This is a genomic window from Lysinibacillus sp. NPDC097214 (assembly GCF_050277945.1).
GTDB lineage: Bacteria > Bacillota > Bacilli > Bacillales_A > Planococcaceae > Lysinibacillus > Lysinibacillus xylanilyticus_B.
Map to the genome: position 1 here is coordinate 519,045 of NZ_JBNNSS010000001.1, position 115,343 is coordinate 634,387.

Genomic DNA, 115,343 nt, shown 5'->3' on the forward strand with positions numbered 1-115,343 from the left:
TAGTCGTTCCCGAAATACCCCTTACCAAACATCCCTTACATTGAAAGTTTATCCTGATATATCCACATTCCTGTTTTTTGTGTTCGTATCTTTTTAAAAAACGCAACAAAAAAGCATTCAACAGCCTAACATAACGGCGATATTATTACAAAACGACGTCTAAAATGTGAAATGACATTTTCACAAAAAAAACTATTTACTTAGTTAAGGTTGAGAAACGCAGTGTTTTCAACGTTCAAACAGTGTTTATTATATTAAACGCAAAAATACTAATATTGAAATAACGATTTTTGTTCAAAAAATGTTCATATTCTCCCCCATTTTATTATTAAAAATATAAAAAAATAATTTTTTTTCTTTCAAACGGGGCGTATAATCCAATATGCAAACAACAACATTTGTGTCGATCGATTATGACACATTGTTTAAAAATCGATTACACAGATTAATGATTTTGCGAACGCTTGCATTAGACCAATCAAATACTAATTTCAATGTTTCATAATGAACCATGCCATTGTAAGTATTTCTGATTATTTGATTGGTACATCAATTAAAAGAGGTGACCGTATTACCCACTATTTATAATTTCGAATCTATTATATAAACACATGAAATTTATGAATAGCCGTTTTATAGAAAGGAGTCAAACATGAAGAAAAAGTTAAGCTTAATGTTTGTTGCATTTAGTGCTCTTGCAATTCTTGCTGGCTGTGAACCGCTAACAATCTTTGATCCAAAAGGGCCAAATGCCAAAACATTATCAGACACAATTATTTTATCCATTATTACAATGGCCTTTATATTACTAGTCGTGTATGTGCTTTTAGCATTTATGCTAACTAAATATCGTGCTTCAAAAGCATCTGCCGATTATGAGCCTCCTCACGAAGAGGGTAGTCATCTACTTGAAATAATATGGACAGTTATCCCTATTATCATAGTGGCATTCTTGGCAGTTGTTACTGTAAGAACAACAAGTACAGTCGAGACAACACCAGAAGGTTATGACAATAAAGAGCCACTTGTTATTTATGCATCATCCTCTAACTGGAAATGGCATTTTAGCTACCCAGAGCAAGGAATTGAAACTGTAAACTATGTAAACATTCCTACTGACCGTCCAATTGAGTTCAAGCTTTACTCATTCGGACCAATCACAAGTTTCTGGATTCCTCAATTAGCAGGACAAAAATACGCGATGAGTGACATGTTAACAACTATTCACCTTGCTGCAGATGAAGTTGGTTCATTCATGGGACGTAACTCTAACTTTAGCGGTCGCGGTTTTGCTGAAATGGAATTTGAAGCGCAATCTATGACACAAAAAGACTTTGACGAATGGGCTTCTGATGTAAAAGCAAAGGAAAAACCATTAACAAAAGAAAAATTTGATGAACTATTAAAAGCAGAACACGTTGGTCGTTCAAGCTATTCATCTACACACTTAGAATTTAGTCCTGCTCCAATGGAACACAGTGAACACATGAAAATGGGCGACATGGATCATAGTGATATGAACATGTCTGAAAAAGAAATGGATCACTCTAAAATGGATCATGGGAATCATTCTGATTCAGACAAAAATTCTGAAGAAACACATTCACATTAATTTTTATACCTGAAAGGAGCGCATCCAATGAGTATGGAAGAAGTATTCCATCCTATGCAAGAACCGATGATTTTAGCGGCAGCTATTAGTATCGTTGTTGGAGCAGTGGTTATCGTAGCTGGCCTTACGTATTTCAAAAAATGGGGCTATTTCTACAAAAACTGGCTATCAACTGTTGACCATAAAAAAATCGGTATTATGTATATCGCTACAGCACTTTTGATGCTATTCCGTGGCGGTATCGATGCACTATTAATGCGTGCACAAACGGCAGTTCCTGATAATGGACTTCTTGATGCACAACACTATAATGAGATTTTCACAACACACGGTTTATTAATGATTTTATTCATGGCTATGCCATTCGTAATTGGTTTAATGAACGTTGTTATCCCACTGCAAATTGGTGCACGTGACGTTGCCTTCCCACGTCTGAATGCAGTCAGCTTCTGGCTATTTGCAGCTGGTTGTGGTTTATTAAACCTATCATTTATCATCGGTGGTTCACCTGATGCTGGTTGGACAGCATACTTCCCATTAGCTGGGACAGAATTTAGTCCAACTGTTGGGAACAACTACTATTCTTTAGCTTTACAATTATCAGGGATTGGTACGTTAATGACTGGTGTTAACTTCATCGCAACAATCATTAAAATGCGTGCACCTGGTATGACATTAATGAAAATGCCAATGTTCACTTGGTCAATTTTAATTACAAACATTATTATCGTATTTGCATTCCCAGTATTAACTGTAGCACTTGCATTAATGATGCTTGACCGTCAATTCGGTACACAATTCTTTGCAATGCAAAATGGTGGTATGGATATGCTTTGGGCCAACCTATTCTGGGTTTGGGGACATCCTGAGGTTTATATCGTTATCCTACCTGCTTTCGGTATCTTCTCTGAAATCATTGCGACATTTGCACGTAAAAACTTATACGGCTATAAATCAATGGTTATGAGTATGGTCGTTATTTCGTTACTATCATTCTTAGTATGGGCCCACCACTTCTATACAATGGGTCACGGTGTAATGGTAAACAGCGTATTCTCTATTACAACAATGGCAATCGCTGTTCCGACAGGGGTTAAAATATTTAACTGGTTGCTCACAATGAGACACGGTAAAATTCAATTTACAACTCCTATGCTTTATGCTCTTGGCTTTATTCCTATCTTCACAATTGGTGGGGTTACAGGGGTAATGCTTGCAATGGCAAGTGCTGACTATCAATATCATAATACGATGTTCTTAGTTGCCCACTTCCACTATGTATTAATTCCAGGTACAGTATTCGGTGTACTTGCAGGTTACCACTACTGGTGGCCAAAAATGTTCGGTTTCCGTTTAAATGAAAAACTAGGTAAAGCTGCTTTCTGGTTTATCGCAATATGCTTTAACGTAACATTCTTCCCTCTATTCATTTTAGGTTTAGATGGTTACGCTCGTCGTATGTACACTTACTCTGAGTCAACTGGCTACGGTCCATTGAACATGCTATCGTTCATCGGTGGTATTGGTCTTGCTGTCGGCTTTGCGTTAATCGTATATAACATTTACTACAGCTGGAAACATATGCCACGTAATGAAAAAGCAGATGTTTGGGATGGTCGTACGCTAGAATGGGCTACTCATTCTCCAGTACCAGAGTATAACTTTGCAGTAGTTCCAACTGTTACACGTTTAGATGAATTCTGGTTCGCGAAAAAAGAAGGTCGCGATATTACAGCAGGTAAAATTGAAAAAATTCACATGCCTAACAACACTGGCACACCTTTCTGGATGAGCGGATTCTTCTTCCTTGCAGCATTCTTCGCTGTATTCAATCTATGGGTGCCAGCAATCATTAGTATGATTGGTGTATTTGGCTTTATGATTCATCGTTCATTTGAAAAAGATCATGGTCGATACATTTCAGTTGAAGAAGTTACGGCAACTGAGAAAAGCTTGAGAGGTGATAAATAATATGAAAATCGATTCTTCACTTCCATTAGAATATAGTACAGAAGAAAATCGCCTGAAAATTTTCGGTTTCTGGATTTTCCTTGGTGCCGAAATCGTATTATTCGCCACACTATTTACAGTGTATTTCACACTTCATACACGTACAGGCAGTGGCCCAAATGGCGCTGAGATTTTCGAATTAACACCAGTATTATGGGAAACATTCTTATTATTAACAAGTAGTTTCACAATTGGTCTTGGTGTTCATGCAATGCGTATTGGCAATAAAAAAGCGATGATGGCATTTTTCATCATCACACTTCTATTAGGTCTTGGCTTCTTAGGCATTGAGATTGATGAATTTATCACATATGTTGATGAAGGTGCAACAATTCGAACAAGCGCATTCTTATCAGCATTAATGACTTTACTTGGTACGCACGGTGCCCACGTAACATTCGGTTTCTTCTGGGGCGTTGCAATTTTAATCCAAGTAGCTAGCCGTGGCTTAAACCCACAAACGGCTAACAAAGCGTTCATCTTCTCACTGTACTGGCACTTCCTAGACGTTGTTTGGATTTTCATCTTCAGCTTCGTCTACTTGAAAGGACTGATTAGCTGATGAAGGAATTATTCCCAAAACAACATGTGATGGGCTTCGGCTTCTCACTATTACTAACGGTTGTAGCTTTAGCTGTTGTTAAATTCGATATGTCTCTTAACATGGCATTTGGTGTTTTACTAGTAACTGCTCTTGCACAAGCAACTGTACAATTAGTATTATTCATGCACATCGGTGAATCTGAAGACAAGAAAACGTTATATACAACGATTTTATATTCAGTATTCGTTGGTGTTGTCACAATCATTGGTACATTATTCGCAATGATCTGGGGCTATAATTGATAAACAGAGCCGAGAAAATGGTATCATTTTCTCGGCTCTTTCTTTTTGTCATTCTATTTTTTCAACGCCAAAGCACACTCAACTCAAAAATACCAATCCTTCTCCCCCCTCTCTTACTTATTTGCAACCATATCAAGTACATATCTGCTTAATTTTGCCTTAGTTTAATTGCGTCCAGAATTGGCTTTGTGCTTAGATATGCAGATGTTTTTAGTCTGTGCGTAAGTGAAGCAACAACAACAACATGAGGGCCGACACGATGAATTTGAAGACCTTCAATTTACAATAAGCTTTTCCGGTTCATCATGCCCGCCTACAAGACAAAACCATTAGAATCCTCTATTCAATAACTAATCCACTAATGATCGCTTATGTCTTAGCACCCTTACTACTTTATTTTGGCTGTTTTCTCAAAGATTGTTTGCTTCTAGTTTGTTATCTTCTTCAACTTAAGGTCCCGTTAGCAGCATAAGAAAAGTTCGTCGATATGAAAGCCTTGATCCTATGCTATTGCCCCATTAGTAAATAAGCGATTGCTCTTTTTTGCAATCGCCACGTAGCTCAACATTTAGATACCCAGGTATGAATTTCATTAGCTACTTTTTGGGGGTTATCCCAATGAACCATATGATCAGTTGCTTCCATTGAAACAATGGTGACATTTTCTATATGCTGTTTTAATTTGTTGATTCCTGTTCTTCTAGCGTTTATTAACTCTTTGGGAAGAGTTGCGTGGATAAGAATCAATGGTGATTTTATGTATGGATACGTTGTTGTAAAACTTTCTCTAAAAAATGCTTTAATAATAGATAATACAGTAAACTTTGAACTAATAAGTTCATATTTTTCTCTTTTATTAAAAAGTGTTTGAACCATTTGTTCAATCTTTTCATTCCATCTGTCAGTATATTGTTGGTACTCCCCGATTACATCAGCCCAAGTGTCAAAAACCGAGGAATGCTCAATATAATCATTCCACCCATCATATACTTTAGAAAAAGTCATATCTTCTTGGAAATCTGGAAACGTATAGCCACCTTCAAGTAAGATAACCCCTTTAATTTTTTTAGGGTACATTTTAGCATAGTGTAATGCTATATCAGCTCCCCAAGAATGGCCCAAAATATAAAAGGGTTCTTTTAAGACTTGTTCGAATACATCGTTATACCATTTTGCAAGACTTGAAAAAAGATAACCATCTTCATTTACAAAAGGTGATGTGCCTCCGTGACCTGGATTATCAAAAGATAATATATGAAAATCATCTATCAGGTATTCAGCTAACTCGAAAAAGACTGCACCACTATTTCCAAGTCCGTGTAAACAGACTATTGTCGGTTTATTATTCTTTCCTAATTCGTAATAATGAACATCAAACTCTTTAATACATAAACTAATATCCTTCATAATACCCCCTGTTCAGAATTGTTTATATTTGTTTATTTCTACACATTATTACACTACCCCTTCTTCAACTAACCTGCTCCGTGAGTTGAATAGCAATAATCTTTTCGAAAACAACCTTATTAAAAAAAGAATATATGGCATAAATCTACTTTTTATATCATAAATAAAAAGGGATTGCTTTATTCTTCTATTATTATTCAAGAACCACTTCTCTTGCGACTTAGGATAAGAAGGAAGGCTTATAAACAGGGGCATACGTTGGGCATTTACTATTATTTTAATATTGAATTAGTAATATTTATAAAATAATGAAACTTTTCCTTTTATAGTCATGTATACTAGTAGATATTGTTTTTACCAAGAATAGGAGATGAATGTAATGAACAAATTTTTTAAAGTTTTAAGTGTTGGAGCACTAGCACTAACATTAGCAGCTTGTAACAGTAGCGCTACCCCAACGAAAGACACAACTAAAACAAGTAAACTCACTTTAGAGGAAGTATATGAAAAAGCGGTAGAGCGCCAAGCTGACATTAAAAGCTCGAGTGCAAAAATGGAGATGACTCAAGAATCCAAAGTTGAAGCAGGCGAACAATCTATGGAGTTTTCCATCGATTCAAAAATGAATATGGATTTAGTTACTGATCCAATCGCTATGCATTTATCAGGTTCAATGACAATGCCAGATATGGCTAGTGAAGGAAAAACAACTTCAGAAATGCCGATTGATATGTACATGAAGAAGGATCAAGGCGTTTTCATGAAGGATACAGCATCTGACAGTTGGTTTAGATTGCCAGACGAGCAATTAGATACAATGTTAGAGCAAAATGCATCATCTGCTAACGCTAAGGCACAATTAGACCAGCTTAAAGACTTTATTAAAGATTTCAAATTTGAGCAAACAGATGATGCATATGTCTTAACTTTAGACGCTAAGGGCGATAAATTTAAAGAACTTATCGATTCTGAGATTAACAAATCAATGAAAGATATGGGTCTTGAAAATAATCCACTTGATAACTTAACAATCGATAAAATACACTACATTTTACAAATCGATAAAAAGACTTTCGATACAAATAAAATGGATATGAATTTCGATTTAAAAATAAAAATTGAAGATCAAGAACTATCAACGAAAACAAAATCAGTTGTGACATACACTGATTTCAACCACCTAAAAACAATCGACATTCCACAAGAAATTATCGATAACGCACAATCTATCGCACAATAATAAACATAAAAAAAGGAATCTGCATACTTTAATGTACGCAGATTCCTTTTACTTTTGGTACTACTTCAATTAAAACATCCCATTAGCATAACAGACGAGTCTCTCCGCAAATGAACTAATCACTTCACTAACGGAAATCGGCCTCACTTAAGCTTAACAACATCCGCAATAAATTCCTTGACCATGTTACATACATTTAATATGCCTTAGCCTCTATAGAATAATGGCGTAATCCTTCAAAATCCTTCAGTTCTGGATTAAGATTGTTATACGTATAGTCATAGTTCATACCCAGTTTATCTACAATTCGCAAAGATGCCACGTTTTCAGGATGAACAACTGCAATAACCTTCAGTAAACCGATCTTATTAAATGCATATTTCAGTAATGCTTGTGCAGCTTCATACGCTATTCCCTGCCCTCTATAAGCTTTCGAAATACCATAATATAATTCGACCTCAGTTTCTTTTACATCATCTGGACCAAGGCCACAATAGCCAATTAACGTTTGCCTTTTCCTATCTACTATGGCTAGATTCAATTTATGTATTTTGGTAAGTGTATTTTTTTCGTTACATCGAATGGACCACTCTATTATCCGCTGAACATCATCTCGACTAGGTACATCCTCTGGGATAAATTGATAAAAATCAGGCTCAGAAACGACTTCATATAAATCATCCAAATCAGTTAAAGCATATGGGCGAATGATTAGCCTTTCGGTTTCAATATGTAGATTCAAAAACATATTGTTTACTCCTTCAATTGAATTAAAACCTTCATTTGTTTTGTTAACATATACTAGTTCCAATAATCCTTCATTAAATCAGTTGCCCAACTTGGCTGTTTTAATTCACCTTTTGGTAAAAACTCTTTCATGACAGGTTTTATATCAATAATTGGTGTTCCATCAATAGCATCGAGGCCTCTAACGATTAAAGTTCTATCCTTTAATTCTAGTAATTCTACAACCGTTACCCCTATTTTATTAGGTCTATTTTTACCTCTCTGAGCGAAAATACCAACTTCCGGATAATCCTTATTATTTCTTGGATGTCTCGCTTCATATTGAATTTTCTCATCTACAACTTTATCAAAATAAAAAATGATTTCTAAATGAGAAAAATCATCAATCCCTTTTAAAGAAGATTCATGAATATCTTTTGTTAATTCAATAGCAGAAATGACGTCACCCCAATTGTCGTCTTCAATCATTTTCCGGCTATTGCTCACTACAGCTATTGGTTTAATGTTATAGATCATATTTATGCTTCTTCCCTTCGTGAAATTCTCCATGCACATTTCCGTTTAATTCCAGTATACTTCAGCTACCGCCGATGATATAGCAAATGTGCCAAAGAATCTCTTAAATGTATGTATTCACTGCTCTTTTTTGTTTTATTATTTGTAAAAATAAAATACATGAAAATGTTGCGAGGGATATGTTATGGTATATTATCTACAATGAAATTTTAGAAGGTGGAAAACATGCTAGAAGTAAGTGAAAGTAAGTTAGCTCAATATATTATACATTTTATTGACGATACACTCGTGTTAGGTGAGGAATCATTGTCACAGCCAGAGGTCATGCTAGAGGCAGCTTTTACACAGCTAGCGTTTAGCAAAATTGATTTGGAGCAGCAATTCGAATTTTTTCATGAAACAGATATTGGGTTAAATGAGGTCTACACATATGTGAGGGCAATTTTTGATCAGGAGAATAGTTTTCTTGAACAATCAATAAACATTGCTAAACACTTACATAGTGTATCTCAGCACCCTAACATTAAAAGTGGCGAATTGTTTATCGGATTATTTGACAATTGTTTTCTATCTACAGAAGCTAAAAAAATAATCGCCATCGTTAAAATTGATGAAAAAGAAATGTTTTTAGATGTAAAAAACGATCAAAACAAAATGGTTATCAATGGTATCGATGGCATTAATGTAAAAAAAGTCAATAATATGGCCATTATCGTAGATATGGGGCCGGAACAGGCACCTGCTGTCTTTATGAAAACGAAAAGGAAAGAAGATGTTATCTACTGGCAAGAACGATTTTTAAAGATTAAAGCTGCAGATGAACATTATTATAAAACGAATTTAGCATTAACAGAATGCAAAAAATATATTTTAAAAGAAGAAAGCTTTACAAACACTGAAAAGCTGGGTTTTTTAAATAAAACGCTTGATTATTTTAGAAATGAAGATGATTTTCAAGTAAATAATTATATTGAAACGGTGTTTGAAAATGCAGAGCCAACACAAAAAGATATTATCATCAATTCGGTAAAACCTTATGAAACCGTTATTTCTGAGAGCGCACTTGAAAAGGCTGAGAAAAAATATAAACGTAAAATTAAACTCGATTCCAATATTGAAATCCAGGTAAACGTACAGGATATCGAGCGAGTAGATGAACTAATTGAAGTAGGTTACGATGAATCTACAAATCGAAAGTTTTATAAGATTTATTTCCAGGAAGAACTATAAATCAATTATGGTTCGGCATAATTGCGTCCAGAATCGGCTTTGTGCTTAGGCCTGCAGATGTCTTTTGTGCGAAAGCGCAGTGCTAACGTAGCGGCAGCAACACGACGCAGGTCAGTTAGCTGTTATCGCATGATGCGATGATTTTAGGCTAACATCCTCTATTGAACTCCTTTCCGATTCCCTGACATCCGCCGGAGGCTTTAGGCAAACACGATGTTGGTCACTCAGTCGTTGCCACAGGACGTGGCGTTCTTAGACTGAGTGCCTCTATTTCAGCGGATGTTTGGACACCCGCTGAAAAGTGACTTAAAACTGAATCCATCTCACCACCTATAGTGGTAGGGAGACTTTTGCTGAAAGAAGTTAAATGTATGAAAATGAGACTCTCCTAGTTTAGGGGAAGTCTCTTTTTTTGCGCATCACCATAATGTGTGGTTGATTTCAGTTCTGCCTGGGCAGCGAGCAATAGATGTTTTTTGTGCGAAAGCGGAGTACTAACGGAGCAGACAGAGACAGGGAGTTGGACACGAGGACGTTATTACAGGACATGAAGCTTTTAGCCTTCGTTCCCCTTCCCCTGCTTCGCTACAGGGTCTCCCAGTCTCCTCTTCAATCAACTTATATGGCATACGTTTTAACAATTGTCATCCACAACTTTTGGTGATGAGACCTTTTTGGTAATCTATATCTTTATACAGTAAAAATAATATTAATAAACCATTCCCCTTAAATATCTAGCAAGTTGCAACTTTAGAACATCTTCGGGACTATTAAAGGAAATGATAAGTATTTCTTCTATTTTCTTTAGTCGTTGGTACAATGTATTAACATGAATATGTAGTTGTTTCGCGGTCTCGCCTGCTGAAGCATTTTGTTCTAAATAGACTAATAAAGTTTCTTCTAGTTGATTTTTAGCATTTTCTAAAGGTTGAAATATTTCATTAACAAAACTGAGTAGCTCATCTTGTGTTTGATGTATAAACAGTCGATTCACACCGATTTCTTGATAGTGCATAATCCCCCAGCGTTGTCGCGTAATTAAAAATGATAAGGCTTTATCCGCTTCATTGAAGCTTTTCTGGATATTTTCAAGCCCTTGGTACATTGAACCAATGCCGATTTTTATTAAATTATTTTTTGTTTTCTGCCAATTGCTCTGCATTTGCTGTACAAGATTCTGTATCTCATTTCCTTGTCGCTTAAATTGGCATAACACCGTTATCTTGTTACCAAAGCCAAAAACGATAGGCGCATGTTGTTGAAAATGCTTTTTGATCTCTCCAATCAAAAAATGTACTTGCATGTCCATCACTTGAATGTCAGAGCTCGTTGATAATTGGATTATAATCACAGCATTATAGGAATTCAAATGGATGCCTAGTTCTTCTGCTTTCTTCGTAAGCAATACATGATCTTTACACATTAAAAAGTCATGGAAAAGATCATGTATTTTCTTATAAAAAGAATCCACAATTGTTTGTTTCCTTATCATTTCTAACGCTATAATTGAGCTTGCTTGTTCAATAATTAATTTGTTTATGGGCAAAAGTTCACGTTCATTAGTCCCAATCAGCAGTACACCAAGTATTTGACCCACTCCAACGATAGGTTGTACATAACCATCAACCATTTCTCCATCTATGTCAAAAGTGTAAAATGCAGGTGAATTTTCAATTCTAATGATGTGCATTATATCGGCAAAAGAGATCCACTGCCTAGGGCTTGCAAAGCTTGAATCATCCGTTAAATCTACAATAACAAGTCGATGTTTTATCATTTTCCGTATTTCATTTGCAATTACTTGCATGCCTGTGTTTTGAAGAGAGAGCTTCATTAAGGTTTGATGAATTTGGTCGCGTTGAAGTAGCAATTCATTTTGTAGCTTTAAATTTTCAAATAGCTTTGAATTCATCAGTGCTATGGATACTTGGTCGGAAAAGCTTTCTAAAAGTTGTTTATCTTCTATTGTTAATAGTGGGATTTTTCCATTTTGATAAATGATTAGCACACATAATATTTGTTCCTCTACAGAAATCGGCACAGAGATGACTGATTGCAAATTTTCAAACTTATAAGCATCTAATAAATGGCGTAGATTTTTCTCTGACACTGACGAAGATGCCTTTAGGACATCCATATAAGAAGTCAGAATCATAGATTGATTTTCTTTGAACGTTTTCCCTATAATCCCTTCCCCTACTTTCATTCTCATATTTTTAATTTCCTCACCAGGTCCCCCTGCCCACGCTTTTGGTATAAGTGCATCTTCTTCTTCGTACATCCAAAGAACACCGAAATCGGCTGACGGAATAACCGACAGAGCATTTTCTAGAATTTTTGTCAGTAACGTATTTATATCATTTAAAATAGAAATCTCCCGAATACTTTCCATCATTTTATTTCTAATAAATTGCTCTTTTTTTAACATTGTCTCCGAATAATATGCACGCAGCAATGTGTTTAAAGCCTGTTCTTCTGCTAATGAAAGGGAACAATTTGTATTTAATCGAAAAACAAAAGTGCACTTTTCCTGAAGGTAATAATAATAGTCGGTATAATCAGAAGTTCGCCACTCCTTTTCCACTTTTGTATAGCAATAAGGAGGTGGCAAATGTGCTTCAATCTCTTCAGAAATAACAAGAGAGAAATGATCGTCATGGATGTTCTGCCATAGCTGAAAATGTGTAAGGTTACATGTTTCTATGAAAAACCGTTTTAGTCTTTCTTTATTTGTCATTACGTTTCTCCTCTATTTAATGTGTAAGTATCTATATTTAATAACTATATTATATGGAAATACACATTGTCTGAAAAGTCTAATTTTTTTATACTTTGCACTATACACAAACCTAGATAGCACAGAGGAGGGGGAAAATGGTGAAGGCAACAAGATCGCAAAATATGAAGTATGTCGTTATTGCCATGTTGTTTTTAGGTTGGTCATTAGGGAACTTCGATCGTTTTATCATAAATTTTGCTATTCTTGATATTTCTAAAGAGCTAAGCCTCACTGATTCATTAACAGGAATAGTGTTAAGTAGCTTTTTTGCTGGATATGCTTTAATGCAAATTCCAGGAGGATGGCTTGCGGATCGCTTTGGTTATAGAAAAGTACTTGTCATTACCATTTTAGTGTGGTCGATTTTTACAGTACTAACTGGCGTAGCATGGTCATTTATTTCTTTAATTATCATTCGATTTCTTTTCGGAGTCGGGGAGGGAAGTTATTTCCCTGCTGCATCAAAAGGAATTGTCAATTGGTTTCCTAAGAACGAACGCAGTAAAGCTATGTCGTTTATGTTAATATCAGGCTCAGTAATGGGGGTTGTTGCACCTATTGTTGGAACATTTCTGATGAAGCAAATGGGCTGGCGAGCGATTTTTTACATCGTAGGTGCAATTGGTGTGCTCGTTGCATTCTGTTTCGTTTTCTTCGTGAAAGAGCGGAAAACTTCAAATTCGGTACAAAATGAACAAATTTCTCAAACAAAAACACCTTTAAAAGATGTTTTGAGGACACCGATGATATGGCAATTATTTATTTCTTATTTTAGTATTTACGCTGTAAACTGGGGATTAATGTCTTGGATGCCTATGTATTTATCGAAGGTAAAAGGTTTAGATTTAACAGCGGTCGGAATCTATTCGGCGATCCCCCCTTTTGTAGGCATCTTCGCTATGCTGTGTAGCGGCTATATTTTAGATAAAATGTCACAAGGGAAAGATAAGATAGTTGCTGGTATATTCGCACTCGTAGCAGGAGCCTTTCTTTTATTAATGGCAACCGCATCAAATATGCTAATATTTACTCTTTGTCAGTGCGTTGTAACAGTCATGCTGTCATTTAATATTATTTTAATTACAACCGTTCCGCTGAAAACGCTTCCAGAAGGAATTGTAGGAACAGCGAATGGCTTTATTAATACAGGCGCACAGTTTGCAGGCGTATTAACACCTATGTTAATTGGATTTTTAGTTGAGGCTTTCGGAGGGTCCTATAATGCAGCATTTACGATGCTTATTTGTTTTACCATTGTGTGTGCTATGTCGTTATTTATGATTAAACAGAACAAACAAACTGTTGCCATCCATACCAATGAATTAATAGATTGAGGAGCTGAAAAAATGAATTTCACGGATAAAATTGCATATTTAGTTGATGAAAAGAGTGAACTATACAAACAAGTGAGTGATAAAATTTGGGAGTTTGCAGAGATAAGATTTGAAGAAATGAACTCCGCAAATTTATTATGTGAGACCTTAACGAGTGAAGGATTCAACGTTGAGCGAGGGGTTGCAAACCTAGAGACTGGGTTCATCGGAACATTTGGTAGCGGGAAACCTGTGATTGCAATACTTGGAGAGTATGATGCATTAGCTGGTCTAAGTCAACGTGCTGATAGTCTTGAATATGACCCAATCACACCAAATGGTAATGGACATGGCTGTGGACACAACCTACTAGGTGTCGGTGCATTGGCAGGTGCAATCGCTGTTAAAGATTACTTAAAAGAAAATAACCTATCTGGAACGGTGAAATATTTCGGATGTCCTGCAGAAGAAAGTGGCTATGGCAAAACATTTCTAGCAAGAGACGGTTATTTTAAGGATGTAGATATTGCACTTTCTTGGCATCCTGGAACGGTTAATATAGTCTTACATGCACGAGCAAATGCTGTTATTAACGCTACTTTTAAATTTAAAGGTCGTAGTTCGCACGCAGCTGCTTCACCACATCTCGGAAGAAGTGCGCTAGATGCTGTAGAACTAATGAATGTTGGCGTTAACTATTTAAGAGAACACATCGTGGATGAAGCAAGAATTCATTATGCTGTCACGAACACAGGTGGAATTGCACCAAATGTTGTACAAGCAGAAGCTGAAGTAACTTATCTTATTCGAGCGCCAAAGCCAAATCAAGTAAAAGATTTATATAACCGCGTCCTTAATTGTGCAAAAGGTGCAGCAATTATGACGGAAACTACAGTAGAAGAGCAAATTGTCGGCTCTTGTCATAACTTAATTCCAAACAAAACATTAGAGGAAGTCATGTATCAACATATGCAGGATTTAAGCAAGGTTAAACTGACTGAGGAAGATATTCATTTTGCACAGAAAATATACGATACACTTTCAGAAGAAGAAAAACATGTAGCTGCTTTACAAGTAGGCAAAGAAGTTGCGCAGCAATTGGATAAAAGACCAATCATAGATTTCATTGCACCACTTCCAGAGGAGCCATTTTTCATGGGAGGCTCAACAGATGTTGCCGATGTCAGCTGGAATGTACCAACCGCACAATGCTCGACAGCTACTTGGGCATTTGGTACACCATTCCACACATGGCAGGTTGTCGCACAAGGAAAATCAGCATATGCACATCAAGCGACACTTCTTGCAGGTAAAGCTATTGCTTGCACAGCGATTTCTACACTAGAAAATCCGACGTTAATCGAAAAAGCAAAAGAAGAGCTGAAACAACGCCTCGACGGGGAAACATATGAAGCATTGATTCCAAAGGACTTAGTACCTCCTAAACTTACAGAAGCAATTCCTGTAAGGGTGTAAATGTAAGAAGTATTTTGTGAGACTTTCTATTCGAGAAAGTCTTACTTTTTTGTTTGAGCATAAAAAAATATAGCGTGTAGGAAATGATAATGAATACTTAGGTAATTGCCATAAAAGATAAAGCTCACGACAGTATTTAAGGTGATTGAAAATAGGACTTGTTTTTTGATTTACTAACAAGTCCTTTTACTCATTTTAAACTCTTCCACACTTTAATGCTCTGGCCCAATCAGATCTATTTTGAGCTTCACTTTGTTTAATAACTTCCGTAGTATCATAAGGGATACTTACTTGCTCAATAATCCATTCACCATACCGTTTTTCTACAACTGTATAATTCGCAAATGGTGTACCTGATTCAATCTTATAATAGAACGGTTCAGCTTCTTCATAAGCTGGCAATCCAATACTACCTGGATTAATAATGATTTTGTTATTAGGTAAATAAACAATCGTTGGTAAATGGGAGTGACCACAAAAAATAATATGTTGAGGTATATCTTTTACTAAATACATTATTTCTTCTGTCTGTTTTAATGTAACACCATTTGGCGTAATGTCATTCAACATATATAGCTCATCATTTTCAGGTGAAGCATGACAAAAGTAAAAGTCATCTGTCTGCATCGAAAATGGCAGGTTAATTAACCAGCTTTTATGTTCTTCCTTGAGCATGTCTAATACATATTGAACGGTTGGATTTTCCGATGAAGATTGCAATAATATCCGATCACAATTTCCACTCACACTTTTAATATCTATACTCTTTATCATTTCAAATGTCTCTAGCGGGAATAATGGTCCATAAAGAGTGTCACCTAAATTATAAACGCTATCGATATTTCTATATTTTATATCCTCTAACACCGCTTTTAGTGCATCTTTATTTCCATGAATATCTGATAGTACAGCTATTTTCACGATATCCTCACCTTAATTATTTTTATATTTTTGGAGCTTCCATACCGAAATTTGCCCATTCCTCTTTAGCCGGACCATATATGCCGGGGACAGTTAACCCCGCCTGCCGCATAAGAACCGTCATTTGTCCACGATGGTGATTCTGATGTTGAATCAAAAACATTAAAAGTGTACCAATTTGCATGTCTTGACCGAAAAATTGAATGTGCTCTTGAAGGGTTTGATCAGTCCAATTTGTTTTTACCGCTTGCACAAACGCATTATTAGATTGAGAATAACTATCTGCAATAAATTGTGCAGAAGTAGAAACAGGATAATCTTTAGTTGGAGCATCGAATGTTAAATTTGTATTCGAAGTAATAATGCGAATTGCAGTAACCGTATGCCAAGCAATCCGTCCTAAAGTCCAATTTTCAGATGTTATTTCCTGCTTAAGTGATTCATCAGTTAGATTATTCAATAACTTCTGTGTACAATTGGCTTCGTACTCCCAAGACTTAAAAAAACCATTTAAAGTCTGATACATAATAATATCCCCTCTTTTCTTGCATAATTATTTAATAATTCCACCTATCAATTATGCCTAGGTATAATCGCGCCTGGAATCGGCAAGGAGCTGTGCGTTTACAGATTAGTAAAGTTTATCAATATAATCATTTAAATCTTTTTGATTAATTCCTCCCTTTATCTTGTACTTTAATATACCTTTAGAATCAAAAATAAGAGTTGTTGGATAAGCCACTATTGCAAATGATTTTTGAAGTGTACCATCTAAATCAAGAAATATAGGGAAATTCAAGTTGTATGTTTCTTGAAATTCCATAGCCTTTTCACTACTATCATGAGAAGTTGCATTAATCGCTAACAGCTCAACATTTTCAGATTTATTATTATAAAAATCCCTTAATTCAGAAGCCTCTTCTTGACAAGGCCCACACCAAGATGCCCAAAAGTTAACGATTAAGACCTTTCCATTGTATTCTTTAAATGTTGTTGTTGATTCGTCTAATCGTGTTAACTTTGCATCAAAAACTAGCTGTTTTGTTCCATCATCATTTTCTACTATCGGGTTAACTGCTGCTTCTTTTAGGAATACATTTTTCACAACAATTCCAGCAAGTAATATGATTAACAGTGCTGAGAAATATAAACCTAAACGCTTTTTAAACTGCATAAATAATCACCTAAATTACCCCTTTAAATATCATTTATCTTCAAACGTACCTAGATTGAATTTTGATAAGCTACTATTAATTTTTCTTTGGCTTTCTGACCAGTCAATCCTGTTTTTAATAATTCATTAGATTTTTGATGATCTACTATTTTTGTAAATTGTTTTAATAAGTTATCTATCAAAACATCAGGCATCTCGCCTATGCTTTGATCTGAGTCATGTCCCTTTGGTAATTTGGTTTCTTTAATCATTACTCTTTCACCATTTAATTTTGTGACATAATGACGAATATAGCCACCTTCCTTTTTAATTTCATATTTTGCTTTGCTCTGTTTATTTTTATCTAAAAATAAATCTGGAGATAGTCTATTTAGTTCATCTTTTTTAATAGTATCTATGTAATTATTATTTGTAGATTGGATCATCATTCTATTGACCTCCTTCATTCGTTTTTTATTCTCCACTATATAAATTAATTAGATCATCACCATTACGTGTGGTTGATTTCCGTTCCAACTGTGCACTTTCCTGGGAGCGTCCGAGCCGCTTGTGCCAACAAGTGTTTTTTTTGCGAAAGCGAAGCGGCAGCAACAAGTGTTTTCTGTGCGAAAGCGAAGCGGCAGCAACAAGTGTTTTCTGTGCGAAAGCGAAGCGGCAGCAACAAATGTTTTCTGTGCGAAAGCGAAGCGGCAGCGATGTTGGTCACGAAGACGTTATCACAGGACGTGATGCTTTTAGCCTTCGTTCCCCTATTGCTGCCCCCAAGGAGTCACCCGGTCTCCACTTCATTCAACAAATGGCACCCACAACCTTAAATGACTAACCAATTATTTACCATTTTAGCCAATTTTATTAATTCAGTCTACTCTCTATAGAACGTAGTATCTATCCCCCTTTTATTCAATATAACCTGGCGAGATGACATTTTTTTAGCTGTGAAAAATTTCTCTAACAAGTCAGTAGTGATTTTCATATTAATATTGCGAAGATCATCTTGATGTTTTCCCTTTTTAACTAGTTTGTTTATGCGATCCATGTTACGAAAAAAATTTCCATATAAAAAATTGACCTCCGAATTTGTCCAATGTTACATTTACTAATGCAGTAATTTACTAAATTACTAAATTTTTGAATGAAAAAGGGGGTTGCAATTGATGAAAATACCTACACATTTAAAGCATAAACCTGTTATTGTTGCTGAGAATTACGCCGATATTGATGGGCGCACTGCTTATCATACAGACGCACAGGGGCTTTCACTTGGCTTAGCTCAATGGAATGACAGAGGCAAGGTTGATATTTCAGCTAAGGTGTGGCGCCATACAGGTGGTAAATGGTCACGTCAATCGGAGGAACTACCGCTTCATCGCGTACTTGACCTCGCTATTTTAGTTTGTGAGTCTCAGCTTTATTTTAAGGAAGCTTATCGCTACGATAATTTATATGATGAAGAAAATCCTATTATTAAGCGTGTTGGCTTACAAGGGGATGCAATGACCGTGGAAGTATGTACGGAAAATGAACAAATTAAAGAAGACATTCAGCTCTTTAATCAAGCATTAAGTGCGGATGGTGAACTAATTGGCGAACGCCTGCGCACGCTATCACATATTTTAAAGGAAATGGGTTATTAAAACCCAGGAGGGCAAAAAAATGGACCAACAAATTTTACATGATGATAAAAAGCTACAGAAAGCTTTTTTTAACTTTTTGATCCCTGTAATGCTAGCGAATGTGTTGCAATCATTAGGGCAAGTCTTTGGCATGTTTATAGTTGGGCGCAATTTAGGGGTCGATGCGCTAGCGGCGATTTCAGCATTTTTCCCGTTCTTCTTCTTTTTAATGGCATTTGCTATTGGGATTGGCTCAGGTAGCTCGATTTTAGTAGGGCAAACATATGGGGCTGGCAATCATGAGAAGATGAAGGAGGTTGTCGGGGTAACACTAGCCTTTACGACGATTTTATCAATTGTCGTCGCGATTTTTGGTGGCTTTTTCATTGAGTGGATTTTACGCTTTATGCATACTCCCGCAAATATTTTAGATATGAGTATTAGCTATGCTCAAATTCTATTTTTCACACTACCAATTATGTTTTGGTATATGGTGTACACAACCTTTATGCGTGGTGTAGGTGACTCTAAAACACCCTTTTTATTTTTAGTCACAAGTGTAATTTTAAATATCGCATTCCTACCACCTTTAGTTTTTGGCTGGCTCGGTCTGCCTAAGTTTGGCTTAAATGGTGCTGCTTATGCCTCTGTTTTATCAAATCTGGTGACGATGTTATTATTATTTGCCTACTTGCATAGAACAAAGCATATTTTGCGCTTAGACAAATCGATTTTACAGCATTTTAAATTAAAGAAGGATATTTTATCTTCATTATTAAAGTTAGCCATTCCAGCAAGCATTAGTATGGTTGCGATCTCTGTAGCGGAAATTGCTGTCATTGGCTTCGTTAATGTTTACGGCTCTGATGCTACTGCCGCTTACGGTGTTGTCAATCAGGTCGCTAGCTATGCACAAGTGCCTGCGATGAGTATCGCGATTGCGACATCTGTATTTGTGGCGCAAGCTTTAGGGGCTAACTCTACAGAAATGATTAAAAAAATTCGTCAATTAGGTGTGCTTATTAACTATACTTTAGGCGGCGCTATTATTTTAATTATGTATTTATTTGCAGAGCCTATTTTATCTTTCTTTATTGATAAACAAGATACAGTCCTGATCGCAAAGGATTATTTATATATTGCATTTTGGAGCTATTTAATTTTTGGGCATACACAAACCGTTTCAGCTACAATGCGAGCTACAGGTGTTGTCCTATGGCCTACAATTTTCCTAGTCATCGCGATTTGGGTAGTCGAGGTGCCATTGGCGTTTATTTTATCGCACTACACTACATTCGAGCTAAATGGCGTTTGGTTAGCTTACCCTACTGCCTTCTGTGTACATTTTGTATTACAATACGCATACTTCAAGCTAGGCTGGCAAAAACGAACATTAAAAGCAATGCTAAGCGATTAATCTTTATAATAGCGTCTGTAGACAAAGCCGCACGTAACTTTGTCTACAGGTAATTTCATAAGTATTTAGGGTAAGTAGAACACCCGATAGCATTAATAAATCATGATTTAGGAGGAATTATTCCCCAAACTAATAAAAGAAAGAAGACTAAACCAATTAAAAAGAAGATGACTGAAGCAATAAATATCGGACCTATTTGATAAGTGAACTGTTCCCTTTTCTGAATTATGCCTGTTTGCCCACTAACTTGAGATGCAAATAACCTAGTCATAGATCCACCACTACTTGAAAAGTAAAAAGTACCCCCAGCAAAAGCTATACCAGTGAAAAACATTACCTCGATAAACCTTACGGAGAAAAATGAAGCAATAAAATACGTAATTAAGACTTCTACAATAAATGCTACTATCATAATAATTAAATTTTTACTACGCAAACAACCCCCTCCTCTCTACAGTTTATGATCCTTACTCTATATACGATCAAACTGAAATAAAGTTCCAACTTTTGCTGTATTAACCATTTTACATTTATCGGTGAAGAGATTGATGGAGAAAGTGTCAAAGAAATTAAATTAATGTTTGATGATGTTTTTGATGAGTTGAATTATCAATTGTAAAATGGAGTAAAAACAGGAAGTAATAATCTATCCTTCCATTACATCACATCCTTTTTTGCATAAAAAAAAGGCATCCTACTGAAAGGATGCCTTTTTTATGGTTACATCATTAAAATTAAAGTTTTACGATGTTTGTAGCTTGAGGTCCGCGTTGACCTTCTTCTACTGAAAATTCAACTTTTTGACCTTCTTCAAGAGTTTTGAAGCCGTCACCTTGGATAGCTGAGAAGTGAGCGAATACGTCATTTCCACCTTCTACTTCGATGAAACCGAAACCTTTTTCTGAGTTAAACCATTTTACTGTACCTTGTGTCATTTGAATGACCTCCATTAATTGTATTAATTAAAATCATATTACCAAAAGAAAATTCACATATTACAAAAAGCATCAAATAAAACACGATTACTCTTTGTAATATGTGAATTTATTGTTCTCTTGAAAACGATTTTATTAATTATAGTATATAAAAAAAAATCATATTTGTCTAGTGCAAATGAAATTTTTTTAATATCTATTCTCAAACTTACCTACTCCGTTACTAAAATAAGCTCAATTAACGTGGTATAGTAACCCTTTTTGATCAACAAATCCCCATAATTGAACATTGATGATCTTTCACAAATAGTTAGTCACTATCTTTGAAGATGTTCAGCGCAAGCGTTGAATCACCTAGAACATGATTGCCGAATCCTCTTTGATCTACCCAGCATTTTTTTAGATTTTGTCCGGCGTTAATATCTCTATCACGATGTGTGCCACAAGAATATGTTACAATGACTTTTATTTTAGTTATCATATGGAACGAGGTTTAACAAATGAGTTTTATTAAGCTAACGGATATAGAAAAAGCATATAATTCCCAGAAACCTGTATTAAAAGATATTAATATAACGATTGAAAAAGGCGAATTCTTTGTATTAGTAGGCCCGTCTGGTTCAGGTAAAAGTACACTTCTGCGCCTTATTGCTGGCTTAGATAAAATGACAACTGGCACCATACAAATAAATGGAGAAACATTAGATATGGCTTCCCCTCAAGAACGAAATCTATCAATGGTTTTTCAAAATTATGCACTATACCCTCATCTAACAGTGGAACAAAATATTTTATTTGGTTTAAAAAGAAAGGGAGTTCATAAACAAGAGCAGCAGAAACGTTTACAAGAAAGTGTTGAACTACTAAAGCTGACAAATTATTTACATCGAAAACCAAAAGCTTTATCAGGAGGTCAACGTCAACGTGTTGCACTTGCACGTGCTATTGTAAGCCAATCTCCGCTGTGCCTGATGGACGAGCCTTTATCCAATTTAGATGCACAATTACGAACACAAATGCGGACAGAAATCAAACAACTACAAAAAAAATTGGGCTTAACAACTATTTATGTAACCCACGATCAAACAGAAGCTATGACCATGGGGGATCGAATAATGGTTTTACATAATGGATGTATTCAGCAAATTGGAACACCTCTAGAATTGTATAATCAACCAAAAAATCTATTTGTCGCAAGTTTTATAGGCTCTCCAACTATAAACATGGCAACTGCAGTTCTAGAAGATTCTACGCTCATTATTGAAAATCAATTTAAAATGAAACTTCCAACCGATGTTTATGCACGTTTACCTCAACATACACCATTATCAGTCTGCGTTCGGCCAGAGCATCTCGAAAAAGGAGACGTTTTGCATCTACCTATAGTAAATATTGAACAGCTAGGACATGAAACACATATCATTGTCCGATTGGCAGATCAAATATGGACGATCAAATGGAGTGGCCAACATACTTTTAAAATCGGAGAAACACTTTCTCTTCAGCCTCAACACCTATTATTTTTTGATGCGGAAACAGAATTATTATAACTATTCCGATCAATGAAAAAAACTTGCCTTTTCGGCAAGTTTTTTTCACACTATACATTATTAAAGTGTTTCATATATAATTTGTCCCATTTGAGTGACGTCATAATCTCCTAATGCGACTACTTCTGATTGGAAATCTGGTGAATTTAAAATCTCTTTTACCGATTCAATCAGCAGTTGGTTTTCGGGAGTTTTTAATAGGACAATATCATAACGTTCTCTAACAAGTGGTATAAAGTCAACATCTATGAGCTTCGATATTTTTTCAATGCCTATCCCAATGTCTGCATTCCCATTTGCGACAGCAGAAGCTACATCTACATGGCTCATTTCTTCTTCGTTATACCCTTCAATTGAGGATGGAGATATGTGATGAATGCGTAATTGTTCATCTAGGAAAGTACGAGCACCTGAACCTTTTTCGCGATTCATCAATTTTAGTGATTTGGTCTTAAAATCATCCATTGATTGAATTTGCAATGGATTTCCTTTTTTCACATAAAAGCCCGCTCGACGTGAAATCAGATTGAGAAGAACATAAGAGTGACTTACAAAAATCTTTTTCAAATAAGGTGTATTATAATCCCCTGTATCACCATCGTACAAATGTAAACTAGCAATATCACATTCCCCATTATACAGCGCCATGACACCATTAAAGCTACCTTCATGTGAGCGCAATACTTTATTTGATTGTTTTTTCTCTATATATTTCCCTAATAAGTCTAAAGCTAAATCTTGTCCGCTAATAATAATTTTTTTATTGTTTGTCGAAGGAGTAGTCGAGGCAGCAGATGCAGCAGGAGTTGCTCCTGTCTTGCTCTTTTGTATATATAATTGTAAATCGGTTCTATCCACACGCATTTGTCGGCCCACACGGAAAATAGGTAAATCTCCCTTTTTCACTAAATCGTAGATCGTTAATTTTGAAACCTTTAATAATTGAGCCACCTCTTCAATCGTATAGGAATGTTCCTGTGACATGTAAAAAATCTCCCCTTCTGCTTCTATTGATTCTATAGTAACGTAATTATAATATTTTTGGCATCACCAAAACGTGTGGTTGATTTCCGTTCCGACTGGGCGCTTTGTTGTTGCTGTCGCTACGCTTTCGCACAGATAAAACATTTGCCGCTGACGCTTCGCTTTCGCGCAGAGCAGAGCTTCCTGGGGGCGTCGGGGCAACAGGATGTTGGTCACGAAGGCGTTATCACAGGATGTGATGGTTTTAGCCTTCGTTCCTCTATCGCTAATCCCCTAGGAGTCGCCCAGCCGTAACGAAGATCAGCTTATTTACATAGTATACGGTTAACAAAAGTCATCCACAACTTTTGGTGATGAACCATATTTTTAACATCTTGAAAATTTCTAGCGATTTGGTATTTCTTTTTTAGACATAACTAATTATAATTAGTTATGTCTTGTTATAACGAGTTATAAAAGGAGTATAATCAAAGTGAAAAAGTATTATAGCTTAATAGCTTCATTGTTACTATTGGTCGGCATATTAGCAGGTTGTGGTAGCCAAGGAAGCAACAACAAAACAAACGAACCAGTTGAATTAACGATTTCCGCAGCAGCTAGTTTACAAGAATCATTAGAAGAGCTTCAAAAAGCCTATGAAAATGAACACGATACTATTAAAATCACATTTAACTTTGGTGGCTCTGGTGCTTTACAACAACAAATTTTAGAAGGTGCTCCTGTTGATCTTTTCTTTTCAGCAGCAGAAGATAAGTTTGATGAGCTAGTTCAAGAAGATTTAATCGATAAAAAACAAGGAACGAATCTTTTAGCGAACGAATTAGTTTTAATCGTTCCTAAGAAAAATGAAAAACAGATTCACTCATTTGAAGACTTAACGAAAGTTGATAAGATTGCTGTTGGTACACCTGAAACGGTTCCTGCTGGCAAGTACGGTATAGAAACATTGAATAACATGAACCTTTGGAATCATGTAGCCTCAAAAGTAGTGTATACAAAAGACGTACGACAAGTTCTTACATATACAGAAACTGAAAATGTTGATGCAGGTCTGGTTTATAAAACAGATGCCCTTGTATCAGAAAAAGTCGATATCGTTGCTACAGCCAAAGAAGATACACATACACCTATTATTTATCCTGTAGGTGTTATCAAAGATAGTAAGCATGCAAAAGAAGCGGAAGATTTTTATCACTATTTACAAAGTGATCAAGCGATAAAAGTTTTTAAAAAATATGGATTTCAAGGAACTCATTAATAGATGAGTACTGATTTCTGGTCACCCCTTAAACTTTCTATCGAGATAGCCCTTGTATCAGGAATAATTGTGATAGTAGCAGGTATTCTATTTGGTAAATGGATGGCTAAACGCAATTTCAAAGGAAAATTATTTCTAGAAACGGTGTTACTTTTACCATTAGTATTGCCTCCTACTGTAGTAGGATTTCTTCTCATTATTATTTTTGGCAAAAACAGTGTGCTAGGTAACTTGATGACATGGCTTTTTAACCAACCCGTTATGTTCACATGGTGGGCCGCTGTCATAGCCTCTACTGTTGTTGCATTTCCTTTAATGTATCAATCTGCAAAAACCGGCTTTGAATCTGTTGATGAGGACATTGAGAACGCTGCACGTGTTGATGGTGCTAATGAATGGCAAGTCTTTTTCTTTATTTCTATTCCTCTTGCATTAAAATCAATTGTCTCAGGTGGAATTTTAAGTTTCACACGCGCTTTAGGTGAATTTGGTGCAACCTTAATGTTTGCCGGAAACCTTCCAGGCAAAACGCAAACTACGCCGCTTGCTATTTACATGGCGATTGGTTCGGGTAACATGTCACTCGCTTGGTCATGGGTGATTTGTATGATAGGCATGTCCTTCCTTATGCTTCTGAGCGCTCATCTCATAAAGGCGTAAAGTGAATCTTTAAGCAGTGGGGGCTTTTTCAGGATAAAAATAATAAAAGATGTAGTCGGTACCTATACTGTACCAACTACATCTTTTCTTTTTACCCTCCACTAATGGGTGGAATAAACGCGACTGTATCCCCTTTTTTTACAACCGTTGCATCTGTTGCAAATTCTTCATTTACTGCTGTCATGACATGTTGTAAATTAACTTGTGGATATTGCATTTCCATCCATTCTTTAATTTGCCCAATTGTTCTATCTGACAGGTCTATACTTAATTTTGACTCCCCGATACTTTCTTGTAAGTGAGCAAATAGTAATATGTTAATCACAAGATTCCTCCTCACTGATGGTTGGATTTCCTTTTGGATAAGGAACATTTTCTAATTGATCACCAATCCATTCGGTCCCATCTTCCCAGTACTCTTTTTTCCAAATAGGCACAATTTGTTTAATACGATCAATAGCATATTCATTTGCTTCATAGGCTATTTTACGATGCGGTGATGATACCGCGATTACTACGGCAATATCCGAGATTTCTAAATGGCCAACACGATGTGTAATGGCTACTTTCGCTTCTGACCATCGTTCTTGTATTTCTTTAGATATTTGTTCAAACATTTTAATAGCCATAGATGGATAAGCTTGATATTCCAAATGTAGTGTTTTCTTTCCTTTCGTCATTTCACGCACTGTTCCGATGAAAACAGTGATCGCACCAGCATTTCGATCTGTTACTTTTTGTCTAACTTCTTCAACATCAATTGGTTTATCAATAATTTCAAACAACGATGTAGTCATGATTTTTTCCTCATTTCTTGCAATAAAAATTTCGTATATTGTGCTTCTTCTCGAATTGAAAAAGTTGGATAATCTAACCGTTTATTTAGTGGATAGGTCGGCCAATAAAGAACACAGATGATATTGCTTACTTTTTGTAGCAAAGATTCATCTTCCGCCTGGCGCAAAAGAACAACCTTCGGGTAGTCTTCATTTTTATAGCCTTCAATGAAAACGATATCCATATTAAATGTTTCATAAATAGCTAGTATATCAGCAAGCTGCCAGTTACTTTGGTGAATACTCATGCGTAAAGTACCTTCTCCTTCAACTGCTGTGACACTTGCACCAGCCTTCTCATGCCGAACACTATCTTTTGAACTTTCAATCATAGGGATACCACCATGTCCATGGTGCTTGATTGTTCCTACACGAAAACCGTCTATGGTGGCTTGCGTAATGAGTTGTTCCATTAACGTTGTCTTGCCACTATTTTGATAGCCTACGATTTGTAAGATTTTTCGATGATGTCCCATGGCCACTCACTTCCCTGCAAATCTTCTAACAATAAGACAACAACTTGCATGCCTTTTTCGTAACCACGTGATCCACCTGGTAATACAATAAAAGAATTAGCTTCTGCTAAGGAAGAAACCGCACTAGATTTATCAAAACCAGAAGGAACTGCAACTAATTGACCGTTTTCGTAAGAAGCATTAGCACGCACAAAACGGGTAAACGGATTCGGTTTTTTAAAGTCCGCACCTAAAACAGCCTGCTCTCTACGTAGATGTGGTTGCTTATTACCAAATGCCGTTCGAATAATAGGTCGTGTAAATAGTTCAAAACCAACATAGCAAGCTGATGGATTACCTGAAAGCCCAAATAATAATTGACCATTTCGAGCAGCAACAGTTGTTACACTACCTGGTCGCATCGCCACTTTATTAAACAGTACTTGTGCGTCAATAGCTTCATAAATGGCAGGTAAGTAATCGTAATCACCTACTGATACTCCTCCTGTTGTAATCAATATATCTACTTCCTGAAGAGCTTTTTCTACAGCTTGAATACATAAATTTAACTCATCGCTAAATTTACCAAAATATTTGACGGTTGCCCCAGCACGTTCAATTTGAGCCATTATCATATAGGCATTGCTATTACGAATTTTCCCTGGCTGTAAAGCATCACTTGGTTCTAGTAATTCACTTCCTGTTGCAATAACGCCTACAATTGGTTTTCGAAAAACGGGTACTTGATCATAGCCAAAAGTAGCAAGTAATGCGACAACGCCTGGGTTGATGTATTGTCCTTTTTCAATAAGAATTGCGCCTTTTTGAACGTCCTCACCCTTATAGGAAATATTTGTTCCTGCTTCATAAGATCGTTTAATCGACATATAACGTTGATCGTCTTCTTCAAAGGTGTGCGTTAATTCTAGCATAACGACTGCATCACATCCGATTGGGATAGGAGCTCCTGTCATAATGCGCACCGCTTCTCGATTACCTACGCCTTCCTCAAATACATAGCCAGCGCCAATTTCCCCTACTACTTTAAAGGTTACTGGATTTTCTGAACATGCCTCTTGACTATCAACCGAGCGAATAGCATAACCATCATATGGTGAACGATCAAATGCTGGTACATCTTGATCCGCAGCAATATCTTCTGCTAAAAAACGTCCATGTGCTTGTTGTAGTGGAACGACCTCTACTTTTTCTTGGAATGCAAACTCCATGACCCGTTGAACCGCTTCCGCAACAGCAATTGGTTTTCTTTTTTCTAACATTTTAGTACCTCCTTTATCCGAATAAACGATAATAAATGGTTTTAGCTTTTTGTATATCTTTTACACCATGAATAACAACTCGTCCATCTTGGAAAATCACTAGTCGATAATCTACGGCTTGGCAAGATAATAAATAGGGATTTTGTTGAATATCACCATAAGGACGAAGTTGGACAGCGAGCTGATCCAAATTATAGTGAATTGGTTTAGGTGGGCGTATTTGAATAGCATCCCGACCACATAATACATTTAATTTTGTTTGATTTTCATATGACAAATGTGGATAGGTCGGATTATTGCCACAGGATGGGCAATCATGATTTCGAATTTTTTCTACGTTTATTTCATAGTGTTGATTTTGCCAAACATCAAAAGTTAAATAACTTTTACGTAATGCCTCATCATTGCCAACTAAATACTTTAATACCTCAGCTACTTGATAAGCTGCTACGATTTGAACAGCTGGACTTATAATTCCTACTGTATCGCATGTCATCCCTGTATTAGGCATCGCCGCTAACAAACAATGTAAACAAGGTGTTTTACCTGGCACAATCGTATAAGTAGCGCCATAACTGCCAATACAAGAACCATAAACCCAAGGAATTTGATATTTTTGTGCAAGATCGTTCATCATAAAGCGAATATCAAAGTTATCCGTTGCATCCACCATCATATCTACGTCTTCAAGCAATGAAATTAATTGCTCTGCACACGCATCAACAATATATGCGTTGATTTCCACCTCAGAATTAATGCTTTGTAGTCGTTTTTTTGCAGCGATTACTTTAGGGACTTTTTCTTGCGCATCTTGTTCCGTATATAGTTGTTGTCTTTGTAAATTACTCCACTCTACATAATCACGATCAATAATCGTCAATTTTCCGATGCCTGCCCTTACTAGAGCCTCTGCGCTAGCACTGCCTAAAGCACCAACCCCTATCATCAGGACATGCTTTTGTTTTAGTAGCAGCTGCCCGTTTTCTCCGATTGGGCTGAATAATTGTTGTCTAGAATATCTATTATGCATAAACGGTTTTGCCTTTCTTTCTATGAATTTTAGTTTGACCTTTTAATTTATAGCTTTATAATAAAAGCAATGTTTTTCAGCAAAAAACAATATCAACTCTATAAAAGGAGGTCTTTTACCTTGCATCCCACACATAGTCAACTTCCTATACAAGCTGCCATTTTAACAGTGAGTGACACACGCACGAAGGCGGATGATCATGGTGGTCAGCGTATTCAATCATTACTTCAAGAAGCTTCATTTGAATTAATAGACTATCAAATGTCAAAAGATGAACCGCTTGAAATCTCAAACCATGTACAAAAATGGTGCGCTGATCCTACCATTAATACCATTATCGTAACAGGAGGAACAGGGTTTACACCGAGAGACCAAACTTACGACACGATTCTCCCTCTTTTCGAAAAAGAAATGATGGGATTTGGTGAATTATTTCGAACACTAAGCTATGAAGAAATCGGCCCAAAAGCCATGTTTAGTCGTGCAACAGCAGGTAGTCGCGATAAAACGGCTATCTATGTGCTACCAGGTTCCACGAATGCCGTGACTCTTGCTATGACAAAACTGATTCTTCCTACTGTGCAACATTTTGTCGGTGAGTTGAATCGCATATGAAAATGGCTGGTGTTGTCTTAGCTGGCGGTCAATCTTCTCGGTATGGTCAACCGAAAATGTTCGAATCATTTGCTGGTCTGCCTTTATATAAGCAAAGTCTCATAGCTTTACAAAAAAATCAACTACATCCTCTCATTATTGCTACGAATGCTAGCTTGCAATCGAAGTTTGTAGAAGAAGATGTCCAATGGATCATTGAAAAAGAGCCTCATCAAGGACCTCTGTTTGCCTTGCATAATATCATGACAAATTTCCCAGAAGTAGAGTGGTTTTTCGTAATTGCAAGTGATATGCCTTTTATTAATGCAGAATTTGTCCAAACTATGCTAACATTTATCGATGATCGTTATGAGGCTATTGTTCCTAAACAAGCTTCAAGATTACAACCTCTTGCTGCTTTATATCGACGCAGTGCTTTACCAAAAGCACATCAATTAGTCCAACATAACAAGCGAAGTATGAAAGTCTTGTTAGAGCAACTTCAAGTGTGTTATGTTCCCTTTGAAGAAGACAGCTCAACATTTATCAATATCAATTCACAACAAGATTGGCTACAAACATTGGAAAGGAAATCTAATAATAATGAGTAATTTTACACACTGGAATGAAGAAGGTCGTCCTAAAATGGTCGACATTTCAGAAAAAACAATCACAAACCGTACAGCTATCGCCCGCAGTACAATCACGTTATCCGATGAGGTCTACCAAGCCATCCAACAAGGAGGCATTAAAAAAGGCGACCCAACGCAAGTGGCACAAATTGCTGGGATTATAGGTGCTAAAAAAACGTCTGATATTATCCCAATGTGCCATCCGATTATGTTACAAGGAACAGATCTTCAATTTGACTATACAAAAGCAGAGGGTGGTTACGAACTACACATTCAAGCTACAGTGAAATGTAGTGGTAAAACAGGTGTCGAAATGGAAGCACTAACTGCTGTATCCATTGCTGCACTGACTTTTTATGATATGTGTAAAGCCGTCGACAAGTCTATGGTGATTAAAGAAACATACCTTGTTCAAAAAACAGGCGGAAAAAGCGGCAACTTTGTGCACAAATAAACAGAAAAAATCCGGCATTATTTTGCCGTTTTTTTTCTGTTTTTTTACCATAAGTCACTAATACCACTCTATTTCCTCTAACCACCGATGTGTGACATTTCAATTTTTGCGTTTTTCCGTTTCTCCATTGTCTGTTCATTTCGTTCATCGGAATAGCGATCTTTTCTATTTTCCCAAACGTTCGAAATGCATTGGGTAATAGTTTCATCATCTTCCCCAGACCTTAACAATTCTCGTAAACTCGTTCCCTCTGTTGCAAATAAACACGTATATAATGTTCCTTCTGCAGAAATACGGGCACGCGAACACGTTGAGCAGAAAGAATCTGTTACAGATGATATCACGCCAATTTCACCCTGGGCATCCTCATATTGATAACGTGTAGCTACTTCCCCTTTATAATTAGGGTCGACAGGATGCAAGGGAGAGAATTGATGGACTTGGTCAACTATTTCTTTCTTCGACAGAACTTCATCTAGCCGCCAACCATTCGAATTACCCACATCCATATATTCAATAAAGCGAAGAATATGCTGTTTCTCTTTAAAATATTCTGCCATTGCAACGATATCTTGCTCATTTTTTCCTTTTTGAACAACCATATTAATCTTAACTTGTAAACCTGCTTCTGCCGCTTTTTCGATACCTTCTAATACCGCTTTCACTTTTCCTCGATGCCCATTCATCTCGAAAAAACGTTCCTCATTTAGAGAATCTAGGCTAATAGCTACTCGCGATAAACCAGCTCTCGCCAATTCATTTGCATATTTTTTCAACAATGTGCCATTGGTCGTTAAAGCAATATCCTCTACTCCATCTATGCGATGTATACGTTCAATTAATTTCGGCAGATCACGACGTAGTAAAGGCTCACCACCAGTAATGCGTACTTTTTTCACACCTAATGAAACAAAAATCTTTACTAATCGTTCGATTTCTTCAAAACTCAATATTTTATCGGACGGTAAAAAAGCATAATCTGGACCAAATACTTCTGCAGGCATGCAATATTGACAACGAAAATTACAACGGTCTGTTACTGATATCCTTAAATCTCTTAATGGTCTTTGTAGTTGGTCTCGTAGATTAGTAATTTTAATCTCTTCCTTTCATTTTGATCAATTTCGCCTTAGCGAAATTGCTGCTGTCGCTTCGCTTTCGCGCAGATAAACAATGCGTCCGGATTTTGAATTGTGCTCAGGCCTGCACGAGGGCCGACACGATGTCGGTCATTTCGGTAATGCCACAGGACGTGGCGTTTTTACCGATGCAGGTCAGTTAGCCGTTTTCGCAGGATGCGAAGGTTTTAGGCTAACATCCTTTATTCATTCCTTTCAAAATCCGTGACATCCACCGGAGGCTCTAGGCCAACACGATGTTGGTCACTCAGGCGTTTTCACATGATGTGAAGTTCTTAGCCTGAGTTCCTCTATTTCAGCGGATGTTTGGGCCCCCGCTGAAATAAGTTAGAGTGATTCATTTGTAGGTAAGTGAATACGTTCTTTATGTGTATAAATATTAAGTGTATTTTGGCGAATAAAACCTACCGTCGTAATACCGAGTTGCTCTGCCAATTGCAATGCCAATTCTGTAGGAGCAGATTTGGACAGAACAATTTCACAGCCAATTTTCGATACTTTAAGTAAAATTTCCGATGATATCCTTCCACTAAATACGATAATTTTGTCCTGAATGCTAATGTTGTTTTTTAGGCAATAACCATAAATTTTATCTAAAGCATTATGGCGCCCAATATCCATTCGACTTAATAAAACGCCATTCGTATCACATAGCGCTGCATTATGAACGCCACCAGTTTGTTTGAATATTTCAGCTAAATCTTGCATATCGCGCATTAAACGAAAACAATCATCTGTTGTAATACGCACATGAATACCGTCCATTTTTTTAGCTACTAATGCATCATTAGCAAAAACAAAACCTTGGCGGCTCATCCCACAACAAGAAGTAATGTAGCGTTTATTTTGTATTTGTTGAAAGTAAGGATTCACACGCTTTGTTTTAACATGTACAAAACCTTCTTTTTCTTGGTGCCAAATATCTTCAATATCTTCGTAACCACGAATAATTCGTTCAGAAGCCAAATAGCCAATAACCATATCTTCTACATACTCCGGTGTGCAAACCATCGTCACAAATTCTTGCTCATTAATCTTCACTGTCACAGCATATTCTGTAACAACAGTATCTTCTATTTCTTTGCTTTGATTACCTTCAACACGAATGATGTCTCTTGTTACTGCTCGTTCCATATGGCATCCCCTTTATTCACTAATATTATTTTCGAAAACAAATACAGAAATAGCAAAATCTTCTTCAATTTTAATATCTGAAAATAAATGGAGTAGCTTAGTGCCCATCAATTCTTCCATGCCTTCTGGAGGTGATTTAGTATACAAATCTTGAATCATTCTTGTACGCGCAGCATGCACCATTTTTAACCCTTCAGGTGTACTCGCAATAAATTTTTCTGTCGGTGTGATATTACCATATAAAGTTGAGACAGCCATGTTCTCAACGAAAACAGTATGAATACGCTCCGGTCCTTTTCCAAATATATCTTTGCGTAGTTTTCGAATAATGTCGTTGAATTCATGCACTTTTTTTGACATTTTAACGATTCTCCCAACGTAATTAATCTTTTTTTCCTATGTTCATGGGGGTCACCCTTATAGTTTGTTAATAATATAGCAACTTAAATAAAAATTAAAGAGAAAATATCCAATGATAATCATTCTCAAACAATAAATTTTACTATAATTATTGTCCATTTTGGCAGAAAAGGCTATAATAAGTGATATTATAAATGGAATGAAAGTATTTTGATTCTTATGTCATGGTTTTATACAAATAGGTTTGAACTATTGGCATGGTGGTTTTGATATTTATATTCTATTAGTTATATTGAATAAAAAATAAAAGTAGATTGAATTTTTAGCAAGGCCTGTTAAGAATTTTATCCACCATGAATAAATAGCATGTTTTAAACGTGCCTTTTCATGGTGGATTTTTTTATTTTTCAGCAATATCAACATTGACAACTCGTAATACATGTTTCTTCATCTATCTTAGTGTAGAAATGATCAATCGGGAAATGACATTATAACAAGACCATTTTTTAAATGAACAAGACATTCAAAATTTAAAAACTCGTAGTTCAATTCCCGGTTTATCCTCAGTATTAACCTGTTGCCAAAGAGTCTTAAAGAACAAAAGGAGGAAATCACCTTGACTAAAATTAACATTAATGGCCAACCGTATGATGTAGCAGAGGGAGCTACAATACTTGATACCATTAATCAAAATGGCATCGCCCATCCACAAATTTGTCATGTACCATCTGTTGATCCTATCAAAACTTGTGATACATGTATCGTTGAAGTGAATGGACAATTAGTTCGCTCTTGTTCAACAAAAGCTATAGACGGCATGGATATCCAACTTACTTCTGATAAAGCGAAAGCTGCTCAAACAGAAGCGATGGATCGTCTACTAGAAAACCATCTGCTGTATTGTACAGTTTGCGATAATAACAACGGCAATTGTACATTACATAACACAGCAGAATTAATGGAAATTGAACATCAGAAATATCCTTACCAACCAAAAGTTGAACCACACGAAGTAGATACGTCGCACCCGTTTTATCGATATGATCCAAATCAATGTATCGCATGTGGACAATGTGTAGAGGTTTGTCAAAACCTACAAGTTAATGAAACATTATCTCTTGACTGGGAAGCTGAAAGACCAAAAGTAGTTTGGGATGAAGGCGTTGCCATTAACGATTCTTCATGTGTAGGCTGTGGACAATGTGTTACCGTTTGTCCATGTAACGCATTAATGGAAAAATCAATGCTTGGTGAAGCTGGTTTTATGACTGGACTTAAACAAGAAACATTAGATCCGATGATTAGTTTAATTAAGGAAGTCGAGCCTGGCTATAGCGGTATCTTCGCTGTTTCTGAAGTCGAGGCTGCTATGCGTAGTAAACGTACGAAGAAAACAAAAACAGTTTGTACTTTCTGTGGAGTAGGTTGTTCGTTCGAAGTTTGGACAAAAGACCGCAAAATTTTAAAAGTGCAGCCTTCTGACGGTCCTGTAAATGCTATTTCTACTTGTGTAAAAGGAAAATTTGGTTGGGACTTCATCAACTCTGAAGAACGAATTACAAAACCATTAATTCGTAAAAATGATGCATTTGTTGAATCTTCATGGGATGAAGCGCTTGACTTAATTGCTACTAAACTAGGTGGCATTCAAAAAGAACATGGTTCTGGTTCTGTCGGCTTTATTTCTTCTTCAAAAATTACAAACGAAGAAAACTACTTAATTCAAAAAATGGCACGTCAATTATTCGAAACAAACGACGTTGATAACTGCTCACGCTATTGTCAATCTCCAGCTACAGATGGCCTACTACGCACAGTTGGTATAGGTGGCGACGCTGGAACGATCAAAGATATCGCAAAAGCTGGCCTTGTTATTATTGTTGGGGCAAACCCTGCAGAAGGTCACCCTGTTTTAGCTACTCGTGTAAAACGTGCCCATAAGTTACACGGTCAAAAATTAATTGTTGCCGACGTTCGTAAACATGAAATGGCTGAGCGTTCTGATATTTTCATGCGCCCAAAACAAGGAACAGACCAAGTATGGTTAATGGCCGTTACAAAATATATGATCGATCAAGGTTGGCATGATGAAGCCTTCATTAAAGAGAACGTGCACTTCTTTGATGATTTTAAAGATGTACTTGAAACATACACACTTGAGTATGCAGAAAAAGAAACGGGCATTTCAAAAGAAACGTTGATAAATGTTGCTGAAATGATTCGTGATGCTGACGGTACATGTGTACTTTGGGGTATGGGTGTTACACAAAATACAGGTGGCTCATATACATCAGCTGCAATTTCTAACCTACTTCTAGCTACTGGTAACTATCGTCGTCCAGGTGCAGGTGCCTACCCTCTTCGTGGTCACAACAATGTTCAAGGTGCTTGTGATATGGGTACACTACCAAATCTATTACCAGGTAATCAAAAAGTAATAGACGACGAAGCACGTAAGAAATTTGAAGAAGCATATGGTGTGAAAATCAAACCTGAACCAGGTCGTACGAATATGGCAATGTTAGATGCTATCATGGAAGGTAAAATGAAAGCAATGTATTTAGTTGGGGAAGATATGGCACTTGTAGATTGCGATGCTAACCATGTAGATAAAGTACTTTCACAATTAGACTTCTTTGTTGTACAAGATTGCTTCCTTTCACGTACAGCACAATATGCGGATGTTATTTTACCAGCAGCACCTTCTCTTGAAAAAGAAGGTACTTTCACGAATACAGAGCGTCGTGTACAACGACTATATCAAGTATTACCAACACTTGGTGAATCAAAAGCCGATTGGGAAATCCTTCAATTAGTAGCACGTCGCCTAGGTGCTGACTGGAATTACAGTCACCCAAGTGAAATCTTTGCTGAAATGGCTAGTCTTGCTCCATTCTTCTCGCAAGCGAACTATGATGTATTAGAAAATTGGGGTAGCTTCTGTTGGGGTAGCCATGATGGTAAAGATACACCTTTACTATATGAGGATGGCTTTAACTTCCCTGACAAAAAAGCTCGTTTTGCTTTAAATGATTGGATCAGACCGGTTGAATATGAAGCGCAATATGATTGCCATATTAACAACGGTCGTATGCTTGAACACTTCCATGAAGGTAATATGACAAATAAATCAAAAGGTATTCAATCGAAAGTACCTGAAATTTTTGTTGAAGTATCACCAGAACTAGCAAAAGAACGCGGCATAGAAGATGGAGCTCTTCTTCGTTTAGTGTCTCCTCAAGGCGCATTAAAATTAAATGCCTTAGTAACTGATCGCGTACAAGGAAATGAACTTTTCTTACCTATGAACTCTGTTAGCAAAGATTCAGCGATTAATTTCTTAACGGGCCCAGCTGGAGACATCAATACATCGACACCGGCGTACAAACAAACGAAAGTACGCGTAGAAGTATTGAAACAAAAAGGAAAATCACCACTTCCTAGAACAAACCCGCGTTATAAAAAACGTCATCCACAAAATGGTGTTGAGGTAGAACGCAAATGGAATCGTCCTGGCTACGTTCACTTAACAACTAACGAAAGGGAGTGAGTTCATGGCAGCACCAATTACGACAATTCAAAAAGAGCAAAAAACAGAAGAACAACTAAAGGAAGAAAAGTTAGGGAATTTAAAGCAACTTCTTTCTGAGAATGAAGAAATGGTTAACCAGGTCTTTACGATCATGGCAGAATTAAATGATATTGGAGCGCTAGAAGCAGCTACGAAACTACTAGAAGCAAAAGAGGATGTTGCACATATCGCTCTTGGTCAATTAACTCGTAAGCCTGTTACGAATATCATCAACAACTTAATGGGTGTTGCGGGAGCATTAACCGAGCTAAACCCAGAGACAACAACAAAGCTGATTGAAGGCTTAAATACTGGCTTAGATGAAGCGAACAAAGCCGTTGAATCTGACGAAAAAGTTAGTGCCTTTAAGCTGTTCAAAATGCTAAACGATCCTGATGTTAATCGTGCTGTGAATTTTGGCGCCCACTTCTTAAAAGGGCTTGGCAAAGGCCTAAAATAGGAGGATGATTTCTTATATGCTAACGAACGAGCACATTTTAAAAACTTTGCAGAAAGTTGATGACCCAGAACTTCATAAAAGCATCGTTGACTTGAATATGGTACGTAATATTCAAGTCAATGGTACGCATATCTCACTTGATATTATCTTGACTATTCCAGGTTGTCCTTTAAAAGCAAAAATTCAACAAGATGTTGAAGAAGCGTTGACAACGATCGGTGCATCAAAAGTCTCCATCAAATTTGGTTCTATGACAGATGACGAGCGTCGTAGTCTAACAACTTCTTTAAAATCACAAAATGTTACGGATAAAGGTATGCCTACAATGCTTCTACCCGATTCTGGTGTCAAATTTATTGCAGTTACTAGTGGTAAAGGGGGCGTCGGTAAGTCTACTGTGACGATTAACTTAGCAGTAGCCCTTGCCCGTCTTGGCAAACGTGTAGGTATTTTAGATGCAGATATATATGGATTTAGTATTCCAGCTATGATGAAGATTCATCAAAAACCAACAATGCTTGACCAAACAGCTATCCCAGTAATAAGTCATGGTGTAAAAATCATGTCGATGGGTTTTTTCACAAACGAAAACCAACCTGTCATGTGGCGTGGTCCAATGCTTAATAAATGGATTCGCAATTTCCTTGTCAATACACATTGGGATGAATTAGACTATCTTCTCATAGATTTACCACCTGGTACGGGAGATGTTGCCATTGATATGGCGGCAATGATTCCACAAGCACAGGAAATAATTGTAACAACACCGCACCTTGCAGCTTCCCATGTTGCTTCTCGTGCAGGTTTGATGGCTCAACATACGAACCACTCGATTCTTGGTGTTGTTGAAAACATGGCATACTTTGAAAATTCGAATGGTGAAAAGAACTATTTATTCGGCCAAGGTGGCGCCGAAAAATTAGCAGATGAGCTTCAGACAAATATCATTGCTCAAATCCCATTTGCGCAACCTGAGGAAAATACAGGTTCTTCCGTTTACGACGAAGACTCCATTATCGGTGAAGTATTTACCCACCTTGCAGAAGATTTGATGTATTAATAAAAATGCAGGATAAAGAAAAAACCCTTGACTCGTTCTTATACGAGACAAGGGTTTTTTCATGGAGCCAAACACTCCCCTACTATTTAATTCAATAGCCCGCCTTCTTTAAAACCTGCATAAAATAAAAACGGTACGTATTTTTAACGAAAGAATCTAAAGGCAGCCCAACATTTAATTGATACTTTGTAAAAATAAAATAAAAACGCTTATCCCATTTTAACCGTAATAATTCCCCAGCATCTTCACCGTATTTCTCCGTAAATTCCTCAATTAAAGGTTCAATCATATAGTAGCAATAGTCTTTTAAGTTTGCGAGAGCCTCTATATCTTTCTCCTTTTGAAAACGTGTAATCCAATCAACTAATTGTTCGTTCATTTTAAAATCCATCTTTCTATCTTGAGTTTCTTCCTATTATATTATACCTCTTTTTATAAGTTTTCTCTTCTCTCGTTTCTTAGACATTTGGATTGATAAAGGCATTAACTAAATTTTAAAAAAGCCTTGCAGAGCATAACGGGTTCTGTTTTCGAGGTTTTTCGCTCGAATTAGTTAACGTGATAATTTAAATGGCAAGGAACTATATTCAACTCCCGTGAAAGAACTTTAGTATGTAGTATTGAAGTAACGGGGGCTATACTTCAAGAAGGGATTCCGCAGAGATCCCTTCTTTTTATTCTTCAACTAACGGTGCAGGATAGTTGGAGAATTAGAATTAGATTAGACCTTTGGACGATTCCCAAATTTTGAAAGATTGATACTATTGAAAATAACATAACAAAAGGGGTGTCATTGTTGATAATAGGTTTATATGAAGCGCATTTACCAGTAAGTAACCTGAAAAAATCTATTGAATTTTATACAGATCTTGGTTTAGAGCTTGACCACAGTGTTGAGGATAAATTAGCTTTTTTGTGGATTGAAAAAGATAAAAGTTGGTTGGGATTATGGGAAACAGATAAAGTAGAAATTGAATATCATCCTTCAATCAGACATATAGCTTTTCAAGTCTCGTTGGAAGGATTAAAAAATTCAGTTAGTTGGCTTAAACATAAGGGTTACGAACCAAGAGAAGCATTTGGTTTTGAGCCTTTTGAACCCTTTGTAATGGCTCATAATGGTTATGCTCACGCCAAAATACATTTTAATGATCCAGATGGAAATAGTTTAGAGTTTATTTGTAAACTTGAAAATCCTAAAAAAATTACAAAACGTATGTACTTAAGTGAGTGGGAGCAATTAATTATGGATAGCTAGAAAAATATTTATTGAACTCCCATGAAAGAACTTAATTATCTTTCATTTTCTGTGGTGAAGAGCTTATTTTTGCGCTTCACGGATGGCTAACGGGTAGCTTTAGTTAAATTTTGATTCACGAAATATCAAACCAAGTTGTACAAAAAAGGTACTGCGAATTGCAGTACCTTTTAATATGCTAATTAATTGTATTTTTAACCTGCGATTTTGCTTTTTGTACTTCAAAACAGAACCCGTTATGCAGAGCAAGGCTTTTTATTAGGACTTTACTTTTTATTTAACTTCTTTCCATAAAGACAATGCGAAAATCCAATTCGGATCTCCATATCCTTGATAGCTTTGAACCGCTTCATATACTTTACCTTGGTGCTCTACTTTATCACCTTTTGTGTACGCCTTAGTTGAACTCCATTGCTCATAAGACGCCCCTTGCTCTTTTGTAGTCACAGTTAAAACGGAACTTTTAATAGATTCATTTCCAGCGGCATCAACAGCAGTAACTGCATACTTATAAGTAGTATTGGCTTGTAGATTCATGTCCATAAACGATGTAGTTTTCGATGTTCCAACTGCAGTCATTTGCCCTACTGATGTTTCTCGATAAATCACATAATGGTCAACTGCTACATTATCCTCTGATGCACTCCACATTAAGTCTACACTTGATGATGTTACCGCCATCGTATGCAGTGTAGTTGGTTGCGTTGGTGCTTCTGTATCTGGAACTGCTTTCATTGTCTCTACAACTGTAGACTCACTTTCTTTAGAAACATTTCCAGCTGCATCCACTGCCTTTATTGTATATGTATATTTTGTATCCGCTTTTAAATTTTTATCTGTGAATGTTGTTCCTGGTACATTTCCAACTACTTTACCATCACGTAATACTTGATATTCTTTTACACCCACATTGTCTGTAGAAGGATTCCATTTTAGTTCAGCGCTGCTAGAAGTAACTTTCGTTGCTTGTAATCCATTTGGTTGAGATGGAGCTTCCTTATCTATATCTACATTATTCACCAAATTAACATCAATGACATTATAGAAAGCATTTGCAGTATTAGCTACATCCCAAACAGCTAAAATAACATGGTAGCCACTACGATCCGTTGGTACGTTAATTGTATGCGTTAAATTATTTGTTGCATCAGTACCATTATGTTCAACAGTTCCAATTGGCTCAAGATCAGCACGAGTTAATGGCTTATTAGGATCCCATCCCTTTTTCGTAATATAATAGTGCCATTTGCTTGTTAAATGTGTTGCAGTGTACTTCCACGTAAAGGTATTCGATCCCCCTGTAATCGTATTCTTAAACCAACGATTTGCAGTTTGCTGATCGAGGATGCCATCAAACTGACCTCCTGCAGATGCAATTTTACCATCTACTGGTCCACCTTGTGGAAATCCTTTTTTGGCCTCTAAGCTCTGTGGCTCATACATAACCCTTCCACAACTCAAGTTAAGCGCACCATAACTTTGGCTACATAAAGCAGCACGGCTAGCTGGTTTTTCAACAAACCCATGGGCAGATGCATTTGGTGCCATTGCAATCCCCATGATTCCCGCTGCTAATATGGCTGCACTTATCCCCTTTTTACTCTTACTTAATTTTGTGAATTTAATGTTCATATTACTAGTCTCCTTACTTTTGAAATTGTGTTTCTATTGGTATAATAGCTACGAATTTACTAATAAGCAAACTATGAACAAACATGATAAAAGGTGTATTAAGCGAGCATGTTTTTCCTAAAACTATGTAGATAAATAGCGCTAAATGTAATAAAAATCTTATCATTTTGTTATATTACATTTAAAAGTGCTACAAATTTTAACAAAACGTTCATAAAGTGTTCAAGTTAAATTTTTCATTTTTACGATTTCAACAAAGAAATAAAGACTAAAAAATAGCCCATGCATCCTAGGCATGAGCTATTTTCACATTAGACTGTGGGTATTATTGATTATGGAATATCTACCAATGGTTAATATATTCTAATTTGCGAGCCCTTTATTATATTCAATCCATTTTTCCATTTCTCTCTCCACAGCCCGATTTTGCCATTCAAACCAAATACCAGAACATTCACTACAGTGACTATCTACTCCATTTTTATTATGCATATCTTTACGAGTAAATACAGTTTTTTTGCGACAGCTGTAGCAGTAAACTTCTCTCTCTTTATCAAATTCCATAACTATCAACTCCAACATTTTACACATATTTATTTCCTTTTTTCATATAAATTATTCTAATTAGAGAATGACAAAAAATAGTTTAGTGAGAACTTGCAAAATAGAGGTTAAGTGCAACAAAATACATTTTTCTCTCTCTCAAAAAAAGCGCCTCAAACCCTTAAAAGGATTTGTGCCACTTTTTAGTTAGTTCAAACTTATTCTATCTGAACCTCGATATGTCTCAAGAGGGAATCGAACACGCGACCGACGGCTTAGATGGCCTTTGCTCTATCCTGCAGAGCTACTGAGTCAACATGATCATACCAACAATTTGAGACGTTTTTAAACTCTACTAGGGATTCGGTCAAGCTCACTCTTCCGTATACCAACATTGGAAAGTGCGTTACACTATATCAAACAACTGATTATCCAGTAATTCCACTAACTAGGCAGTTTAGTGGAATACGGTGTCTTTAGAAACAATAAGGGGGGAAGTGTATGAAAAAGGTATTAATTTCTTTGTTAGCTGTAGTTGTGTTAGTAGGTGGGATTTATTTTGTATTTAACCTTAAACCACCTAAACCAACCATAACTATTGAAAATAATACTGTAGAAGTGGCACAAGGTTCTTATTGTTGGAATGGACTTATTAACGTTCAATGTGTTGATAAGATTTCCCCGCCAGATATGATTAAACATCAAGAACTTAAACCTGTTGTTGTATCACCTGGAGCTGAATTAAAAATAGAATTTAATCGTAAACCACTAGAAAATACGTTGGGCGCATCTATATGGTTTAATAAAAACGAAATGGAGAATGTCCCATTAAATGACAATATTTTATTAGTGCCAAAAGAGAAAGGGGTTTATATTTATAGTGTTTCTGCACATTGGAAAAAGGGAAGTTCGAATTATGACTTTGTAATTGAAGTTAAGTAAGTCTTTTTTCTCTAACGTAGAGCTTCAGTTCAATAAACAGCAGAGGAACAAAAAATGGTGGAAAAAATGTCCGTTAAAGAAGGATTTGTACTACAAGAAAATGGAACAGGTTTCTTTTTTATTAAAGAAAAATAATTACGGAGTTACGTTAATCAGGATTTGTGTTTATGATTATTCTTCATATATACAAATCCTTTTCTTATGCTTCCTCAAAAGCTCCACACATCGCTCTGTAGCTTCATTTATACAGCGTGTGTAAATATCCCCTACTTCACTATCAACGCTTACAGGCTCGCCTCCTCCCCTTTAATAGAATATGCACAACCTTTAAGTGTGTCGTGTTTCACGACTGACCCACATAGGTAGGTAGCATTTCGCTACGTACCTATGTGGTCGATTTTGACCAGCAACGTTTCTTGCTCGTAGGTGTCTAACGAAACGTTATATACCTAGAGTTAATGGGAAAAATCCCATAAACCTATTTGATGTGCGCCATTTGCACATCGGATAGAACATTTCACAATTTTGCCTTAGTCCGACAAATAATCGGACCTATATGTGTACTATATGTAATGTATATACACTGTAGTAGCTGTAGTCATAGGTACCTCGCACAGCACGAGGGACTTATATAACATACATATACATACTATATACTGTACTCACAGCAGTAGTCTTTTCAACATAAACAATGTTTATGTTGACCTAACCTATACATAATTGTATTGATTATATCTATTGAATCCAGTTTCAATAATTTGTTATTATTAACTTATTTACACAACCACCCTACCCAATTACATAATGAAATACATATTTATAAGTGAGGTTCAATATGAAAAGAAAAACAAAATCGGTTATCAGTATCATTGTAATATTAATCATCTTCGGTGGAGTGTTTGGTTACATCAAATTCACTGAACAAATGGGGAAACCTGTTCCTGAAAAAGAAAAAGCAATTGTTGAACATGCTGGAGTGACACTTGAAGATAAAATTGTTACAAAAGAAGAGTTGCTTTATCCTGACAACTTAATAGAACACAAAGTGAACGAAGCCATTCACAGCATGTCTCACCAGAAGGTTGAAGCTAAAGTAAAATGGGGTCACACGCAAATAACACAGGCTAAAGTTGACCGATTGTTAGCAATTTCCAAAGAAAGCAATTATAAATTTAAGGAGCTTTACATTTCAATATTGGAAAGATGGTCGAAAGGTGATTTTTCTCATGCTGTAGAAGATCATAACGCAATTTGGGAACTTCAAGGAGGCGAGGAATCAAGAAATTCAGGGAAAGCAATTCGTTTGTTGACTCCCGCTGAAGAACAAGCTTATATTGAAAACAATTTAAAATTTGACTTATATGATAAATAGCGCTCAGCAATGAGTGTTATTTTTTTATTTGTCCGCCATTTACCGGTCTGTTATCATAATATTAATTACTAAAAATCCACCAAATTACTAAGATTCAAAAAATTATCGGTGGAGGTTTTATATATGAAAAATGAACGAGAACAAATGACAGAGGATTACTATTTAAACATCGCTTTAAATGCAAAGGATTATGGGATGAAGAACATATATAAAAAGTCTTTAGCAATTGAATTGATTGAGTTGGGCCACGATTTGTCCCACACAATGCGAAATAAACTTAATCCTCGTTATCAGGTATTTACATTTTTTGAAACACCTGAGTTTGTAGAAGATTTACTAAAATTAACTGCAAAAAAATCAGAAGATTAATAACGTCACTTAATGTCACTGCTTAACCGCAGTGACGTTTTTTTGTTTAGGCGGAATCGTCAGTACTTACGTAATGTAAAGTACTTTTTTTGAATTTTTTAAAATCATTCCGTCCACTTCCATTTAACCTTACTCACTCTAGGTGTCAAGGTTCATCATTAATTCCATTTCAGACGCTGCGTAAATTACGTTGCCGACCGTTAAAGGTTCTCCCATAAATACGAACAAAGCGCCTTGGCCTTCGCTGTAATATACGTTGGTTTTACGTCCAGTCTGCCCGAGTATCTTCCCTTGAATATTTATGATGGCGGCTGCGATATTCAATTCCGTTCAATCCTCCTTTGATCTAGCGTCGAAACACTTTAGATGATAAATACATCAACTTATGATTTAAAACCATTTTTAGCCACGGCTATATGGGCGAAATGAAGGCGTTATGCTTCCTTATTACTCATTTAAAGGAAAAAGCTATGTTGTACCTTTGTTTAATCAAGACTGTTCGAAACAGTTACTTGCTATTTAACTAACAATGCTTAGCTGTTTGGTATAATAAATAAAAAAATGTTAGAGGTGATATACTATGAACACTCTACTATTATTTTATAAAATATATCAAAATCAGGATATTAAGACTGTCGATTATATTAATTGGGCTTTCACCATGTTGGAAAATAATTGTTCATCGTGTTCTTTAAATATCTTATCTTCTCTAAGAGAACCACTTAATATTTTTGAAGTAGAAGATTACTTTAAAAGAGCATTAAGTGAGATGGAGTTGCAAGAACCATCATATGAAGAGTGTGCTAGATATTATATTTTGCATTTATCTGAAAAAATACTACAAGATAAGAATAACGTTTTTGAAATAGTCTATGATATAAATAAAGTGATTCGAGATATTGATTACCCAGAAGACCTTGAAGAATGGTTCATCATAAGTGATATGGTAGATGAATTTCAATATGGCGGTAATAATTTTAAATTAACGAAGGAAGAGTTAATTGCAACAATAATAGATGAAGCAAAGAGTCAGTTGAAAAATAATAAAAAAAACTAGGTGTTGGCACAAAGATCTTTACTAGATACTTGTTGGCGCAAGCTCTAGCGAATAATTGCCGATTCTCCTGACGCAGGATCAGCTACTCTACTCGTTGGCGCGAGTGAGTATTTAACTTTTCATATATTAATCGCATAACAATTTGATGGATATCTATTCGGAATGTCGTTAATTACAACGTACGTTTCATAATCGTGAACAGCAGTACGCTCACGTAATCCGCTCGCTCGCATCTGTCTTACAAAAATCTCTAACGCTTTTTCGATAGATAGCGCAGACTTCGGATTAACAACGATCGGGTTCTTGCTATCCTCCACGCTGAATATTCCATTTAAATTCGTACCTACATTTAAACCGTTTCTTTTTTTAGACCACGCAAAAAAACCTCCTAACGTTTAGTTAGAAGGCGTTTCAATTTCCGCAGTTAGACCGCTTCATTGACCGCTATAAAACTACGCAAGAAGGTTGATTTGACGCGGTTCACACCGCAATTATGACGTCCCAGGAGGGATTCGAACCCCCGACCGACGGCTTAGAAGGCCGTTGCTCTATCCTGCTGAGCTACTGAGACATGATGTTATTTTTTATGTAGTCCATATCAAGGACAATATTTATTATATGTCCTTTTTACGATAAAGTCAACATTAATTTTACTATGAAGGCAAGGTTTGCCTCAATATAAATATTATATGATTTCCTGTACCTCATTATGCCATCTCTCTACTCTACTTTTGTTAAATAATACAAAGCAAAAAACTGGTGGATGCAAACATGTTTAAAGATTTAGTAGTTGTCGTAACTGGCGGTGCAAAAGGGATTGGGCAGCTAATACGAAAGAACAGGATGTCTTGTTGATCATTTCGATATTATACATATTTTAATTAATAAGGCGGGTAAATTTCAACATAAATCTTTTATGACGTAACATGGATGAATGGAATGATTTGATTCAAACAAATAATTTTTTCAGACATTAATCTAACAGTTGATGGTGGGATGACAAAGAAAATGATATATGAAGAATAGCCATATTCACTCCTATCATAAAATTGTTCTTTCATATATGGAAATACCTCAGAGTATTCTACAGTAGAAGAAAAACTGAAGGGAGTGGATATACATTGTACTCATATTCAAATGGATATTACGGTAGTCCTTTAAGTGCGTTATATAAAGCTACTTCCACACAATATACTGCACCTGTTCGCCATTTTTTATTGCCGCAGAACGATCATCGTCGCTGTATCAGTAGAGCTGAAGCTGATTTTATGGCAATGAATCGTTTATTATGGATGGAGCATGTCAATTGGACGAGGATGACGATTATTAGTATTGTGTTTGGCTTACCTGATTTACCCTTTGTGCAGAAGCGACTGTTACAAAATGCGACTGACTTAGGTAATTGTCTACGTCCATTTTACGGCGATCAAATTGCTGATCGTTATGCTGAGCTGATTTAAGAACATCTTCTTATTGCTGCACAGCTAGTAACCGCAGCTGCCAAAGGAGATGCTGCAACAGCGGATGAAAAGGAAATGGAATGGTATCGTAATGCTGACGAAATTGCCATATTTTTAAATCGAATTAATCCGTATTTAAGTATTGAGGAAGTGCAAAAAATGTTCTATACACATTTAGCTTTAACAAAAAAAGAAGCCGTGACTATGATTCAGAAAAACTATCTTGAGGATGTTCAAGTTTTTGACGACATTGAGGCAGAGGCACTTGCTATGTCGGATATGATTGCAAGCGCCATTGTCATGCAATTTTGTTACCTCTTTTATTAACGTTAATAAATCGGTTATTTCTTTTCCAAAATTGGCGAAAAAATTCTAGCCTGTTTACTCTTTGAATAATGAGCAATCGGTTGAATGCCTTGTATTGATTCCTTTACAAATGGAGCTAGTGTATTGCTTTCAATATTAATGTGGACTCGTTGCAGTTGCCATGGTATATGATCTATATCTATCCGAAATAAAGAATTTTTCCATTTTGACCAAGAACGATAACGTTCCACTAGCCATTTTTCAAAGGGAGAACTAATTATTTCACTAGCAATCGGTTGATATGAAATTTTCAACCTTTCTGTCAGTGCACCGTAATATATACTTGTAAACGAAAAATTGTTCTCTTTTTGTTTCATAGATATTTTAGAATGGCGATATGATAAACCACCCTTTGTAGTTATTTGTACAATAAAACGATTCGTAACATCTGAATTTAAAAAATAGACTCCTTTCATGCCGTTATATGTAACATATGTCCGGACATTAAGCTGCAAATAGGAATCAACTCCTGGGAATAGTGGTAGAAATCTTAGTCGTTGTCCTTTCACTTTAAAAAGGACAGCACTAAGCCAAGCGTTATTTTCATAGAGATCCAGTTGTAACTCTTGCGGAATGTACTGCTCTAAATCCTTAGGTGATACTGGCCAATGTAGAAACAACACATCTTGCCAAATTTGCGTCAAAATCCATGATTTACTCCACATAAAATAACTCCTTTCTGTAGTTAAATTCTTTCCTACAAAGGAGTTATTCAAACGAACATGACTATTTTTGTTCTGAATCTACTGTTTCTTTTTCAACATATCGGTAATATAAATTGCGCAGTTCGGATTCTTTATAATTGCCTAAATGACTTTTAAATTGTGGATGCACCAAAATACCATGATCTCGTAGTTGCTTCACAAACCAACCTTTTGAATACTTATGCACTTTACACATTCCCTTCACTACTATTCATACATAGCGTATGCTCGAGAAATTATGTAGTGACAATTTTTTCAAAATAAAAAAACGAAGAAATTATCCTTCGTTTCAACTGTTGAAAACCAAAATGGGTCAAGGTAATTTTGGTGAATGTTATGCTCTTTTAATGGGGTGATTTCCGTTCCAGGCTACTCGCTTTCCCACGGGAGTCGATTAGCCTGGAACGGAAAACAGCAATACCGTAGAACTTTTATAAATTTTATACATTTCAAAAGTGAACCCTATTGCTTCTCACAATAATCAACAGAAAAGACTAATTACAGTGACGCAATTGTACACCTGTTAATTCTAACGCTTTGCTGCCGCTACGTTAGAACTACGCTTTCGCGCAAAAACATCTGTTGGCCCGAGGCCCTGCAGCGAAGCGAAGCGGCTCATCGGACGCCCACAGGAAGCTCTGCCCTGCGCGAAAGCGAAGCGTCAGTGGCAAAGCGGCAAAGCGCCCAGCCGGAACGGAAATCAACTCCTCGTTTTGCCGAAGAGCTATACTTGCACCTTTATTTCATTGCAGCCAACAAAAAACGAAGGAATTCTCCTTCGTTTTCAACTTATGTGCCACAAAACGTTCGATATGGTTGGTTAGATGGTGTTGGTAATGTTGTATACTCCTGTTGCTCCTTAGAATGTGCAAAAGGGTTAGCAAGAGCTTCTAGTAATCGCTCCATTACACTATAGTCTTCCTGTTCAACAGCAGCCTCTAATGCTTCTTCTACACGGTGATTTCGTGGAATAACTGCTGGATTATGCTCACGCATTAATTGTTGAGACATGTCTTTTGTTTCTTGTTGTCTTTCTAGTCTTGCTTGCCAATTTTTATGCCATTCTTTAAATTCTTCTGTACTAAATAACGCTGATTCAGTGAATTTATCAAAGGTTAATGCGATAAATGTATTCGTATAGTCTGCTTGATGTTGCTGCATTAACTTTAGAAGCTCTTCAATTAGTGCCACGTCATGATCTTCTTCGTTGAATATCCCAAGCTTTGCTCGCATACCCGCTAACCAGTTTGCAAAATACAATTGAGGATATTGCTTAAGAGCCTCTTGAGCTAAGTGTATAGCATCTTCCTCATTTTCATGGATTAACGGTATTAATGATTCGGCAAATCGTGTTAAATTCCATCCTCCGATATTAGGCTGGTTACCATAAGCATAACGTCCTTGTCGATCAATAGAGCTAAATACTGTCGCTGGATCATAAGTATCCATGAAAGCGCAAGGACCATAATCAATCGTCTCCCCACTAATGGCCATATTATCTGTGTTCATGACTCCATGAATAAAACCAACTAGCTGCCATTTTGCAATAAGAGACGCTTGTTTCTTTATAACTTCCTGTAGTAGGGTTATATAACGGTTTTGAGCTATATCAGCATTGGGAAAGTGCCGTTCTAAGGCATAATCCGCTAATGCTCTTAGCTCCTCCTCCGTTCCAAAATTCGCTCCATATTGGAACGTTCCAACACGCAAATGACTGCTTGCAATGCGCGTTAAAACCGCGCCTGGAAGCTCTGTTTCACGGAGAATCATTTCGCCTGTAGTCACGACAGCTAAGCTTCGAGTAGTTGGAATGCCAAGTGCATACATGGCTTCACTCATAATATATTCACGTAGCATTGGACCAAGTGCTGCTCTACCATCTCCGCCACGGGAATAAGGCGTTCTTCCAGAGCCTTTTAGTGCGATATCAAAGCGTTCATGAGCTGGTGTTATTTGTTCACCTAATAACAGTGCTCTTCCGTCTCCTAGCATATTAAAGTGGCCAAATTGATGCCCTGCGTAAGCTTGTGCTATAGGCATGCCTCCGGTCGGATTGTTGCTACCTGCAAAAATCGCTACCACTTCTTCGCTTTTCAGAGCATCGCTGTTTAATCCAAGTGAATTGGCAACTGATTCATTTAACATGATTAACTTTGGTGAGCGAACTGGATTTAAATTGATTGATGTATAAAAAATGCTTGGTAGGCGGGTATAGCTATTATCAAAATTCCATCCCATTGTACTTTCCATGTTTTCTCCTTTGTTTCGTTTATATTTATTGTTTCTACTTCATCATAAACAATTCATAGCCATTTTTACCATTTGCATTTAACTACCTTCAGCAATTATTTTCTGTAGCGAAAGCAAAGCGTCAGCTACAGATGTTTTATGTAACGTAAGTGAAACGGCAGTTACAAATGTCTTTTGTACCGAAAGCGTAGCGACAGGTACAGAATTCTCCCACCTCTATAGGTGGTGACCGAACGCAATTATGCCAAGGCATAATTGCTTGTGGGATAAAACAAAAAACGCTTAGAGTTTCTATAACTTAAGCGTTTTTGTTTCTCATTTTCGCATAAACTTGTGGGTGGAAATACAGCTATTATCGTCCGTAAAGAACTTTACTTCAAAATACGTATCTTCAACCTCTACAAGGGCAAAGCTTTTTTCTTTACGACCTCGTGGTTTTAATAAGCTCCCCGGATTTAAAAATAATACATCATCAATCATTTCCGCTCCAAGAATATGTGAGTGACCAAAGCACGCAATTTGCGCGTTTACTTCTTTGGCACGATAGGATAATGACAAGATTGAAGTTTTAACATTGAATAAATGGCCATGTGTGACAAAGATTGTAGCGTCCTCTAAATCGAATACTTCTTCATCAGGGAAGGCTTTATCGATGTCACAATTCCCTCGTACTTTCTTCATGCCCTCCAATGCTTTATGGGAGAAAGGAAGCTCACTATCTCCACAATGAATGACAGCATCGACATGTGGGTAAAAGCCACGAACTTTTTCAATCACATTACTATCGCCATGTGTATCACTCATGACAAGTATTTGCATGGATATCACCTCTTATTTTATAAGATTAGGTAATTGTTCCTTTAACTTACGAATCGCATTCCCACGGTGGGAAATTGCTCCTTTTTCATCGGCTGTTAGCTCTGCCATCATACGATTTAAACTTGGGACAAAGAAGACTGGATCATAACCAAATCCGTTTGTACCACGTTTTTCGTGTGCAATAACACCTTCACAAGTACCAAAAACTGTTGTCGTCTCAAAACCAGGCCCTGCAATAGCAATGCAACAGCAGAAGCGTGCTGTACGCTTTTCATCCTCGACATTTTTTAAGTTTTCTAATAGTTTAACCATGTTGGCTTCATCATCATGATCACCAGCATAACGTGCAGAATACACACCTGGTTCACCATTTAATGCATCAACAGCTAAGCCACTATCATCAGCAATAACAATTGTACCAAGCTCTTTTGCTAATTCTTCTGCCTTTAAGATAGCATTTTCCTCAAAGGTAGTGCCTGTTTCGTCTATTTCCATCTCTGGGGCAACATCAAACATCGTTACAACTTCATAGCCAAGTGGTCCAAATAACGCTTCGAAATCTTTTGCTTTTCCTTTATTTTTTGTCGCAATTACTACTTGTTTCATGTTATTCATTTCCTCCCACTTTGTTAGCCAATTCACCTAGTGTCTCTTTTTGAAGTGCAATCAATTGTTGAATGCCCTGTTCACCTAACGCCAGTAGTTCATTTAACTCTTCACGAGAAAAGGTTGCTTCTTCACCTGTCCCTTGTAGCTCAACAAATCGTCCTGCTCCTGTCATGACGATATTCATATCTACGGCAGCAGCGACATCTTCAACGTAGTTTAAGTCTAAAATGGCCCCGTGATCCTCTACAATACCAACACTTGTTGCAGCTAAATAGTCTGTCACTGGGAATTTTTTTAATGGTTTTTCTTCAGCAAACTTAGCAATTGCCTGGGTCATCGCTACAAATGCTCCTGTTATTGAAGCTGTACGTGTCCCTCCATCTGCTTGAATCACATCACAGTCAATCCATACAGTACGTTCACCAAGTGCTTCTAAGTCCACGACTGCACGTAATGCACGACCGATTAATCGTTGGATTTCCATTGTACGGCCATTGACTTTGCCACGAGATGATTCGCGTGCTGTACGCTGTGCTGTTGCACGAGGTAGCATCGAGTATTCTGCAGTGATCCACCCTTTACCTTGTCCACGTAAAAAACCAGGAACCTTATCCTCAATCGTTGCTGTACAAATCACTTTCGTATTACCTACTTGAATTAATACTGAGCCTTCTGGGTGCAATAAATACTCACTATCTATTTTCACCGGACGCAGTGCATCTACATTTCTTCCATCAAATCTTGTCATATTTTTCGTTCCTCCTAAAAACTTTCGCGCACTCATCTTAACATAATTTTGACCTTCAAAAAAGTGCTCAGTCCCTATATACAATGCTAAAAACGTCAAAAATCAGCCTAGCCCATAGCTAAGCTGATTTTTTATTTTAATGTCATACGTTTTATATGAAGAGTACCTTGCTCAAGCCAACTTTCAGCAATCGAACGGAAAATTGGAACCGAACCAGTTGCATAATATTTATGAGCAGGCACAGCGTCTGGGTCAGCCAAAGTGCCATTATAAGCAAGCATTTCTTGAACATCCTTTGCTGTTTCCTCTGCGGAAGATAGCACAAAAACTTCTTCTCCTACAACAGCTTCAATTTGTTTTTGCAAAATTGGATAATGCGTACATCCTAGTATGACCGTATCAAATTGTTCATTTTTCAGCGGCTTTAAACCTTCCGCAATTAATTTATTTGCAAATTCACCTTTATATTCGCCACTTTCTACAAGTGGTACGAATGTTGGACAAGCAAGTGGAATAATATGAGTTGACGTATTCAGTGAAAATAAGGCTTCCTCATACGCCCCACTTTTAATTGTTCCTTCAGTTGCAAGCACAACGACTTCATGTCGCTTCGTTTTCTTTACAGCTGCACGTGCGCCAGCATTAATAACGCCTAGTACCGGAAAAGGCATATTTCTTTGTAAACTTTCGAGTGCTACTGCAGTCGCTGTATTACAAGCAATGACGAGCATTTTGATATTCATTTTCTCTAGTGCTTTTGCCATTTGCCAAGTAAAATTCCGCACTTCCTGTCGAGTTCTTGGACCATACGGACATCTTGCTGTATCACCAATATAATAGATTGTTTCGTTTGGTAATAACTTCATTATTTCTTTTGCTACGGTTAAACCGCCTACTCCTGAGTCAATAACGCCTATCGGGGCATTCATACTTTCCGCCTCAATCCTGTTTCATGTGTACATGTAGTTTTTCTAAATAGCTTGATAACTGAGCGACTTCTTGTTCGTTAAAACCAACAAGTTTCTCTTGCAAATATTGCTGTCTTTTTTCAATAACCTCTTGAATAATACGTTCGCCCTTTTCGAGAAGATGAACAACAACGACACGACGATCATTTTCGTCACGCACTCGCTTAACTAATTCATTTTTCTCCATTCGGTCCACTAAATCTGTTGTTGTACTAAAAGCTAAGTATAATCGATTTGACAGGTCGCCAATTGTTATATCTCCAAGCTCTTCTAACCACTGCAATGCAACAAATTGTGGCGGCGTAATCGCATATTGTGAAACAATCTCTCTTCCTTTTTGCTTCACAATCGCCGCTATATAGCGTAATTCCTTTTCAACCGTTGCAACGGTTTCAGGTGAGTGTTTGGTTACTTCATCCGACATATAACTATTTCACTCCTAAAAATACGTTGAATAGTTCTATTTTGTCGTTTTTTTTCTGAAATAGCAAGTGTCCATTTAGTCTAATTTAAATTCTTCTAAGCGTAACAGCTCAATTAACGCTTGAGATCGATTCGTTACACCTAACTTTTGAATTGTATTGGAAATGTGATTTCGCACTGTTTTTTCACTAATACCAAGTTGCTCTGCAATATCCCTCGTTGTTTTTTCAGCTAATAAAAGCGCAAATATTTCACGTTCTCGGTTAGTTAAAAGAGAACGATGATGAGAGCTATTCATTTTCAGTTACACCCTCCTCCCCCGCACGTATTGTAACTTATGTTAAGGAATGAGGAGCGGTGACGGCTATTTTCATGAATATCTCGTGTTTCCTAAAAAAATTCGGAAATTGCTTCCATAAGTTAATGAATTTTATGTAAAAGTGGCTCATCACCATAACGCGTGGTTGATTTTCGTTTCGACTGGGCGCTTTCCTGGGGGTGTCCGATGCTGCTTCGCCAACAAATGTTTTCTGCGCGAAAGCGTAGCGGCAGCAGCAAATGTTTTGTGTGCGATAGCGTATCGACAACAACAATATGAGGCGTGATCACAGGATGTGATTCGTTCCCCTATTTGCTCAATCCAGCGTCTCGGGCCAACAGATGTCTTTTGCGCGAAAGCGTATTGCTAACGTAGCGGCAGCAACGTGTTTTGTATGTGCGAAAGCGAAGCGGCAGCAACAACAGCACCGATGTTGGTCACGAAGGCGTTATCACAGGATGTGATGGTTTTAGCCTTCGTTCCTCTATCGCTAACCCCCAAGAAGTTGCCCAGCCTCCACTTTGTAATCCGTTTCCAATACTATATGAACACCAAACTTGCTAACTGAACTTTTACTTCTTCAGATAGAGGTACACTCTTCCCTGTTTGAGGGTCCATTTGCACTACCGTACCACGACCCGTAAAGCAAACCTCTTCATGCTGATTTTTCGCTAAGTAATGAATATCCATCGATGAGTTCCCTACTGTCGCTATCTTCGTATAAATTCTTAGCACATCATCAAAGAAAACTTGCTTCACGTAATCACACTGTAAGTCAGCTACTATAGGAATCGCTTCTACATTTCCATCAATTGCAGATGGCATGAGAACACCTAAATGACGGAAATAATCAATTCGTGCCTGTTCAAAATATGTAAAGCTAACTGTATTGTTCATATGACCGTACATATCTGTTTCTGAAAAACGTACACGAACCTCAATAAAAAATGCAAAATCCTTTGTCCATTCCTGAAAATCTCCGATATAATTTGCTTTCATCTTAGCCATCCCCCTAATTTTCATCGCTTATTCCCGAAACAACAGATGGAATTAGCAAGTCATAAATGAATATATATTCATTATAAAAGAAAACACAATATTATCATAGAAAATTCAGATTTTTGGGCTAATTCATTTAAAACTTTCTTGTTCTAAGTATTCTATTTTTGCTTCATACTATGCTGTTTTGAAATCATCATAGTTAGTTTATTAATCTTTCTTGAAAATGACCCTATTCAGAACTCTCAATACTACAAAACATTAATCAGTATGAGGTTCTTCATCTCCACTGAGTATAAATCTTCAACCATCGTACATTTACAAGCGATTAATCTACAAAATTATTTACTTATACACATAGAAAAAAACTCCCTCACACATTGAGTGTAAGGGAGTTTGGGTAAAGCTTGTACTATTAGTCAACGTGGTGGTCAGAACCGAAGAAGTTACGGAACATTTGCACTGTAGTTGCACGGTTTAATGATGCGATAGATGTTGTTAAAGGAATACCTTTTGGACAAGCAGCTACACAGTTTTGTGAGTTACCGCAGTTTGCAAGGCCTCCATCACCCATGATCGCATTTAAACGTTCGTCTTTAATCATTGCACCAGTTGGGTGAGTGTTGAATAGACGTACTTGTGATAATGGTGCTGGTCCGATGAATGAAGCTTTTTCAGACACGTTTGGACATGCTTCCATACATACACCACAAGTCATACATTTAGATAATTCATAAGCCCATTGACGTTTACCTTCTGGCATACGTGGACCTTCACCTAAATCATAAGTACCATCGATTGGAACCCATGCTTTAACTTTTTTAAGTGCGTTGAACATACGATCACGGTCAACTTGTAAGTCACGAATAACTGGGAAAGTTTTCATAGGCTCAAGTTTAATTGGCTCAGTCAATTGGTCAACAAGTGTTGAACAAGATTGACGTGGGCGGCCATTGATAACCATTGAACATGCACCACAAACTTCTTCTAGACAGTTCATATCCCATGCAACTGGTGTTGTATTTTCACCATTTGACGTAACTGGATTCTTTTGAATTTCCATTAATACAGAAATGACGTTCATACCATGGCGGTAAGGAATATCAAATTTCTGCCAGTAGCCATTGCCACCTTGTGTATCTTGACGTAAAATTTCAACTTTGACCATTCTTCCAGTATTAGCTGCGATATTCATAATTCTTAGTCTCCTTTCGCAGAGTAATCACGTTTACGTGGCGGAATTAATGAAACGTCGACTTCTTGGTACGTGATGATTGGATCACCAGTAGTTGGGTCAAATTTCGCCATTGTAGTTTTTAAGAACTGCTCATCATCACGGTTCGGGAAATCTGGTTTATAGTGTGCACCACGAGATTCGTTACGTAATAATGCACCTTTTGTCATTACTTTCGCTAGGTAAATCATATTTTTCAACTGACGCGTAAAGTGAGCACCTTGGTTACTCCATTTTTGTGTATCGTTGATGTTAATGTTTTCCCAACGTTTTTGGAATTCATCAAGTTTGTTCAATGTATCTTGAAGTTGGTCGTTGTAACGTACTACTGTCATAGTAGCTGTCATCATTTCACCAAGCTCTTTATGAAGCAAGTAAGCGTTTTCTGTGCCATCCATTTTCATGACAGCATCCCACTTAGCTTGTTCTTCTTTAACGCGAGCATCGAAAATCTCTTGTGGAAGATCTTCAGCATGCTTTTTAAGATGTTTAACGTAATCTACTGCGTTTGGTCCAGCAACCATACCGCCATAGATAGCAGATAATAATGAGTTCGCACCAAGACGGTTTGCACCATGTTGAGAATAATCACATTCACCTGCTGCAAATAGACCAGGAATTTCAGTCATTTGGTTGTAGTCAACCCATAATCCACCCATTGAGTAGTGAACTGCTGGGAAGATTTTCATTGGTAATTTACGTGGGTCATCCCCTACGAATTTTTCGTAGATCTCGATGATACCACCTAGTTTAACGTCTAATTCATGCGGATCTTTATGAGAAAGATCTAGGTATACCATGTTTTCGCCGTTGATACCAAGTTTTTGGTTTACACAAACGTCGAAAATTTCACGTGTTGCAATATCACGTGGTACTAAGTTACCATATGCAGGATATTTTTCTTCTAGGAAGTACCAAGGTTTACCGTCTTTATAAGTCCAAATACGGCCACCTTCACCACGAGCTGATTCTGACATTAGACGGTTTTTGTCATCTCCAGGAATCGCTGTTGGGTGAATTTGGATGAACTCACCATTCGCGTATGAGGCACCTTGTTGGTAAACGATAGAAGCAGCAGAACCTGTATTAATAACAGAGTTTGTTGTTTTACCGAAGATAATACCAGGGCCACCAGTCGCCATAATAACAGCGTCTGCACGGAATGATTTGATTTCTTCTGTACGCATATCTTGCGCTACGATACCACGACAAACGCCGTCAGGATCGACTACTGCACCAAGGAATTCCCAGTGCTCATATTTGTTCACTAAACCAGCTACTTCGTGAGAGCGAACTTGCTCGTCTAGTGCGTATAGTAATTGTTGACCAGTTGTTGCACCAGAGAATGCTGTACGGTGCATTAAAGTACCACCGAAACGACGGAAGTCAAGAAGACCTTCTGGTGTACGGTTGAACATTACACCCATACGGTCCATTAAGTGAATAATACCAGGGGCTGCATCACACATACCTTTAACAGGTGGTTGGTTCGCTAAGAAGTCCCCACCATAAACTGTATCATCAAAGTGGATCCAAGGAGAATCCCCTTCACCTTTTGTATTTACTGCACCATTAATTCCGCCCTGCGCACATACAGAGTGTGAGCGTTTTACAGGAACTAATGAGAATAAATCAACTTCAGTACCAACTTCAGCTGCTTTAATCGTTGCCATCAGACCAGCTAGACCGCCGCCGACAACAATTATTTTGCTTTTCGCCATGATTATTTCTCACTCCTCTTAAAAAATTGCAATGATTGCCATGTGCTCTATAGTAGCTTCTATTACATTAAACGAAAGCTAAAATAGCAGCCACACCAACTACACTTAGAATTACGAAAATAATGTTTGTTACATAAGTAGCAATCTTTTGAGACTGAGGAGATTGTACAATACCCCAGCTTACTAGGAATGCCCATAAACCGTTAGATAAGTGGAAAGTCGCTGATATAATACCAACAATGTAGAATCCAAGCATAAATGGATTAGAAACGATATCTGCCATCATGTCGTAATCAACTTCTGTACCAAGCGCTTTTTGAATACGAGTTTGGAAAATATGCCATGCAATGAAGATCACTAAGAATACACCAGTGAAACGTTGTAATGAGTACATCCAGTTACGGTATGTGCTGAAACGTCCTGTATTTGGTGTAGCAGTGAATGCAATGAAGACACCATAAAATGCGTGGAACATTAATGGAATATAGATGACAATCCATTCAACTAGGATAAGGAATGGAATCTTTTCCATATTTGCGGTAGCTGCGTTGTAACTTTCTGCTCCGCCTGTTGCTGTAAAGTTAATTAACAGGTGCATCGTTAAAAACAGACCTACTGGAATGATACCAAGTAGAGAATGTAAGCGACGCCATAAAAACTCTCGATCTTTCGACAAGACTGTTACCCCCCTTAGTACTTAAAATATCACATCAAAAGAAGTCATCATTTTGTAACTGATACTTCATTGACTGTGTATTTCATCATGGTACAATATTATGACATGTTTATTGTACTCTCAAGAGCTACGAGCGTCAAGGCAACTAAGAGTTTTTCATATTCCTTATTAAAGAAACAATCTAGTACATGATGCGTCGTTTTTTCTCGAAAAATCTATCTTTACTTTATCAGTGTCGAATTATAAGAAAATTCTAAGAAAGAAGGATTTAAATGTTAAACACTTCATCACCTACAATCTCAGCATTTGGCTATGAGATAATTCGCGATTATATTTTATCTTCCATTCTTGGTAAACATGAAGGTGATGTTCTTTACTGGGCAGGAAAAGACCTAGCACGGAAGTTCCCATGTAAAAGTCAAGATGAACTTATCGCATTTTTCGCAGATGCCTGTTGGGGTAATTTAGAGCTTGTCAAAGAATCGAAGGATGGACGGACATTCCAGTTGACAAATGATCCAGATTTATTACAAATCGGTCTTCGTAGCTTTAGACTTGAAGCAGGATTTATAGCTGAACAAATCCAGCAGGTAAAAGGTTATTTAACTGAGTGCTATGATGAAAAACGTGAAAAGCAACAGAACGTTACATTTACAGTTAAATGGGACGTCAAGGAACGAATCATGAACACCGTTCCTTCAGAATAAAACGAAAAGGATTGTCATTCCAAATTGATGGATGACAATCCTTTTAATATTTATAGTTGGGCATGTCTTTCTTTTAACAGTACATCTATTAACGAAATAAACGCTTCTAAAATATTTAGTGAGTATTGAATCACTTCCTCTAAGTTTTTGATTGATAGTTCATTCACTAATTTTTGTGCGGCCGTATGTACTAATTCATGGGGTTGTTCTATATGACGATATTCTGGTAAATTCCGATATTCCTCAAAATGGCCATAATACCATTCCCCAAACTTACATTGATGATGCGTTTTTATAATTTCTTTATGGCCAGCCTTTTGTATAGCATTTCGTAAAAAGCTTGCATGGTCCATTAACCTTGCTGCCAATTGGCTAACTACCGTTTGCTCTTGGGGTTTACGGATTGTAGGTGCAATAGCTTTTAACATTTCAGATACTTGATTTTGTATTATATCCGAGAAGTCACTAGTATGTGATAATTCCGTCGTTGTTTCCGCTAAACGACCTACAGCTATTACATTTTCTTCTGATGCGGCTGTTATTTGATGAATTCCATGTGCTGCTTCTTCAATATTTTTACTAGTTACAGTCAAATTAGCAATATTGTTCTTCATGATACTTAAAAAGTCAGTTAAATAATGTTCGACTTGTTTGATATTTGTGATTGTATTATGTAATTTCTTATCAATGACTGATCGAATCTTCGTCATTTCTTGCAATGAACCTTTCGAGCTGTTGGCTAACTTCCCTACCTCCATCGCGACAACATTAAATCCTTTGCCATGCTCACCAGCACGTGCCGCTTCAATAGAGGCATTTAAGGATAGTAGTTGTGTTTGATTAGCAATCCCGGTTACACTTTTACCGATATCATCCATTTTAGTCATTTCATTATACAACTGCTCTGTTGAATGAGCTCCTTTAGATAACAACTCCTGAACCATTTCACCTTTTGTAATGGACGATTCCATTTCCTCTACAAGGAGTAATGAATGCTGTTTGATTTCTTGAATGTTTGCATTAACATTTTGCTCAACTGCCAGCATCTCTTCAGTATTTGACGACATTTCTTCACTCATGGCTGAAAGATCCCCTACACCCGTTGAAACATGTTGAACCTTTAAAGCCGTTTGAAAATTAATTAACTCCATATGCGCTAGTACAAAGTCCAAAATCGCATTTTTCACATCAATGCTTTCCTGTTCAAGTTCCAATTCCAGAATGCGCTTTTTTAATATTTGTATTTCTAAATCGTTGTTTCTCTCAACGCTTTCATCCACTGGCTTTTGAAACAAACCAAACAATACCATACAACCCCCTCCTTCCACTTGGTAAAACATGTCACATTTCATTATATAACAATAGAATTGGATAAAAAGTAATAAATTACTGTAAACAAAAAAGATGTGCCATTTAATGACACATCCTATTCAATATTATATGTAAAGCGCTTGTTTTAATATCAATTATGCCTCGGCATAATTGCGTCCGGAATCGGCTTTGTGCTTAGGCCTGCACGACGCAGGTCAGTTAGCCGTTATCGCATGGATGCGATGATTTTAGGCTAACATCCCCTAAGGAGTCCTTTCCGATTCCTTGACATCCGCCGGAGGCTTTAGGCCAACAGATGTTTTTTGCGCGAAAGCGTAGTGCTAACGCAGCGTCAGCAGCATGAAGTTGGTCACTCAGTCATTGCCACAGGACGTGGCGTTCTTAGACTGAGTTCCTTTATTTCAGCAAATGTTTGGATACCCTCTGAAAAGTGACTTAAAGGAGATTTCTGTACCTGTCGCTACGCTTTAGGAGACATTTGCTGAAAGAGGTTAAATTCGTCATGTAATGCATTCGCTGCACGAATCATTTCGTCCTGAGGTACAACGACAGACACTTTTATTTCAGAAGTACTTACCATTTTCACGGGGATACCTTCTCGACGTAGACGATCAAACATACGGGCAGCCACTCCTGGATTTGATGCCATTCCTGAGCCAATAATAGAGACTTTCGCTAAACCGATTTCAAAATCAGCAAAACTAAACCCTAGTGATAATTTGCTATCTTCTAGGACACGTAATGCATCGGCGAACTCCTCTTTTAAAATGGTAAATGATACAGTCGGCTTTAAGCCATCAATTATTGCTTGTACGATGATATCGACGTTTATGCGATTTTCTGCAAGTATTGTGAACATATCTGCTAACGAAGCATTAGAATAAGCATCATACCCTACCGTTAGGCGAATAACGTCTGACTCATAGGCAACACCACGTACAACTAAATTTTTCTCCATTTCAACTTCCTCCTTCAATAAAGTACCTACTGTATCTTTTTCGCTTGACCGAGTGGTAACTGGGATTTGAAACTTCTTCGCTAACTCTACAGCTCGCGGGTGTAAAACTTGTGAACCTAAGTTTGATAGCTCCAGCATTTCATCATAGGAAATTTCTTCTAGCTTTTGTGCCCGAGCTACCTGACTTGGGTCAGCTGTATAGACTCCATCCACATTCGTGTAAATATCTACGCGCTCCGCCTCCAATGCTGCAGCAATTGCTATAGCCGTCGTTTCCGACCCACCTTTACCAAGCGTCGTAATATTCCGTGAATTATCGATACCCTGTTCCCCTGCAACGATGACGATTTTCCCCTGCATAAAATGTGCTTCTATTCGACTAGCGTCTATCTCATCAATACGTGCATTGCCATACATGGCATCGGTTTGAATACCTACCTGCCAGCCTGTTAATGACACTGCTTCATATCCTTCTTCCTGCAATGCAATCGCCACTAATGCACTTGTTAGTTGTGAGCTTGTTGACAATAGTGCGTCTAGTTCACGCTTAGGCGCATTGTCTGATAGATGACGAGCCATCTTTGCTAATTCTTTAGACATCCCCCTCATTGCCGTAGTGACAACGACAATCTCAAAACCTTTTTCCTTTTCTGCAATCACCTTTTTCGCAACATCTTGAATGTGCTCTGTTGATGTTAATGTAGCACTACCAAATTTCATCACAACTCTCGCCATCCTTATCATTCTCCTTCGTATTTAATCATTTTGCTGATTATAAAGTAGCTATACTTTTGCGGCTCTTTACAAAAATAACGCTGCAAATTCAAAGCGACCTTAAGTTATAGGGCTTGAACTAATACGGTTGGCATCACCTCTTACATAGTAGTAACTGCCTTAAAAGAAAGCTAAAAAGGCAGCTCTCACGTAACGTGAAAGCTGCCTATAACATGTACAATAAAAGTAACTTGCGCATGTGTGATAGCTCTCCGAAACGTTTAGAATCGACAGTCTTACATCTCTTAAATGTAAAACCAGTGCAGCATCGGAAACAACGATGCTTCACTTCGGCAAGCTCCCCTTTCATACATTTTCGCTGGACTTGTTCATCCTCGAATGTATTACTCTTGAACCTTGCACCTCTATCATCACTAAATAGTGAATGTATTTAATTGAACCTTAGCGGAAAAATTTCTAGTTATGGCTCATCGCAATCAACTTATAATAAGCTAAGGAACCTTATATAACATTGCTATATTGAAGAGCAATATTATCTACAACCTTAGCATATGTCTAATCCTTTGACAATGTATCCTGTTGAAAATAAGTATAAATATTGCTAGCTAGACTAGCAGGCATCCCGGCTTCTTCTAACGCCTGTACACTTGCCTCACGAATTTTTTTGACAGAGCCAAAATGCTTAAGTAATTGCTGTTTTCGCTTTGGACCAACGCCCTCTATATGATCGAGGACAGATTGTATAGCATGCTTCTCGTGCTGCTGTCGTAAGAAGGTAATAGCAAAGCGGTGTACTTCGTCCTGAATTCGTTGCAGTAAATAGAAGCCATCACTTGTGCGCTTTAATGCAATTACTTCAGGTGGATCACCAAATAGAAGCTGTGACGTATTATGCTTTTCATCTTTTGCTAATCCGGCAATTGGAATGACAAGGCCGAGCTCATCCTCTAATACTTCTCTTGCAACTTCCATTTGCCCCTTCCCGCCATCAATTAGTACTAAATCTGGTAAAGGTAGACCTTCCTTTAATACTCGAGTGTAGCGACGACGGATTACTTCCTGCATTGCCCCATAATCATCGTGCTTGGCAGCAGTGCGTGTTTTGTATTTTCGATAATCCTTCTTTGTAGGTTTTCCATCGATAAATACTACCATTGCAGATACAGCATCTGTTCCATGCATATGACTATTATCAAAAGCTTCAATTCGCAAAGGCGTAGAAATACCCATAGCTTCACCGAGCGCCTCACATGCTCCTATTGTGCGTTCTTCTTGACGCTCAATAAGCTGGAATTTCGCTGCTACAGCTATTTCAGCATTTTTAATCGCTAATTCAACAAGCTCTTTTTTTTGCCCACGTTTTGGTGTTAGTACCTTAACTTCTAATAATTCCGTTAAAATATCTGCATCAATGGATTGTGGGATAAAAATCTCCTTTGGCTTAATGTGCTCTAGCTTTTCGTAAAATCGCCCAACGAACGTTAAAAATTCCTCTTCTGCCTCTTGATAAATCGGGAAAATAGAGACGTCTCGCTCAATGAGCTTACCTTGACGGACAAAGAAAACTTGCACACACATCCAGCCCTTCTCAACTGCATAGCCAAATACATCGCGGTTAGTTGTATCACTTGATACGATTTTTTGCTTTTGCATGACTGTATCGATATGTGCAATTTGATCGCGAAATTCCTTTGCACGCTCAAACTCTAAATTTTCTGCGGCCGCTAGCATTTTTACCTCTAGCTCCTTTTTGACTTCCTCAACCCCACCATTTAAAAATTTTGTCATATCCTCAATCATCTCGTTGTAAGTGACAACATCAATCTCTTTTACACAAGGAGCTAGACATTGTCCCATGTGATAATACAAACAAACCTTTGAAGGAAGTTGTACACATTTTCGAAGAGGATATAAACGATCTAGCAGCTTTTTCGTCTCACTTGCTGCATACGCATTTGGATATGGACCAAAATATTTTGCCTTATCCTTTTTCACTTTTCGTGTTGTAATAAGTCGTGGGTGTTTTTCATTTGTAATTTTTAAATACGGATACGTTTTATCATCCGTCAGCATAATATTGTATTTCGGGTCATGTAGTTTTATAAGATTAAGCTCTAAAATTAATGCTTCAATATTGGAGGATGTCACAATGTACTCAAAATCTTCTATTTCGCTGACAAGTCTCTGTGTTTTTCCTTCATGCGTACCAGTAAAATACGAGCGTACTCGATTTTTCAGCACTTTTGCTTTCCCGACATAAATAATGGTTCCTTGTCGATCTTTCATCAAATAGCAGCCAGGCTGATCTGGTAAAATTTCAAGCTTTCGTTTAATTAAATCATTCATCGCCTACCTGCCCCCCTTTTTTTTCAAACTAACGTTCGTTCACTACATGCATTATGATACTTATCTCTTTATTATATAACGAAAAAAAGCCGAGCACATCTATTGATGGCTCGACTCTTCTTTTCTTACAAATTAAGCATGTTTTGCGATAAACGCTTCTAATGCTTCTTTTGGTTGGAAACCAACTGTTTTATCTACTAATTCACCGTCTTTGAATAATAGCAATGATGGGATAGACATAATTTGGTATTGCGCTGCAGTACCTTGGTTGTTATCTACATCTACTTTTACAATTTTAGCCGCACTACCTGCAGCATCCATTTCTTCAAGAACTGGTCCAATCATTTTACAAGGTCCGCACCAAGCAGCCCAAAAGTCTACTAGTACTAACCCTTCTTTAATATCGTCTTGGAAAGTTGCATCTGTTGCATGTACAATTGCCATTTGAAATCCTCCTTAAACTTACTATGTTTGTAGTATAGCATGGATAAATTCTCTTGAGCGAACAATCTGCCTAGTATGCATAATTTATGAAAAATTAGGTCGAAAAAGGTATTAAGTTGTTTTGTGATGTAGCCTAATTTTCTTGAAAGCGACCTTTATAAACATAAGTTAACGTAATAAAGAGATAAATAGCCAATGTAATACCTGTTACGATAATAGATGTTGTAAAAATAATTCCAATTAGGATTGCACTTAACGCAATAATAGCGATCCAAGTTGTATAAGGGAACCATTTCACTGCATAGGCACTTGTTTTTTCCGGCTGTATTTTACGTGACTTCAGATGCGCAATCGCAATAATTAGCCAAATAAATAACACGGTATATCCAAGCGAACCCATTAGGAAATCAAATGTTTTGCTACCCGCAAATAAAGAAAATATTACAGCTATATATAAAGCTAAGGTACACATTAATATGGCATATACCGGAACTTTCCTTTTTGATAAATGCGCAAAAATTTTAGGAACACGCCCATCTACAGCTTGTGTATACAGAACTCGCGATGAACCATAAAGTCCCGAGTTCATTGATGAAATAATCGCGAGTATAACAACAGCGTTCATAATATGGTCAGCACCAGGAATCCCAATCATTTTAAAGACCATCACAAATGGACTTTCTGGCACCCCGTTTACTTCATTCCAAGGAATCAAGCTAACGATAATAAAGAAAGGAACTAAATAAAAAGTTACAATACGTACTAATGTACTGCGTACTGCTTTTGGCACTACTTTTTCAGGATTTTTCGTTTCAGCTAATGTAATACCAATAATTTCAGTGCCACCATAAGAGTAAATAACTACAAGCATTGCCGCAATCAATCCCGTTGATCCGTTCGGGAAGAAACCACCATGTTCCGTTAGATTAGAAAAACCAACAGCTGTATGATTACCAAAAGTAACAAGCAATAAAATTAATCCGGCTATGATGAACACCACAATTACAGTAATTTTAATTAACGCCAGCCAATATTCAGTTTCAGCAAAAACTTTCACCGATAATAAATTTATAGCTGTCACTAACACCGAAACAGATAATGCAAGTATCCAAATCGGATAATCTGGCAACCAATATTGAATAAAAATGGCCGCAACAATAGATTCTGCAGCAATATTTAACACCCACATTTTCCAATAGATCCAATCTAGGAAATAAGCTGGATACTTTCCTAAAACGGCTTGCACTAGATCTCTAAATGTTCTGGCTTCGCTATTACGGACTGCCATTTCTGCTAAACCTTGCATAACAAATAATAGGATAATCCCACCAATTAAGTATGCAATAAGTACTGATGGCCCTGCCATATCAATAGCTGTACTACTTCCTTTAAATAACCCTGCACCAATGGCACCACCTAAAGCCATCATCGTAATATGCCGTGAGGTCATCGTTCTCTGTAATTTCTGGTTATCATTTTCCATTTCCATACCTCCTAAACTGAACAAATGCGCTAAAGCGCTCGTTTACATCCGACAAGCGCTGGAGAGCCCGAAGCAAAAGTAAGCGCTCCACACTTTTGCCCGAGAGATCGAAGCGACCTCGAGGATGTACCGCTTTAGCCTAGACGAAAAAAAGGCATATCGTCTGTTCCTTCATTAACAAATGAAAGAAGAGACGATATGCCTTAAGCAAACCGCGGTACCACTCTAATTGGTTCTTTTAGAACCCTACTTAAAAACCTAGTAACGAAGGTTAACCGTCCAACAAATAGAATATTCTGTAAATTCCATTTATCTTACCGCTCATAGGCAAGTTCAAAGTATTATTGGTCTGCGTTGCACCAACCCGCAGCTCTCTTCACCAAATAATGGGCTTTTACTACTCCTAATCTTTGCGTTTCTTTATAAAAATCAATTATGCCTCTCGGTCATTTCGGTAATACCACAGGACGTGGCGCTCTTAGACTGAGTTCCTCTATTTCAGCAGAAGTTTGATCCGATGAAATAAGTTAAATTAATATTCATCACTATACGTTCTAAAATTAATTATGTCAACATTTTATTTTGCAATAACTTTAAAAAATCAAAAAATTCAACAAAAAAAGCAGGGAAGATACATCCTCCCTGCACATTTATTATGCGTTCACTTTTAACGCTTTAAATTCTTCGATTAGAAGAGGCACTACTTCAAATAAATCGCCTACGATACCGTAGTCCGCAACTTTGAAAATATTTGCCTCTGGATCCTTATTAATCGCAACGATTACTTTTGAGTTTGACATACCCGCTAAGTGCTGAATTGCTCCAGAAATACCAGCTGCGATGTAAAGGTCTGGTGTTACTACCTTACCTGTTTGACCAATTTGAAGTGAGTAGTCACAATATTCAGCATCACATGCACCACGTGAAGCACCAACTGCACCACCAAGTAAATCCGCTAACTCTTTTAATGGTTCAAAGCCATCCTCTGACTTTACGCCACGACCACCTGCTACAACTACTTTTGCCTCTGAAAGATCGACACCCTCTGAAGATTTACGTACAACCTCTTTAATGATTGTACGAAGGTTTGTAATATCTACAGTAAGAGAAGTGATGTCACCTGATTTTCCTGCTACTTTTTCTAATGGCGCAATATTATTTGGACGAACTGAAGCTAAAACTAAGCCGTCTTTTACTTTCACTTTTTCAAAAGCTTTACCAGAGTAAATTGGACGGATGAAGACAACATCATCACCAGCACCTTCAATAGTCGTTACATCAGATACAAGACCTGCTTGTAATTTACTTGCAATTTTAGGTGATAAATCTTTACCGTTTGCTGTATGACCAAAAACGATACCTGTTGGCTTTTCTTCCTCAATTACAGCTAATAAAGCTTGACCATAACCATCAGATGTATATTGTTTTAAATGTGGGTGTTCCACCGTTACAACACGATCAGCACCATATTCAAATAATGGACCTGTTAAGTCTGCCACTGCATCTCCTAAAAGAACACCAACAACTTCACCGCCATCTGCAATTTGCTTTGCAGCCGCAATTGCTTCGAAAGAAACATTACGTAAGCTTCCTTCACGAACTTCACCTAATACTAATACTTTTTTTGACATAGTATATTCCCTCCGTTACCCTTTAAGATTCGATTTGTGTCATCAGATGACTTAAACTACTTTTGCCTCTGTATGAAGTAGGTTTACTAGCTCTTTTACTTGAACAGAAAGTTCGCCCTCAAGAACACGACCTGCTGCCTTTTGAGCTGGTAAGAAAATATCAACTGTTTCTACCTTAACCTCTACATCATCTTCATCGATATCTAAATCATCTAACTCAAGTTCTGCAAGCGGTTTCTTCTTCGCTTTCATGATTCCTGGTAAAGATGGGTAACGCGGCTCGTTTAAACCTTGCTGAGCTGTTACTAAAAGTGGTAAAGATGTCTCGATAACTTCTGAGTCACCTTCAATATCACGTACAATTTTCGCAGATGTTCCATCAATTTCAAGCTTTGTAATTGTTGTTACATAGTTAATGCCTAGTAAATCTGCAACACGAGGTCCTACTTGACCAGAGCCTCCGTCAATTGCAACGTTTCCTGATAAAATTAAATCAGCGTCTTTATCTTTTAAATATTCAGCTAAAATATATGCAGCTGCATTTTGATCTAGTTCATCTAAATCGTCTTCTGTATTAATTAGAACCGCTTCATCAGCTCCCATTGCAAGAGCTGTGCGTAATTGCTTCTCTGTATCTTCGCCACCAATTGAAATAACTGTTACTTTACCGCCAACAGCGTCTCGTACTTGGATGGCCTCTTCAATGGCATATTCATCGTAAGGATTGATGATGAATTCTGCGCCATCCTCTTGGATTTTACCACCCGACACAACGATTTTTTCTTCTGTATCAAACGTACGTTTAATTAATGCAAAAATATTCATATATTCATACCCCCTGAAACGTTTTTTATTTCTAAGTAAACTTATAAATATTATATATTTTCAGTGTCGATAACGTCGATAACACTTTTTCAAGTCGCTATCGACACTGATGGAATATTATTTACCAGTAAACACAGGCTCGCGTTTTTCAATAAATGCTTGAATTCCCTCTTTTGCATCTTCCGAAACGAATACTGTACCAAAGGATTTTGCTTCCGCCTCAATCCCTTCATAGAATGAAGCATGCTTTGCATATTGCAATGTTTGAATAGCTGCTTTTAAAGCAACTGGGCTCTTCTTCGCAATTTTCTTCGCTACCTTTAGCGTTTCTTCTAGTAATGCTTCATCTGTAAATGCACGATTTGCTAAACCCCATTGTACAGCTTCTGTACCAGAAATCGGCTCACTTGTAAACATCATTTCTGCAGCTTTTGCAACTCCTACATATCGTGGTAGACGTTGTGTACCCCCAAAACCTGGAATAAGACCTAATTGTAATTCAGGTAGCCCTAATTTCGCAGATTCTGTCACAAAGCGCAGATGACAACTCATCGCTAGTTCAAGGCCCCCGCCTAGTGCAGCACCATGAATTGCAGCAATAATAGGTTTAGAGAACGTTTCAACTCGCTCAAAAACTTGTTGACCATTGTTCGCTAGCTTTGAAAATTCATCACCAGATACAACCTCTGTAAACTCTTTAATGTCTGCACCTGCTGAGAAGAAACGACCTTCGCCATGAAGTACAAGGACACGTACAGTGTCATCATTTTCTACTTCATCTAGCACAGCATTTACTTCGGCAATGATTCCTCGAGATAAAGCGTTTGCTGGTGGGCGTGCAATTGTAATAATCGCTACTCCATCCTCTGCTTTCCAACTTAGAAATTCCATTTCTCCACATCCTTTTAAGCTTTAATACCGTTCAGGATTAATGCCTGAACTTTTGGAACCTGTTCTATCAAATCATATCGATATTCATTCATAACCCACGACGTAATTGTTTCGTCAATGGTTCCAAACACCATTTGACGCGCCAAGCGTACATCCATCGTTTGATTGAACTCACCTGATAGCATACCTTCAATTAAAATTTGATCCAGTAATTGTAAATACTCTCTTAATACCGAATTGATCTTTAGTCGTAAATCTTTATTCGATTGTCGTAGTTCCAATTGTGTGACGGTTGCTAGGTATCGATCTGTCGCTAGAACATTAAAATGATTTGCTATCATTCGTGAAAGTTTGTCCTTAGACGTACTTCCATTTTCTATTATATCTTGTAATGACTCTACAAAAACAGCCATTTTTTCATTAAAGACAGAAATTAATATATCTTCTTTATTTTTAAAATATAAATAGATTGTTCCATCGGCCACCCCTGCCTGCTTAGCAATCTTCGATACCTGTGCTTGGTGATACCCATTTTCTGCAATAACGATGACAGCTGCATCAATAATTTGCTTATATTTTGGCTTATCACGTTTCACCTTTATATCACCACCTAAAAAAACTTGCACACGTCGCATTCATGCTCGATTAAAGTATGATTCCATCCTGATGTATTGTGAAGGATGTGACGTGGTAACCTAAAAAAAATATGAAAATATGAATGGTCATTCATTCATATTTTCATATTATAATTTACATCTTTGCTTGTCAATACTTTGCCACGTATTTATTTTGCTTCTTTATTCATCAATTTCGTTTTTTCTTCGTCGACTAACGAGCGACGCAAAATTTTCCCAACAGCCGTTTTTGGTAGCTCATCTCTAAACTCATAATAACGAGGAACTTTGAAAGCAGCTAAGTTTTGACGGCAATATTTATTTAATTCGTCTTCTGTAATCGAATATCCTTCTTTTAAAACAATATAAGCTTTTACTGTTTCTCCTCGATACTGATCTGGTATGCCCGCAACTATACATTCTTGGATTTCTTCTCGCTCATATAGTACTTCCTCTACCTCACGAGGGTAAATATTAAAACCACCTGCAATAATGATATCCTTTTTACGGTCAACTACATAAAAATAGCCTTCTTCGTCCATATAGCCCAGATCGCCTGTTAAAAACCAGCCATCTACGAACGCCGCTGCTGTATCCTCAGGTCGATTCCAATAGCCTTTCATAACCTGTGGACCTTTTACAGCTATTTCACCAACCTCACCGACTGGAAGCGCCTCAGTATCCCCTGTACGTAAAATTATTGAATCCGTATTTGGCCAAGGTAAACCAATCGAGCCCATAACTCGTTTACCCCAAATTGGTGTTGAATGTGTGACAGGAGAAGTTTCTGTTAATCCATAGCCTTCTACAAGTTTTCCCCCTGTTACCGCTTCAAATTTCTCCTGCACCTCTACTGGCAATGAAGCGGATCCACTTAAGCATGCTTTTATGGATGATAAGTCGTACTTTGCAATATCCGGGTGATTTAATAAACCAATATATAAAGTCGGTGCACCTGGGAATAGTGTTGGCTTTTGCTTATCAATCGTTTTCAACGTTGTCTCTGCATCAAACTTTGGTAATAACACCATTCTATTTTGCGTGAAAACGGATAATAACATAACAGCAGTCATACCATAAACATGGAAGAATGGCAGTATGCCCATAATGGTTTCCTCACCATGTACACATTTATACATCCATGCATCACACATTGTTGTATTAGCAATTAAGTTTTTATGAGTCAGCATCACACCCTTAGGGAAGCCAGTCGTTCCACCTGTATATTGAAGCAGTGCTATGTCCTCTTCAAAATCAAATGGAATATCAATCATTTTGATGGGCGCAGAGCGCATAATTTCTGTAAATAAATGATTTTGACCGCTATGTTCAACCTTGACACTAAAACCGTACTGCTTTTTTTGAATATAAGGATAAACCAAATTTTTTGGAAACGGTAAATAATCTTTAATAGCCGTGACAATTACATTTTCAAGTGCAGTTTCTTTTATGATTTTCATGACACGTGGATACAATATATCCATCAATAAAATAACTTTCGCACCTGAATCAGCCATTTGATATTGAAGTTCACGCTCAGTATAAAGTGGATTTGTTTGTACGACAACCGCTCCAGCATACATTGCCCCATAGTAAGCGATTACACTTTGCGGTGAGTTTGGCAGCATAATAGCCACTCGATCTCCCTTTTCCACCCCAAGGGCTTGTAAGTAGTTTGCGAACCTTAGCGCTGACTCATATAGCTCGGTGTACGTCAAATCCTTTCCCATAAAATGAATCGCAACTTTAGATGGATTCTTTTTATAGGCACGTGTCAAAAACTCTTGCACAGGAATTTCCTCAAACGTTAAAGACGATGGTATTTCTTCAGGATAATTTGATAGCCATGGTTTTGTTGTCATACGTCCTCTCCCCTTTGTTCCAAACTTTGTAAACTCTTATTTTAATTATAATGAAAAAGAAATACTCTTTCAAACATAAAATAGAAAATAAATGCATTTACGATTAATTATTATGCGTTTTACAACATTTATATAACTGCATTTCTTAGGGCTTGGAGCGATACACTTTATGAATACTCATTCATTCTTTCTTTTTTTATCCATAAAACTGAGTTCATATTTCTATATTCGAAAAATAATTTTTTAATGCTAACTTTTAGATAGATGCATGAATATTAATAGATGTTAGTAGTATTTTGTGATGGTATGATATGAGGTTGATGGAACTTATGATTTTTTCGAGGGTATTGTAGTTTTTTATTTCTAGGGGCGATTGCACACTCAACCTGAACAGTTTCTCTCCGGACCAGTTCAGTTCTTCACTCATTTGAGCAGTTTTCGAAGCTATCCGAGACCGTGAGAAATCAGTATCAACTTATCGCTGTGACGGTTCTATCCACGATTTTGACGGTTCTATCCGTCGCTCTGGCTCTCCTTTCCGTCGCCCCGGCTTCTTTCCGTCACTCTGGCTCTTCTTTCCGTCGCTCTGGCTCTTCTTTCCGTCGCTCTGGCTCTTCTTTCCGTCGCTCTGGCTCTTCTTTCCGTCGCTCTGGCTTCTTTCCGTCACTCTGGCTCTTCTTTCCGTCGCTCTGGCTCTTCTATCCACGACTTTGACGGTTCTATCCACGACTTTGGCTGTTCTATCCACGACTTTGGCTGTTCTATCCACGACTTTGACGGTTCTATCCACGATTTTGACGGTTCTATCCGTCGCTCTGGCTTTTCTTTCCGTCGCCCCGGCTTCTTTCCGTCGCCCTGCCTTCCCTTTCCGTCGCTTCGGCTTTTCTTTCCGTCACTCTGGCTTCCCTTTCCGTCGCCCCGGCTCTTCTTTCCGTCGCCCCGGCTTCTTTCCGTCGCTCTGGCTCTTCTTTCCGTCGCCCTGCCTTCCCTTTCCGTCGCTTCGGCTTTTCTTTCCGTCACTCTGGCTTCCCTTTCCGTCGCCCCGGCTTCTTTCCGTCACTCTGGCTCTTCTTTCCGTCGCTCTGGCTGTTCTATCCACGATTTTGGTTCTTCTATCCACGACTTTGACGGTTCTATCCACGACTTTGACGGTTCTATCCACGACTTTGACGGTTCTATCTGTCGCTCTGACTTTCCTTTCTTCGCTTCAGCTTTTCTTTCCGTCGCTCTGGCTCTTCTTTCCGTAGCTAGATATTCGATCAGTTCTTCTCTTCACCCTATCAATATAAAAAAACGCATCCTCATAAAAGGATGCGCTTTTTGTTTAAACGGTCATCATATAATAGACACCGACTGCCAAAAATGCGATGCAGACAATGATTAGTACTTTTGCTAATTTTTCCATGTCATTACACTCCTATGCAATACTTGCCCCAATAACAAACGATAGACCGACTGAAATGGTAAAGGAAATGAAGCCGACTGAGCGATTATCATTTGCGATTTCTTGATCGACATTAAAACGTGGTGTCATAAATTCAAATAAGAAATACGCCACTATCAGTAATGTGAACCCAAAAAGACCCCAGGCAATCATTTCACTTAAAGTACTATGGCGCGCAATGGAAAAGCGAAAAATATTACAGATCCCTAGTATTTTCCCACCTGTTGCGAGTGCCACAGCGAGATTACCATTTTTAATTTCTTCCCAATTTTTATATTTCGTAACGACTTCGAACAATGCCATCGAGACGACTAAACATAACACAACAACACTAAAATATCCTGCCGTTTCGATAATTGGATACCGCCAAAAGCTAGAATTCAGCATTTTCTCCGTCCCCTTTACAGCTTATTTCAATTCCACAACTGTGACGCCTAAGCCCCCCTCACCGGCTTCACCAAAACGGAAGGATTTTACACGCTTATGTTTTTTCAAATAGTTTTGAATTCCTTGACGTAATGCACCTGTACCAACACCATGAATAATTGATACACGCCCATAGTTAGCAAGCAAGGCATCATCAATATATTTTTCTGTACGTATAATGGCATCTTCATATCGTTCGCCGCGTAAATCTAATTCTAATTTCACATGGCTACTGCGATTTTTCACACCAGCAATACGTTGCACAGGTTCTTTTTCTGGTTTAATGTACTCTAAATCACTATCCAAGATTTTCATTTTCAAAATTCCCATTTGGACAACCCATTCGGAATTCGATACTTTTTCGAGCAATGTTCCCCGTTGTCCATAGCTTAACACCTTTACCTCGTCTCCGACAACTAAGTTTTGTGCACGAGCCTTCACTTGTGCCGCTTTTTTCAGCACTTTGTTGTTTTCAAGAGGTGTAGCTTCTTCCAGTCGTTTACGAGCTTCGATGAGCTCATGCTCCTTGACAACTTGATCTGCATTTTTGCGCATTTCTCGAAGCTCCGCAATAATTGATTCTGCTTCTCTTTTTGCTTCATCAACAATTTTACGCGCTTTTTCTTTCGCTTTTTTATCGAGTGCCTCTTTACGGTCCTCGTAAGCTTGTAGTTTTCCTTGTAGCTCTTCGCGTAGGGCTTCAGACTCTATCATTAATTCATGAGAGCGTTCTGCATCATCTTCGGATTGGCGACGCGACTCTTCAAGTGAAGCAATCATTGACTCCACCTCATGGCGATCTGTACCTGTAAAGTTTTTCGCACGGTCAATAATCGACTCTGGTAAGCCAAGGCGACTTGAAATTTCAAATGCATTGGAGCGACCTGGTACTCCGATTAGTAGACGATATGTTGGACTCAATGTCTCAATATCAAACTCCACACTTGCATTAGCAACTCCTGGACGATTATAACCGTATGCTTTTAGCTCAGGATAGTGCGTCGTTGCCATCACGCGGGCACCACGACCATGTACTTCATCTAAAATGGAGATGGCCAGAGCTGCCCCCTCTTGAGGATCTGTACCGGCACCTAATTCATCAAATAGTACAAGTGATTCGTCATCAAACTTTTGTAAGATATCTACTATGTTGACCATATGAGAAGAGAATGTTGACAGTGATTGCTCAATTGACTGTTCATCTCCAATATCTGCAAAAAGCTTCTTGAAAACGGCAAGCTCTGAACCATCAAGTGCAGGTACTGGTAACCCAGCCTGTGCCATTAATGTACACAATCCTACTGTTTTTAAAGTGACGGTTTTACCACCAGTGTTAGGTCCTGTAATCACAATTGCCGTAATATCTTTCCCAAATTCAATATCGTTAGCAACGGCCGTTTCAATTGGTAAAAGTGGATGACGTGCACGCACAAGTCGAATATAGCCATCGTTATTCATTTTAGGCATTGTACATTTGTTCGCTTGACCGTACTTGCCTTTAGCTAAAATGACGTCAATTTCACCTAGTACTTTTACTAAATTAAATAAATCTGGAGCTACTTCCTCTACCATCGCACTTAAGGCAAGTAAGATGCGTTCAACTTCAGCTTGCTCTTTCATTTTTAATCGATGAATTTCATTATTCGCTTGTACAATCGAATCTGGCTCGATAAATAATGTTTGACCAGAAGATGATTGATCATGCACAATTCCACCGTAATGATGACGGTACTCTTGCTTAACAGGGATAACGAAGCGATCATTACGAATCGTTACAAGTGTATCTGAGAGCATTTTTGAAGCATTGCTCCCACGTGTAAGGCTTTCCAACTTAGAACGTACTTTAGCCTCCTCAGCGCGCAAAGATTGGCGAATGGATCGCAAAGTTTGGCTTGCAGAGTCTAGTACTGAGCCGTTGTCATCAATACAGTTATTAATTTCATGCTGCAAGCCTGTCAAAACAGGCATTGCTTCCTTTTTGGCGATGAAATGGGGAATTTCAATCGCTTCTTCTGATTCTATATCATCAATAAAATTGCGAAGAATTCTACTAGCTCGAATCGTACTTGAGACTTCCATTAATTCCATCGCTGAAAGCATGCCACCGATCTGTGCACGCCTTGCAGTTGGTCGCACATCAAAAATCCCACCCATTGGTACATTGCCTTTAACACGTAAAATGGATAGTCCTTCATCCATTTCTTCTAATAATTGTACAACCTTTTCATAGTCTGTCTGTGGTACAAGCTCATCAACGGCAGATTTACCGATTGAAGAAGTACAGTATGTAGCCACTTGCTGACGTACTTTATCATATTCTAGTGTTTTCAATGCGCGTTCTGCAATCACTGAGAACACCTCCTCAACCTATTTATTTCGTCGAATAAACGCTTCAAATTGTTCCCGCGTCCATGTATTCACAATCATATCCTTTTTCAACCATGCTCTGTTTGCGTAGCGCACTCCAATATCCATAAAGCGTAAATGAGCAATATCATGGGCATCCGTATTGATTGCTACGGGCACGCCAACTGCTAAAGCCATTTCTAAATGCTCAACACATAAATCAAGACGATATGGATTCGCATTTAACTCTAAAATTTTACCATATTCCTTCGCCCAAGCAATTAATTGTCCCATATCAGGATTATAGCCAGTACGATCCTCAATAATGCGGCCAGTTGGATGTGCAATCATATGAACATACGGATTTTGCATCGCCGTAAGTAAACGCGCCATAATTTTGTCCTGCGATTGTGTGAAGCTAGAGTGAATAGAGGCAATGACAAAATCTAACTCTTTCAGCACATCATCTTCAAAATCAAGTGAACCATCTGGCAAAATGTCCATTTCTGTCCCCGCATATAAATAGAAATCTGGATGCGCTTCATTAAATGCCTCAATTTCAGCACGTTGCTTTGTTAAGCGCTCTGGCGTTAAACCATTTGCTACTTTTAAAAATTGTGAATGGTCAGTAATAACGCTATATTGATAGCCACACGCTATTAATGCCTCGCCCATTTCAGCTACAGAGTATGCACCATCAGACCACGTCGTATGCATATGCAAATCTGCTTTAATATCTTCTAATTTCACAAGATTTTTTATGTCATCCGTTTTATCAAATTCGGTTTTTCCTGTACGCAAGCTAGGCGGGATAAATGGTAAATCAAAATGGGCAAAAAATTCCTCTTCATCTTTAAACGTTAAAACTGTGCCATCAGCTTGTTCCACACCGTATTCACTAATCTTTTCACCACGGGCTTTTGCAATCTGGCGCATGCGGACATTGTGATCTTTCGAGCCTGTGAAATGATGTAAGGCTGTTGCATATTCAGCATCCCTCACTAATCGAAAATCTACACTTACAGGCTCTTCTAAATCTAAAATAACTGAAATCTTTGTATCACCAGCAGCTACTACTTCTTGTACTGAAAGCTCATTCAGTAACTTTTCACGTACAGCCTCAACGGCTTCTGTTACAACAATAAAATCAATATCCTTACTTGTTTCTGCTGCACGGCGGAAGCTTCCAGCAACAGAAAAACGCTCAACTTCTTCCATACTACCTAGAAGCGCTTCAATTTGTAAAACAACAGGCTCAAGCTGCCAAATCGGTAAACGTTCTGATCGATTTGATAAATTTGCAAGTTCTTTTAAAATTTTCTCTTCAGTTTTTGCCGCAAAGCCTGCTAGCTCACGAACTTTACCTGCTTCACAAGCATCCTTTAAACTTTCCGCAGAATCAATTCCTAACTCTTGATGAAGCTTAGCGATTTTTTTGCCGCCTAAGCCCGGAAGTTTTAATAATGGGAGTAACCCTTTTGGTACAATGTCTTCTAATTCTTTTAATACGCTGGATTCACCATTTGTCATTAAATCCTCAATAACAGCAGCTGTACCTTTACCTATACCTTTTAGCTTTGTTACATCCTCCATCTCACTTAATGAGCGCTCGTCCCCCTCAAGTGCAGCAGCAGCTTTTCGAAAGGCAGACACTTTAAATGGATTCTCCCCTTGTAATTCCATATACAATGCAATCTTTTCAAATGTGCGAATAATTGTTTTTTTGTTCATTGGGAATTCCTCCTATCGTAAAAACACTTCCCTCAAAACCGAGAGAAGTGCACAGTTTGCTATTGCATATAAATATACCACCAGTTTTGGAACATACTCGTAATAATTGGGGTATGCTCCAAAATGAGACCACTTAACAACGATTTCGACATTAAACTTTGGATGAAATCAACTGGCAGTAAGGCAAGAATGTATAGCAAAATAAACATAAGTAAATAGTTTTCAATCATGCCTAACAATGCCCCAAGCCAACGATTCACTGTACCTAACACAGGTAAATACGCTATAAAATCAAAAATCGATGCCACAATTTGCAATGTGATTTTCACCGCAAAGAATATTACAGCAAAGGCAAAGACACGATAAAAAGTACGGTCTAGATCCAGGCTATCAATGACTACTCCAAGACTACCTGAATCCGTTACACCTGGATACGGGATCCAAAACACAATTTTTTGTGCTAATGGTTTATAATAGATATACGCAACAATTAGGGCAACTATAAAGCTAACGATATGCATCATCTGTACAATGAAACCACGTTTTGCTCCAACGGCGAGCCCGGCTAATAGTACCGCTAATATGATTAGATCTAACATTCACTTCAACCCTTTAATTTTTTCAATTCTTCTTCTAGTTGCTCCATTCGTTCTTTTAATAGTAAATAATCGTGAACGGAATTTACTGCTGTAAGAACGGCAAGCTTTGTGCTATCAAGAGAGGCATTATGTAAATTCATTTCGCGCATACGGTCATCAACAATAGAAGCGACAAGTCGCATATGTCCAATGGATTCAGAGCCGACCATTTTATAAGTATGACCATATATTTCCACAGAAATTTTATTCTTTTCTTGATTTTCCATAGTCGCACCCCCCTTTTTAATTTTTGCGCTCACAATTTTTCCGATTGTGAGCAACTTACACAAAAAAGCTATTTATTATCATACCATGAAAGGTATAAAATTGTGAACAACGAGGACAGAAAGGAACGAGTAAATGTCAAATATTGTACTTTCAATATCAACAAATATACAAAAAGAGGTGATGTCTTACTACGCAAATCATTTTGTAGAACGTAAAGCACCTGGTGTAATTTTTGCTGCAAAGCTCCCAGATACAGCAATTACGATGTACAAATCAGGAAAATTAATGTTCCAAGGGGGAGGAGCTGAGCGAGAAGCTGCACGTTGGGGAGACATAGAAATAACAAGCACACAGAAAACATCATCGATTGGAGCAAAGGGTGACACTCTGCCAGAAGGTTTTGCTACGATGTCAGTTCTAGGCTCAGATGAAACGGGTACTGGTGATTATTTCGGTCCAATTACAGTTGCAGCCGTATATGTCCCTTCATCAAAAATTGCGCTTATTAACGAACTTGGTGTCAAAGACTCCAAAATGCTAACAGATGATTACATGCGTAAAATAGCGCCGGATTTACGTGCAGCTTGCGTCCATAGTGTGCTTGTACTACGCAATGAAAAATATAATGAATTACAGGCACGAGGCTACTCACAAGGTAAGATGAAAGCTATGATGCACAATAAGGCACTTAAAAATACACTGTCAAAAATGGCTCCCGAAAAACCTGAACAGATCTTGATAGATCAGTTTGCAGAACGTGGTGTCTATTACAATTATTTAAAAAATGAACGAGATATTGTTCGTGATGATGTGCTATTTTCTACGAAGGCCGAGCAATTACATGTTTCAGTAGCAACTGCATCGATATTGGCTCGTGCGGCATTTTTAAAAGAAATGGACCGACTAAGCGAGATTGCTGGGATAGAGTTGTTGAAGGGGGCTTCAGCGAAAGTAGATGCCTTAGCAGCCCGCATTTGGCGAAAACAAGGTGAGGAATATTTACGTTGCATTACGAAATGGCATTTTGCGAATACTGAGAAAGCTAGAAAGATGAAATAAAGTAAAATTTAATCAGTGGGGTTTTCTCCATCCCCACTGATTATAAGTTGAACGAATCGGGCTTTTATGAGCAGTTTATCTCCCACCTAACTTCTTTACTGTTACCGAATTTTGAGGTGGGAGTATTACTGCCCGTTCATGCTGAGTCTTATAGAGAAAAAACCTATCATTTAGAAGATTAGTTCCATCTTAATATTTGAATTGTTGAATCGTTTGTTGAAGATCTTCAGACATTTTAGCAAGGGCAGCGGCTGATGCTGAGATTTCTTCCATAGAAGCAAGTTGTTCCTCTGTTGAAGCGGAAATATTTTGTGCACTTGCTGTATTTTCATTCGTTTGTTCAAGCACACTTTCGATCCCCCTCGCCACTTGATTGGCATGTTGGGAAATAACTTTTGATGTTTCTGAAATTTGTCCTATTTCAGAGGTAACACTTTGTACATTCGTACGAATCTCTTCAAATGACTTTCCTGCCATATTTGTTTTATCAATCCCCTTCACGACCTCAAGCGAACCGGCAGCCATTGATTCAACTGCTAAATTTGTATCTTCCTGAATCTGTGAAATAATATCCTTAATTTGCAGCGTAGATTGTGCGGATTGTTCAGCTAGCTTTCGTACCTCTTCAGCTACGACTGCAAAGCCTTTTCCTTGCTCACCTGCACGGGCAGCTTCAATTGCTGCATTTAAAGCTAATAGGTTTGTTTGATCAGCAATTTGGGTTATGGCCTCCACAATGTGCTCAATTTCGTGAGAACGCTTGTCTAATGTTTGCACTGTCTTTTCTAGGGCCTGTACAGTATTTTGAATCATCGTCATTTGTTGAACAGCAGTTTGAATAGTCTCATCACCGATCATAACAGCACCCATAGCTTTATTGGACATTTCACTAACAGCACCTGCTTTTGCTGAAATATGCTGAATGGATGATGACATTTCAAATACAGCATTATTACTTTCATGAATAGTTTCTGCCTGCATGTCAACCGTCTCAGCAAATGTTTGAACGGAATCAACAATTTGCGAAGTTGCTCGCTTATTTTCTGCAGTGCTTGCAGTTAGCTGCTCTGAGGCGTTGGCCAATAAATTGGATTTCTCGCCAATATTACCAACTACATCACGTAACGAGGAAATCATTTTATTAAAAATAATCGCTAGTTTCCCAATTTCATCATTTCTTCTTATGTCGATAAAGTTACGTAAATCGCCTTCTCCTACTTGTTCAGCAACTATAGATAGCTCTTTTAGTGGACGAGTGATTGAGGCAATGATCATGCCACCAATGATCCCACATATAATTAAAGCAATAACAATGACTGCTATTGTCGATTTTAAAATTGGAGCTGTGACAGCTATAACATCCGTTACATCCATAATGCCGATAATTTTCCACCCTGTTAGTTTATTAGTAGTGAAAAATACTTGATACTCCTTGCCATCTTCCTTAATTGTAAAGCTACCTTCTTCTTTACCTTGCATCTTTTCTATATACGAATCTTTCAACTTGGTTCCTACTTCAACATTCGGATCTGCTATCGTAAGATTATTGGCATTCACTAATGAGGCATAGCCACTTTTCCCAATCTCTACAGCATCTACGAGCTCCGCAATTTCGGCAAGATTCAAATCTATGGAAACAACCCCGGATTTGTCACGCAATCCTGCCGCTACAGTTAAAGTTAAATCGCCTGAGATATTTGATTTATATGGGTCCATCACAACCCCATTACCTGGCGACTCTATAGCCTTCAAATACCAAGGGCGCAAAAACGGATTATAATCAGACGGCATTTCATGATATGGATTACGTAAAAAACCATGGCCCTCTAGTGTTAAGGCGACTACCGAAACACTATTATGCAAAGCATTGTATTTATCTAATTCCTTTAATGCATCTGCATCTTGCCAATTCTTATTAAAATAAGCTGCCAAATATTCTGCATCACTTATGATTGGGGAAATTTCTTTTGTCACTAAAGTATTTATTAAATCAACATTCTCACGTGATTTATCACTTAATTCGTTATAATATAAATTATCTGATTTTATGTATGAAAATGTACCAATTGCAATACTTGGAATTAAGAGTGTCATTGTAAACGCCCAGATTAACCGAGCACGCACAGATAAGCTTTTTCGTTTTCGATACTCTTTCAAAATCATTACTCCTCTTACTATTTTTTTCTATCCAGTTTCTACTATACACATAATAAATACTCAAGATTTATTTTTTGTTATTTCAAAATATTATTAATAACGCAAAATATCCAAAAAGCATGTACTGACCTTAATCATAAAATATTAATACGTTCGTTTGACGGTCTTCCAACTAAAAAAAGCTGCCTCATTACGAGACAGCTCACAAAAAAATTATTAATTTAGCGTACTTCTGTGCCTTCAATTGTTGCAATAGCTTTTAACACTTTATTATGTGCTGCAACAACCTCTTCATCCGTTAATGTACGTTCTGGATCGAAGTATGTTAGGGAGAATGCCACTGATTTTTTACCAGCCTCCATTTTTTCACCTTCATATACATCGAATACACGAACGTCTTTCAGTAATTTTACACCTGCTGAACGAATCGCAGAAATAACCTCTCCAGCTGTTGTCGCACGGTCCATGATAAGCGCAATATCACGAGACATCGCTGGGAAACGAGGCACTGGTGTATAGGCAAGAGGTGCTTCTTTTGCATTAGCATTTAATAATGTTACGAGATTCATTTCCATTACATATGTGTCTTTTACACCCCATGCTTTTTGTTCTGCTGGATGTAATCCACCGATAATGCCGACTTGTTCACCGTCAAAAAGAATGCTAGCAGTACGTCCTGGGTGTAATCCATCTACTTCAGCTTTCACAAATGAAATACGGTCTTCTAAACCAAGCTTACCGATAACACCTTCTACAATGCCTTTTAAGACGAAGAAATCTACTGCTTTTTTCTCACCCTGCCAAGCATGGTCAAGCCATTTTCCTGTTACTACTGCCGCCACATGCTCTTCCTCATATGGTAGCCCCTCTTCTGTTTGACCAAGGAATACTGAACCAATTTCATACAATGCCACATTGTCAGCCTTACGAGCAACATTATAAGCAGCCGCTTCAATTAAATGCGGGATAAGACTTTGACGTAGTGTTGAACGGTCCTCACTCATCGGCATTAGTAAACGTGTTACTGGCTCAGCTTTCAATGCAAAGCGTTGTGACAATGCTTCTGAAGTTAATGAGTATGTTACAGCTTGGTAAAGACCTGCACCTTCCATGTAATTACGAACTACACGACGATTTGCTTGATATGGTGTTAGACGGCCTACTTGGTTTGCTCCCTCTGGTAAAGTCACTGGAATTTCATCATAGCCGTATAGACGAGCAATTTCCTCTACTATATCTTCTTCAATTTTAATATCTTGGCGACGTGTTGGTGCATCAACGATTAGTAAACCATTGGCTGCTTCAACGCCAAATTTAAGACGCTCTAAAATAGAGATCATATCTTCTAATGAAATTTTCATACCTAAACGTTCATTAATGAAATCTGGAGAAACGACAACACGTGCTGGTGATTTATCTAATTCATCCACGATGCACGTTCCTTCTAACACTTCACCACCAGCTAATTCAGCTAGTAGTGCTGCAGCACGCTCTGCAGCAGGTAGCACACGATTAGGGTCTACACCCTTTTCAAAGCGAGCAGAAGCATCTGAACGAAGTCCAAGATGACGCGATGTTTGACGTACAGATAAGCCGTCGAAGTAAGCAGATTCGATTACAACCGTTGTTGTAGAATCATTTACTTCAGAGTTTGCACCGCCCATTACACCTGCGATAGCTACTGGCTCCTTGCCATTTGTAATGACTAAATCTGTTGCTTTTAATGTACGCTCTTGCTCATCTAAAGTTGTAATTTTTTCGCCCTCAGTTGCTTTACGCACTACGATTTCACCTGTTGCTAAGCTATCGTAGTCAAAGGCATGAAGCGGTTGACCGTATTCCATTAAAATGTAGTTCGTTACATCGACAACATTATTGTGTGGGCGTACACCTGCTGCCATTAAGCGATTTTGTAGCCACATCGGTGATTCTGCAATTTTTACGTTTTTCACAACTTTTGCTACATACATTGGGTTCGCTTGTAAATCTTCTACTCGAAGCTTTAACATGTCTTCAGCTTTTTCAGAAGATGTGTTGTAGGCGATTTCTGGATACTTCACTTCTTCAGATAGAATAGCGCCAACTTCGTACGCCACGCCTAGCATTGACAGTGCATCTGAGCGGTTTGGTGTTAGACCAAGCTCTAATACTGTGTCACGTAGACCTAAAATAGCAAGGGCATCTGAACCTACCTCAGCATCAGCAGGAAGCACATAAATACCTTCAGAATATGCTTTAGGCACAAGTTTACCTTCGATTCCTACTTCTTGTAATGAACAAATCATACCGTTTGATTCATGTCCACGAAGTTTTGCTTTTTTTATTTTAATGCCGCCAGGTAAATGTGCGCCTGGACGAGCGACAATTACTTTTTGACCAACATCAACGTTTGGAGCACCACAAATAATTTGTTGTGGTTCAGCTTCACCAACATCCACTTGGCAAATATTTAATTTATCTGCTTCAGGATGTTTCTCTTTTGATACGACATAGCCGACAACAATTTTATCCATTCCGTTAGCACGGTCAATTACTGCATCTACTTCAATTCCAGAGCGCGTAATTTTTTCAGCTAACTGTTCAGACGTTAAATCCTGTGTACTTACATAATCTTTTAACCATTCTAATGATACTAACATTTTATATCCCCCTTACGCCTCTGTTCGCTCAAATTGTGATAAGAAACGTGTGTCACTTGTATAGAAATGACGAATATCGTCGACACCATATTTCAACATTGCGATACGTTCAGCACCAATACCGAATGCAAAGCCTGACACTTTCTTCGGATCATAGCCAGCCATTTCAAGTACATTCGGATGCACCATACCAGCTCCTAAAATTTCAATCCAGCCTGTACCTTTACATACGTTACAGCCAGAACCACCGCATTTGAAGCAAGAAATATCCATTTCAACAGACGGCTCTGTGAACGGGAAGAAACTTGGTCGAAGTCGAATTTCACGGTCTGCACCGAACATTTTTTTCGCTAATGTATCAAGCGTACCTTTAAGGTCGCTCATGCGAATATTTTCACCAATCACTAGGCCTTCAATTTGCATGAATTGATGAGAGTGTGTAGCATCATCGTTGTCACGACGGAATACTTTCCCTGGGCAAATAATGCGAATCGATTCACCTTTCTTCTCTTCCATAGTGCGAGCTTGCACAGGAGATGTATGCGTACGTAATAATATTTCCTCGGAAATATAGAACGAATCTTGCATATCACGAGCAGGGTGTCCCTTCGGTAAGTTCAGTGCCTCGAAGTTATAATAATCCTTCTCCACTTCCGGGCCTTCTGCAATTTCATAGCCCATACCGATAAATAAATCTTCAATTTCTTCAATAACGCGAGTTAATGGATGACGATTCCCAATTTTAATTTCACGTCCAGGTAAAGTGACATCAATCGACTCACTTGCTAATTTTTCAGCAATGGCCGCTTCCTCTAATACAGTTACCTTTTCCTCTAACACAGCAGTTACATTTTCACGTACCGTATTGACTAAGGCACCCATTTTTGGGCGCTCCTCAGCTGATAATTTCCCCATCCCCTTTAATAAATCAGTGATAGGTCCTTTTTTCCCTAGATACGCTACTCGCACATCATTTAATTCCTTTAAATTTGCTGCCGCTTCAATTTTAGCAAGTGCTTCTTGCTCTAATTGCTTTAATTGCTCTTCCATGTATAAACCCTCCTTGATAAAATCAATTTCGCCTTGGCGTAATTGTTGCTGTCGCTTTGCTTTCGCTACAGATAAACAAAGCGTCCGGATTTTGAATTGTGCCCGGGCCTGAACGAGGGCCGACACGATGTCGGTCATTTCGGTAATGCCACAGGACGTGGCGTTTTTACCGATGCAGGTCAGTTAGCCGTTTTCGCAGGATGCGAAGGTTTTAGGCTAACATCCTTTTTTCATTCCTGTCAAAATCCGTGACATCCGCCTGAGGCTTTATCTTCATTCAGCATGTGGGATATTTTGCAAACGATATTTAAAGCATCTGTAACAGATGTTTCACTTTCGCTACAAAAACACATTTACTGAATGAAGATAAATGCCAAATGATGGCACAAAAAAACTCGCCCCTAAAAAAGGGACGAGGACATATTCGCGGTACCACCCTAGTTATTGCAAGGCAAACTCCTAGCAATCACTTCATTGACATAACGACTAGATTAAAGCCGGCATACCTTTACAGCATTTCGCTGGTCCCGGTAGCTGCTCGCAGGATGAATTCAAAACTGCATTGGTACGGCGCTGGCTCTCAATCTCCGGCCTGCGCTCCCTGTTGTCCATTCACAATCTTTACTACTTCCCGGTCAAAGCATTTTAGTATTCATGTTTACATTTTACATGTGATTATACAATACTATACCAATTCAAATCAAGAGTCATGTGCCTATTACCACGATAATGATGGTTCTATCGGCAATTTTTAGGCTCATCATCAAAAGTAGCAGATGACATTCGCAAAACACATTCCATATATTGGTTGATTGGAGTGGAGGCTGGGCGACTCCTTAGGGATCAGCGTCACAGATGATACCCTGCAGCGAAGCGGCTCATCGGACGCCCCTAGGAGGCTTTGCTCTGTGCGAAAGCGTAGCGGCAGCGACAAAGCGCCCAATCGGAACGGAAATCAACCACACGTTATGGTGAAAGCCGCAATTTTAACGATTTCACCATATTCTTGCAATTACAGTTGTGATTACTTTTATTAACTACTTAACAAATCCATATAAAACGATTCCTGTTGCCACTGCTACATTTAAAGACTCCGCTTGTCCCAAAATTGGAATAATAATATTTTGATCTGTCATTGAAAGTAGTTGTGGTTGAATACCACTACCTTCATTCCCCATCATTATCGCGAATGCACCAGTATGTTCAATATCACTATAGACAACTGCATCCTCATCTAAAGCAGTTCCAAATACTGGCACATCATTGTCTTGCAGCTGCTCAATCCATTCCTCTAAATCGCCACGAAGGACAGGAATGTGGAAATGTGAACCTTGCGCAGAGCGAAGCGTTTTAGGATTATATATATCAGCACAGCCCTTGCCGAGAATTACTGCATCCAAACCAGCTGCATCCGCAGTACGAATCATCGTCCCAATATTCCCTGGATCTTGGACAGCATCAATTAGTAGCACCTTGCGCCATGAAGCCATTACATCATCTTCTAACAAAGGCTGCTTACAAACTGCAAATACACCTTGAGATGTCTCCGTTTCAGCAAACTCTTTGACAACAGCCGCTGTTACTTCTATGGTCGCTACATTATCGATCGGCCAAAGCATTGGTAAATCTACACCTTCACGTACAATTAGCTGCAGTACCTGCTCCTTATTTTTTAATGCTTCCTCCACCAAATGGAATCCCTCTACTATGAATTCTCCAGATCTTTCACGCTCTTTCCGTGTTGTCGCTAACTTCTTCCAATATTTCACTAACGCATTTTGCGTAGATTCAATTTTTTTCATCGTTCCTCGTACCGCCTTTTTCCTATATAATGTTCATTATTATACAGTAGAAAACGACAATTACATAGTCATGCAAAAAACAGTTTAATTGTTATCTCTCCGTTTACCAATTATCGGAAAGAAAGCCCCCTAGCCGGAACGGAAATCAACCCCACGCTATGGCGATGAGCCATACATGCTAATAAATTTTGCCATCATCTGAATTTTGGGATGACATTTTGTTAAAACGTATACCATGTGAATAAGTTGATTGGAGTGGAGGCTGGGCGACTCCTCGGGGATTAGCGATAGAGGAACGAAGACTAAAACCATCACATCCTGTGATAACGCCTTCGTGACCAACATCCTGTTGCCCTAAGCTGCTCATCGGACGCCCCCAGGAAGCTTTGCTCTGTGCGAAAGCGAAGCGGCAGCAATTGTTTTATCTGTGCGAAAGCGTAGCGACAGCAACAACAAATGTTTTATCTGCGCGAAAGCGTAGCGGCAGCGACAAAGCGCCCAGCCGGAACGGAAATCAACCCCACGCTACGGAAATGAGCAAAGTTATTCCCTACTAGATAATGGGGGAATTCAGTGATATATGTTATAATTTTCAATATTTTAAGAATGCACAACGGGGATGAAAATAAATGAAAAAAAATGTACATGTAGTAGGTGCCATTATTGAAAATGAAAAGCATGAAATTTTTTGTGCGTTAAGAAATCCTAATATGGTACTAGCAAATTATTGGGAATTTCCTGGTGGTAAAATCGAAGAAGGCGAATCGCCTGAGCAAGCTTTATCTCGTGAAATATTAGAGGAATTTAATTGCTCTATACAAGTTGGGGAAAAGGTTGAGGATACCATTTATGAATATGAAAAATTTATAGTACGCCTAGAAACATTTAAAGCGTCGATTATAAAAGGTGAGCCGGTTCTACTTGAACATACTGCAATTAGGTGGGTTCCTCGACATGAACTTCTAAATCTTAATTTTGCTCCTGCTGATATTCCAGCGTTAAATAAAATACTTGCAGAAAAAAAACTTTAATCAACGGCATCACCAATCAGGCTTTTACAGGCAGTTAATGCGGGAGAAAAGAGCAGAATCCCCTCTACATTCTGCTCTTTCTATTTTCTATCCCCTCATTTAAAGCCATTTTTTATTTGGCGGAATACTTTGAGGAAAATTAAATACATTAAACGGATCGTATTTTCCCTTCACTTCTCTAAGCATTCTAAGATTACGACCATAATAGGCAGTTGGCCAATCTTTTATAAAACGATCTGGGAAATTTACATAATCACCAGTAGTGAAAGGTGATAAAGCCCGTCTTAAATTCTCCACCCACTGAATGTTTTTTTCTTCCTCTTTAGGCTTTTTCCACGAAGTAATATACTCCTGGGCAATTAAAGCATTTCTATAAAAATAAGCTGTTCGGCTTGGCGCAATTTGACTTACCGCTCCTCTAAGCGATTGCTGCCAAATAGACGCATTTCTATTGGGTGCGTTAGATAAAAATTCTTTCATTTGTACAATGGCAGCATGAGGGAATGGCCTTTCAATAAAGGATCCTGACCTTTTACGAAGGGCTGGTTTATTGCCGCTCGGTAAGTCAAAAAATTCTACAGCTTTACTATACGGTACTTCCTTTATCCATATATTCGTTGGTGAACCTGTTTTCCTTATAGGTCGGAGTAGTTTCTTTAGCGCAGATGCTGTACCTATAAACTCACCTTGAGCTACAATTTCTCCAACTTCCTTAGATTTAAGCTCAATTTGTGAGGTTAGGCGTTCATCTGTGTATGGTGCCCATTTTTGCCATGCGTCAAAGGCTCGTTCAAAATCTTCCCATCCCCATGTAATGGAGAAAATCGATACGTTAGAAATAGGATGCAGTTTAAATGTAAGAGCTGTAACGATGCCAAAATTCCCCCCGCCCCCGCCACAACTTGCCCAAAATAAATCACTATTTCTCTGCTTGTCAGCTTGGATTACTTCACCCCCTTCATGACCACTTGCAACAACCATTTCAAGTTCTAGTAGATTGTCACATGTTAGCCCAAATGGACGAGATAGCATGCCAATTCCTCCACCAAGCGTCAAACCAACAACCCCTACACTACCTTCAGTTCCGGCTGGGATTGTAAAACCATTTTCCGATAATACCCGATACACTTTTCCTAAATTAGCACCTGCTTCAATTCTCGCTGTCATTTCTTTCAGGTTAATTGTTATGTCATTCATTTCACTAACATCTATAACAAGACCTTCATTTAATAATGAATAATTTTCATAATTATGTCTCCCACTTCTAATTCGAAATAGTTCATTATTTTCTCTCGCCCATCTTAATGCGTTAACAACGTCTTTCCTATTTTGACAAAATACGATGATACTCGGAAATTTGGGATCATTTAAATTATTATTCGTTCTTGCTTGCTCATAATCCGGATCTTTAGGGGTAACAATTCTTCCTGTGAGCTTAACTTTCTTCAATATACAGCTCCTCTCTCAAGTGATGCATTGCATATGTTTTATCCTATGCATATCACTTGGAAAGAATATGAAGATTGAAATTTTTATCACGTAAATATGAAAGATAAATGCTCATTCTCTTTATTCATACATATGATGCTATATTGAAACCACTAAGGAGGTGTCCTAATGATTATTCATGTGGTGAGCGCTGGTGAAACACTTTGGCAAATTGCGCACAGCTATTTCGTACCTATCAATTCCATTATCCAATTAAACGCATTATCGAATCCAGATCAGTTAGCAATCGGACAATCACTCGTTATCCCCTCTCCATATACAACCCATATTGTAAAAAATGGAGACACTTTATGGTCGATTGCCAAACATTATGGAGTGACTATGCAATCAATTATCACAGAAAATCATTTAACGAATCCAGATGTTTTAACACCTGGAACTAGACTAGTTATTCCACCTACTACACACATTGTGCTACCAGGAGAGACTTTATCGCAAATTGCCACGCAATTTGGAACAACTGTGCAAGCAATTGTTTTAGAAAATGAAATTCCAAACCCAAACATGATTTATGCTGGTACGCATTTGATTATTCCAAGAGCAAAGCCCTCTATTGAAGTAAATGCTTATACGTATCAAGAGCCTAAAGAAGCTGTGCAGTCCATTAACGCGATTGGACATCTACTTACTTATTTTAGCCCCTTTGCTTATATGGTGAAGGAGGATGGAACACTACAGCCTATTAATGATAAAGAAATGATTGATGCAGCTATTAGCAAAAACATTACACCTATGCTGACACTTACGAATTTCTCTTCTACAGAAGCCGGTTCCAACTTATCACATGTCATTTTATCTAGTGCAGAATTAAGGAAAAAGGTTATCGACAACACTTTACAAGTGATGCAGGAAAAGGGTTATAAAGTTCTAAACGTCGATTTTGAAAACGTTCTTCCAGCAGATCGGGAAAATTATAACACTTTCCTCCAATTAGCTGTTGATACTCTTCATCCAAAAGGATTCCTAGTATCAACGGCACTTGCGCCAAAAACGAGCGCAACGCAGGCAGGCACTTTATATGAGGCACATGATTATAAGGCACACGGAAGAATTGCAGACTTTGTTATTTTGATGACATATGAATGGGGATATCGACTTGGTCCACCACAAGCAATTTCACCTATTAACGAAATGAGAAAAGTTGTGGAATATGCATTATCAGTTATGCCTGCTGACAAAATATTTTTAGGCTTTCAAATTTATGCTCGCGATTGGCTTCTACCGCATGTTAAAGGTCAAGAGGCAGAAACATTCAGCTCTCAAGAAGCCATTAACAGAGCAATAAAACATGGCGCAACCATTCAATATGATAGGACGGCACAGTCGCCTTATTTCCGATATGTCGATGAACAAGGTAGAAATCATGAGGTATGGTTTGAAGATGCTAGAAGTGCACAAGCTAAGTTTGACATGACGAAGCAATATAATCTTCGAGGTATTAGTTATTGGGCATTAGGTTTTCCTTTCCCTCAAAACTGGGCGCTATTAAATAATGATTTTTCGATTAAAAAGGTTTCATTATAAAACGTTTAGGTTGATTTCGGTAGACCAGACGCTTTCTAGGATGTCCGATGAGCTTTTTTAGTCAAAAAGTTGTTGATTACGAAGGCGTTATCATGGCATAGTTTACTCATTTTAAGCTGTACTATTAACCCAAAAAAGTTCTAAACATTTCTACAATATATTCTTACCTTTCCCCAGTTTTTCCCATGATAAAAAATCGAATTCAAAGCCATATTAAGAAATATCAAAACGAAAGGAGCAACTAAACATGGGAAGAGACAATAAGCAAGGGCAAAGCGCTAACAAAGGATCATTGCCTCAAACGCCAAAAAACCAAAAAATAGCGCCTAACAAAGTTAGTGAAGCAGCCAATGAAGAATTTTCTCAAGAGTTTATGAACCTTATTAATTCGGTCACTAAAGAAGGCAAGACAAAAAAATAAGGGGGGCTTCAAGTGGTTTTTGAACGTGCACAAGAAATTGTCGCCTCACCAAAAGAATATGAAGTAAGCTATAATGGCGTATCTATTTGGATTGACAAGCTTCACGATGATGGTAAAACTGCAACTGTTCATTTACGGCGTTCTTTAGAGGAACGATCCGAAGTGGACATAGGAGAATTAAAGGAAGAGTACCTCGTACATTAGACTTTATAAAAAACTGCTTACTTCCTGTGATGAAGTAAGCAGTTTTCATTTTGTTGAAAAACTATTAAGTCAATAAATTAAGGTAGGTATCCTATTTAAATAAAGTACTGCACTTCGGCAAAACGAGTGTTTGATTTCCGTTCCGACTAGGCGCTTTGTAGCTGACGCTTTGCTTTCGCTACAGAAAACATTTGCCGTTGACGCTTCGCTTTCGCGCAGAGCAGAGCTTCCTGGGGGCGTCGGGCAACAGGATGTTGGTCACGAAGGCGTTATCACAGGATGTGATGGTCTTAGCCTTCGTTCCTCTATCGCTGATCCCCGAGGAGTCGCCTAGTCTCCACTCCAATCAAACACTCCACATAGTGTGTATATTCTGGCATGTCATTCTAATTTCTATCCATCACTTTGACGGTTCTATCCACGACTTTGGCTGTTCTATCCACGATTTTGATGGTTCTATCCACGACTTTGGCTGCTCTATCCACGATTTTGACGGTTCTATCCACGATTTTGACGGTTCTATCCACGACTTTGGCTGCTCTATCCGTCGCTTTGACGATACTTTCCGTCGCTTCGGATCTTCTTTCCGTCGCTTTTGCCTTTCTATCCATCGCTTAACTTTTCACCTCTGATAATCCCAAGTTTAAATTACGAAATCCTCTTCATATCTAAACTCTTTTAAAACATTTCTTGCTCGACGATGTAACTCGTTAAAGTTATTGGAAATCTCTTCAGCGGAAATAGGCTTACTAAATAAATAGCCCTGAATATAATCGCAACCACCGTCTATAAGGAAAGCAAGCTGCTCCACTTCTTCAATTCCTTCGGCAACAACCTTTAATCTTAAATGCTTCGCCATTGATAAAATCATCGAAACGAGCGCTTCATCATTTGGATTATGTTGAATATTTCGTACGAACGCCCGGTCAATTTTTACGCAATCTATCGGAAAATCTTTTAAATATGAAAGCGACGAATACCCTGTCCCAAAGTCATCAACAGCGATTTGGATACCAATTGCCTTTAATTCATGAAGTAGCTGTGTTATTTGATCGATGTTCATCGTCATACTTTCCGTAATTTCTAATTGTAAGTATTTTGGTTCTAATTTTGTACATTGTAAAATTTCTTGTACCATATGTACTAAATCTTGCTGGAATAATTGACCGATAGATAAATTCACGGCAACTTTCATCGGTGGCAAACCTTGCTCATTCCATATTTTCGCTTGAGAGCATGCCGTCTCTAAAATCCATTTCCCTAAAGGAATAATAAGGCCAGATTCTTCGGCAATTGGGATAAACAACTCAGGTGAAACAAAACCACGAGTTGGATGACGCCAACGTACTAGCGCTTCCACCGATTCAATTTTACCCGTTTTTAAATTTACTTGCGGCTGAAAATCTAAGTAAAATTCTTCATTAGCTAATGCTTTATGGAGCTCTTGTTCAAGCAATAGACGATCAGCAAGACCATTTGACATATACGGCTTATAAAAAAGAACTCTTTGAGGTATTTGGCTCGCTTCCCTCATCGCTAACTGAGCATGCATTAAAAGCTCTTCACCTGAGCAATTTTCTTCATGCGGGGCAATTCCAATATTAAGATTCCCGTTGAGTGTGAATAGTTGTACTTGTAATGGTCTTTGCATAGCGCTCTTCAAATTCAAGCAAAATTGTACTAACTCTTCTCTCGTCTTCACATGATTAATATAAATAATAAACTGCCCCTCAAGAAGCTTTGTAGCAAAATAATGAGGCGGTAATATAGCTTGAATTCTCTCTGCTACGAGCTTCATCATTGTATTAGAATAATTAATACCTATAGATGAGCGGATAGCAGCAAGGCGATCAATCTCAATTGCAATGATTGCTCTTTGACGACCATTGTCATGTGAATCCTCTTTTAAGGTTTTCAATAATAAATGTTCATTTGGAAACTTTGTAATATCATCGTGAAAAGCTTGAAAATGAAGCTCCTGCTGCGATTGCTCAAGGTCTTGCTTTATTTTTAAAAGTTGTTGATATGGTTTTTCAACAGTTGTATAGTAAATGGCTTTTAGGAAAAAGAAGAATGCAAAAAATTGATAAATTAATGCTGAAAAGCCCCAAATTGATTGCAAATCTTGGATGAACGCAAAGAAAATATCACTAATAATTAAGTAAATTGAAGCGCTAATAAGCCAGATAACTCGTTTGGGTAACTGTTTTATATACTTACTTAAAATCACTATCGTTATAACTTGTAAGACAGCAGACATGGAATGAACAATAGTGCCAGCTTTTAACAACAATTGTGCTTCAAGTAAAAAATATGTAGAAGAGAAATACACTAATAAATAGCACAGTAGTACAAATAATAAGGAACTGCCATATGTATAAATTCGATCATTCATCGTTAAGCGTTTTTTGGGCATTAAAATAATAAATAGAAAACCGATTGATAAACATACACGCATTAATAAATGTAACAATGTTTCCATATAGTTTGTTTCAGCCGTTGGAAATTGAGCAATAACCAAGCTCACCATTTCCAACAAGGCGATAATAAAAAATAAATTACCTATGTATAATGTTTGATTTGATAATAAGTGAGAAAAAATGAGCCAAGATTGAATAGCGATTGCCATTGTAAAAACAATTATTAGTATTTGTATAATCAAGTTCAAACAAATGTAACTTTCTTCCTTAAAAAAACCAAATACCTGATTGCTTAAACCTAATAGTGGCATGACTAGGAATAATGGCAATACTATATACCAAATTTCTTTCTTTTCTATCTCTAATCGATTCAATCCTTGTTCCAACAGAAACCCTCCATACCAATATTCATCAAATTATACGGGTAATATCACCTATATAAAGGGAAAATAAAACTAAAAATTGTACTTTTTTTTGACTTATTACGAATCATAGCATTTTTATTGGATGTTGTATGCAAATTTAATAAGTATGCCAATATTCATTTTTCTCTGAAATCAGCATACTTATAATGCTTTATGGCACTATTCGTCTATAGAATATAACAACTCGCGAAGCTTAATCATTATTCTTGTACGTCTTTTTTTAACTGCCTCTACAGATAAACCTAGTTCTTTAGCAATTTCCAAGTAACTATAACCTTCTACATAAAAAAGTAGTAATATTTTTCTTTCCTCAAATTTCAAATGAGACATAATACATTCTATAAGAACTGGATTTCTTTCACTTATTGCATGATCCCGAATATAATTTATCGTTTCATGATCCATAGGTGTATTCATATTTTCAAAACTCTTTTCTTTTGAAAGTTCTTTTAAGATTTCTCCTTTAACAGTTGTATAAATATAAGCAGAAAACAGTCCTTTTGTTTGATCCACTTTACGCCAAGCATTCCACACGGCTATGGATGCTATATGACGATAATACTCAAAATCCTTATAAATTTGGCACTTTAACAAAATCGACGTAATCATCGGCTGGACTAATTCTAAAACTTCATCAAATGGTAGTTCAGGTGATATCTTTTGTTTATTTTGCTGTGTTGTCATCTTATTGTCCTGTCGACTGTGCACAGTCCATTATTCCTAGGTACCTCTATCTTAGGTATTATGCTACGAGGATGTCGAACAGCCCTTTTACCAATATGAACAACAAGTTTTCATAAGCACTTTTTAATATTTATACACAATAATAGTGTGATATTTCAAAAATCATATGTTTTAACTTCTTTCAGCAGATGTCTTTTGTAGTGAAAGCGAAGCGTCAGCTACAGAAGTTAAAGCCTCCGGCGGATGTCACGGAAATCGGGAAGGAGTTCTTTGTGCATGCACAAAGCCGATTCCGGACGCAATTATGCCGAGGCATAATTGATCTGTAACTCTATACATATTTCTTAAAAGGTTGGACAAATTACTACTAAGGAGGCGAAATAGATGAATTTTCAAATAAGAGATGCGATTACGACAAACGTACATGGTCAATCAGCGGCTGAATTTAAGGATATTGTCGAGGATGCAATTAATCGTGGTGAAGAGCATTTACTACCAGGGCTTGGTGTGTTTTTCGAAAAATGGTGGCAGCAATCTAGTCCTACTGAGCAGGATGCATTTGTTCAAAAACTTGAAAAAGTTTTTGCTCACTAATTTTTTATAGGCGGTTCATTCCATTTCCAATTAATGCATGGTAAAGTTTAATTTATCAGAAAATTAGGAGGGATTGGAATGACTGTTGCTGTAGAATTAATAGTAAATCAACTAAAAAAGGTTTTATCCGAAGAACAGGTGTCAACAAACGAAACAGTGCGACAGCTACACGGAAAGGATGAATCTCATCATAAAATGAGTTTACCAGATGTCGTTGCCTTTCCTCGTTCCACGGCCGATGTCAGTGCCATCTTAAAAATTGCGCATGCAGAACGTGTACCAGTCGTACCTTTTGGTGTTGGCTCAAGCTTAGAAGGTAATGCAATTCCCATTGCAAATGGCATTTCTATCGATTTCTCTGAAATGAATGCTATTTTAGAAATTCGACCAGATGACCTGCTAGTAAAAGTACAACCGGGTGTAACACGTGCCCAATTGAATAAAGAATTAAAAAAACATGGACTTCAATTCACAGTTGACCCGGGTGCTGATGCTACACTTGGTGGAATGGCAGCAACGAATGCCAGCGGGACAACCGCAGTACGCTACGGTGTTATGCGTGATCAAGTACGAGACTTAGAGGTTGTACTCGCAGATGGTTCAGTTATTCATACCGGTAGCTTAGCTGCAAAGTCTTCTTCTGGTTATCACTTGAATGGCCTTTTCATTGGCTCTGAGGGTACGCTAGGTTGCTTTACAGAGTTAACTTTACAAGTCTATGGTATACCCGAATTTGTAGCGGCGGGACGTGCAGTTTTTGCGACAGTTGGCGATGCTGTCAGTGCAGTAACCGCATTGCTGCAAGTGGGCATTTCAATTGGCCGTGTTGAACTGGTCGATGAAGCCTCTATTAAACAAGCAAATGTTTATAATGAAACATCCTATGATGAAAAACCAACATTATTTTTAGAATTTCACGGAAATGAAGCTGGTATGCATGCAGATATAGAATTTGCTAAAGAAATTTTTGAGGACTTTGACTGTCTTTCTGTTGAATTTGAACATGACAATGCAGCTCGTAATAAGCTATGGGAGGCGCGCCATTCATTGGCCTATGCATATATCCATGCCTATCCGGGGAAAAAGCTTATGTCAACTGATGTTTGTGTGCCGATATCTATGCTTGCTGAGTCCGTTTTGTATGCTCGTGAACAGCTTGAGGATGTTGGTCTTGCAGGCGGAATTGTAGGTCACGTAGGAGACGGTAACTTCCACGCCTTGTTAATGTTAGATCCAAACGATGCTGAGGAGCAAGCAAAAGCCAACCGCTTCAATGAACATATCGTCCAATTTGCTTTACTGCGTGGTGGCACTTGTACTGGTGAACATGGTGTTGGTATTGGAAAAATGAAATATCAGTCTACAGAGCATGGAACATCTTTATTAGTGATGAAGAGCATAAAGGCAGCACTTGATCCACATAACATTATGAATCCAGGGAAAATTTTCAACTTATAAGGTAGATACTTAAAACACGATCTCGCCATGAAAGGAGAGACCGTGTTTATTTTTGGAGATTATCGACTGTTACGCTCCGTCCCTAATGCGCTTGGTATCATCGTTTCAACCAGGTAATCTCCTTCTTCAAATATTATTTTTTTCAACTCAATACCGAAAAATTCCTTCATCCTTACTTCTGTCATTACCTCTTGTACTTTACCGTAGTTGACGCCTTTTTCTTTTGCAGTCATCAAGACTCGGTCTGCTAGATAAAATGCATGATTTGGGTAATGGGTATTAATTATACATGAAATTCCACGTTCCTTTGATAAACGCTTAATCGTTTGTAAAATAACTATTTGTTTTTGAATATCCAAATGTGACTCCGGTTCATCTAAAATCAAAACTTCTGGTTCTGAAACAAGTGTTCTTGCAATTAAAGCTAACTGCAATTCACCACCACTAATTTCATTGCATGATTTTTTAGCAAGATGTAAAATATCAACCATCTCAAGTGCTTGATGAGCCGCTTCCAAATCCTTCGCGGATGGCTGAGCAAGGGTACTAATATACGGAGCTCTCCCCATAACGACAAGCTCTTCTACAGAAAATCCAAATACCATTTTATGCGCTTGGGGCACATATCCAACACGTTTCCATAGTTCTTTACGATTTAATGTTGCAAGTGATTTGCCGTCTATGAAAGTTTCTCCTTTTTTCCATTCAAGTAACCCAGTTATACATTTTAACATCGTCGTTTTCCCTGCTCCGTTCGGACCTAGAATCGCCATTATTTCACCAGGCTCCAATGAGAAATTGATGTCTTGTGCATATAAATCAGGTAATTTTTTTCGTCTTTTTTCATAATGATAATTACCGTTTATCACTTCAATTTTCATGCCCAGCCTCCTCCTGAACGGCGTAATAAATAAGCGAAGAACGGCGCTCCTATAATTGCTGTTAAAATAGATAAAGGTATTTCTGTTGCTGTTAATGAACGGGCTAAATCATCAATTATTAATAAATAAATACTACCAATAGCTACAGATACAGGTAATACAAATTGATTGTTATTCCCGACTAGCATACGTGCAACATGTGGAATAATTAAACCGACCCAACCAACAATACCAGCAACGGCTACGGATGCGGCTGTAATTAAAGTCGCTCCTAAAATGACGAACCATTTTAAACGAGTAACGGGAATTCCCATTGATGCTGCCTCGTCCTCCGGCAATGTTAAAATATTCAATCGCCAGCGAAGCAAGTATAATAGTAAAATTCCAATTAATATAAGTGGTCCGCCAATATATAAATCCTTATAGGTCGCGGTACCAAGGCTCCCCATCAACCAGTAAGTAATGGCTGGAAGTTTTTCCTCTGGATCGGCCAAAAATTTTGTTAAGGAAATTAATGCATTAAAGAGTGCAGATGTAACAACACCAGCTAAGACAAACATAAAAATCGGTGCGTTTTTCTTTGCCCCTGCAATTAAATACGTAAAGCCAATTGCACCTAGTCCAAAAATCAGTGCCATCATTTGTGCAATAAAGTTTTGTCCAAATAACAATATACCAAGCGATGCTCCAAACCCTGCACCCGCTGAAACACCTAATATATCAGGAGATACTAGTGGATTTCCAAACATACCTTGAAAGCCTGCACCCGCAATCGATAAACCACCGCCAATTAATAAAGCAAGTAAGATTCGAGGTAACCGAATATTCATCACTACAGTTTCTTCCATACTTGTCCACGTTTGTTCAATAGGAAATACTTGAGCAGCTAAGATTTTAATAATATGCTCCAAGCTTACCTCAAATCGTCCAACACCGAGAGAAACGATTGCTACCAAAATCGGTAGCAGCCATAAAAGTAACATTTTCCATTTCTTCATTTAGCAATCCGTCCTTAATATTTCGCTGCATCTGAAGAAGGATTTAAAATAGAGTGGACTTCCTCATCTGAAACATCAAATTCATAGAAATCCTTATAGTAAGCTTTAATCTCATCTTCTATTTTATAGTTAAATAATGTTGGGTGATTTTTTTGCGCCAGCCATTTTAGCATTAATGGCGCATCGCCACTTGGTGGGAACCAACGATAAATACCTAATGGAATTTTATAAACTTTCCCCTCTTGAACAGCTTTCACCTGACTCCAATCCTGTCCATCTACCTTGTTTTTAAGTAAGTCCTCTGGCTGCGTTTCAGTGAAGTTAGTGATATAAATGATATCTGGATTCCAAGCGTAGATTTGCTCCATATTTACTTCTTTCTTTCCTTGTACATCATTTTCAGCAACGTCTACAGCTCCTGTTGCGTTAAGCCATTGATTACCGAAAAAATTTTTACCACCAACAGTAATCGATTTATCATTATGCATATGTAAAATCATTGCTCGTGGCTTGTCCTGTGTGGCAACATCTTTCAATTTAGTATTAAGTTCGGACTGTACTTTTTTACCTTCATCTAAGAAACGGTCAGCCCGGTCAGTAGTTCCTGTAATTTGGCTCGTTAACGTCAACCAGCTATTGAATGTTGCTAAAGGCTCCGCAGCAGCAGCATCAATTGCTTTTACAGCAACAACAGGGATTCCGGCCTCTGAAATTTTATTAATAGAATCCTCATTTGTTGAAATCTCAACATATAGTTGAGGATTCACTTTCATTAATTCTTCCATATTCACTTCACCATTTTGAATAAACGATGTTTCTGCTTTTAAAACATCTGGTGAGATTTTGGCTAAAATTGAATTTTTCGCGGCATTATACGAATTTGGATGCATACCAACAATTTCTTTCGTTGAGTTTGTAGCGACATACCATGTAGAGAAATAAGGTAATATTCCTCCTGTCACGACACGATCAATTTTGCCTGGTACTGTTACTTCACGCCCAAGCTGATCCGTCACAATTTTTTCCTCTACTGTTGACTGAACTTCCGCTTTTGAAGATTCAGCAGATTGATTTGAAGATGATCCTCCATCTTGACTGCCACATGCTGCAAGCATTGCAGTTAATGCTAGCGTAGCTAAATAACCATATTTTTTCATTAATTCTCTTCCTCTCTTAACCATTTTGCCATTCCGTGTAAAAAGGGCTTCGACTGATCGATAAAACCAAGCCCAATATGGAACATTGGATCTAGTGTTGTGACAACTAATTCACCTTTAAAACTTACGTTGTCGATATAAAATAGTGAACGACCACCTGGTATATCTAGTAATGATTGCGCACCAACTGGTGGTAAAAACGAACCATGATAATGCCACTTCATATCATGAAGCGTTATATAGTTAAATAATGGATGTGTTGTATTTTGCTCGCTCATTGGTAAATCGCCGCCTTCGCGTACCCACCAGCTGAAATTCACTTCCGAATCCTCCCAATCAATTGTAGGAAACCAATTATCTAATATCTCACCAAAAATAATGAGTCGCTTACCCGATTCAATAAATGAGATAAGCTGCGATTGATAACGTCTCAAATGGGGAATATCAAGGCGACATGATAAAATCAATGTGTCATAATCTGCTAAATCATATCGATGTAATTCACGAATATGTAAAATATCATCATATAAATAATGAAATTCTTGGTCTTCAAAAAATCGGTTTTGAAAGGGTAATCCATTTGTTACGATACCAATCATTGTGTCTCCACTCCCTTCAATTGATTGCGCTCATACTCTTCTCGGATGCATGTAAGCATTTGCAAACTTAAATATCGCGAGGAATTATCTTCATCGATAAATACCCGATAAATATCCGTCCCTGCACCTGCAAAAATTGTGCCATTTGTCGAATCACGATCCATATAAATGATAGTTGCACCACTTTGATCCGTCACAAGTACTTCTGCATGTAATGGAATCTTTTCGAAATAACCACGAGAAAAAAATCCTCGAACTCCTTTACGGTAGTTAATGTCATAAGCATCAATACCTGCGAATAATGGATGTATTGGCTCTTTTATAATTATTTCACGATCCTTTAACGGAATCGGAGAACGCTTCCAGTTAGGAACTCCTACTAGCCAAGGTAATGATGTCTCTGTGAGTGAAAAAATAACGCCGCCCTGAGATAAATATTGATTCAAAACATTTTTATGCTCTAATAAAAATTGCTCCTCTACTAAATTAGTAATAATTAAGCCTGCGTAGGCACGTAAATCGGTATACGGTAAATCGTATAAATATAAAAATGTTAATCCTCGCTTTCGATCCTCATCTGTCAGTCTCGAAAACTGTATATCAATACCAACATAAGCAATTGGTTGCAAAACGAACCCTTCTTTCTATTCAGATTTCATTGAAAATGATTATCATTTGCATCTAAATACATATTACAGTATAGTGATAATGATTATCATTGTCAAATTAGTTTTATGCACTCCCTTTTGTTTCCATAACATTAGAAGAGGATTCTTTCCATGAACAATATTCAAAGAGCATAAAATATTTTTTCAATATAATTTACTACTTAACACTTTATTTTTGGAGGAATAAATATGAGTGACCCAATTTCGATACTAAAACTAGACCCTGGACATGCTTTCGGTGTGAATGGTCGTATGCAAAAAGATACAGGTAATGAATCAAAAATAATTGATCAATATGATTTTGCATATGCAAATTTGGAGAATGTGGATGTTATCCTAATACCAAACTTTATTGATCAAGAATTTTTGTATAGTCAACGTGAGAAGATTGCTACCTTTTTAGAAGAGAAAAAAATCGTAGTGTATTGTGGCCATCTATTCCGTGAATGGCTACCAGGCTGCGGTCCATTTATGCCACAGCTTATTCGTAATTATAAAGATTATGAGGTTTTTCCGACTGCAGATTCATCTATTTTCCAAGGTGTAACTACTGAAGATATGACATTTAAAAAAGGAGTTGCTGGCTTTTTTGCACGTGGTTATCATCACGCACCAGAAGATGCAGAAATATTACTTACTTTCTCAAATGGTAAAGCGGTTACATATGTAGATCGTTCTACAACAAATGGTACCATTTTAGTCCATGCAGGACGGGATTTACTAGGCTATGCTAATGAAAACAAATCAACTGACCTTATTCGTCCCCAATTTTTAGCATGGCTTGAAGCAGAAGTACAATCATTAAAGGAGAGCACAGTACAATGAGAAAAATCGGTGTTATATATAGTGGTAATGAGTCACATTATCGGACGTTCCATGAACCAAAATTCAATCAATATATAAAAAAATTAATTTATCATCCTAATTTCCTAGAAACGGACATCGACGACTTAGACGTACTGATTGTTCCCTCTCAATTAAATTACAAACTGTTACTTGCTAGCGTGACAAAAATACAATCATTTGCTGATAAAGGTGGAATAGTAGTTGCATTTGGACCGCAGCCATGGAGTTGGTTGCCAGCACAACAATGGGAAGAGCGACCAACAAATTTTTGGTGGTGGCTTGAAAAAGATGCTTCAAGTGGTCTAGTATTACAACAACCAAAACATCCTCTATTTAACGGTTATTTAACACTCGCTGACTGCACATGGCATCAACATGGCGTTTTCTGGCCTCCTGAGAATGCAGATATTTTAATATCGACGGAAGATGGTGGTGCTGTTTTATATATTGATACTACCTCTACTGGCGGAACATGGATTATTACGACATTAGATCCTGATTTCCATTTCGGATCTTACTTTATGCCAGCAACCGAGCGTTTCTTTGAAGGCTTTTTCCCATACTTAGCCTATGGGAAAATTTCATAAGCGCTGATTTAAAAGTAAATGCCATAGAAAAGGGTGAATCAACCCTTTCCTATGGCATAAAAAATTATACAGGAATTTATAAATCATAGCGGAAACTTTTTACAAGCTTATCTCCCTTATTAAACTCTTTAGATTCATCTCTTACAAAGCCCAGCGATAAATAAAGATTAATAGCAGCCTGCATAATATCACCTGAGTGTAAATATAATGCTTGATCCTGACGATTGCGTGCAAAGTCGAAGCTTTCATGCAATAATTTTTTAGCAACACCTAGCCCTCTACCTTTAGGATGGACGCCCAGTAAGCGTACAATAGTAGACTTTATATCAAGCTCCGGCAAACCATATGCTTTTTCAGAATCTGTAAATAATTGCAGACCTCCAACAATCTCATCGCCACGCTTTGCTACTAAAATGGTTTCTGCATTAGGATTACCAACAGATGCGCGAATATCACTTAAGTACGATGCCCAGTCCTCTGGGTTTTCATATTCTTTTTCATATTGTGCATAACTCTCTACTAGAACCTCTAAATACCGTGCATAGTCTTCCTCTTTCAAATGCTCAATCACTATTTCAGCTACTGTCATCGTTCATTCCCCTTTTCTATTTAATCGACTATATACCAATTATGCCTCAGCATAATTGCGTCACTTAGCTTGAGTTCCTCTGTTGAGCGGATGTTTAGATACCTGTACCTGTCGCTACGCTTTTGGTACAAAAGACATTCGCCAAAAAGAAGTTAAATGCCGCCCTTACTATAGGCAGTTACTCTTTTCTCAATACGATGTGCAAGCCATTCAACGATCGCTGAAACACCCCAATAAATTAGCCCGACAGCGATAAATGCCTCCAAAAACTTTAAATTAATAGAAGCAACTATATTCGCAACCCCAGTTAACTCTTTGACCGAAAGGAAAAATGCTAGTGACGTGGCATGTAAGAAACCAATAAAGACATTTGTGAAGTTAGGAATGGATTTACTAAATGCTTGGGGTAATATATAGCGTCGCATCGCCTGTGAAAATGTTAAACCGACTGCATAAGCTGCCTCTAGCTGTCCCTTTGGTACACTTAAAATACCGGACCGAATTATTTCGGAAGCATAAGCTCCTGCACTTAGCGTCAATGCCAAAATAACAAAAACTAAAATAGGGATAGAGCTTGATTGGAACTCAATTTTTAAAGCCCTTGCAATGATATCAACAACAATTGGTATCCCAAAATAAACAAGCATAATGTGCATAATGATAGGTGTGCCTCTAAAAAAAGATACATAAAAATTCAACAATGGTGCGAGAATTTTTGTTTGTTGTATCCGAACAAAAGCAACGATTATGCCGATTAAAGTGCCTAATAAGACAGGTGTAACTGCCATGAACAAAGTTAATGGTAATACTTTACTAATTTCTTTTAAGGCTTCAAAAATAAAAGCAATATCTATAGTCATAGCTTCTCCCCCTAGCTAGATGCAGCTTCCTTTGGCATATATCGATTAAGATACCGTTCGTTGCGTTTTAATATTTTTTCTAGCAGTATAACAATGACAAAATAAACGATGGACAGCGCCAAATAGATCTCTAACGCCCTTGTTGTGGAAGCAATAAGTGTTTCTCCACGTCCCACCATATCCATGACACCAATTGAAAATGCTAAAGAAGTATCCTTTAATGAACTAATCATCGTATTAGCCATATTGGGAAAGGCAACACGAATCGCCTGAGGGAGAACAATACGTTGAAAAGCCTGTATTCCACTTAATCCAACTGAATAAGCTGCCTCCATTTGTCCACGATCAACTGTTAAAATAGCCGCTCTAAAAATCTCAGAAAACGATGCAGCATTGCTCAACGTATAAGTAATAATTACAAAATACATAGCATCCATTCTTGTTACATCAATATGCACAAGCTTTAATAATGCTGGTATACCATAAAACACTAAAAACAATTGCACTAATATCGGCGTACCTCGAATAAACGAAATATAAATCGTTATGATTTGCTTCAAAACTGGTATGTGTAGCAGCTTTGGTATAGCGATTACTATACCAAGCAGCATGCCAAAAAGAATGGCGAACACTAAAATTTCGAGTGTAACTGGCAAATACTGAAGCAATATTGGAAGTACTTTTGCGATTAGCGTGAAGTCAAAGTCATTAGCCATACTTCCTTCTCCCTCTCCTATTTCGTTTAGAAGTCTACCGTATAATCGTCACCAAGCCATTTCTTACTTAGCTTACTAATGACGCCTTCTGCCCTTAATTCTCGAATAGCATCATCAAGTCGCTCTTGTAAGACAGCCTCGTCTTTATTTAATAAGAAGTAAACTTTTGAATTTAATAAAGCATCTCCGACTACCTTCTCCTGTGCCTTATTGCTTTCGTTATAGTACTTTACTGCAAATGGTGTTGTAATGATTGCATCAATTCGACCTGTTGCAAGTTGATTGTGGACATCAACCGAGCTGGACGAATAGACAATATTAGCACCTAAATTATGTTCCTTATTATATTTCTCTAAATAGACAGCAGAGTTACTAGTTGGTGAAACACTAACGTTTTTCCCCTTCAAATCATCAATGGATTGAATAGACTTGTTTTTTGCATTGACTGTTACTTGTAATGGAAATACATTATAAAGTTCTTTATTAAAGAGGAATTTCTCCTCTCGTTCACTATTGACTTCCATTTGATGGGCAATAAAGTCAATTTTCCTTGTCTCTAAACTTAGTAATAAACTTGAAAATTCCATTGTTTTAAATTCAAACTCATATTCTGGTAGCTTCTCATCAATGGCGCGAACAAGCTCCACATCATAACCGGTTAAATTCCCCTTGTCATCAATGAAGCAGATATTTGGAAATTGGGTTCCTGTACCAACAATAATTTTTTGAACGCCCTTTCCACCTTGTGCTGCATTATTTTCACTAGTATCCCCTTCGGACTTTTCCGTACTTGAACAAGCTGTTAAAAGTAAAACTAGCAACGCTAATAAATAAAATGATATTTTTTTCATAAAATCCCTCTCTTCTTATGCATGCGATGGTAGATCAACAGCAAGTACTGCTTTTAAATGCTCCAGTCCAATTTCTGTTACTGCTTTAAAGACGCCATTTGCTCCAATTTCGACAACCGGAACATAACGGACACCATATTTTGCTTCTAAGATGTCACGGAATGCGTCATTATGTGTTACATCCACTGTTTTGTAAGAAATACCTTGTTGTTGTAAATATGTTTTCACTTCATCACAATAACTACAGCCTTGCTTTGACCAAACAATTACATCTATATTTTTTGCCATGTTCATTTCCTCCTTAGCTTACCGCTTCTTTTTGCTGTAAATTTACTGGACTTAAAAGCTCAAATGATCGTTCACGTTCTAATTCCTTCAACACAGGCGTATGCAAAATAAACTCATCAATTTGATAGCGCTCATGAAAATCATCTAATATCGTTTTAATCTCTTCTGGAGTACCGTATACAATATCTGCATCATATTGCTTCACCGTAAATGTCTCACCAGATTCCTGACCAAATTTCTCTGCTAGCTCTATCGATTGTAATGTTAGGCTTCTGCCACTCGCTAAATGCACCTTCGTAATTTTTTGATCACCAATTAACTCTTTCGCTTCTTCTTTTGTAGGGGCTGCAATGGCCGCAATAGAGATGGCAAAATGACCGTTTGGATAATGCGCGCGATAAGCTGTAGCTGCTTGTGCTAACACATCATTGTCACTATTAATAAACCGAGCAAAGACAAACGCAATGCCTAGTGTGCCTGCAAGTGCGGCACTTTGTGGACTTGCTCCAAGTAAAAATAACGTTGGCTTTACCTTTGGAATCGGTGTTGCCTGTAAGCCAGATAACTCGTGTTCCGACGGTATTGTTTGATCAATTAATTGCTGTAAAAATGTTAATCTTTCCTCGAAATCTTCGCCTTTATTGAACGTACCATATTGCAACGCCTTCGTAGATAGGGGTAAACCACCCGGTGCTTTCCCTAAGCCTAAATCAACTCGGCCTGGCTCCAATGATGCGAGAACGTGAAAATTTTCCGCTACTTTGTATGGGCTGTAGTGCTGTAGCATCACTCCGCCCGACCCAATATTGATAGACTTTGTTTTAGCAAGGAGATAAGATACTAATACTTCTGGAGATGACCCCGCTAATGTATCTGTATTATGGTGCTCTGACACCCAAAAGCGTGAGTAGCCCCATTGCTCCGCTTTTTGTGCTAGAGCCACTGTTTTTTGTAAAGTCTGTTCGTTTGTTGCATCCTCAATAATAGGGCTTTGATCTAATATGCCTAATGAATAGCTCATACATTGCCTCCTTAATCACTTTTATTCATATACATTTACTATGTTTTTAGACAGACTGTTTGACATAACGGCTTTCTTTAAATGGTAAACCTAAGTTACCGCGTAATGTGTCTGCCTCATATTCTTTACGATACAGCCCTCTTGTTTGTAAAATCGGCACAACCTTATCTACAAAATCATCCAGTGCTCCAGGTACAGTAACCCCTATAATAAAGCCATCAGCCGCCTCATGTTCAAACCATTCCTGCACGAGGTCAGCAACATGCTCTGGCGTACCAAAGAATGCTGTTTTTGGAGTTGCTTCACGTAAAGCAACTTGTCGCAATGTTAGCTCTTCTTGTTTGGCATATTTTTTAATATAATCAGTCGTACTTCTAAAGCTATTTGCTCCTATATCACCAAGCTCTGGGAACGGAGCATCTACATCATATTGTGTAAAATCATGATGATCAAAATATCGACCAAGATAAGCAAGTGCACGCTCTATCGAGACGAGCTCAACGATTTCCTGATACTTCGCTTCTGCTTCCTCAAGCGTATCGCCAATAATTGGAGAGATTCCTGGGAAAATTTTCACTTCATCTGGATTGCGTCCAAATGCTGCAACCTCAGTCTTTACCCTTTTATAAAATTTCTGTGACTCTTCTAATGACGTACCATGTGTAAAAATTGCGTCTGCATCCTTTGCCGCTAATCGAATACCCGCATCTGAAGAACCCGCTTGGAAAATAACAGGCTGCCCCTGCTTAGAGCGCGCAATATTTAGCGGACCTTGTACTGAAAAATAGTTGCCCTGATGATTCAATGTGTGTAGCTTAGTTGCATCAAAAAATACATCATTTTCAACATCTGCAATGAAAGCATCGTCTTCCCACGAATCCCACAATCCCCTTGCTACTTCTAAATATTCCTCAGCAATTTGATAACGCTCTGCGTGACTAGGATGCTGCTCAATTGTTTTATTGTAGTTTAAGGCAGTACTTTCTAATGGTGTCGTTACGACGTTCCATCCTGCACGGCCCCCGCTAATATGATCTAAAGAGGCAAATTGTCGTGCCACTGTAAATGGTTCACTATAGGAGGTAGATACAGTACCTACTAACCCGATGTTTTTAGTGGCTACTGCTAGCGCCGAAAGAATTGTTATTGGCTCGAAACGATTTAAAAAATGAGGAATCGATTTTTCATTGATGAACAAACCATCCGCAATAAAAGCAACATCAAATTTCCCCTGCTCTGCCTTTTGTGCCTGCTGAATATAAAACGGCAAGCTTACACTTTGATTGCTAGCCACTTTAGGATGACGCCAACTTGAAATATTACCACCTACACCATGAATAATAGCCCCGAATCGAATGTTGTCCTGTCTTACCATATTTGTTCCTCCTCAAATTTTATTTTTACTAAACATAGTGGTTAAGTATGTTTTATATTTAAAAAAATATTTCATTTATGGGTACTCATAAATAAAATAGGATTGAGGAAGATAATACAGTTCATTTATACAGTTTGCAATAGGCTACATAATAGAAAAAAATTTACTGACTTATAAAAAATTCTATCAATTCAGATTTTCTTGAATGCTTTCAAATTGCACAGCTGTTTCTACTATTGTTTTCCAAAAGGCTGGTGCCAGCGTCTGTTTATTTTTATACGTTAAAAAAATGTGTTGATTCATATCAAGTAAATGTTTGACATCAATCTCAACAAACTCACCGCTTTCAAGTTCTTTTTTTACACAAAGATACGGCAAGAAGCTCATATACTCCCTTGTACGGATAAATTCTTTCGCTACTTCTAAATGATCCGTTCGCACTTCAATAGTTGCTGATACACCCTCTACCTCAAACATTTTATGCACATAATTCCAATCAAAAGCCCCACATTCAAAAAACACCATTTTCTGTTGTGCCAGTTCCTTTGCTTTCATTGGATGTTGTTGTTTAAAGGAATGCTCCCGATGCATCACAAGTTTAACTGCATTGCTTAGCAATAACTCATTAGCAATCCCCTCTCTATGCATGTATTGAATAAGAGCAAGATGGATTTGATGACTTTGCAGTTTCTCTAAAATCACTGTAGTTGAACCTGTGATAATCTGAAAACGCAAATGCGGAAAGTCTTTCTTCCATTTCGGCAATGCATAAGCTAAAAAATATTGTGCTGTAACACCATTCGTACCAATGCACACTTCATCAGACTCCTGCGTTTCCTCTAATTGTTTCTTTCCTTGCTGAAATGTTTGCACAATCTGTGTTGCAAACGGTACGAAGTCCTTGCCCTTATCCGATAATATTACACTTCGTCCATCACGATGAAATAACTCTACATTCAACTCTCGCTCCAATGATTTAATACGGGCCGTCACAGTCGGTTGAGACAAAAACAATGCATTTGCGGCCTTATGAATACTTTTATAATGCACGACATATAAAAATGCCTCGATATGGTCAATGTTCATCTAAAGCCCTCCTCAAATTACTTATTTATCCTATTATATAGATAATCGTTTTTATTCTCTATAAAAGATTGGAAAACTAGGGTTTATATTTTAATAAAATATCCGTTACTCCGAGGAATACCCGCGAGAAAGGCAGTGAACAAAGAAAAAAAGTAACCTAGCGTCTCCCAGGTTACTTTATTATGTAGCGACGTGGTCATCCATCTTGATAACATACATCGCACGTGGCTTACATCCCTCTGTCTGCGCACCACTTTTATATTATTCACATTGACACCCCCTGTTGCCAATATGAACTCTGTCTATATAGTACTTCTCAAACTGAGAAGCTTAATGCTTGGCGTTTGTTTTCGAGCGCCTAGCTTACTCAAAAGTTCATTCATTACATTAAGCTAGAATTGATGCTAGCACTGCTTTTTGTGCATGAAGTCTGTTTTCTGCTTGCTCAAAGATATAGGAATTTGGGCCATCAATAACAGATGACGCTACTTCTTCTTCACGATGGGCTGGTAAACAGTGCAGGAACATATAATTCGGCTTTGCGTATGCGACAAGCTCATCATTAATTTGATAACCTGCAAAGTCTTGTAGACGTTTTGCCGTTTCCTCTTCTTGCCCCATTGACGTCCATACATCAGCGTATACTACGTCCGCGTTTAAAACTGCTTCTACAGGATCATTTGTAATGGTAATTATGCTACCATTTGCTGCTGCGATAGCCTGTGCTTTCGCGATCACCTCTGCGTCACATTCATAGCCAACCGGTGTTGCCACTGCCACATTCATTCCTACATGCGCAGAAGCGACTACTAATGAGTGCGCCACGTTGTTACCATCTCCAACATAAGCAATTTTTAGTCCTTTTAGTTCACCTTTATTTTCAAAGATTGTTTCTAAATCCGCTAAAGCTTGGCATGGGTGATAAATATCCGTTAGTCCATTTATAACTGGTATAGATGCATGCTCTGCAAGTTCCGTCACCATTGCATGAGAATTCGCTCGAATCATAATGCCATCTAAATAGCCTGATAACACATGTGCCGTATCATAAACAGATTCACCGCGACCAATCTGTAAATCACGCGCATGCATAAACATACCTTTTCCGCCTAATTGGTTCATACCTACTTCAAATGAAATACGAGTACGAGTTGAATGTTTTTCAAAAATCATGCCAAGTGTCTTACCTTCTAGTAGCTTCGGACATTTTCCTTCTTTAGTAATCATTTTCAGCTGTGCCGATAACTCAACTAACTGCTGAACCTCTTCACTTGTATAGTCTAGTAAGGTTAATAAGTCCTTATCTTTTAAGCTAGTTACTAACTTTAACTGTACTTCCTCAAGCAATTTCATAGCCTTCACTCCTTGTTTCGTTGCTGATGGGATTAGTATAACAAATGCATAAATATAAAATCAACTGAATTTTTATGTTTATTTTAAAAAATTAGAATTTTATCTTCCGATGTGTCTAAAATGCGAACATTTGAATATTTATGCATATTTTAACTACAATCGCATATTTAAGAAAATTGCATTATTGTTAATGCATATTTATAATTAATATATATTAATTATTTAGGTGGTAAAACGTATGGATAAGGAATTGGTACATCTTATTAAGGAGATTAATCAAGTTCATTATGAAACCAATTTAATGTTAACCGAAGAATTTTCCTCTTTGTTGGATGAAACGTTAACTACGAAACAAGCATTATTTATAAATCTTCTGCAGACGAAAGGTCCCCTTCAAACTTTTGAATTAGCAAAGTTAATGGGGACATCTGCGAGTGCTGTTAGCCAATTAGTAAATAGGCTGGAGCAAGAAAATTATATAAAAAGAACAATGAGTAAAAAGGATCGTAGAGAAGTTATTATAGAGCTAGATGAACGAGGGCTTCTTTATTTTAAAAAGCTGGAGGAAATTGAGCTTGCTATTATTTATAAATATTATACAAAGCTCAATCGAGAGGATTTATTACAATTAAAGGATATACTTTCGAAATTAAATTCTATTATTTCAGAGGAGCAGGAAAAAAATAAGCGATCATAATGGAGGTATTCTTGTGGATTTACATGATTTAAAAAAGGACATTTTTAAAATTGCTTATCCTTATATAAAAACTCGCCCAAATGTTGCTTTATCCATTGGTATCATTTCTCAAAATCAAGAAGCAACTTTTACTTTCGGTGGCTCGAATTTTATGTTGGAAGAAAAGCCTTACATATATGAAGTTGGATCGATTTCTAAAGTTTTTACTACGTCCATATTGGGGGAAATGATTCAGGAAGGAAAAGTCCATGCCGAAGATTCTATTGGCAAATACTTTTCCGCAATTCCCGATACTCATCCTGTTACGCTCAAACGTTTAGCCAATCATACTTCTGGACTCCCAGGAATAGGTGTGCTGAAGAACATTTACAATGTTTTTGACGCGCAAACACCTCGTGATCCTTTTTGTCAATACTCACTAAACGAGACTATACATTATTTTAAAACGCACACAGACGAGCCCAAAGTTAAATTTAGATATTCTAATGTAGGAATGGGACTTTTAGGATATATTTTAGCTAATACACTTCACACTGATTATGAAACGGCTATCAAACAAAGATTAACAGATCCTTTAAATATGCCAAATACATTTATCTCTATCCCTTCTGATCAAGCAGAGGCAGTATTGCAAGGATACACGATCCTTGGACATAAAAAGCCACCGCTCCAAATGAATGAATTTATGGCTGCAGGGGCAGCCCGTTCAACTGTCAATGATCTTTTAACATTTACGAAAGTACACTTAAGTGATGAAAATTTAGGGTATGCATTAACCCATCAAGCGACTGAAACTTTTTCAGAAAATATAGGTATTGGTCTAGGATGGCAACTCGCTGACAATATCATTTGGCATAATGGTTCGACGAAAGCTTTCTCTAGTTATTTAGGGTTTGATAAAACGCAACAAACAGGCGTCGTTGTGTTATCAAATTATCGATCGCCTATATTGGCTGCAAACCCTAGTCAAATTGGTAAGGATATATTGCAGCTTTTACAGGTTCAATAGTTTTGAATTTATCGCCTAACTTTTTAAATTTATCAACCAACTTTATATCGACATAAAAAAACAGCCCTCAAACAATTAAGTTTGAGGGCTGTTTCCATTGAAGTAAAGCACTTGTTCGAAGTATACTTATTCGCATTTTTAACATTAAAGGCTACCAAAATATTGTATTTTTATTCGATTGGAACATAAATATCTGTCTTACTCTTGGCTTTGAAGCTTTTTGGTGGCTCAGTAACATATAATTCAAATGGGAATGAATCTCTCGGTATGTATTCACCTTTATTCAGTAACCAATCAGAATAAGCATATTTCCAAGCTTCTACATACTCACCCAGCGTTAATTCATAATGTAATACTGCATATTTTCCGCAAAAAGTCATCGTACCTATTTGTCCTTCTTCTTCAATTGCAGTATCTAATGGAACCGTCATTGCTACGCTAGTTCGTAAACTTTCTGAATCAGTTACAAAAGGATTGTCATGGTATATAGTCATTACCTTTGTGACATTATCCTTGATAAGATCATATTTTTTTGCGAAATTGAATAGTTCATTAAACATCTTACGACTATTTTTCCTATACTCAACATAATTTCCTTTGAAGCGTACATAGATTACTTTCATTTCAATATTTTCTACTGTGATCGTTGGTTTTTCCATCAATATCATCTCCCTTAACTTAAGTATAGGGGAGACTATCTGCTGTTTCTTGTCGTTTCTTGCTTTCCTGTATTCTAATGGAGACATTCCAAAATACTTCTTAAAAACTTTGTTGAAGGTACTCGCGTCATTGTAGCCATATTGGAGAGCAATATTTGTGATGCTAAAATCATTGCGGACTGTGAGGAATATCCCTGCTCGCTCCACTTTTATTCTGGTAACAAACTGTTTCACCGTCTCATCACTGTATTTGCTAAAAATACGATGGAAATGATATTTGGACATATTCACATTATTTGCTAAGTCATCTAGTGAGATTTTTT

General features: G+C 37.7%; 113 protein-coding genes, 1 tRNA gene, 1 pseudogene, 1 riboswitch and 1 other annotated feature (1 of these 117 only partly in view). Of the genes and pseudogenes, 40 read left to right on the plus strand and 75 right to left on the minus strand.

All coding sequences use genetic code 11. The features are described from left to right. The first annotated feature begins 652 nt into the window (after nt 1–652). The 4 genes from qoxA to qoxD are packed head-to-tail and all read left to right on the plus strand — an operon-like array spanning nt 653 to nt 4,468. Nucleotides 653–1,612: a cytochrome aa3 quinol oxidase subunit II gene (gene qoxA / locus ACQKMI_RS02500; protein ID WP_427487043.1), complete on the plus strand. Its 960-nt coding sequence runs from the start codon at nt 653–655 to the stop codon at nt 1,610–1,612. A gap of 27 nt (nt 1,613–1,639) precedes the next feature. Further along, nucleotides 1,640–3,583 carry a cytochrome aa3 quinol oxidase subunit I gene (gene qoxB / locus ACQKMI_RS02505; protein WP_427487044.1) on the plus strand — a complete coding sequence of 648 codons (1,944 nt, stop codon included), beginning with the start codon at nt 1,640–1,642 and terminating at the stop codon, nt 3,581–3,583. 1 nt (nt 3,584) lies between these two features. Then, complete coding sequence (gene qoxC / locus ACQKMI_RS02510; protein WP_323647657.1) at nt 3,585–4,184, plus strand: cytochrome aa3 quinol oxidase subunit III; 600 nt, start codon at nt 3,585–3,587, stop codon at nt 4,182–4,184. Then, complete coding sequence (gene qoxD, locus ACQKMI_RS02515; RefSeq protein WP_323647659.1) at nt 4,184–4,468, plus strand: cytochrome aa3 quinol oxidase subunit IV; 285 nt, start codon at nt 4,184–4,186, stop codon at nt 4,466–4,468. Before qoxC ends, qoxD begins: the two co-directional genes overlap by 1 nt. 561 nt (nt 4,469–5,029) lie before the next feature. Here the strand turns inward: qoxD and ACQKMI_RS02520 are convergent. Next, on the minus strand, nt 5,030–5,875 hold the full coding sequence (locus ACQKMI_RS02520; RefSeq protein WP_427487045.1) for an alpha/beta fold hydrolase: 846 nt from the start codon (nt 5,873–5,875) through the stop codon (nt 5,030–5,032). Between the two features lie 379 nt (nt 5,876–6,254). Between ACQKMI_RS02520 and ACQKMI_RS02525 the strand changes: the two genes are divergently transcribed. Then, entirely contained in the window at nt 6,255–7,115 is an 861-nt protein-coding gene (locus tag ACQKMI_RS02525; protein ID WP_427487046.1) for a DUF6612 family protein, read from the plus strand. 196 nt (nt 7,116–7,311) lie between these two features. Here the strand turns inward: ACQKMI_RS02525 and ACQKMI_RS02530 are convergent, their stop codons facing one another. Further along, on the minus strand, nt 7,312–7,863 hold the full coding sequence (locus ACQKMI_RS02530) for a GNAT family N-acetyltransferase (RefSeq protein ID WP_427487048.1): 552 nt from the start codon (nt 7,861–7,863) through the stop codon (nt 7,312–7,314). A 53-nt stretch (nt 7,864–7,916) separates the two neighbouring features. Continuing rightward, the gene (gene tsaA, locus ACQKMI_RS02535; protein ID WP_427487339.1) at nt 7,917–8,378 is read right to left on the minus strand and encodes a tRNA (N6-threonylcarbamoyladenosine(37)-N6)-methyltransferase TrmO; all 462 of its coding nucleotides are present in this window, start codon (nt 8,376–8,378) and stop codon (nt 7,917–7,919) included. Between the two features lie 225 nt (nt 8,379–8,603). Here tsaA and ACQKMI_RS02540 point away from each other — a divergent pair, with 225 nt between their 5' ends. After that, nucleotides 8,604–9,608 (plus strand): nucleoid-associated protein, encoded by a 1,005-nt coding sequence (locus ACQKMI_RS02540; protein WP_427487050.1) that lies wholly within the window; start codon nt 8,604–8,606, stop codon nt 9,606–9,608. A gap of 709 nt (nt 9,609–10,317) precedes the next feature. Here the strand turns inward: ACQKMI_RS02540 and ACQKMI_RS02545 are convergent. After that, complete coding sequence (locus tag ACQKMI_RS02545; RefSeq protein WP_427487051.1) at nt 10,318–12,345, minus strand: helix-turn-helix domain-containing protein; 2,028 nt, start codon at nt 12,343–12,345, stop codon at nt 10,318–10,320. A 137-nt stretch (nt 12,346–12,482) separates the two neighbouring features. Between ACQKMI_RS02545 and ACQKMI_RS02550 the strand changes: the two genes are divergently transcribed. Both ACQKMI_RS02550 and ACQKMI_RS02555 read left to right on the plus strand, forming a co-directional pair. Continuing rightward, nucleotides 12,483–13,721: an MFS transporter gene (locus ACQKMI_RS02550; RefSeq protein ID WP_427487052.1), complete on the plus strand. Its 1,239-nt coding sequence runs from the start codon at nt 12,483–12,485 to the stop codon at nt 13,719–13,721. A gap of 12 nt (nt 13,722–13,733) precedes the next feature. Next, the gene (locus ACQKMI_RS02555; RefSeq protein WP_427487053.1) at nt 13,734–15,176 is read left to right on the plus strand and encodes a M20 family metallopeptidase; all 1,443 of its coding nucleotides are present in this window, start codon (nt 13,734–13,736) and stop codon (nt 15,174–15,176) included. Between the two features lie 195 nt (nt 15,177–15,371). Here ACQKMI_RS02555 and ACQKMI_RS02560 read toward each other — a convergent pair whose 3' ends face one another. The 4 genes from ACQKMI_RS02560 to ACQKMI_RS02575 form a co-directional block, all read right to left on the minus strand. Next, nucleotides 15,372–16,097, minus strand: a complete 726-nt coding sequence (locus ACQKMI_RS02560; protein WP_427487055.1) for a metallophosphoesterase family protein — start codon at nt 16,095–16,097, stop codon at nt 15,372–15,374. Between the two features lie 22 nt (nt 16,098–16,119). Then, the gene (locus tag ACQKMI_RS02565) at nt 16,120–16,623 is read right to left on the minus strand and encodes a DinB family protein (protein ID WP_427487057.1); all 504 of its coding nucleotides are present in this window, start codon (nt 16,621–16,623) and stop codon (nt 16,120–16,122) included. Nucleotides 16,624–16,728: 105 nt separating this feature from the next. Then, entirely contained in the window at nt 16,729–17,271 is a 543-nt protein-coding gene (locus ACQKMI_RS02570) for a TlpA family protein disulfide reductase (RefSeq protein ID WP_427487059.1), read from the minus strand. A 50-nt stretch (nt 17,272–17,321) separates the two neighbouring features. Next, nucleotides 17,322–17,699: a hypothetical protein gene (locus ACQKMI_RS02575; RefSeq protein ID WP_427487062.1), complete on the minus strand. Its 378-nt coding sequence runs from the start codon at nt 17,697–17,699 to the stop codon at nt 17,322–17,324. A gap of 726 nt (nt 17,700–18,425) precedes the next feature. Here ACQKMI_RS02575 and ACQKMI_RS02580 point away from each other — a divergent pair. Further along, on the plus strand, nt 18,426–18,905 hold the full coding sequence (locus tag ACQKMI_RS02580) for a DUF6530 family protein (RefSeq protein ID WP_427487063.1): 480 nt from the start codon (nt 18,426–18,428) through the stop codon (nt 18,903–18,905). 19 nt (nt 18,906–18,924) lie between these two features. After that, entirely contained in the window at nt 18,925–20,301 is a 1,377-nt protein-coding gene (locus tag ACQKMI_RS02585) for an MATE family efflux transporter (RefSeq protein ID WP_427487064.1), read from the plus strand. 100 nt (nt 20,302–20,401) lie between these two features. Here ACQKMI_RS02585 and ACQKMI_RS02590 read toward each other — a convergent pair whose 3' ends face one another. Together ACQKMI_RS02590 and ACQKMI_RS02595 are read right to left on the minus strand one after the other, a co-directional pair. Continuing rightward, nucleotides 20,402–20,737: a hypothetical protein gene (locus tag ACQKMI_RS02590; RefSeq protein ID WP_427487066.1), complete on the minus strand. Its 336-nt coding sequence runs from the start codon at nt 20,735–20,737 to the stop codon at nt 20,402–20,404. 298 nt (nt 20,738–21,035) lie between these two features. Further along, nucleotides 21,036–21,236 carry a cold-shock protein gene (locus ACQKMI_RS02595; protein WP_053484870.1) on the minus strand — a complete coding sequence of 67 codons (201 nt, stop codon included), beginning with the start codon at nt 21,234–21,236 and terminating at the stop codon, nt 21,036–21,038. Between the two features lie 500 nt (nt 21,237–21,736). On the opposite strand from ACQKMI_RS02595, the gene ACQKMI_RS02600 reads away from it, so the two are divergent. Next, a complete protein-coding gene (locus tag ACQKMI_RS02600) occupies nt 21,737–22,786 on the plus strand; it encodes an ABC transporter ATP-binding protein (RefSeq protein WP_427487068.1) in 1,050 nt (349 codons plus the stop codon). 60 nt (nt 22,787–22,846) lie between these two features. Here the strand turns inward: ACQKMI_RS02600 and ACQKMI_RS02605 are convergent, their stop codons facing one another. Continuing rightward, a complete protein-coding gene (locus tag ACQKMI_RS02605) occupies nt 22,847–23,770 on the minus strand; it encodes a substrate-binding domain-containing protein (protein ID WP_427487069.1) in 924 nt (307 codons plus the stop codon). A gap of 472 nt (nt 23,771–24,242) precedes the next feature. On the opposite strand from ACQKMI_RS02605, the gene modA reads away from it, so the two are divergent. Together modA and modB are read left to right on the plus strand one after the other, a co-directional pair. Further along, a complete protein-coding gene (gene modA / locus ACQKMI_RS02610; protein ID WP_427487070.1) occupies nt 24,243–25,028 on the plus strand; it encodes a molybdate ABC transporter substrate-binding protein in 786 nt (261 codons plus the stop codon). Nucleotides 25,029–25,031: 3 nt separating this feature from the next. Continuing rightward, on the plus strand, nt 25,032–25,688 hold the full coding sequence (gene modB, locus ACQKMI_RS02615; protein WP_427487072.1) for a molybdate ABC transporter permease subunit: 657 nt from the start codon (nt 25,032–25,034) through the stop codon (nt 25,686–25,688). 91 nt (nt 25,689–25,779) lie between these two features. On the opposite strand, the gene moaD is transcribed toward modB, so the two are convergent. Genes moaD through ACQKMI_RS02640 form a run of 5 tightly spaced genes read right to left on the minus strand, consistent with a single transcriptional unit; the run spans nt 25,780 to nt 29,289 of the window. Then, entirely contained in the window at nt 25,780–26,013 is a 234-nt protein-coding gene (moaD, locus tag ACQKMI_RS02620; protein ID WP_427414420.1) for a molybdopterin converting factor subunit 1, read from the minus strand. Continuing rightward, nucleotides 26,006–26,485 (minus strand): molybdenum cofactor biosynthesis protein MoaE, encoded by a 480-nt coding sequence (locus tag ACQKMI_RS02625; protein ID WP_427487073.1) that lies wholly within the window; start codon nt 26,483–26,485, stop codon nt 26,006–26,008. The genes moaD and ACQKMI_RS02625 overlap by 8 nt, the downstream gene beginning before the upstream one ends. After that, nucleotides 26,482–27,006, minus strand: coding sequence for a molybdopterin-guanine dinucleotide biosynthesis protein B (gene mobB, locus ACQKMI_RS02630; RefSeq protein WP_427487074.1), 525 nt, complete (start codon nt 27,004–27,006; stop codon nt 26,482–26,484). The genes ACQKMI_RS02625 and mobB overlap by 4 nt, the downstream gene beginning before the upstream one ends. After that, nucleotides 26,967–28,259 (minus strand): molybdopterin molybdotransferase MoeA, encoded by a 1,293-nt coding sequence (locus ACQKMI_RS02635; RefSeq protein ID WP_427487076.1) that lies wholly within the window; start codon nt 28,257–28,259, stop codon nt 26,967–26,969. Before ACQKMI_RS02635 ends, mobB begins: the two co-directional genes overlap by 40 nt. 13 nt (nt 28,260–28,272) lie before the next feature. Next, nucleotides 28,273–29,289, minus strand: a complete 1,017-nt coding sequence (locus ACQKMI_RS02640) for a thiazole biosynthesis adenylyltransferase ThiF (RefSeq protein WP_427487077.1) — start codon at nt 29,287–29,289, stop codon at nt 28,273–28,275. Nucleotides 29,290–29,409: 120 nt separating this feature from the next. Between ACQKMI_RS02640 and ACQKMI_RS02645 the strand changes: the two genes are divergently transcribed. The 3 genes from ACQKMI_RS02645 to moaC are packed head-to-tail and all read left to right on the plus strand — an operon-like array spanning nt 29,410 to nt 30,969. After that, complete coding sequence (locus ACQKMI_RS02645) at nt 29,410–29,904, plus strand: MogA/MoaB family molybdenum cofactor biosynthesis protein (RefSeq protein ID WP_427487079.1); 495 nt, start codon at nt 29,410–29,412, stop codon at nt 29,902–29,904. After that, nucleotides 29,901–30,494, plus strand: a complete 594-nt coding sequence (mobA, locus tag ACQKMI_RS02650) for a molybdenum cofactor guanylyltransferase (RefSeq protein ID WP_323651382.1) — start codon at nt 29,901–29,903, stop codon at nt 30,492–30,494. The genes ACQKMI_RS02645 and mobA overlap by 4 nt, the downstream gene beginning before the upstream one ends. Then, a complete protein-coding gene (gene moaC / locus ACQKMI_RS02655) occupies nt 30,487–30,969 on the plus strand; it encodes a cyclic pyranopterin monophosphate synthase MoaC (RefSeq protein ID WP_427487081.1) in 483 nt (160 codons plus the stop codon). Before mobA ends, moaC begins: the two co-directional genes overlap by 8 nt. Nucleotides 30,970–31,046: 77 nt before the next feature. Here moaC and moaA read toward each other — a convergent pair whose 3' ends face one another. From moaA to ACQKMI_RS02670, 3 genes are all read right to left on the minus strand, one after another. Further along, nucleotides 31,047–32,063, minus strand: a complete 1,017-nt coding sequence (gene moaA, locus ACQKMI_RS02660; RefSeq protein ID WP_427487340.1) for a GTP 3',8-cyclase MoaA — start codon at nt 32,061–32,063, stop codon at nt 31,047–31,049. A 372-nt stretch (nt 32,064–32,435) separates the two neighbouring features. Then, the gene (gene fdhD, locus ACQKMI_RS02665) at nt 32,436–33,242 is read right to left on the minus strand and encodes a formate dehydrogenase accessory sulfurtransferase FdhD (protein ID WP_427487083.1); all 807 of its coding nucleotides are present in this window, start codon (nt 33,240–33,242) and stop codon (nt 32,436–32,438) included. Between the two features lie 12 nt (nt 33,243–33,254). Next, a complete protein-coding gene (locus ACQKMI_RS02670; RefSeq protein ID WP_323651379.1) occupies nt 33,255–33,602 on the minus strand; it encodes a DUF2294 domain-containing protein in 348 nt (115 codons plus the stop codon). A gap of 616 nt (nt 33,603–34,218) precedes the next feature. On the opposite strand from ACQKMI_RS02670, the gene fdhF reads away from it, so the two are divergent. Genes fdhF through ACQKMI_RS02685 form a run of 3 tightly spaced genes read left to right on the plus strand, consistent with a single transcriptional unit; the run spans nt 34,219 to nt 38,693 of the window. Next, a complete protein-coding gene (fdhF, locus tag ACQKMI_RS02675; protein ID WP_427414429.1) occupies nt 34,219–37,152 on the plus strand; it encodes a formate dehydrogenase subunit alpha in 2,934 nt (977 codons plus the stop codon). Between the two features lie 4 nt (nt 37,153–37,156). After that, nucleotides 37,157–37,633 carry a DUF1641 domain-containing protein gene (locus ACQKMI_RS02680; RefSeq protein WP_400932818.1) on the plus strand — a complete coding sequence of 159 codons (477 nt, stop codon included), beginning with the start codon at nt 37,157–37,159 and terminating at the stop codon, nt 37,631–37,633. Between the two features lie 16 nt (nt 37,634–37,649). Next, entirely contained in the window at nt 37,650–38,693 is a 1,044-nt protein-coding gene (locus tag ACQKMI_RS02685) for an Mrp/NBP35 family ATP-binding protein (RefSeq protein WP_427487086.1), read from the plus strand. A 91-nt stretch (nt 38,694–38,784) separates the two neighbouring features. Here ACQKMI_RS02685 and ACQKMI_RS02690 read toward each other — a convergent pair whose 3' ends face one another. After that, nucleotides 38,785–39,072 (minus strand): hypothetical protein, encoded by a 288-nt coding sequence (locus ACQKMI_RS02690; protein WP_049667586.1) that lies wholly within the window; start codon nt 39,070–39,072, stop codon nt 38,785–38,787. Nucleotides 39,073–39,489: 417 nt separating this feature from the next. Here ACQKMI_RS02690 and ACQKMI_RS02695 point away from each other — a divergent pair, with 417 nt between their 5' ends. Beyond that, nucleotides 39,490–39,951 (plus strand): VOC family protein, encoded by a 462-nt coding sequence (locus tag ACQKMI_RS02695; protein WP_427487087.1) that lies wholly within the window; start codon nt 39,490–39,492, stop codon nt 39,949–39,951. Nucleotides 39,952–40,224: 273 nt separating this feature from the next. Here ACQKMI_RS02695 and ACQKMI_RS02700 read toward each other — a convergent pair whose 3' ends face one another. Both ACQKMI_RS02700 and ACQKMI_RS02705 read right to left on the minus strand, forming a co-directional pair. Then, on the minus strand, nt 40,225–41,583 hold the full coding sequence (locus ACQKMI_RS02700; protein ID WP_427487088.1) for a lytic polysaccharide monooxygenase: 1,359 nt from the start codon (nt 41,581–41,583) through the stop codon (nt 40,225–40,227). 363 nt (nt 41,584–41,946) lie between these two features. Then, on the minus strand, nt 41,947–42,147 hold the full coding sequence (locus tag ACQKMI_RS02705; RefSeq protein ID WP_427487089.1) for a hypothetical protein: 201 nt from the start codon (nt 42,145–42,147) through the stop codon (nt 41,947–41,949). Between the two features lie 480 nt (nt 42,148–42,627). Here ACQKMI_RS02705 and ACQKMI_RS02710 point away from each other — a divergent pair, with 480 nt between their 5' ends. The 3 genes from ACQKMI_RS02710 to ACQKMI_RS02720 all read left to right on the plus strand — a co-directional run bounded on the left by ACQKMI_RS02710 (nt 42,628) and on the right by ACQKMI_RS02720 (nt 44,809). Further along, entirely contained in the window at nt 42,628–43,068 is a 441-nt protein-coding gene (locus ACQKMI_RS02710) for a hypothetical protein (protein ID WP_427487090.1), read from the plus strand. Between the two features lie 835 nt (nt 43,069–43,903). Further along, nucleotides 43,904–44,440 carry a DUF6241 domain-containing protein gene (locus tag ACQKMI_RS02715; protein ID WP_427487091.1) on the plus strand — a complete coding sequence of 179 codons (537 nt, stop codon included), beginning with the start codon at nt 43,904–43,906 and terminating at the stop codon, nt 44,438–44,440. 123 nt (nt 44,441–44,563) lie between these two features. Further along, on the plus strand, nt 44,564–44,809 hold the full coding sequence (locus ACQKMI_RS02720) for a hypothetical protein (RefSeq protein WP_427487092.1): 246 nt from the start codon (nt 44,564–44,566) through the stop codon (nt 44,807–44,809). Nucleotides 44,810–44,947: 138 nt separating this feature from the next. Here ACQKMI_RS02720 and ACQKMI_RS02725 read toward each other — a convergent pair whose 3' ends face one another. Continuing rightward, on the minus strand, nt 44,948–45,133 hold the full coding sequence (locus ACQKMI_RS02725) for a hypothetical protein (RefSeq protein WP_427487093.1): 186 nt from the start codon (nt 45,131–45,133) through the stop codon (nt 44,948–44,950). A 256-nt stretch (nt 45,134–45,389) separates the two neighbouring features. On the opposite strand from ACQKMI_RS02725, the gene ACQKMI_RS02730 reads away from it, so the two are divergent. Then, a complete protein-coding gene (locus tag ACQKMI_RS02730) occupies nt 45,390–45,866 on the plus strand; it encodes a hypothetical protein (protein WP_427487095.1) in 477 nt (158 codons plus the stop codon). 119 nt (nt 45,867–45,985) lie between these two features. Here the strand turns inward: ACQKMI_RS02730 and ACQKMI_RS02735 are convergent, their stop codons facing one another. Both ACQKMI_RS02735 and ACQKMI_RS02740 read right to left on the minus strand, forming a co-directional pair. Continuing rightward, complete coding sequence (locus tag ACQKMI_RS02735; protein ID WP_427487096.1) at nt 45,986–46,183, minus strand: hypothetical protein; 198 nt, start codon at nt 46,181–46,183, stop codon at nt 45,986–45,988. A gap of 180 nt (nt 46,184–46,363) precedes the next feature. Further along, a tRNA-Arg gene (locus ACQKMI_RS02740) sits at nt 46,364–46,437 on the minus strand. A gap of 550 nt (nt 46,438–46,987) precedes the next feature. Between ACQKMI_RS02740 and ACQKMI_RS02745 the strand changes: the two are divergent. Continuing rightward, nucleotides 46,988–47,653: pseudogene (locus ACQKMI_RS02745) on the plus strand (hypothetical protein). A 14-nt stretch (nt 47,654–47,667) separates the two neighbouring features. Here ACQKMI_RS02745 and ACQKMI_RS02750 read toward each other — a convergent pair. From ACQKMI_RS02750 to ACQKMI_RS02810, 13 genes are all read right to left on the minus strand, one after another. Then, on the minus strand, nt 47,668–48,357 hold the full coding sequence (locus tag ACQKMI_RS02750) for a YqjF family protein (protein WP_427487098.1): 690 nt from the start codon (nt 48,355–48,357) through the stop codon (nt 47,668–47,670). 61 nt (nt 48,358–48,418) lie between these two features. Beyond that, nucleotides 48,419–48,592 (minus strand): DUF2639 domain-containing protein, encoded by a 174-nt coding sequence (locus tag ACQKMI_RS02755; protein WP_427487099.1) that lies wholly within the window; start codon nt 48,590–48,592, stop codon nt 48,419–48,421. 593 nt (nt 48,593–49,185) lie between these two features. Continuing rightward, entirely contained in the window at nt 49,186–50,646 is a 1,461-nt protein-coding gene (locus ACQKMI_RS02760; RefSeq protein ID WP_427487100.1) for a protein adenylyltransferase SelO, read from the minus strand. A gap of 315 nt (nt 50,647–50,961) precedes the next feature. Continuing rightward, on the minus strand, nt 50,962–51,465 hold the full coding sequence (locus ACQKMI_RS02765) for a metallophosphoesterase (RefSeq protein ID WP_427487101.1): 504 nt from the start codon (nt 51,463–51,465) through the stop codon (nt 50,962–50,964). Nucleotides 51,466–51,477: 12 nt separating this feature from the next. After that, nucleotides 51,478–52,071: an XTP/dITP diphosphatase gene (locus ACQKMI_RS02770; RefSeq protein WP_427487102.1), complete on the minus strand. Its 594-nt coding sequence runs from the start codon at nt 52,069–52,071 to the stop codon at nt 51,478–51,480. A 1-nt stretch (nt 52,072) separates the two neighbouring features. Then, the gene (rph, locus tag ACQKMI_RS02775) at nt 52,073–52,822 is read right to left on the minus strand and encodes a ribonuclease PH (RefSeq protein WP_427487103.1); all 750 of its coding nucleotides are present in this window, start codon (nt 52,820–52,822) and stop codon (nt 52,073–52,075) included. Nucleotides 52,823–52,953: 131 nt separating this feature from the next. Further along, a complete protein-coding gene (gene racE / locus ACQKMI_RS02780; RefSeq protein WP_427487104.1) occupies nt 52,954–53,751 on the minus strand; it encodes a glutamate racemase in 798 nt (265 codons plus the stop codon). A 10-nt stretch (nt 53,752–53,761) separates the two neighbouring features. After that, nucleotides 53,762–54,214 carry a MarR family winged helix-turn-helix transcriptional regulator gene (locus ACQKMI_RS02785; protein ID WP_053484913.1) on the minus strand — a complete coding sequence of 151 codons (453 nt, stop codon included), beginning with the start codon at nt 54,212–54,214 and terminating at the stop codon, nt 53,762–53,764. A 75-nt stretch (nt 54,215–54,289) separates the two neighbouring features. Beyond that, nucleotides 54,290–54,511, minus strand: a complete 222-nt coding sequence (locus ACQKMI_RS02790; protein ID WP_368635680.1) for a helix-turn-helix domain-containing protein — start codon at nt 54,509–54,511, stop codon at nt 54,290–54,292. Between the two features lie 561 nt (nt 54,512–55,072). Beyond that, entirely contained in the window at nt 55,073–55,531 is a 459-nt protein-coding gene (locus ACQKMI_RS02795) for an acyl-CoA thioesterase (RefSeq protein ID WP_427414445.1), read from the minus strand. Between the two features lie 415 nt (nt 55,532–55,946). After that, a complete protein-coding gene (gene sdhB / locus ACQKMI_RS02800; RefSeq protein ID WP_427487106.1) occupies nt 55,947–56,726 on the minus strand; it encodes a succinate dehydrogenase iron-sulfur subunit in 780 nt (259 codons plus the stop codon). Nucleotides 56,727–56,731: 5 nt separating this feature from the next. Beyond that, nucleotides 56,732–58,486: a succinate dehydrogenase flavoprotein subunit gene (sdhA, locus tag ACQKMI_RS02805; protein ID WP_427487107.1), complete on the minus strand. Its 1,755-nt coding sequence runs from the start codon at nt 58,484–58,486 to the stop codon at nt 56,732–56,734. Between the two features lie 67 nt (nt 58,487–58,553). Further along, complete coding sequence (locus ACQKMI_RS02810; protein ID WP_427414448.1) at nt 58,554–59,162, minus strand: succinate dehydrogenase cytochrome b558 subunit; 609 nt, start codon at nt 59,160–59,162, stop codon at nt 58,554–58,556. 272 nt (nt 59,163–59,434) lie between these two features. Between ACQKMI_RS02810 and ACQKMI_RS02815 the strand changes: the two genes are divergently transcribed. Next, on the plus strand, nt 59,435–59,869 hold the full coding sequence (locus ACQKMI_RS02815) for a YslB family protein (RefSeq protein WP_427487109.1): 435 nt from the start codon (nt 59,435–59,437) through the stop codon (nt 59,867–59,869). A gap of 50 nt (nt 59,870–59,919) precedes the next feature. On the opposite strand, the gene ACQKMI_RS02820 is transcribed toward ACQKMI_RS02815, so the two are convergent. Continuing rightward, nucleotides 59,920–61,179, minus strand: a complete 1,260-nt coding sequence (locus ACQKMI_RS02820) for a methyl-accepting chemotaxis protein (protein WP_427487111.1) — start codon at nt 61,177–61,179, stop codon at nt 59,920–59,922. A 324-nt stretch (nt 61,180–61,503) separates the two neighbouring features. Here ACQKMI_RS02820 and ACQKMI_RS02825 point away from each other — a divergent pair, with 324 nt between their 5' ends. Continuing rightward, nucleotides 61,504–61,635: a hypothetical protein gene (locus ACQKMI_RS02825; RefSeq protein ID WP_427487113.1), complete on the plus strand. Its 132-nt coding sequence runs from the start codon at nt 61,504–61,506 to the stop codon at nt 61,633–61,635. 26 nt (nt 61,636–61,661) lie between these two features. Here the strand turns inward: ACQKMI_RS02825 and ACQKMI_RS02830 are convergent, their stop codons facing one another. From ACQKMI_RS02830 to ACQKMI_RS02870, 9 genes are all read right to left on the minus strand, one after another. Continuing rightward, a complete protein-coding gene (locus tag ACQKMI_RS02830; RefSeq protein ID WP_427487114.1) occupies nt 61,662–62,894 on the minus strand; it encodes an aspartate kinase in 1,233 nt (410 codons plus the stop codon). A gap of 236 nt (nt 62,895–63,130) precedes the next feature. Further along, a riboswitch (Lysine riboswitch) is annotated at nt 63,131–63,309 on the minus strand. Between the two features lie 140 nt (nt 63,310–63,449). Further along, complete coding sequence (uvrC, locus tag ACQKMI_RS02835) at nt 63,450–65,240, minus strand: excinuclease ABC subunit UvrC (RefSeq protein ID WP_427487116.1); 1,791 nt, start codon at nt 65,238–65,240, stop codon at nt 63,450–63,452. A gap of 132 nt (nt 65,241–65,372) precedes the next feature. Continuing rightward, a complete protein-coding gene (trxA, locus tag ACQKMI_RS02840) occupies nt 65,373–65,684 on the minus strand; it encodes a thioredoxin (protein WP_004226420.1) in 312 nt (103 codons plus the stop codon). Between the two features lie 133 nt (nt 65,685–65,817). Further along, the gene (locus ACQKMI_RS02845) at nt 65,818–67,167 is read right to left on the minus strand and encodes an amino acid permease (RefSeq protein WP_427487118.1); all 1,350 of its coding nucleotides are present in this window, start codon (nt 67,165–67,167) and stop codon (nt 65,818–65,820) included. Between the two features lie 186 nt (nt 67,168–67,353). Continuing rightward, nucleotides 67,354–67,587: a binding site (T-box leader), on the minus strand. A gap of 233 nt (nt 67,588–67,820) precedes the next feature. Beyond that, nucleotides 67,821–68,798 (minus strand): electron transfer flavoprotein subunit alpha/FixB family protein, encoded by a 978-nt coding sequence (locus ACQKMI_RS02850; RefSeq protein ID WP_427487120.1) that lies wholly within the window; start codon nt 68,796–68,798, stop codon nt 67,821–67,823. A 51-nt stretch (nt 68,799–68,849) separates the two neighbouring features. After that, nucleotides 68,850–69,623 carry an electron transfer flavoprotein subunit beta/FixA family protein gene (locus ACQKMI_RS02855; protein ID WP_427487121.1) on the minus strand — a complete coding sequence of 258 codons (774 nt, stop codon included), beginning with the start codon at nt 69,621–69,623 and terminating at the stop codon, nt 68,850–68,852. A 117-nt stretch (nt 69,624–69,740) separates the two neighbouring features. Beyond that, nucleotides 69,741–70,514, minus strand: coding sequence for an enoyl-CoA hydratase (locus ACQKMI_RS02860; RefSeq protein WP_427487122.1), 774 nt, complete (start codon nt 70,512–70,514; stop codon nt 69,741–69,743). A 14-nt stretch (nt 70,515–70,528) separates the two neighbouring features. Continuing rightward, nucleotides 70,529–71,110 carry a TetR/AcrR family transcriptional regulator gene (locus tag ACQKMI_RS02865; protein ID WP_323648982.1) on the minus strand — a complete coding sequence of 194 codons (582 nt, stop codon included), beginning with the start codon at nt 71,108–71,110 and terminating at the stop codon, nt 70,529–70,531. A 188-nt stretch (nt 71,111–71,298) separates the two neighbouring features. Continuing rightward, nucleotides 71,299–72,990, minus strand: a complete 1,692-nt coding sequence (locus ACQKMI_RS02870) for an AMP-binding protein (RefSeq protein WP_427487124.1) — start codon at nt 72,988–72,990, stop codon at nt 71,299–71,301. A 456-nt stretch (nt 72,991–73,446) separates the two neighbouring features. Here ACQKMI_RS02870 and ACQKMI_RS02875 point away from each other — a divergent pair, with 456 nt between their 5' ends. Next, nucleotides 73,447–73,704 (plus strand): hypothetical protein, encoded by a 258-nt coding sequence (locus tag ACQKMI_RS02875; protein WP_427487126.1) that lies wholly within the window; start codon nt 73,447–73,449, stop codon nt 73,702–73,704. A gap of 703 nt (nt 73,705–74,407) precedes the next feature. Here the strand turns inward: ACQKMI_RS02875 and ACQKMI_RS02880 are convergent. From ACQKMI_RS02880 to zapA, 5 genes are read right to left on the minus strand one after another with little or no spacing between them, the layout of a single operon-like run. Continuing rightward, complete coding sequence (locus tag ACQKMI_RS02880; protein WP_427487127.1) at nt 74,408–74,821, minus strand: DUF350 domain-containing protein; 414 nt, start codon at nt 74,819–74,821, stop codon at nt 74,408–74,410. A gap of 21 nt (nt 74,822–74,842) precedes the next feature. After that, a complete protein-coding gene (locus tag ACQKMI_RS02885) occupies nt 74,843–77,209 on the minus strand; it encodes an endonuclease MutS2 (protein WP_427487128.1) in 2,367 nt (788 codons plus the stop codon). Nucleotides 77,210–77,227: 18 nt separating this feature from the next. Continuing rightward, nucleotides 77,228–78,937, minus strand: a complete 1,710-nt coding sequence (gene polX / locus ACQKMI_RS02890; protein ID WP_427487129.1) for a DNA polymerase/3'-5' exonuclease PolX — start codon at nt 78,935–78,937, stop codon at nt 77,228–77,230. 59 nt (nt 78,938–78,996) lie between these two features. Beyond that, nucleotides 78,997–79,536, minus strand: coding sequence for a CvpA family protein (locus ACQKMI_RS02895; RefSeq protein ID WP_427487130.1), 540 nt, complete (start codon nt 79,534–79,536; stop codon nt 78,997–78,999). A gap of 5 nt (nt 79,537–79,541) precedes the next feature. Continuing rightward, nucleotides 79,542–79,802, minus strand: coding sequence for a cell division protein ZapA (zapA, locus tag ACQKMI_RS02900; protein WP_427487132.1), 261 nt, complete (start codon nt 79,800–79,802; stop codon nt 79,542–79,544). A 133-nt stretch (nt 79,803–79,935) separates the two neighbouring features. Here zapA and rnhC point away from each other — a divergent pair, with 133 nt between their 5' ends. Further along, complete coding sequence (rnhC, locus tag ACQKMI_RS02905; RefSeq protein WP_427487133.1) at nt 79,936–80,862, plus strand: ribonuclease HIII; 927 nt, start codon at nt 79,936–79,938, stop codon at nt 80,860–80,862. 189 nt (nt 80,863–81,051) lie between these two features. Here rnhC and ACQKMI_RS02910 read toward each other — a convergent pair whose 3' ends face one another. From ACQKMI_RS02910 to ACQKMI_RS02925, 4 genes are all read right to left on the minus strand, one after another. Continuing rightward, entirely contained in the window at nt 81,052–83,019 is a 1,968-nt protein-coding gene (locus ACQKMI_RS02910; RefSeq protein WP_427487134.1) for a methyl-accepting chemotaxis protein, read from the minus strand. Between the two features lie 221 nt (nt 83,020–83,240). Beyond that, nucleotides 83,241–85,658 (minus strand): phenylalanine--tRNA ligase subunit beta, encoded by a 2,418-nt coding sequence (gene pheT / locus ACQKMI_RS02915; protein ID WP_427487135.1) that lies wholly within the window; start codon nt 85,656–85,658, stop codon nt 83,241–83,243. 12 nt (nt 85,659–85,670) lie between these two features. Further along, nucleotides 85,671–86,708 (minus strand): phenylalanine--tRNA ligase subunit alpha, encoded by a 1,038-nt coding sequence (gene pheS / locus ACQKMI_RS02920; protein WP_427487136.1) that lies wholly within the window; start codon nt 86,706–86,708, stop codon nt 85,671–85,673. 1,037 nt (nt 86,709–87,745) lie between these two features. Then, nucleotides 87,746–88,510 carry an RNA methyltransferase gene (locus tag ACQKMI_RS02925; RefSeq protein WP_323649004.1) on the minus strand — a complete coding sequence of 255 codons (765 nt, stop codon included), beginning with the start codon at nt 88,508–88,510 and terminating at the stop codon, nt 87,746–87,748. A gap of 629 nt (nt 88,511–89,139) precedes the next feature. Between ACQKMI_RS02925 and ACQKMI_RS02930 the strand changes: the two genes are divergently transcribed. Beyond that, the gene (locus ACQKMI_RS02930; protein WP_427487137.1) at nt 89,140–89,541 is read left to right on the plus strand and encodes a (deoxy)nucleoside triphosphate pyrophosphohydrolase; all 402 of its coding nucleotides are present in this window, start codon (nt 89,140–89,142) and stop codon (nt 89,539–89,541) included. 99 nt (nt 89,542–89,640) lie between these two features. On the opposite strand, the gene ACQKMI_RS02935 is transcribed toward ACQKMI_RS02930, so the two are convergent. Further along, entirely contained in the window at nt 89,641–90,990 is a 1,350-nt protein-coding gene (locus ACQKMI_RS02935) for an FAD-binding oxidoreductase (protein WP_427487138.1), read from the minus strand. Between the two features lie 168 nt (nt 90,991–91,158). Between ACQKMI_RS02935 and ACQKMI_RS02940 the strand changes: the two genes are divergently transcribed. The 4 genes from ACQKMI_RS02940 (at nt 91,159) to ACQKMI_RS02955 (ending at nt 93,831) form a co-directional block, all read left to right on the plus strand. After that, complete coding sequence (locus tag ACQKMI_RS02940) at nt 91,159–92,574, plus strand: LysM peptidoglycan-binding domain-containing protein (protein WP_427487140.1); 1,416 nt, start codon at nt 91,159–91,161, stop codon at nt 92,572–92,574. Nucleotides 92,575–92,821: 247 nt separating this feature from the next. Then, a complete protein-coding gene (locus tag ACQKMI_RS02945; RefSeq protein WP_323649010.1) occupies nt 92,822–92,995 on the plus strand; it encodes a hypothetical protein in 174 nt (57 codons plus the stop codon). 12 nt (nt 92,996–93,007) lie between these two features. Beyond that, nucleotides 93,008–93,199 carry an H-type small acid-soluble spore protein gene (locus ACQKMI_RS02950; RefSeq protein WP_323649011.1) on the plus strand — a complete coding sequence of 64 codons (192 nt, stop codon included), beginning with the start codon at nt 93,008–93,010 and terminating at the stop codon, nt 93,197–93,199. Nucleotides 93,200–93,561: 362 nt separating this feature from the next. Beyond that, nucleotides 93,562–93,831 carry a hypothetical protein gene (locus tag ACQKMI_RS02955; protein WP_427487142.1) on the plus strand — a complete coding sequence of 90 codons (270 nt, stop codon included), beginning with the start codon at nt 93,562–93,564 and terminating at the stop codon, nt 93,829–93,831. Nucleotides 93,832–93,842: 11 nt separating this feature from the next. Here ACQKMI_RS02955 and ACQKMI_RS02960 read toward each other — a convergent pair whose 3' ends face one another. Together ACQKMI_RS02960 and ACQKMI_RS02965 are read right to left on the minus strand one after the other, a co-directional pair. Then, nucleotides 93,843–96,005, minus strand: coding sequence for a bifunctional diguanylate cyclase/phosphodiesterase (locus ACQKMI_RS02960; RefSeq protein ID WP_427487144.1), 2,163 nt, complete (start codon nt 96,003–96,005; stop codon nt 93,843–93,845). Nucleotides 96,006–96,203: 198 nt separating this feature from the next. Then, nucleotides 96,204–96,728, minus strand: a complete 525-nt coding sequence (locus ACQKMI_RS02965; RefSeq protein WP_427487145.1) for a sigma-70 family RNA polymerase sigma factor — start codon at nt 96,726–96,728, stop codon at nt 96,204–96,206. A gap of 384 nt (nt 96,729–97,112) precedes the next feature. Here ACQKMI_RS02965 and sspI point away from each other — a divergent pair, with 384 nt between their 5' ends. Together sspI and ACQKMI_RS02975 are read left to right on the plus strand one after the other, a co-directional pair. Further along, the gene (sspI, locus tag ACQKMI_RS02970; protein WP_323649017.1) at nt 97,113–97,322 is read left to right on the plus strand and encodes a small acid-soluble spore protein SspI; all 210 of its coding nucleotides are present in this window, start codon (nt 97,113–97,115) and stop codon (nt 97,320–97,322) included. Nucleotides 97,323–97,400: 78 nt separating this feature from the next. Further along, a complete protein-coding gene (locus tag ACQKMI_RS02975) occupies nt 97,401–98,780 on the plus strand; it encodes an FAD-binding oxidoreductase (protein WP_427487146.1) in 1,380 nt (459 codons plus the stop codon). Between the two features lie 59 nt (nt 98,781–98,839). Here ACQKMI_RS02975 and ACQKMI_RS02980 read toward each other — a convergent pair whose 3' ends face one another. From ACQKMI_RS02980 to ACQKMI_RS03000, 5 genes are read right to left on the minus strand one after another with little or no spacing between them, the layout of a single operon-like run. Further along, the gene (locus ACQKMI_RS02980; protein ID WP_427487147.1) at nt 98,840–99,661 is read right to left on the minus strand and encodes an ABC transporter ATP-binding protein; all 822 of its coding nucleotides are present in this window, start codon (nt 99,659–99,661) and stop codon (nt 98,840–98,842) included. After that, on the minus strand, nt 99,658–100,659 hold the full coding sequence (locus ACQKMI_RS02985; RefSeq protein WP_427487148.1) for a FecCD family ABC transporter permease: 1,002 nt from the start codon (nt 100,657–100,659) through the stop codon (nt 99,658–99,660). Before ACQKMI_RS02985 ends, ACQKMI_RS02980 begins: the two co-directional genes overlap by 4 nt. 14 nt (nt 100,660–100,673) lie before the next feature. Continuing rightward, on the minus strand, nt 100,674–101,816 hold the full coding sequence (locus tag ACQKMI_RS02990; protein ID WP_427487149.1) for an ABC transporter substrate-binding protein: 1,143 nt from the start codon (nt 101,814–101,816) through the stop codon (nt 100,674–100,676). After that, on the minus strand, nt 101,816–102,415 hold the full coding sequence (locus ACQKMI_RS02995) for a hypothetical protein (protein WP_427487150.1): 600 nt from the start codon (nt 102,413–102,415) through the stop codon (nt 101,816–101,818). Before ACQKMI_RS02995 ends, ACQKMI_RS02990 begins: the two co-directional genes overlap by 1 nt. Then, entirely contained in the window at nt 102,412–103,044 is a 633-nt protein-coding gene (locus tag ACQKMI_RS03000) for a hypothetical protein (RefSeq protein WP_427487151.1), read from the minus strand. The genes ACQKMI_RS02995 and ACQKMI_RS03000 overlap by 4 nt, the downstream gene beginning before the upstream one ends. A gap of 228 nt (nt 103,045–103,272) precedes the next feature. Between ACQKMI_RS03000 and ACQKMI_RS03005 the strand changes: the two genes are divergently transcribed. Both ACQKMI_RS03005 and ACQKMI_RS03010 read left to right on the plus strand, forming a co-directional pair. Beyond that, nucleotides 103,273–103,908, plus strand: a complete 636-nt coding sequence (locus ACQKMI_RS03005; protein ID WP_427487153.1) for a hypothetical protein — start codon at nt 103,273–103,275, stop codon at nt 103,906–103,908. After that, entirely contained in the window at nt 103,905–104,516 is a 612-nt protein-coding gene (locus tag ACQKMI_RS03010; RefSeq protein ID WP_427487154.1) for a hypothetical protein, read from the plus strand. The genes ACQKMI_RS03005 and ACQKMI_RS03010 overlap by 4 nt, the downstream gene beginning before the upstream one ends. A gap of 76 nt (nt 104,517–104,592) precedes the next feature. On the opposite strand, the gene ACQKMI_RS03015 is transcribed toward ACQKMI_RS03010, so the two are convergent. The 9 genes from ACQKMI_RS03015 to argF form a co-directional block, all read right to left on the minus strand. Then, a complete protein-coding gene (locus ACQKMI_RS03015; protein ID WP_427487155.1) occupies nt 104,593–105,105 on the minus strand; it encodes an N-acetyltransferase family protein in 513 nt (170 codons plus the stop codon). Nucleotides 105,106–105,257: 152 nt separating this feature from the next. Next, complete coding sequence (locus ACQKMI_RS03020; protein WP_427487156.1) at nt 105,258–105,965, minus strand: amino acid ABC transporter permease; 708 nt, start codon at nt 105,963–105,965, stop codon at nt 105,258–105,260. A gap of 11 nt (nt 105,966–105,976) precedes the next feature. Continuing rightward, nucleotides 105,977–106,681 (minus strand): amino acid ABC transporter permease, encoded by a 705-nt coding sequence (locus tag ACQKMI_RS03025; RefSeq protein ID WP_427487158.1) that lies wholly within the window; start codon nt 106,679–106,681, stop codon nt 105,977–105,979. 26 nt (nt 106,682–106,707) lie between these two features. After that, nucleotides 106,708–107,532, minus strand: a complete 825-nt coding sequence (locus tag ACQKMI_RS03030) for a transporter substrate-binding domain-containing protein (RefSeq protein ID WP_427487159.1) — start codon at nt 107,530–107,532, stop codon at nt 106,708–106,710. A 15-nt stretch (nt 107,533–107,547) separates the two neighbouring features. Continuing rightward, complete coding sequence (locus ACQKMI_RS03035) at nt 107,548–107,820, minus strand: glutaredoxin family protein (protein WP_427487160.1); 273 nt, start codon at nt 107,818–107,820, stop codon at nt 107,548–107,550. Nucleotides 107,821–107,833: 13 nt separating this feature from the next. Then, nucleotides 107,834–108,841 (minus strand): LLM class flavin-dependent oxidoreductase, encoded by a 1,008-nt coding sequence (locus ACQKMI_RS03040; protein WP_427487161.1) that lies wholly within the window; start codon nt 108,839–108,841, stop codon nt 107,834–107,836. A gap of 46 nt (nt 108,842–108,887) precedes the next feature. Continuing rightward, the gene (locus tag ACQKMI_RS03045; protein ID WP_427487162.1) at nt 108,888–110,216 is read right to left on the minus strand and encodes an LLM class flavin-dependent oxidoreductase; all 1,329 of its coding nucleotides are present in this window, start codon (nt 110,214–110,216) and stop codon (nt 108,888–108,890) included. 186 nt (nt 110,217–110,402) lie between these two features. Next, nucleotides 110,403–111,302, minus strand: coding sequence for a LysR family transcriptional regulator (locus tag ACQKMI_RS03050; RefSeq protein ID WP_427487163.1), 900 nt, complete (start codon nt 111,300–111,302; stop codon nt 110,403–110,405). A 387-nt stretch (nt 111,303–111,689) separates the two neighbouring features. Continuing rightward, nucleotides 111,690–112,655, minus strand: coding sequence for an ornithine carbamoyltransferase (gene argF / locus ACQKMI_RS03055; protein WP_427487164.1), 966 nt, complete (start codon nt 112,653–112,655; stop codon nt 111,690–111,692). A 238-nt stretch (nt 112,656–112,893) separates the two neighbouring features. On the opposite strand from argF, the gene ACQKMI_RS03060 reads away from it, so the two are divergent. Both ACQKMI_RS03060 and ACQKMI_RS03065 read left to right on the plus strand, forming a co-directional pair. Further along, nucleotides 112,894–113,352 (plus strand): MarR family winged helix-turn-helix transcriptional regulator, encoded by a 459-nt coding sequence (locus ACQKMI_RS03060; RefSeq protein ID WP_427487165.1) that lies wholly within the window; start codon nt 112,894–112,896, stop codon nt 113,350–113,352. 13 nt (nt 113,353–113,365) lie between these two features. After that, entirely contained in the window at nt 113,366–114,361 is a 996-nt protein-coding gene (locus ACQKMI_RS03065) for a serine hydrolase domain-containing protein (protein WP_427487167.1), read from the plus strand. 170 nt (nt 114,362–114,531) lie between these two features. Here ACQKMI_RS03065 and ACQKMI_RS03070 read toward each other — a convergent pair whose 3' ends face one another. After that, nucleotides 114,532–115,343: the 3' portion of an AraC family transcriptional regulator gene (locus tag ACQKMI_RS03070; RefSeq protein WP_427487168.1), read on the minus strand. 61 nt of this gene lie beyond the right edge of the window; only the last 812 of its 873 coding nucleotides appear in the window; the start codon falls outside the window, past its right edge — the gene reads right to left on this strand; its stop codon occupies nt 114,532–114,534.

Coding starts and splice junctions, on each gene's coding strand:
- ACQKMI_RS02855 (WP_427487121.1), bottom strand. CDS start 69,623: ATGAATATTTTTGCATTAATTAAACGTACGTTTGATACAGAAGAAAAA.
- argF (WP_427487164.1), bottom strand. CDS start 112,655: ATGAAATTGCTTGAGGAAGTACAGTTAAAGTTAGTAACTAGCTTAAAA.
- ACQKMI_RS02860 (WP_427487122.1), bottom strand. CDS start 70,514: ATGGAATTTCTAAGTTGGAAAGCAGAGGATGGAGTAGCGATTATTACA.
- ACQKMI_RS02520 (WP_427487045.1), bottom strand. CDS start 5,875: ATGAAGGATATTAGTTTATGTATTAAAGAGTTTGATGTTCATTATTAC.
- ACQKMI_RS02975 (WP_427487146.1), top strand. CDS start 97,401: ATGACTGTTGCTGTAGAATTAATAGTAAATCAACTAAAAAAGGTTTTA.
- rnhC (WP_427487133.1), top strand. CDS start 79,936: ATGTCAAATATTGTACTTTCAATATCAACAAATATACAAAAAGAGGTG.
- ACQKMI_RS03060 (WP_427487165.1), top strand. CDS start 112,894: ATGGATAAGGAATTGGTACATCTTATTAAGGAGATTAATCAAGTTCAT.
- moaC (WP_427487081.1), top strand. CDS start 30,487: ATGAGTAATTTTACACACTGGAATGAAGAAGGTCGTCCTAAAATGGTC.
- ACQKMI_RS02545 (WP_427487051.1), bottom strand. CDS start 12,345: ATGACAAATAAAGAAAGACTAAAACGGTTTTTCATAGAAACATGTAAC.
- ACQKMI_RS02930 (WP_427487137.1), top strand. CDS start 89,140: ATGAAAAAAAATGTACATGTAGTAGGTGCCATTATTGAAAATGAAAAG.
- qoxA (WP_427487043.1), top strand. CDS start 653: ATGAAGAAAAAGTTAAGCTTAATGTTTGTTGCATTTAGTGCTCTTGCA.
- ACQKMI_RS03025 (WP_427487158.1), bottom strand. CDS start 106,681: ATGGCTAATGACTTTGACTTCACGCTAATCGCAAAAGTACTTCCAATA.
- ACQKMI_RS02985 (WP_427487148.1), bottom strand. CDS start 100,659: ATGAAGAAATGGAAAATGTTACTTTTATGGCTGCTACCGATTTTGGTA.
- ACQKMI_RS03020 (WP_427487156.1), bottom strand. CDS start 105,965: ATGACTATAGATATTGCTTTTATTTTTGAAGCCTTAAAAGAAATTAGT.
- ACQKMI_RS02965 (WP_427487145.1), bottom strand. CDS start 96,728: ATGACAACACAGCAAAATAAACAAAAGATATCACCTGAACTACCATTT.
- ACQKMI_RS02785 (WP_053484913.1), bottom strand. CDS start 54,214: ATGTCGGATGAAGTAACCAAACACTCACCTGAAACCGTTGCAACGGTT.
- ACQKMI_RS02605 (WP_427487069.1), bottom strand. CDS start 23,770: ATGTCACAGGAACATTCCTATACGATTGAAGAGGTGGCTCAATTATTA.
- ACQKMI_RS02830 (WP_427487114.1), bottom strand. CDS start 62,894: ATGGCGAGAGTTGTGATGAAATTTGGTAGTGCTACATTAACATCAACA.
- ACQKMI_RS02540 (WP_427487050.1), top strand. CDS start 8,604: ATGCTAGAAGTAAGTGAAAGTAAGTTAGCTCAATATATTATACATTTT.
- trxA (WP_004226420.1), bottom strand. CDS start 65,684: ATGGCAATTGTACATGCAACAGATGCAACTTTCCAAGACGATATTAAA.
- ACQKMI_RS02565 (WP_427487057.1), bottom strand. CDS start 16,623: ATGTATCAGACTTTAAATGGTTTTTTTAAGTCTTGGGAGTACGAAGCC.
- qoxB (WP_427487044.1), top strand. CDS start 1,640: ATGAGTATGGAAGAAGTATTCCATCCTATGCAAGAACCGATGATTTTA.
- ACQKMI_RS02760 (WP_427487100.1), bottom strand. CDS start 50,646: ATGGAAAGTACAATGGGATGGAATTTTGATAATAGCTATACCCGCCTA.
- ACQKMI_RS02705 (WP_427487089.1), bottom strand. CDS start 42,147: ATGGAATTTGATAAAGAGAGAGAAGTTTACTGCTACAGCTGTCGCAAA.
- ACQKMI_RS02945 (WP_323649010.1), top strand. CDS start 92,822: ATGGGAAGAGACAATAAGCAAGGGCAAAGCGCTAACAAAGGATCATTG.
- ACQKMI_RS03030 (WP_427487159.1), bottom strand. CDS start 107,532: ATGAAAAAAATATCATTTTATTTATTAGCGTTGCTAGTTTTACTTTTA.
- ACQKMI_RS03010 (WP_427487154.1), top strand. CDS start 103,905: ATGAGAAAAATCGGTGTTATATATAGTGGTAATGAGTCACATTATCGG.
- ACQKMI_RS02595 (WP_053484870.1), bottom strand. CDS start 21,236: ATGACACAAGGTACAGTAAAATGGTTTAACTCAGAAAAAGGTTTCGGT.
- ACQKMI_RS02530 (WP_427487048.1), bottom strand. CDS start 7,863: ATGTTTTTGAATCTACATATTGAAACCGAAAGGCTAATCATTCGCCCA.
- polX (WP_427487129.1), bottom strand. CDS start 78,937: ATGAACAAAAAAACAATTATTCGCACATTTGAAAAGATTGCATTGTAT.
- ACQKMI_RS02850 (WP_427487120.1), bottom strand. CDS start 68,798: ATGTCAAAAAAAGTATTAGTATTAGGTGAAGTTCGTGAAGGAAGCTTA.
- ACQKMI_RS03035 (WP_427487160.1), bottom strand. CDS start 107,820: ATGGCAAAAAATATAGATGTAATTGTTTGGTCAAAGCAAGGCTGTAGT.
- tsaA (WP_427487339.1), bottom strand. CDS start 8,378: ATGATCTATAACATTAAACCAATAGCTGTAGTGAGCAATAGCCGGAAA.
- ACQKMI_RS02555 (WP_427487053.1), top strand. CDS start 13,734: ATGAATTTCACGGATAAAATTGCATATTTAGTTGATGAAAAGAGTGAA.
- rph (WP_427487103.1), bottom strand. CDS start 52,822: ATGACAAGATTTGATGGAAGAAATGTAGATGCACTGCGTCCGGTGAAA.
- ACQKMI_RS03005 (WP_427487153.1), top strand. CDS start 103,273: ATGAGTGACCCAATTTCGATACTAAAACTAGACCCTGGACATGCTTTC.
- ACQKMI_RS02980 (WP_427487147.1), bottom strand. CDS start 99,661: ATGAAAATTGAAGTGATAAACGGTAATTATCATTATGAAAAAAGACGA.
- qoxD (WP_323647659.1), top strand. CDS start 4,184: ATGAAGGAATTATTCCCAAAACAACATGTGATGGGCTTCGGCTTCTCA.
- ACQKMI_RS02790 (WP_368635680.1), bottom strand. CDS start 54,511: ATGAATAGCTCTCATCATCGTTCTCTTTTAACTAACCGAGAACGTGAA.
- ACQKMI_RS02600 (WP_427487068.1), top strand. CDS start 21,737: ATGAGTTTTATTAAGCTAACGGATATAGAAAAAGCATATAATTCCCAG.
- ACQKMI_RS02730 (WP_427487095.1), top strand. CDS start 45,390: ATGAACACTCTACTATTATTTTATAAAATATATCAAAATCAGGATATT.
- ACQKMI_RS02685 (WP_427487086.1), top strand. CDS start 37,650: ATGCTAACGAACGAGCACATTTTAAAAACTTTGCAGAAAGTTGATGAC.
- ACQKMI_RS02710 (WP_427487090.1), top strand. CDS start 42,628: ATGAAAAAGGTATTAATTTCTTTGTTAGCTGTAGTTGTGTTAGTAGGT.
- ACQKMI_RS02750 (WP_427487098.1), bottom strand. CDS start 48,357: ATGTGGAGTAAATCATGGATTTTGACGCAAATTTGGCAAGATGTGTTG.
- ACQKMI_RS02680 (WP_400932818.1), top strand. CDS start 37,157: ATGGCAGCACCAATTACGACAATTCAAAAAGAGCAAAAAACAGAAGAA.
- ACQKMI_RS02815 (WP_427487109.1), top strand. CDS start 59,435: ATGTTAAACACTTCATCACCTACAATCTCAGCATTTGGCTATGAGATA.
- ACQKMI_RS02720 (WP_427487092.1), top strand. CDS start 44,564: ATGAAAAATGAACGAGAACAAATGACAGAGGATTACTATTTAAACATC.
- sdhA (WP_427487107.1), bottom strand. CDS start 58,486: ATGGCGAAAAGCAAAATAATTGTTGTCGGCGGCGGTCTAGCTGGTCTG.
- zapA (WP_427487132.1), bottom strand. CDS start 79,802: ATGGAAAATCAAGAAAAGAATAAAATTTCTGTGGAAATATATGGTCAT.
- uvrC (WP_427487116.1), bottom strand. CDS start 65,240: ATGAATGATTTAATTAAACGAAAGCTTGAAATTTTACCAGATCAGCCT.
- ACQKMI_RS03015 (WP_427487155.1), bottom strand. CDS start 105,105: ATGACAGTAGCTGAAATAGTGATTGAGCATTTGAAAGAGGAAGACTAT.
- mobA (WP_323651382.1), top strand. CDS start 29,901: ATGAAAATGGCTGGTGTTGTCTTAGCTGGCGGTCAATCTTCTCGGTAT.
- ACQKMI_RS02670 (WP_323651379.1), bottom strand. CDS start 33,602: ATGTCAAAAAAAGTGCATGAATTCAACGACATTATTCGAAAACTACGC.
- ACQKMI_RS02995 (WP_427487150.1), bottom strand. CDS start 102,415: ATGATTGGTATCGTAACAAATGGATTACCCTTTCAAAACCGATTTTTT.
- qoxC (WP_323647657.1), top strand. CDS start 3,585: ATGAAAATCGATTCTTCACTTCCATTAGAATATAGTACAGAAGAAAAT.
- ACQKMI_RS02895 (WP_427487130.1), bottom strand. CDS start 79,536: ATGTTAGATCTAATCATATTAGCGGTACTATTAGCCGGGCTCGCCGTT.
- ACQKMI_RS02820 (WP_427487111.1), bottom strand. CDS start 61,179: ATGGTATTGTTTGGTTTGTTTCAAAAGCCAGTGGATGAAAGCGTTGAG.
- ACQKMI_RS03050 (WP_427487163.1), bottom strand. CDS start 111,302: ATGAACATTGACCATATCGAGGCATTTTTATATGTCGTGCATTATAAA.
- ACQKMI_RS02585 (WP_427487064.1), top strand. CDS start 18,925: ATGGACCAACAAATTTTACATGATGATAAAAAGCTACAGAAAGCTTTT.
- pheS (WP_427487136.1), bottom strand. CDS start 86,708: ATGGAAGAGCAATTAAAGCAATTAGAGCAAGAAGCACTTGCTAAAATT.
- ACQKMI_RS02925 (WP_323649004.1), bottom strand. CDS start 88,510: ATGAAAAAAATTGAATCTACGCAAAATGCGTTAGTGAAATATTGGAAG.
- ACQKMI_RS02635 (WP_427487076.1), bottom strand. CDS start 28,259: ATGTTAGAAAAAAGAAAACCAATTGCTGTTGCGGAAGCGGTTCAACGG.
- ACQKMI_RS02575 (WP_427487062.1), bottom strand. CDS start 17,699: ATGATGATCCAATCTACAAATAATAATTACATAGATACTATTAAAAAA.
- ACQKMI_RS02690 (WP_049667586.1), bottom strand. CDS start 39,072: ATGAACGAACAATTAGTTGATTGGATTACACGTTTTCAAAAGGAGAAA.
- ACQKMI_RS03040 (WP_427487161.1), bottom strand. CDS start 108,841: ATGAGCTATTCATTAGGCATATTAGATCAAAGCCCTATTATTGAGGAT.
- sspI (WP_323649017.1), top strand. CDS start 97,113: ATGAATTTTCAAATAAGAGATGCGATTACGACAAACGTACATGGTCAA.
- fdhD (WP_427487083.1), bottom strand. CDS start 33,242: ATGGAACGAGCAGTAACAAGAGACATCATTCGTGTTGAAGGTAATCAA.
- modB (WP_427487072.1), top strand. CDS start 25,032: ATGAGTACTGATTTCTGGTCACCCCTTAAACTTTCTATCGAGATAGCC.
- ACQKMI_RS03045 (WP_427487162.1), bottom strand. CDS start 110,216: ATGGTAAGACAGGACAACATTCGATTCGGGGCTATTATTCATGGTGTA.
- ACQKMI_RS02525 (WP_427487046.1), top strand. CDS start 6,255: ATGAACAAATTTTTTAAAGTTTTAAGTGTTGGAGCACTAGCACTAACA.
- racE (WP_427487104.1), bottom strand. CDS start 53,751: ATGAATGCCCCGATAGGCGTTATTGACTCAGGAGTAGGCGGTTTAACC.
- ACQKMI_RS02625 (WP_427487073.1), bottom strand. CDS start 26,485: ATGACTACATCGTTGTTTGAAATTATTGATAAACCAATTGATGTTGAA.
- ACQKMI_RS02700 (WP_427487088.1), bottom strand. CDS start 41,583: ATGAACATTAAATTCACAAAATTAAGTAAGAGTAAAAAGGGGATAAGT.
- sdhB (WP_427487106.1), bottom strand. CDS start 56,726: ATGAATATCGCAGCTAATACTGGAAGAATGGTCAAAGTTGAAATTTTA.
- pheT (WP_427487135.1), bottom strand. CDS start 85,658: ATGTTAGTATCATTAGAATGGTTAAAAGATTATGTAAGTACACAGGAT.
- ACQKMI_RS02640 (WP_427487077.1), bottom strand. CDS start 29,289: ATGCATAATAGATATTCTAGACAACAATTATTCAGCCCAATCGGAGAA.
- ACQKMI_RS02795 (WP_427414445.1), bottom strand. CDS start 55,531: ATGAAAGCAAATTATATCGGAGATTTTCAGGAATGGACAAAGGATTTT.
- ACQKMI_RS02715 (WP_427487091.1), top strand. CDS start 43,904: ATGAAAAGAAAAACAAAATCGGTTATCAGTATCATTGTAATATTAATC.
- ACQKMI_RS02765 (WP_427487101.1), bottom strand. CDS start 51,465: ATGCAAATACTTGTCATGAGTGATACACATGGCGATAGTAATGTGATT.
- ACQKMI_RS02845 (WP_427487118.1), bottom strand. CDS start 67,167: ATGGAAAATGATAACCAGAAATTACAGAGAACGATGACCTCACGGCAT.
- ACQKMI_RS02880 (WP_427487127.1), bottom strand. CDS start 74,821: ATGCTGAATTCTAGCTTTTGGCGGTATCCAATTATCGAAACGGCAGGA.
- ACQKMI_RS02570 (WP_427487059.1), bottom strand. CDS start 17,271: ATGCAGTTTAAAAAGCGTTTAGGTTTATATTTCTCAGCACTGTTAATC.
- ACQKMI_RS02940 (WP_427487140.1), top strand. CDS start 91,159: ATGATTATTCATGTGGTGAGCGCTGGTGAAACACTTTGGCAAATTGCG.
- ACQKMI_RS02580 (WP_427487063.1), top strand. CDS start 18,426: ATGAAAATACCTACACATTTAAAGCATAAACCTGTTATTGTTGCTGAG.
- ACQKMI_RS02550 (WP_427487052.1), top strand. CDS start 12,483: ATGGTGAAGGCAACAAGATCGCAAAATATGAAGTATGTCGTTATTGCC.
- ACQKMI_RS02870 (WP_427487124.1), bottom strand. CDS start 72,990: ATGACAACAAAACCATGGCTATCAAATTATCCTGAAGAAATACCATCG.
- ACQKMI_RS02990 (WP_427487149.1), bottom strand. CDS start 101,816: ATGAAAAAATATGGTTATTTAGCTACGCTAGCATTAACTGCAATGCTT.
- ACQKMI_RS02770 (WP_427487102.1), bottom strand. CDS start 52,071: ATGAAACAAGTAGTAATTGCGACAAAAAATAAAGGAAAAGCAAAAGAT.
- ACQKMI_RS02755 (WP_427487099.1), bottom strand. CDS start 48,592: ATGTGTAAAGTGCATAAGTATTCAAAAGGTTGGTTTGTGAAGCAACTA.